Origin of the sequence: Pseudomonas sp. ML2-2023-6 (assembly GCF_037055265.1) — a bacterium.
Taxonomy (GTDB): domain Bacteria; phylum Pseudomonadota; class Gammaproteobacteria; order Pseudomonadales; family Pseudomonadaceae; genus Aquipseudomonas; species Aquipseudomonas kulmbachensis.
Genome location: NZ_CP146347.1, coordinates 411,997 through 524,213, shown reverse-complemented (window position 1 = coordinate 524,213; position 112,217 = coordinate 411,997). Strand labels below are relative to the sequence as shown.

The 112,217-nt window shown below is 57.9% G+C and carries 110 protein-coding genes, 2 tRNA genes, 1 other RNA gene and 1 pseudogene (1 of these 114 running past the window's edge); 47 read left to right on the top strand and 67 right to left on the bottom strand.

What is annotated here, in order from left to right; translation table 11 throughout:
* Nucleotides 1–231 precede the first annotated feature (231 nt).
* Complete coding sequence (locus V6L79_RS02305) at nt 232–1,128, top strand: AlgP family protein (RefSeq protein ID WP_261740234.1); 897 nt, start codon at nt 232–234, stop codon at nt 1,126–1,128.
* Here the strand turns inward: V6L79_RS02305 and V6L79_RS02300 are convergent.
* Nucleotides 1,125–1,589, bottom strand: coding sequence for a TIGR02444 family protein (locus V6L79_RS02300; RefSeq protein ID WP_321835092.1), 465 nt, complete (start codon nt 1,587–1,589; stop codon nt 1,125–1,127). The genes V6L79_RS02305 and V6L79_RS02300 overlap by 4 nt on opposite strands.
* A 50-nt stretch (nt 1,590–1,639) precedes the next feature.
* Between V6L79_RS02300 and V6L79_RS02295 the strand changes: the two genes are divergently transcribed.
* From V6L79_RS02295 to V6L79_RS02275, 5 genes are all read left to right on the top strand, one after another.
* Entirely contained in the window at nt 1,640–3,550 is a 1,911-nt protein-coding gene (locus tag V6L79_RS02295) for an ATP-binding cassette domain-containing protein (RefSeq protein ID WP_261740232.1), read from the top strand.
* Nucleotides 3,550–4,107 (top strand): mechanosensitive ion channel family protein, encoded by a 558-nt coding sequence (locus V6L79_RS02290; protein WP_261740231.1) that lies wholly within the window; start codon nt 3,550–3,552, stop codon nt 4,105–4,107. The genes V6L79_RS02295 and V6L79_RS02290 overlap by 1 nt, the downstream gene beginning before the upstream one ends.
* A gap of 177 nt (nt 4,108–4,284) precedes the next feature.
* Nucleotides 4,285–4,917: a LysE family transporter gene (locus V6L79_RS02285; protein WP_261740230.1), complete on the top strand. Its 633-nt coding sequence runs from the start codon at nt 4,285–4,287 to the stop codon at nt 4,915–4,917.
* Nucleotides 4,918–4,983: 66 nt separating this feature from the next.
* Nucleotides 4,984–6,879 carry a cytochrome c/FTR1 family iron permease gene (locus tag V6L79_RS02280; protein ID WP_338579757.1) on the top strand — a complete coding sequence of 632 codons (1,896 nt, stop codon included), beginning with the start codon at nt 4,984–4,986 and terminating at the stop codon, nt 6,877–6,879.
* Between the two features lie 110 nt (nt 6,880–6,989).
* Nucleotides 6,990–7,442 (top strand): YaiI/YqxD family protein, encoded by a 453-nt coding sequence (locus tag V6L79_RS02275; protein WP_019824452.1) that lies wholly within the window; start codon nt 6,990–6,992, stop codon nt 7,440–7,442.
* Here V6L79_RS02275 and elbB read toward each other — a convergent pair whose 3' ends face one another.
* Nucleotides 7,443–8,108: an isoprenoid biosynthesis glyoxalase ElbB gene (elbB, locus tag V6L79_RS02270; RefSeq protein ID WP_261740228.1), complete on the bottom strand. Its 666-nt coding sequence runs from the start codon at nt 8,106–8,108 to the stop codon at nt 7,443–7,445.
* 108 nt (nt 8,109–8,216) lie between these two features.
* Here elbB and V6L79_RS02265 point away from each other — a divergent pair, with 108 nt between their 5' ends.
* Nucleotides 8,217–9,455: a sterol desaturase family protein gene (locus V6L79_RS02265; protein WP_261740227.1), complete on the top strand. Its 1,239-nt coding sequence runs from the start codon at nt 8,217–8,219 to the stop codon at nt 9,453–9,455.
* On the opposite strand, the gene V6L79_RS02260 is transcribed toward V6L79_RS02265, so the two are convergent.
* Complete coding sequence (locus V6L79_RS02260; protein ID WP_261740226.1) at nt 9,433–10,053, bottom strand: DedA family protein; 621 nt, start codon at nt 10,051–10,053, stop codon at nt 9,433–9,435. The two genes, V6L79_RS02265 and V6L79_RS02260, sit on opposite strands and share 23 nt — an antisense overlap.
* Before the next feature lie 459 nt (nt 10,054–10,512).
* Between V6L79_RS02260 and ppk1 the strand changes: the two genes are divergently transcribed.
* The gene (gene ppk1 / locus V6L79_RS02255) at nt 10,513–12,750 is read left to right on the top strand and encodes a polyphosphate kinase 1 (RefSeq protein ID WP_261740225.1); all 2,238 of its coding nucleotides are present in this window, start codon (nt 10,513–10,515) and stop codon (nt 12,748–12,750) included.
* Nucleotides 12,751–12,977: 227 nt separating this feature from the next.
* Here ppk1 and ppx read toward each other — a convergent pair whose 3' ends face one another.
* From ppx to V6L79_RS02230, 5 genes are all read right to left on the bottom strand, one after another.
* Nucleotides 12,978–14,480 (bottom strand): exopolyphosphatase, encoded by a 1,503-nt coding sequence (ppx, locus tag V6L79_RS02250; protein WP_261740224.1) that lies wholly within the window; start codon nt 14,478–14,480, stop codon nt 12,978–12,980.
* A 299-nt stretch (nt 14,481–14,779) separates the two neighbouring features.
* Nucleotides 14,780–15,505, bottom strand: a complete 726-nt coding sequence (locus tag V6L79_RS02245) for an amino acid ABC transporter ATP-binding protein (RefSeq protein WP_261740223.1) — start codon at nt 15,503–15,505, stop codon at nt 14,780–14,782.
* Entirely contained in the window at nt 15,492–16,142 is a 651-nt protein-coding gene (locus V6L79_RS02240) for an amino acid ABC transporter permease (protein WP_261742518.1), read from the bottom strand. Before V6L79_RS02240 ends, V6L79_RS02245 begins: the two co-directional genes overlap by 14 nt.
* The gene (locus tag V6L79_RS02235; protein ID WP_321835083.1) at nt 16,139–16,804 is read right to left on the bottom strand and encodes an amino acid ABC transporter permease; all 666 of its coding nucleotides are present in this window, start codon (nt 16,802–16,804) and stop codon (nt 16,139–16,141) included. Before V6L79_RS02235 ends, V6L79_RS02240 begins: the two co-directional genes overlap by 4 nt.
* Before the next feature lie 21 nt (nt 16,805–16,825).
* A complete protein-coding gene (locus V6L79_RS02230; protein ID WP_261740221.1) occupies nt 16,826–17,611 on the bottom strand; it encodes a transporter substrate-binding domain-containing protein in 786 nt (261 codons plus the stop codon).
* Between the two features lie 313 nt (nt 17,612–17,924).
* Between V6L79_RS02230 and trxA the strand changes: the two genes are divergently transcribed.
* The 4 genes from trxA (at nt 17,925) to V6L79_RS02210 (ending at nt 22,325) form a co-directional block, all read left to right on the top strand.
* On the top strand, nt 17,925–18,254 hold the full coding sequence (gene trxA / locus V6L79_RS02225) for a thioredoxin TrxA (RefSeq protein ID WP_016783018.1): 330 nt from the start codon (nt 17,925–17,927) through the stop codon (nt 18,252–18,254).
* Between the two features lie 233 nt (nt 18,255–18,487).
* Nucleotides 18,488–19,747 carry a transcription termination factor Rho gene (gene rho / locus V6L79_RS02220; RefSeq protein ID WP_048360574.1) on the top strand — a complete coding sequence of 420 codons (1,260 nt, stop codon included), beginning with the start codon at nt 18,488–18,490 and terminating at the stop codon, nt 19,745–19,747.
* A gap of 143 nt (nt 19,748–19,890) precedes the next feature.
* Nucleotides 19,891–21,357 carry a 4-hydroxy-3-polyprenylbenzoate decarboxylase gene (gene ubiD / locus V6L79_RS02215; RefSeq protein WP_261740219.1) on the top strand — a complete coding sequence of 489 codons (1,467 nt, stop codon included), beginning with the start codon at nt 19,891–19,893 and terminating at the stop codon, nt 21,355–21,357.
* Nucleotides 21,357–22,325 (top strand): CDP-6-deoxy-delta-3,4-glucoseen reductase, encoded by a 969-nt coding sequence (locus V6L79_RS02210; protein WP_261740218.1) that lies wholly within the window; start codon nt 21,357–21,359, stop codon nt 22,323–22,325. Before ubiD ends, V6L79_RS02210 begins: the two co-directional genes overlap by 1 nt.
* Nucleotides 22,326–22,432: 107 nt before the next feature.
* Here V6L79_RS02210 and V6L79_RS02205 read toward each other — a convergent pair whose 3' ends face one another.
* Nucleotides 22,433–22,912, bottom strand: a complete 480-nt coding sequence (locus V6L79_RS02205) for a sn-glycerol-3-phosphate transporter (RefSeq protein ID WP_261740217.1) — start codon at nt 22,910–22,912, stop codon at nt 22,433–22,435.
* Between the two features lie 216 nt (nt 22,913–23,128).
* On the opposite strand from V6L79_RS02205, the gene V6L79_RS02200 reads away from it, so the two are divergent.
* Nucleotides 23,129–23,776 (top strand): gamma-glutamylcyclotransferase, encoded by a 648-nt coding sequence (locus V6L79_RS02200; protein ID WP_261742517.1) that lies wholly within the window; start codon nt 23,129–23,131, stop codon nt 23,774–23,776.
* On the opposite strand, the gene glpT is transcribed toward V6L79_RS02200, so the two are convergent.
* Nucleotides 23,773–25,128: a glycerol-3-phosphate transporter gene (gene glpT, locus V6L79_RS02195; protein ID WP_261740216.1), complete on the bottom strand. Its 1,356-nt coding sequence runs from the start codon at nt 25,126–25,128 to the stop codon at nt 23,773–23,775. The two genes, V6L79_RS02200 and glpT, sit on opposite strands and share 4 nt — an antisense overlap.
* A gap of 354 nt (nt 25,129–25,482) precedes the next feature.
* Here glpT and V6L79_RS02190 point away from each other — a divergent pair, with 354 nt between their 5' ends.
* Nucleotides 25,483–26,178 (top strand): energy transducer TonB, encoded by a 696-nt coding sequence (locus tag V6L79_RS02190; RefSeq protein WP_338579756.1) that lies wholly within the window; start codon nt 25,483–25,485, stop codon nt 26,176–26,178.
* A gap of 52 nt (nt 26,179–26,230) precedes the next feature.
* The gene (locus V6L79_RS02185; RefSeq protein WP_261740214.1) at nt 26,231–26,635 is read left to right on the top strand and encodes a flagellar basal body-associated protein FliL; all 405 of its coding nucleotides are present in this window, start codon (nt 26,231–26,233) and stop codon (nt 26,633–26,635) included.
* 27 nt (nt 26,636–26,662) lie between these two features.
* Here the strand turns inward: V6L79_RS02185 and V6L79_RS02180 are convergent, their stop codons facing one another.
* From V6L79_RS02180 to V6L79_RS02165, 4 genes are all read right to left on the bottom strand, one after another.
* A complete protein-coding gene (locus V6L79_RS02180; RefSeq protein ID WP_261740213.1) occupies nt 26,663–27,781 on the bottom strand; it encodes an ABC transporter permease in 1,119 nt (372 codons plus the stop codon).
* A complete protein-coding gene (gene rbbA / locus V6L79_RS02175; protein ID WP_321837331.1) occupies nt 27,781–30,513 on the bottom strand; it encodes a ribosome-associated ATPase/putative transporter RbbA in 2,733 nt (910 codons plus the stop codon). The genes V6L79_RS02180 and rbbA overlap by 1 nt, the downstream gene beginning before the upstream one ends.
* Complete coding sequence (locus V6L79_RS02170) at nt 30,510–31,475, bottom strand: HlyD family secretion protein (protein ID WP_261740211.1); 966 nt, start codon at nt 31,473–31,475, stop codon at nt 30,510–30,512. Before V6L79_RS02170 ends, rbbA begins: the two co-directional genes overlap by 4 nt.
* Before the next feature lie 128 nt (nt 31,476–31,603).
* Nucleotides 31,604–32,065 (bottom strand): EVE domain-containing protein, encoded by a 462-nt coding sequence (locus V6L79_RS02165; RefSeq protein WP_261740210.1) that lies wholly within the window; start codon nt 32,063–32,065, stop codon nt 31,604–31,606.
* A gap of 196 nt (nt 32,066–32,261) precedes the next feature.
* Between V6L79_RS02165 and V6L79_RS02160 the strand changes: the two genes are divergently transcribed.
* Complete coding sequence (locus V6L79_RS02160) at nt 32,262–32,411, top strand: hypothetical protein (protein WP_261740209.1); 150 nt, start codon at nt 32,262–32,264, stop codon at nt 32,409–32,411.
* A 44-nt stretch (nt 32,412–32,455) separates the two neighbouring features.
* On the opposite strand, the gene V6L79_RS02155 is transcribed toward V6L79_RS02160, so the two are convergent.
* From V6L79_RS02155 to V6L79_RS02140, 4 genes are all read right to left on the bottom strand, one after another.
* Nucleotides 32,456–33,061 (bottom strand): 5-formyltetrahydrofolate cyclo-ligase, encoded by a 606-nt coding sequence (locus tag V6L79_RS02155; protein ID WP_261740208.1) that lies wholly within the window; start codon nt 33,059–33,061, stop codon nt 32,456–32,458.
* 86 nt (nt 33,062–33,147) lie between these two features.
* Nucleotides 33,148–33,325, bottom strand: a non-coding RNA gene (gene ssrS / locus V6L79_RS02150) — 6S RNA.
* A gap of 31 nt (nt 33,326–33,356) precedes the next feature.
* Nucleotides 33,357–33,674, bottom strand: coding sequence for a cell division protein ZapA (locus V6L79_RS02145; protein WP_261740207.1), 318 nt, complete (start codon nt 33,672–33,674; stop codon nt 33,357–33,359).
* Nucleotides 33,671–33,880, bottom strand: coding sequence for a TIGR02449 family protein (locus tag V6L79_RS02140; protein ID WP_261740206.1), 210 nt, complete (start codon nt 33,878–33,880; stop codon nt 33,671–33,673). Before V6L79_RS02140 ends, V6L79_RS02145 begins: the two co-directional genes overlap by 4 nt.
* Before the next feature lie 169 nt (nt 33,881–34,049).
* Between V6L79_RS02140 and V6L79_RS02135 the strand changes: the two genes are divergently transcribed.
* From V6L79_RS02135 to gcvH, 8 genes are all read left to right on the top strand, one after another.
* Nucleotides 34,050–34,607: a YecA family protein gene (locus V6L79_RS02135; RefSeq protein ID WP_261740205.1), complete on the top strand. Its 558-nt coding sequence runs from the start codon at nt 34,050–34,052 to the stop codon at nt 34,605–34,607.
* Nucleotides 34,608–34,636: 29 nt separating this feature from the next.
* Nucleotides 34,637–35,959, top strand: a complete 1,323-nt coding sequence (gene pepP, locus V6L79_RS02130) for a Xaa-Pro aminopeptidase (protein WP_261740204.1) — start codon at nt 34,637–34,639, stop codon at nt 35,957–35,959.
* Entirely contained in the window at nt 35,956–37,143 is a 1,188-nt protein-coding gene (gene ubiH, locus V6L79_RS02125; protein ID WP_321835061.1) for a 2-octaprenyl-6-methoxyphenyl hydroxylase, read from the top strand. Before pepP ends, ubiH begins: the two co-directional genes overlap by 4 nt.
* 86 nt (nt 37,144–37,229) lie before the next feature.
* Complete coding sequence (locus V6L79_RS02120; RefSeq protein ID WP_321836554.1) at nt 37,230–38,447, top strand: 2-octaprenyl-3-methyl-6-methoxy-1,4-benzoquinol hydroxylase; 1,218 nt, start codon at nt 37,230–37,232, stop codon at nt 38,445–38,447.
* A 203-nt stretch (nt 38,448–38,650) separates the two neighbouring features.
* Complete coding sequence (locus V6L79_RS02115; RefSeq protein ID WP_321835059.1) at nt 38,651–39,652, top strand: extracellular solute-binding protein; 1,002 nt, start codon at nt 38,651–38,653, stop codon at nt 39,650–39,652.
* Between the two features lie 147 nt (nt 39,653–39,799).
* Nucleotides 39,800–41,416 carry an iron ABC transporter permease gene (locus tag V6L79_RS02110; protein ID WP_261740201.1) on the top strand — a complete coding sequence of 539 codons (1,617 nt, stop codon included), beginning with the start codon at nt 39,800–39,802 and terminating at the stop codon, nt 41,414–41,416.
* 153 nt (nt 41,417–41,569) lie between these two features.
* Nucleotides 41,570–42,652: a glycine cleavage system aminomethyltransferase GcvT gene (gcvT, locus tag V6L79_RS02105; protein ID WP_261740200.1), complete on the top strand. Its 1,083-nt coding sequence runs from the start codon at nt 41,570–41,572 to the stop codon at nt 42,650–42,652.
* A 62-nt stretch (nt 42,653–42,714) separates the two neighbouring features.
* Nucleotides 42,715–43,098: a glycine cleavage system protein GcvH gene (gene gcvH / locus V6L79_RS02100; protein WP_095000723.1), complete on the top strand. Its 384-nt coding sequence runs from the start codon at nt 42,715–42,717 to the stop codon at nt 43,096–43,098.
* Nucleotides 43,099–43,233: 135 nt separating this feature from the next.
* On the opposite strand, the gene V6L79_RS02095 is transcribed toward gcvH, so the two are convergent.
* The 6 genes from V6L79_RS02095 to V6L79_RS02070 form a co-directional block, all read right to left on the bottom strand.
* Nucleotides 43,234–44,376: a DegT/DnrJ/EryC1/StrS aminotransferase family protein gene (locus V6L79_RS02095; protein ID WP_338579755.1), complete on the bottom strand. Its 1,143-nt coding sequence runs from the start codon at nt 44,374–44,376 to the stop codon at nt 43,234–43,236.
* A 242-nt stretch (nt 44,377–44,618) separates the two neighbouring features.
* On the bottom strand, nt 44,619–44,933 hold the full coding sequence (locus V6L79_RS02090) for a DUF2388 domain-containing protein (protein WP_095027893.1): 315 nt from the start codon (nt 44,931–44,933) through the stop codon (nt 44,619–44,621).
* A gap of 66 nt (nt 44,934–44,999) precedes the next feature.
* The gene (locus tag V6L79_RS02085) at nt 45,000–45,449 is read right to left on the bottom strand and encodes an NfeD family protein (protein WP_261740197.1); all 450 of its coding nucleotides are present in this window, start codon (nt 45,447–45,449) and stop codon (nt 45,000–45,002) included.
* A 3-nt stretch (nt 45,450–45,452) separates the two neighbouring features.
* Nucleotides 45,453–46,373 carry an SPFH domain-containing protein gene (locus V6L79_RS02080; RefSeq protein ID WP_048360552.1) on the bottom strand — a complete coding sequence of 307 codons (921 nt, stop codon included), beginning with the start codon at nt 46,371–46,373 and terminating at the stop codon, nt 45,453–45,455.
* 98 nt (nt 46,374–46,471) lie between these two features.
* Nucleotides 46,472–48,238, bottom strand: a complete 1,767-nt coding sequence (locus tag V6L79_RS02075) for an ATPase, T2SS/T4P/T4SS family (RefSeq protein ID WP_338579754.1) — start codon at nt 48,236–48,238, stop codon at nt 46,472–46,474.
* A 104-nt stretch (nt 48,239–48,342) separates the two neighbouring features.
* Nucleotides 48,343–48,678 (bottom strand): hypothetical protein, encoded by a 336-nt coding sequence (locus V6L79_RS02070; protein WP_338579753.1) that lies wholly within the window; start codon nt 48,676–48,678, stop codon nt 48,343–48,345.
* Nucleotides 48,679–48,805: 127 nt separating this feature from the next.
* On the opposite strand from V6L79_RS02070, the gene V6L79_RS02065 reads away from it, so the two are divergent.
* On the top strand, nt 48,806–49,270 hold the full coding sequence (locus V6L79_RS02065) for an Lrp/AsnC family transcriptional regulator (protein WP_321835048.1): 465 nt from the start codon (nt 48,806–48,808) through the stop codon (nt 49,268–49,270).
* 163 nt (nt 49,271–49,433) lie between these two features.
* On the opposite strand, the gene V6L79_RS02060 is transcribed toward V6L79_RS02065, so the two are convergent.
* The 5 genes from V6L79_RS02060 to V6L79_RS02040 form a co-directional block, all read right to left on the bottom strand.
* Entirely contained in the window at nt 49,434–50,357 is a 924-nt protein-coding gene (locus V6L79_RS02060; protein WP_338579752.1) for a hypothetical protein, read from the bottom strand.
* A gap of 241 nt (nt 50,358–50,598) precedes the next feature.
* Entirely contained in the window at nt 50,599–51,075 is a 477-nt protein-coding gene (locus tag V6L79_RS02055; RefSeq protein WP_048360548.1) for a glycine zipper domain-containing protein, read from the bottom strand.
* Between the two features lie 316 nt (nt 51,076–51,391).
* Nucleotides 51,392–53,740, bottom strand: a complete 2,349-nt coding sequence (locus V6L79_RS02050) for an FdhF/YdeP family oxidoreductase (protein ID WP_261740193.1) — start codon at nt 53,738–53,740, stop codon at nt 51,392–51,394.
* Entirely contained in the window at nt 53,737–54,576 is an 840-nt protein-coding gene (fdhD, locus tag V6L79_RS02045) for a formate dehydrogenase accessory sulfurtransferase FdhD (protein ID WP_338579751.1), read from the bottom strand. The genes V6L79_RS02050 and fdhD overlap by 4 nt, the downstream gene beginning before the upstream one ends.
* Nucleotides 54,577–54,670: 94 nt before the next feature.
* Nucleotides 54,671–55,558, bottom strand: a complete 888-nt coding sequence (locus V6L79_RS02040) for a LysR family transcriptional regulator (protein ID WP_261740191.1) — start codon at nt 55,556–55,558, stop codon at nt 54,671–54,673.
* Between the two features lie 104 nt (nt 55,559–55,662).
* Here V6L79_RS02040 and lysM point away from each other — a divergent pair, with 104 nt between their 5' ends.
* Nucleotides 55,663–56,103, top strand: a complete 441-nt coding sequence (gene lysM, locus V6L79_RS02035; protein WP_261740190.1) for a peptidoglycan-binding protein LysM — start codon at nt 55,663–55,665, stop codon at nt 56,101–56,103.
* Nucleotides 56,104–56,263: 160 nt separating this feature from the next.
* Here lysM and yrfG read toward each other — a convergent pair whose 3' ends face one another.
* Nucleotides 56,264–56,926 carry a GMP/IMP nucleotidase gene (gene yrfG / locus V6L79_RS02030; RefSeq protein WP_321835043.1) on the bottom strand — a complete coding sequence of 221 codons (663 nt, stop codon included), beginning with the start codon at nt 56,924–56,926 and terminating at the stop codon, nt 56,264–56,266.
* Between the two features lie 88 nt (nt 56,927–57,014).
* On the opposite strand from yrfG, the gene nudE reads away from it, so the two are divergent.
* Complete coding sequence (nudE, locus tag V6L79_RS02025; protein ID WP_261740188.1) at nt 57,015–57,581, top strand: ADP compounds hydrolase NudE; 567 nt, start codon at nt 57,015–57,017, stop codon at nt 57,579–57,581.
* On the top strand, nt 57,578–58,405 hold the full coding sequence (cysQ, locus tag V6L79_RS02020; RefSeq protein ID WP_321837326.1) for a 3'(2'),5'-bisphosphate nucleotidase CysQ: 828 nt from the start codon (nt 57,578–57,580) through the stop codon (nt 58,403–58,405). The genes nudE and cysQ overlap by 4 nt, the downstream gene beginning before the upstream one ends.
* A gap of 104 nt (nt 58,406–58,509) precedes the next feature.
* Here the strand turns inward: cysQ and V6L79_RS02015 are convergent, their stop codons facing one another.
* The 5 genes from V6L79_RS02015 to rfbB all read right to left on the bottom strand — a co-directional run bounded on the left by V6L79_RS02015 (nt 58,510) and on the right by rfbB (nt 64,277).
* Nucleotides 58,510–58,965 (bottom strand): thioesterase domain-containing protein, encoded by a 456-nt coding sequence (locus V6L79_RS02015; RefSeq protein ID WP_261740186.1) that lies wholly within the window; start codon nt 58,963–58,965, stop codon nt 58,510–58,512.
* A gap of 12 nt (nt 58,966–58,977) precedes the next feature.
* Nucleotides 58,978–60,369: a sigma-54 dependent transcriptional regulator gene (locus V6L79_RS02010; protein ID WP_338579750.1), complete on the bottom strand. Its 1,392-nt coding sequence runs from the start codon at nt 60,367–60,369 to the stop codon at nt 58,978–58,980.
* Nucleotides 60,369–62,180 (bottom strand): ATP-binding protein, encoded by a 1,812-nt coding sequence (locus tag V6L79_RS02005; RefSeq protein WP_261740184.1) that lies wholly within the window; start codon nt 62,178–62,180, stop codon nt 60,369–60,371. The genes V6L79_RS02010 and V6L79_RS02005 overlap by 1 nt, the downstream gene beginning before the upstream one ends.
* 133 nt (nt 62,181–62,313) lie before the next feature.
* Complete coding sequence (gene rfbD / locus V6L79_RS02000) at nt 62,314–63,177, bottom strand: dTDP-4-dehydrorhamnose reductase (RefSeq protein WP_338579749.1); 864 nt, start codon at nt 63,175–63,177, stop codon at nt 62,314–62,316.
* Complete coding sequence (rfbB, locus tag V6L79_RS01995) at nt 63,174–64,277, bottom strand: dTDP-glucose 4,6-dehydratase (protein ID WP_338579748.1); 1,104 nt, start codon at nt 64,275–64,277, stop codon at nt 63,174–63,176. The genes rfbD and rfbB overlap by 4 nt, the downstream gene beginning before the upstream one ends.
* Nucleotides 64,278–64,560: 283 nt before the next feature.
* Between rfbB and aguA the strand changes: the two genes are divergently transcribed.
* From aguA to V6L79_RS01970, 5 genes are all read left to right on the top strand, one after another.
* A complete protein-coding gene (aguA, locus tag V6L79_RS01990; RefSeq protein ID WP_261740181.1) occupies nt 64,561–65,667 on the top strand; it encodes an agmatine deiminase in 1,107 nt (368 codons plus the stop codon).
* A gap of 383 nt (nt 65,668–66,050) precedes the next feature.
* Nucleotides 66,051–66,746, top strand: a complete 696-nt coding sequence (locus V6L79_RS01985) for a DsbA family protein (RefSeq protein ID WP_338579747.1) — start codon at nt 66,051–66,053, stop codon at nt 66,744–66,746.
* A 230-nt stretch (nt 66,747–66,976) separates the two neighbouring features.
* Complete coding sequence (locus V6L79_RS01980) at nt 66,977–68,260, top strand: OprD family porin (RefSeq protein WP_261740179.1); 1,284 nt, start codon at nt 66,977–66,979, stop codon at nt 68,258–68,260.
* Nucleotides 68,261–68,477: 217 nt separating this feature from the next.
* A complete protein-coding gene (locus tag V6L79_RS01975; RefSeq protein ID WP_338580294.1) occupies nt 68,478–68,843 on the top strand; it encodes a type II toxin-antitoxin system RelE/ParE family toxin in 366 nt (121 codons plus the stop codon).
* A complete protein-coding gene (locus V6L79_RS01970; RefSeq protein ID WP_261740178.1) occupies nt 68,836–69,141 on the top strand; it encodes a helix-turn-helix domain-containing protein in 306 nt (101 codons plus the stop codon). The genes V6L79_RS01975 and V6L79_RS01970 overlap by 8 nt, the downstream gene beginning before the upstream one ends.
* Before the next feature lie 33 nt (nt 69,142–69,174).
* Here V6L79_RS01970 and dsdC read toward each other — a convergent pair whose 3' ends face one another.
* The 6 genes from dsdC to V6L79_RS01940 form a co-directional block, all read right to left on the bottom strand.
* Entirely contained in the window at nt 69,175–70,125 is a 951-nt protein-coding gene (gene dsdC / locus V6L79_RS01965) for a DNA-binding transcriptional regulator DsdC (RefSeq protein ID WP_338579746.1), read from the bottom strand.
* A gap of 133 nt (nt 70,126–70,258) precedes the next feature.
* The gene (dsdA, locus tag V6L79_RS01960; protein ID WP_338579745.1) at nt 70,259–71,605 is read right to left on the bottom strand and encodes a D-serine ammonia-lyase; all 1,347 of its coding nucleotides are present in this window, start codon (nt 71,603–71,605) and stop codon (nt 70,259–70,261) included.
* A 43-nt stretch (nt 71,606–71,648) separates the two neighbouring features.
* The gene (locus tag V6L79_RS01955) at nt 71,649–72,989 is read right to left on the bottom strand and encodes a gluconate:H+ symporter (RefSeq protein WP_338579743.1); all 1,341 of its coding nucleotides are present in this window, start codon (nt 72,987–72,989) and stop codon (nt 71,649–71,651) included.
* A 232-nt stretch (nt 72,990–73,221) separates the two neighbouring features.
* Nucleotides 73,222–75,660: a TonB-dependent siderophore receptor gene (locus V6L79_RS01950; protein ID WP_261740174.1), complete on the bottom strand. Its 2,439-nt coding sequence runs from the start codon at nt 75,658–75,660 to the stop codon at nt 73,222–73,224.
* A gap of 112 nt (nt 75,661–75,772) precedes the next feature.
* Nucleotides 75,773–76,720 carry a FecR domain-containing protein gene (locus V6L79_RS01945; protein WP_338579742.1) on the bottom strand — a complete coding sequence of 316 codons (948 nt, stop codon included), beginning with the start codon at nt 76,718–76,720 and terminating at the stop codon, nt 75,773–75,775.
* Nucleotides 76,720–77,220 carry a sigma-70 family RNA polymerase sigma factor gene (locus V6L79_RS01940; RefSeq protein WP_261740172.1) on the bottom strand — a complete coding sequence of 167 codons (501 nt, stop codon included), beginning with the start codon at nt 77,218–77,220 and terminating at the stop codon, nt 76,720–76,722. Before V6L79_RS01940 ends, V6L79_RS01945 begins: the two co-directional genes overlap by 1 nt.
* Nucleotides 77,221–77,498: 278 nt before the next feature.
* Between V6L79_RS01940 and V6L79_RS01935 the strand changes: the two genes are divergently transcribed.
* From V6L79_RS01935 to V6L79_RS01925, 3 genes are all read left to right on the top strand, one after another.
* Nucleotides 77,499–77,696, top strand: a complete 198-nt coding sequence (locus tag V6L79_RS01935) for a type II toxin-antitoxin system HicA family toxin (protein ID WP_338579741.1) — start codon at nt 77,499–77,501, stop codon at nt 77,694–77,696.
* Nucleotides 77,693–78,103 (top strand): type II toxin-antitoxin system HicB family antitoxin, encoded by a 411-nt coding sequence (locus V6L79_RS01930; RefSeq protein ID WP_338579740.1) that lies wholly within the window; start codon nt 77,693–77,695, stop codon nt 78,101–78,103. The genes V6L79_RS01935 and V6L79_RS01930 overlap by 4 nt, the downstream gene beginning before the upstream one ends.
* 537 nt (nt 78,104–78,640) lie before the next feature.
* Entirely contained in the window at nt 78,641–79,510 is an 870-nt protein-coding gene (locus V6L79_RS01925; RefSeq protein ID WP_261740169.1) for a GyrI-like domain-containing protein, read from the top strand.
* Nucleotides 79,511–79,903: 393 nt separating this feature from the next.
* On the opposite strand, the gene V6L79_RS01920 is transcribed toward V6L79_RS01925, so the two are convergent.
* From V6L79_RS01920 to V6L79_RS01865, 12 genes and pseudogenes are all read right to left on the bottom strand, one after another.
* A complete protein-coding gene (locus V6L79_RS01920) occupies nt 79,904–80,692 on the bottom strand; it encodes an SIR2 family protein (protein ID WP_112196099.1) in 789 nt (262 codons plus the stop codon).
* The gene (locus tag V6L79_RS01915) at nt 80,692–81,246 is read right to left on the bottom strand and encodes a non-canonical purine NTP pyrophosphatase (protein ID WP_124312643.1); all 555 of its coding nucleotides are present in this window, start codon (nt 81,244–81,246) and stop codon (nt 80,692–80,694) included. Before V6L79_RS01915 ends, V6L79_RS01920 begins: the two co-directional genes overlap by 1 nt.
* Nucleotides 81,236–82,219: an adenosine deaminase gene (locus V6L79_RS01910; RefSeq protein WP_338579739.1), complete on the bottom strand. Its 984-nt coding sequence runs from the start codon at nt 82,217–82,219 to the stop codon at nt 81,236–81,238. The genes V6L79_RS01915 and V6L79_RS01910 overlap by 11 nt, the downstream gene beginning before the upstream one ends.
* A gap of 130 nt (nt 82,220–82,349) precedes the next feature.
* Nucleotides 82,350–83,129: a SprT family zinc-dependent metalloprotease gene (locus tag V6L79_RS01905; RefSeq protein WP_338579738.1), complete on the bottom strand. Its 780-nt coding sequence runs from the start codon at nt 83,127–83,129 to the stop codon at nt 82,350–82,352.
* A complete protein-coding gene (locus tag V6L79_RS01900) occupies nt 83,126–83,989 on the bottom strand; it encodes a restriction endonuclease subunit S (protein WP_338579737.1) in 864 nt (287 codons plus the stop codon). Before V6L79_RS01900 ends, V6L79_RS01905 begins: the two co-directional genes overlap by 4 nt.
* A pseudogene (locus tag V6L79_RS01895) lies at nt 83,979–84,200 on the bottom strand (N-6 DNA methylase); the annotation flags it as partial. The pseudogene V6L79_RS01895 and the gene V6L79_RS01900, both read right to left, overlap by 11 nt.
* On the bottom strand, nt 84,128–85,165 hold the full coding sequence (locus V6L79_RS01890; protein ID WP_338579736.1) for an integrase domain-containing protein: 1,038 nt from the start codon (nt 85,163–85,165) through the stop codon (nt 84,128–84,130). The pseudogene V6L79_RS01895 and the gene V6L79_RS01890, both read right to left, overlap by 73 nt.
* Nucleotides 85,166–85,456: 291 nt before the next feature.
* Entirely contained in the window at nt 85,457–85,726 is a 270-nt protein-coding gene (locus tag V6L79_RS01885) for a hypothetical protein (RefSeq protein WP_338579735.1), read from the bottom strand.
* 349 nt (nt 85,727–86,075) lie between these two features.
* Nucleotides 86,076–87,398 carry an integrase arm-type DNA-binding domain-containing protein gene (locus tag V6L79_RS01880; protein ID WP_338579734.1) on the bottom strand — a complete coding sequence of 441 codons (1,323 nt, stop codon included), beginning with the start codon at nt 87,396–87,398 and terminating at the stop codon, nt 86,076–86,078.
* Nucleotides 87,399–87,570: 172 nt separating this feature from the next.
* Nucleotides 87,571–87,646, bottom strand: a tRNA-Thr gene (locus V6L79_RS01875).
* Between the two features lie 173 nt (nt 87,647–87,819).
* Nucleotides 87,820–89,187 carry a heavy metal sensor histidine kinase gene (locus tag V6L79_RS01870; RefSeq protein ID WP_261740165.1) on the bottom strand — a complete coding sequence of 456 codons (1,368 nt, stop codon included), beginning with the start codon at nt 89,185–89,187 and terminating at the stop codon, nt 87,820–87,822.
* Entirely contained in the window at nt 89,180–89,854 is a 675-nt protein-coding gene (locus V6L79_RS01865; RefSeq protein WP_261740164.1) for a heavy metal response regulator transcription factor, read from the bottom strand. Before V6L79_RS01865 ends, V6L79_RS01870 begins: the two co-directional genes overlap by 8 nt.
* A gap of 135 nt (nt 89,855–89,989) precedes the next feature.
* Between V6L79_RS01865 and V6L79_RS01860 the strand changes: the two genes are divergently transcribed.
* A complete protein-coding gene (locus V6L79_RS01860; RefSeq protein WP_261740163.1) occupies nt 89,990–90,469 on the top strand; it encodes a heme-binding protein in 480 nt (159 codons plus the stop codon).
* Nucleotides 90,470–90,500: 31 nt separating this feature from the next.
* Nucleotides 90,501–90,911: a hydroxyisourate hydrolase gene (gene uraH, locus V6L79_RS01855; protein ID WP_321835027.1), complete on the top strand. Its 411-nt coding sequence runs from the start codon at nt 90,501–90,503 to the stop codon at nt 90,909–90,911.
* Between the two features lie 33 nt (nt 90,912–90,944).
* Here uraH and V6L79_RS01850 read toward each other — a convergent pair whose 3' ends face one another.
* From V6L79_RS01850 to V6L79_RS01830, 5 genes are read right to left on the bottom strand one after another with little or no spacing between them, the layout of a single operon-like run.
* Nucleotides 90,945–92,153, bottom strand: coding sequence for a methyltransferase (locus tag V6L79_RS01850; protein WP_321835024.1), 1,209 nt, complete (start codon nt 92,151–92,153; stop codon nt 90,945–90,947).
* A complete protein-coding gene (locus V6L79_RS01845; RefSeq protein ID WP_261740160.1) occupies nt 92,134–92,823 on the bottom strand; it encodes an ABC transporter permease in 690 nt (229 codons plus the stop codon). Before V6L79_RS01845 ends, V6L79_RS01850 begins: the two co-directional genes overlap by 20 nt.
* Complete coding sequence (locus tag V6L79_RS01840; protein WP_261740159.1) at nt 92,823–93,515, bottom strand: ABC transporter permease; 693 nt, start codon at nt 93,513–93,515, stop codon at nt 92,823–92,825. The genes V6L79_RS01845 and V6L79_RS01840 overlap by 1 nt, the downstream gene beginning before the upstream one ends.
* A gap of 57 nt (nt 93,516–93,572) precedes the next feature.
* The gene (locus V6L79_RS01835; protein ID WP_261740158.1) at nt 93,573–94,328 is read right to left on the bottom strand and encodes an ABC transporter substrate-binding protein; all 756 of its coding nucleotides are present in this window, start codon (nt 94,326–94,328) and stop codon (nt 93,573–93,575) included.
* A gap of 13 nt (nt 94,329–94,341) precedes the next feature.
* Nucleotides 94,342–95,115 (bottom strand): ABC transporter ATP-binding protein, encoded by a 774-nt coding sequence (locus V6L79_RS01830; protein WP_261740157.1) that lies wholly within the window; start codon nt 95,113–95,115, stop codon nt 94,342–94,344.
* Between the two features lie 543 nt (nt 95,116–95,658).
* On the opposite strand from V6L79_RS01830, the gene gabP reads away from it, so the two are divergent.
* Nucleotides 95,659–97,050 carry a GABA permease gene (gene gabP, locus V6L79_RS01825; RefSeq protein WP_261740156.1) on the top strand — a complete coding sequence of 464 codons (1,392 nt, stop codon included), beginning with the start codon at nt 95,659–95,661 and terminating at the stop codon, nt 97,048–97,050.
* Nucleotides 97,051–97,128: 78 nt separating this feature from the next.
* On the opposite strand, the gene V6L79_RS01820 is transcribed toward gabP, so the two are convergent.
* The gene (locus tag V6L79_RS01820; RefSeq protein ID WP_338579733.1) at nt 97,129–98,178 is read right to left on the bottom strand and encodes a PDDEXK nuclease domain-containing protein; all 1,050 of its coding nucleotides are present in this window, start codon (nt 98,176–98,178) and stop codon (nt 97,129–97,131) included.
* Between the two features lie 128 nt (nt 98,179–98,306).
* On the opposite strand from V6L79_RS01820, the gene V6L79_RS01815 reads away from it, so the two are divergent.
* Nucleotides 98,307–98,552, top strand: a complete 246-nt coding sequence (locus V6L79_RS01815) for a DUF1272 domain-containing protein (protein ID WP_321835018.1) — start codon at nt 98,307–98,309, stop codon at nt 98,550–98,552.
* A 142-nt stretch (nt 98,553–98,694) separates the two neighbouring features.
* Here V6L79_RS01815 and V6L79_RS01810 read toward each other — a convergent pair whose 3' ends face one another.
* The 6 genes from V6L79_RS01810 to V6L79_RS01785 all read right to left on the bottom strand — a co-directional run bounded on the left by V6L79_RS01810 (nt 98,695) and on the right by V6L79_RS01785 (nt 103,970).
* Nucleotides 98,695–99,555: an alpha/beta fold hydrolase gene (locus V6L79_RS01810; RefSeq protein ID WP_395246919.1), complete on the bottom strand. Its 861-nt coding sequence runs from the start codon at nt 99,553–99,555 to the stop codon at nt 98,695–98,697.
* Nucleotides 99,556–99,614: 59 nt separating this feature from the next.
* Nucleotides 99,615–100,085: a hypothetical protein gene (locus V6L79_RS01805; protein WP_321835016.1), complete on the bottom strand. Its 471-nt coding sequence runs from the start codon at nt 100,083–100,085 to the stop codon at nt 99,615–99,617.
* A 164-nt stretch (nt 100,086–100,249) separates the two neighbouring features.
* Nucleotides 100,250–100,325: transfer RNA gene (locus V6L79_RS01800), tRNA-Phe, on the bottom strand.
* Between the two features lie 104 nt (nt 100,326–100,429).
* Nucleotides 100,430–100,702 carry an oxidative damage protection protein gene (locus V6L79_RS01795; RefSeq protein WP_261740152.1) on the bottom strand — a complete coding sequence of 91 codons (273 nt, stop codon included), beginning with the start codon at nt 100,700–100,702 and terminating at the stop codon, nt 100,430–100,432.
* Nucleotides 100,699–101,766: an A/G-specific adenine glycosylase gene (mutY, locus tag V6L79_RS01790; RefSeq protein WP_338579732.1), complete on the bottom strand. Its 1,068-nt coding sequence runs from the start codon at nt 101,764–101,766 to the stop codon at nt 100,699–100,701. The genes V6L79_RS01795 and mutY overlap by 4 nt, the downstream gene beginning before the upstream one ends.
* Nucleotides 101,763–103,970, bottom strand: coding sequence for an AsmA family protein (locus tag V6L79_RS01785; RefSeq protein ID WP_338579731.1), 2,208 nt, complete (start codon nt 103,968–103,970; stop codon nt 101,763–101,765). Before V6L79_RS01785 ends, mutY begins: the two co-directional genes overlap by 4 nt.
* 294 nt (nt 103,971–104,264) lie before the next feature.
* Here V6L79_RS01785 and V6L79_RS01780 point away from each other — a divergent pair, with 294 nt between their 5' ends.
* The 7 genes from V6L79_RS01780 (at nt 104,265) to V6L79_RS01750 (ending at nt 110,045) form a co-directional block, all read left to right on the top strand.
* On the top strand, nt 104,265–105,926 hold the full coding sequence (locus V6L79_RS01780) for an OFA family MFS transporter (RefSeq protein ID WP_261740149.1): 1,662 nt from the start codon (nt 104,265–104,267) through the stop codon (nt 105,924–105,926).
* Nucleotides 105,927–106,170: 244 nt separating this feature from the next.
* Entirely contained in the window at nt 106,171–106,764 is a 594-nt protein-coding gene (hisB, locus tag V6L79_RS01775) for an imidazoleglycerol-phosphate dehydratase HisB (RefSeq protein WP_003438561.1), read from the top strand.
* Nucleotides 106,764–107,402, top strand: coding sequence for an imidazole glycerol phosphate synthase subunit HisH (gene hisH / locus V6L79_RS01770; RefSeq protein ID WP_261740148.1), 639 nt, complete (start codon nt 106,764–106,766; stop codon nt 107,400–107,402). The genes hisB and hisH overlap by 1 nt, the downstream gene beginning before the upstream one ends.
* Nucleotides 107,402–107,659 carry a DUF2164 domain-containing protein gene (locus tag V6L79_RS01765; protein ID WP_261740147.1) on the top strand — a complete coding sequence of 86 codons (258 nt, stop codon included), beginning with the start codon at nt 107,402–107,404 and terminating at the stop codon, nt 107,657–107,659. Before hisH ends, V6L79_RS01765 begins: the two co-directional genes overlap by 1 nt.
* Nucleotides 107,660–107,698: 39 nt before the next feature.
* Nucleotides 107,699–108,436 carry a 1-(5-phosphoribosyl)-5-[(5-phosphoribosylamino)methylideneamino]imidazole-4-carboxamide isomerase gene (gene hisA, locus V6L79_RS01760; protein WP_088378464.1) on the top strand — a complete coding sequence of 246 codons (738 nt, stop codon included), beginning with the start codon at nt 107,699–107,701 and terminating at the stop codon, nt 108,434–108,436.
* A gap of 10 nt (nt 108,437–108,446) precedes the next feature.
* Complete coding sequence (gene hisF / locus V6L79_RS01755) at nt 108,447–109,217, top strand: imidazole glycerol phosphate synthase subunit HisF (RefSeq protein WP_338579730.1); 771 nt, start codon at nt 108,447–108,449, stop codon at nt 109,215–109,217.
* Between the two features lie 72 nt (nt 109,218–109,289).
* Nucleotides 109,290–110,045: an ABC transporter substrate-binding protein gene (locus tag V6L79_RS01750; RefSeq protein WP_261740145.1), complete on the top strand. Its 756-nt coding sequence runs from the start codon at nt 109,290–109,292 to the stop codon at nt 110,043–110,045.
* A 186-nt stretch (nt 110,046–110,231) separates the two neighbouring features.
* Here the strand turns inward: V6L79_RS01750 and V6L79_RS01745 are convergent, their stop codons facing one another.
* Nucleotides 110,232–111,014 (bottom strand): divergent polysaccharide deacetylase family protein, encoded by a 783-nt coding sequence (locus V6L79_RS01745; RefSeq protein WP_261740144.1) that lies wholly within the window; start codon nt 111,012–111,014, stop codon nt 110,232–110,234.
* Nucleotide 111,015: 1 nt separating this feature from the next.
* Nucleotides 111,016–112,217, bottom strand: the 3' portion of a protein-coding gene (locus tag V6L79_RS01740; RefSeq protein WP_261740143.1) for a S41 family peptidase. 115 nt of this gene lie beyond the right edge of the window; only the last 1,202 of its 1,317 coding nucleotides appear in the window; its start codon lies beyond the right edge, outside the window; its stop codon occupies nt 111,016–111,018.

Genomic DNA, 112,217 nt, shown 5'->3' with positions numbered 1-112,217 from the left:
ATGTGCGAGCGATTATGCCTGCGCTCAAGCGGGCGCCGATGATTTTATTCGGGGCTGTAGAGGACGTTGAAGCATTCGCAAAATTTACCCGAACTGACCGTTAAAGATTGATCCAGCACAAGTTTTTCAACGTCATGCAACCCGCAGCTAACCTTAGTGTCAACATGCCCTAGCGGCGGTAGTTGCAGAGGTCTAGTATGAGCCGCACTCACTTCAGCCAGGAGGTAAACCATGTCGGCCAATAAGAAGCCCGTAAATACGCCGTTGCACTTGCTCCAACAACTCTCAGGCAGTCTGCTTGAGCATTTGGAAAACGCTTGCTCCCAAGCGTTGGCTGATGCTGAGAAACTGCTCGCCAAACTTGAGAAACAGCGCGGTAAAGCTCAGGAAAAACTGCACAAGTCTCGCGCCAAACTGCAAGACGCAGCCAACGCTGGCAAATCCAAGGCTCAGGCCAAGGCCAAGTCTGGCGTTAAAGAGCTTGAGCAACTGCTCGATTCGCTCAAAGACCGTCAAACCGAAACGCGCACTTATATCCTGCAACTCAAGCGCGATGCTCAAGAAAGCCTGAAGTTGGCCCAGGGCATTGGTCGTGTCAAAGAGGCGGTAGGCAAAGCGTTATCCACGCGTGATGCCAAGCCTGCTCCAGCGGCGAAAAAACCTGCAGCCAAAGCAGTTGCTAAAGCCCCGGCAAAAGCAGCCGCCAAACCTGCCGCCAAAGCGCCAGCGCAAAAACCGGCAGCAGCCCGCACGGCAAAACCGGTTGCGGCAAAGGCTCCGGCGGCCAAGCCAGCAGCGGCTAAAACTGCTGCTGCCAAACCTGTCGCCAAGCCCGCAGCAGCTAAGCCGGTAGCGGCCAAAGCGCCCGCCAAGGCTCCCGTAAAAGCGCCAGTTAAAGCCCCGGTAAAACCTGCGGCTAAAACAGCGGCTGCCAAACCCGCTGCCAAGCCTGTCGCAGCTAAACCTGCGGTAAAAGTCGCAGCCAAACCGGCCGTGAAAAGACCCGCTGCAGCAAAACCAGCCGCCAAGCCTGCCGTGGCCCCCGTAGCTGCCACGCCTGCTGCTGCCCCTGCGCCAACCCCGGCAGCCGTCACAAACTCGGCTACCACCCCAGCCAGCGCTTCTTAAGCGAGGTTGATTGCGGCGCGCAGTTGATGCAGCGCGTCGCAATCAGGGTGGACGGCATCGCACGCCACCCTCTGCAGCCAATCGCAAGCCTCTTGCGATTGAGCTGACGGCCAGCCCTGAGTCACCGACTCCAGGCGCCGCAACAATGTCCGCTCCGCCTCCAGTTCCAAAGACTTGATCTGCGCGCGCAACGCTGCCAGCGCATCATCGTGTGTGGCCGCTTCACGCCAGTTTGTGCGCAGTTGTCTTAACGGTTGCACCACCTCGCGCTGCCAGGGCCCGGCACAGGCCTTTAATTGCGCAACCCGTATCTCGTCGCAGGCCACCGCACGCTGCTCCAGCCAGGCTGCGCACAGCAGCAGGCACACATCCAGGCCCTGGCCTTGCAAGTGCAAGCACGCCTGTTCCACGCCGGGGCGGGCGTAGAGGTTCAAACAGTAATTCCACAGGTCAGTCTGCATAGTGCAATTCGCGCCAGTTGAGAGGGAAGCTGGTAGACTCCGCCGCCATTATGATCCGACTTCTGAACCTGACTTTACAGCGTGGCCCGCAACGTCTGCTAGAAGACGCCGAGCTGATCCTGCACGCCGGCCACAAAGCCGGTCTGGTCGGTGCCAATGGCGCCGGTAAATCCACTTTGTTCGCCTTGCTGCTGGGTGAGTTGACGCCTGATTCCGGGGATTGTCTGCTCCCGGCCGACTGGCGGATTGCCCACATGCGACAAGAAATCGACACCCTCGACCGCATCGCGATCGATTACGTGCTCGATGGCGACCTGCGCTTGCGCCAAGTGCAAGCCGATCTGGCCAAGGCCGAGGCTGACGAGGACGGTGCTGCGCAAGCCCGCCTGCACTCAGAGCTGGACAGCGCCGACGGTTATACCGCCGATGCGCGGGCGCGCAAAATGCTCGCCGGTCTGGGTTTCACCAACGAACAAATGGACCGTCCGGTTGCCGACTTCTCCGGCGGCTGGCGGATGCGCCTGAACCTGGCGCAAGCCCTGATGTGTCCGTCGGATCTGCTGCTGCTCGATGAGCCGACCAACCACTTGGATCTCGACGCCATTCTTTGGCTGGAAGATTTCCTCAAAAATTACCCCGGCACCTTGCTGTTGATTTCTCACGATCGGGACTTTCTCGACGCCGTGGTCGACAACATTGCCCACGTCGATCAACGTAAAATCACCCTCTATCGCGGTGGTTACAGCGCGTTTGAACGTGCCCGTGCCGAACGTCTGGCCCAGCAACAGCAGGCCTACGAAAAGCAACAGGCGCAACGTGCGCACATGGAAAGCTACATTGCCCGCTTCAAGGCCCAGGCCACCAAGGCCCGTCAGGCGCAAAGCCGGATCAAGGCCCTGGAGCGCATGGAAGAACTGAGCGCGGCCCATGTGGATTCGCCGTTCGACTTCGTGTTCCGCGAAGCAGTCAAACTCTCCAGCCCGTTGCTCGACTTGTCCGATGCGCGTCTGGGTTATGGCGACAAAACCATCCTGGAAAAGGTCAAGCTGCAACTGGTTCCCGGCGCCCGTATCGGTTTGCTTGGGCCAAACGGCGCGGGTAAGTCGACCCTGATCAAAAACCTTGCCGGCGAGCTGGAGCCGCTCTCAGGTCGTCTGGCCCGGGGTGAAAACCTGGTGGTTGGCTACTTCGCCCAGCATCAGCTCGACTCGCTGGACTCCAAGGCCAGCCCCTTGCTGCACATGCAGCGTTTGGCTCCGGCTGAACGTGAACAGACCCTGCGCGACTTCCTCGGTGGCTTCGACTTCCGCGGTGCGCGTATCGACGAGCCGGTGCTGAATTTCTCCGGTGGCGAAAAAGCCCGTCTGGCGCTGGCGTTGATCGCCTGGGGCCGACCGAACCTGTTGCTGCTCGACGAACCGACCAACCACCTTGACCTCGAAATGCGTCTGGCGCTGACCATGGCGTTGCAAGAGTTCAGTGGTGCAGTTTTGGTGGTGTCTCACGATCGCCATTTGCTCAAAAGCACCACGGATGAATTTCTGTTGGTGGCCGACGGCAAGGTGCAGGAATTCGACGGCGACCTCGAAGACTATGCGCGCTGGCTGGCGGACTATCGTTTGCGCAATGCGCCGGCAAGCAACACGCCGGTCAACCCTGACAAAACTGATAAAAAGGCTCAGCGTCAGGCTGCTGCGGCGTTGCGTCAGCAATTGGCTCCGCACAAGCGTGAAGCCGACAAGCTCGAAAGCGAACTGGGCAAGGTCAACGAAAAGCTGGCCAAGATCGAAACCAGCCTCGGTGATAGCGCGGTTTACGAGGCGGCGCGCAAAGACGAATTGCGTGATCTGCTGGCTGAGCAGGCAAAGCTCAAAGTACTCGAAGGTCAGCTGGAAGAGCGCTGGATGGAAGCTCTGGAACTGCTTGAATCCATGCAGGCAGAACTGGAAGCCCTGTCCTGATGGAAGCCCTGCATTTACCGCTGCCCGCCGAACTGATCGCACCTCTGTGGATCGGCTTGCAGATTCTGCTGATTCTGTTGGCGGGCTATTTTTCTCAGCGCGTCGTGGCCCGTTTCCTTACTCGCCTAGGTCAGCGTTACCCGTTCCCGCCGCAGTTGATGATGCCGCTGCGGGGCGGTTTGCGCTGGTTCATCATGGGCAGTGCGGTGATTGTCGTCCTGGAGCGTCTTGGCGTCTCTGCCACGGTATTGTGGACGGCGCTTTCGGGCTTTGTGGCGGTGGCGGCAATCGCCTTCTTCGCCATGTGGAGCGTGCTCTCCAACCTGCTCTGCGCAGTGCTGATCTTCACCGTGGGGCCGTTTCGCATTGGTGATGTGGTGGAGCTGCTCGACACGCTCGACAAGCCGGGCGTCAAAGGTCGGGTCGTGGCCATCAACCTGCTTTACACCACCTTGATCGAGCCCGCTGAAGCGGGTAGCGGCAGCAGCATGGTGCAAGTCCCCAACAGCCTGTTCTTCCAACGCTCGGTTCGCCGCTGGCGTGAAGGCGACCTTTAAAAGTACTACGCCCCATCTGTAGCCGTTGCCGCAGCCTGCGATAAGTGCCGAAGGACCTTCAAGAGGGTCGCTTCGCAACCCATCGCAGCCTGCGGCAGCGGCTACAAAAAGTAGTGGTCAATTTTCAACCAACGCATTAGCTTAAGGACTTGTTACAGATTTTGTCCGAGGTGTGCGATGTCGTTGGAAACGTGGTTGGCCTTTTTTGCTGCCTGTTGGGTTATCAGCCTGTCCCCCGGCGCGGGTGCAATTGCCTCGATGTCGTGTGGCCTGCAATACGGTTTCTGGCGCGGTTACTGGAATGCATTGGGCCTGCAACTGGGCCTGGCGCTGCAGATCGCGATTGTCGCCGCGGGTGTAGGCGCAGTGCTCGCGGCCTCATCCACCGCCTTCTATGCGATCAAATGGTTTGGTGTGGCCTACCTCGTCTACCTCGCGGTCAAACAATGGCGTGCGCTGCCAGCTGACCTCAGCGATGACGCCGCCGTACGGCCCATCGGCAAACCGCTGGCGCTGATATTTCGTGGCTTTCTGGTCAACGTCAGCAACCCCAAGGCGCTGGTGTTCATGCTCGCCGTCTTGCCGCAGTTCGTAAATCCCGCAGAGCCGCTGGTGTCCCAATACCTGACGCTGGGCGTGACCATGATCTGCGTTGACCTGATTGTTATGGCTGGCTACACCGGCTTGGCCTCGAAGGTTCTGCGCCTGCTGCGCACTCCCAAACAACAGCAGCGCATGAATCGCACTTTTGCCGGTTTGTTTGTCGGCGCGGCGGGTTTTCTGGCAACGCTGCATCGCTCAACAACCTAAAGGCCTTGAGTCGGGGTGATGGGAAGTGAACAATGTGTTACTTCTCATTTCCATTCGGATTGATCGATGACCGCCCGCTCGCGTTTTTTGGCATGGCTACTGCTGCCCGTGCTCGCGTTGTGCAGCCTTGCTGCTTCTGCCAACGCCCCGGAAGGTGCCTCACAGGCGCTTCACTTAATTGACTACATTGGTGCGGACTACCCGCCTACGGTTGAAAGCGGCAAGGTCATCGACGAGACCGAATACCGCGAGCAACTCGAATTTTTGGTTGTGCTCAAAGGGCTGATCGCTGATTTGCCGCAGCGCCCTGAGCGTGACGAGCTGGTGCAAGGCGTGAGTGCCTTGCACACTGCCATCGAACAGCGTGAAGACGGCGTCGCCGTTGCCCGTGCCGCGCGCCAGCTCGGCGCCAATCTGGCCGTGGCCTACGAGGTCAGTCAAGCCCCCGCGATTACCCCAGACCCTACCCGCGGCACGCCGCTCTACGCCCAAAATTGCTCGGTGTGCCACGGTGAAACCGGCGCCGGTGATGGCCCCGCGGGTGTCGGTATGACACCGCCTCCGGCAAACCTGCGCGACGCGCAGCGTCTGGACCGGCTGAGCCTCTACGCGATCTACAACACCCTGGGTCTGGGCGTTGAGGGCACCGACATGCCCTCGTTCGCCGATCAGCTGGACGAGCGCCAGCGCTGGGACTTGGCCACCTACATCGCAGGCTTGAGTAACGATCCGACGGCGTCCAGGGCCGACAAAACCTACAACCTGGCGGACCTTGCCCGCCAAACCCCGAATGAAGTGCTGGCGGCTGAAGGCCCCGAGGCGACAGCGACTTTCCGTGCCCAGCGGGCGCAGCCGCCGCAAGTCAAACGCGGCCCGGCGCAGTTGCTTGACTACACCAGTGCCACCCTCGACAAAAGCCTTGCAGCCTACCGCGCGGGTGACCGTGAGCAAGCCTACGACCTGTCGGTTGCGGCTTATCTCGAAGGGTTTGAGCTGGTAGAAAGCTCGCTGGATAACGTCGACGCCAACGTGCGTAAAAACACCGAGAAAGCCTTGATGGCTTATCGGCAATCGCTGCAGGACGGGTTGCCAATCGAGCAAGTCGAGCAACGTCTGGACACCGCCAAAACCTTGCTCAAAGAGTCTGCGGGGCTGTTGGGCGACGATGGCTTGAGCTGGACCTTGAGCTATATCTCGGGCCTGCTGATTTTGCTGCGCGAAGGCCTGGAAGCGATTCTGGTACTGGCCGCGATCCTCGCATTCCTGCGTAACACCGGCCAGCAATCGGCTGTGCGTAGCGTCAATATCGGTTGGGGGTTGGCCTTGGTTGCCGGTCTTGCGACATGGGCGCTGGCCGCCTATGTGATCGACGTCAGCGGTGCTCAGCGTGAATTGCTTGAAGGCTGCACCGCTTTGTTCGCCAGCGTCATGGTGTTGTGGCTGGGCGTGTGGATGCACGACCGGCGTCACGCGGCAGCATGGCAGGACTACATCAAAAGCAGTCTGGTCAGCGGCGGCGGACGCTTTGGCTTCGCGATCCTGGCGTTCTTCTCGGTATACCGCGAGCTGTTCGAAGTGATCCTGTTCTACGAAACCCTGTGGCTGCAAGCAGGCCCGGCCGGGCACAACGCTGTACTGGCGGGCGGCGCCACGGCTTTGGTATTGCTGATGGGCCTGGCGTGGATCATCCTGCGTGGCTCGGCCAAACTGCCATTGGCGCTGTTTTTCGGCATCAATGCGGCGCTGCTCTGCGCGCTGTCGGTAGTATTCGCCGGGCATGGCGTAAAAGCGCTGCAAGAGGCCGGTATTTTCGGTACGCGCCCTGTGGCGTTCTTCGACTTCGAGTGGCTGGGTATTCACGCGGATGCCTACTCGCTGGGTGCGCAGGCCGTGGCGATCCTGGCAATTATCGTGCTGTATAGCCGCAGCAAGTTGGCGGAAAAACGCCGGGTGCAGGCCTGACCTTATAGCAACCCCGGTGGGAGCGATCCTGATCGCGAAGGTCGTTCGCGAGCAGGCTCGCTCCCACGGTTGAAGTTTTCTGTAGCCTTCACTGTTCAGGAGTTATCCCCATGCGTGTCTGGATCGACGCAGACGCTTGCCCCAAGGCAGCGAAGGATCAAGTCATCAAGTTCGCCCTCAAGCGTCAATTTGAGGTCGTACTGGTGGCAGGCCAGAGTCAGATCAAACCGACTTATGCGCTGGTTAAACTGATTGTGGTGCCCAGTGGCCCGGATGCGGCGGATGACTATTTGGTGGAGCACGCAGTGCCCGGTGAACTGGTGATTTGCAGCGATGTGCCGCTGGCCGATCGGCTGGTCAAGAAGGGAGTGGCGGCGCTGGACCCGCGGGGCAAGGAGTTTGACCCGCAGAACATGGGCGAGCGGCTGGCGGTGCGCAATCTGTTCACCGATCTGCGCGAGCAGGGCCAGGTGAGCGGCGGGCAGGGTGCCTATGGCGAACGTGAAAAGCAGGCGTTCGCCAATGCCCTGGACCGCATCCTGACCCGGCTGGCGCGGGGCTGATCAGGCTTTTTGCGTCAACTCCAGCACGCGGTCAACCATCTTGTTGATCCCGGCCGCCGCTTCGCTGATGGATTTGGCAAGCATATAGGCCGGGGTGCTGACCAGTTTGCGGGCCTTGTCTTCGACAATCTCCGACACTTCGCAGTCTTCGTGGGTGCCGCCCATTTTGGTCACGGCCGCAGCGGTATCCGCGTCTGTACCGATGGTGCAGATCACCCCCGGGCCATAAATCTTGGCGGCGATGGCGGGAGAAATACACATCAGGCCAATAGGTTTGCACGCTTGTGCAAAGGCTTCGGCCAGGCTCAAAACGTCTGCCTGGACCGAGCACGCGGCGCCTTCAGTGGCAAAGCTGGAGAGGTTTTTGGCTGCACCAAACCCGCCCGGCACGATCAGGGCGTCAAAGTCTTCGACTCGGGCTTCGCGAACATCCTTGATCTCACCCCTGGCAATACGCGCCGATTCCACCAGCACGTTGCGCGTTTCGGGCATTTGTTCGCCGGTCAGGTGGTTGATGACGTGAAGTTGCGCAATGTCGGGGGCAAAACATTGCACTTTGGCGCCACGCTGATCGAGGCGCAGCAGGGTGATGACGCTTTCGTGGATCTCGGCACCGTCATAGACGCCGCAGCCCGAAAGAATGACGGCAACTTTTTTTGTGGTCATGTTGGTCTCCTTGTTCATGGCGTTAATGTCGCCTGATTTGGCGCTTGATGCCATAGGGTTTCGCAGGAAGTGCGCCTACGCTTGATGGATCGTCGGTCGGGGTGTGCCATGAAGCTGATTTTGTATGCAGTGCCGTTTTTCTTTGTGCTGATTGCTGTCGAGCTGCTGGCCGACCGCTGGCGCGGGATGCGTACCTATCGCCTGGCAGACACCATCAGCAGCCTGAGCGCGGGAGTGCTGTCGACCACGACCGGGTTGCTGACCAAGGGCGTGGGCCTGATCACCTACGCCCTGGCGCTGAAGTATGTGGCGTTGCTGCAACTGCCTGAGGACAGCCTGTGGGTCTGGCTGTTTGCTTTCGTGTTTTATGACTTCTGCTACTACTGGCACCACCGCCTTGGGCATGAGCGCAACGTGCTGTGGGCGGCGCATTCGGTGCATCACCAGAGCGAAGACTACAACTTGTCCACAGCCCTGCGCCAAACCAGTACCGGGTTTATATTTGGCTGGATCTTTTACCTGCCGATGGCGTTGTTGGGCGTGCCGTTGCTGGTGTTTGTCACGGTGGCGACCCTTAACTTGCTCTATCAATTTTGGGTTCATACCCGCCATGTGCCCAAGCTGGGCTGGTTCGAGTGGTTCTTTGTGACGCCTTCCAATCATCGGGCTCACCATGCGCAGAATGCTCTCTACATGGATCGCAATTACGGCGGGGTGTTCATTGTCTGGGATCGTTTGTTTGGCACCTTTCAGGAAGAGGATGACGCCGAACCGGTGATTTTCGGTGTGACCACCCCGTTGCAAAGCTGGAATCCGCTCTGGGCCAACTGGCAGTTTTACGGTCAGTTACTGGCCGATGCGCGGCGCACCGAGCGCTGGTGGGACAAGCTGCGGATCTGGTTTATGCCCACGGGCTGGCGCCCCGCGGATGTGGCGGCGAAGTACCCGATGAACAAGCCGGACCTGAGCCAGTTTGTAAAATTCGAGGTGCCATTGGCGCTGCGCCAACAGCTGTATATCGCGATGCAATTTGTGGTGTATGTAGCGCTGGGCAGTTATTTGCTGAATCTGGGCGAGACGTTGCCGACCCCTGCTCTGATCCTGGGTTGGGGCTATATGGCGTTGGGATTGTTTGTGTTGGGCGCCAGCCTGGAAAACCGGCCTTGGGCACTGAAGCTTGAGTGGCTGCGCCTGGCGCTGAACGTGCCACTGGTGTGGCTGGCCCCTTGGGTGGGGCTGTGGCCGTCCAGCGCTTTGGGCTGGATCGGCCTGTTCAGTTACACGGCGCTGAGTGTGATGGGGTTGTACATGTGCAGAAACCGCATCACTCAGCTGGCGGGTTGCTGATCTCGGTGGTGCTCTTGCTCTTCTCTTCGAGTGCGGTCTGTTTGGCCTGACGCGCATTTTTGAAGCGGCGACGGGCCCACAGGCACAGACCGATCAGCAGCAATCCACCGAGCACCCACAGCTCATATTTCTTGACGTTGCCCAGCAAGCCTTCGAGCACGGCGCCAAAATGGTAGGCGGCGGTCGCCAGCGCGATAGCCCAAATCGCAGCGCCAATGCCGTTAAGCAGCAAGTAGCGGCCCGGCGGGTAGCCTGACAGACCAATGGCTACAGGCATGACGGTACGCAGGCCGTAGACGAAGCGGAAACTCAAGACCCAGATATCCGGGTGCTTGCGAATGTGCTCCAGTGCCTTGTCGCCCAAAAGTTGCCAGCGCGGTTTACGCGCCAACAGTTTGCGGCCGTGCTTACGCCCCAGGAAGTACCACAGCTGGTCGCCGGCATAACTGCCGAGGAACGCCACGATCATGACCAGTTTGAGGTCCATGTATCCGCGGAACGCCAAGAAGCCTGCGAGAACCAGGATGGTCTCACCTTCAAAGAACGTCCCTAGAAACAGGGCGAAGTAGCCAAATTCTTGAAGAAATTGTTGGAGCATTGTCTGGATGCTGGCGAAATGAACGCGCAGCCTACGCCTTAAGGGACGTTCAGGAAAGTATCGAACTGTGTCTTGTCGTTAACAATTCCTACAAATCATGTGTATTTGACTTACATCATTAGTGTTGTCATCTAGTGTTCATGACGAGGAGCTATAAAGGTGCGCGCGCGTAATTGCTGCCCGTTGTCACCCGGTGTAGCGGCTGCCAAAGGCTGCGATCAGGTCTGCAGGGACTTCGACGTGATGGGGTTGCTACGCGCCCCATCGCAGCCTTCGGCAGCGACTACAGGGGACGGACGTCAGAACAAACTCAACAATTGATCCTCTAATCAGGCTCTAGCCCGCATAAAGCGCCTCTGAGCGGTTTAAACCCACAAGCGTTGATGGCATTCTGGCAACTTGACTGGCGGCGCCGCTTAACTGTTACGAGAGTCAAACCCGCTCTTACAGGAACATTCAATGAATACCGAAGGACTTGCAGAACTCGTTGCCACTGAAGCTCAGCCGATTGCCGAGCCAGTTCCTGAAACCCCGCCTGTATCGCAAGGTCCGGCGCCTGCTGCGGCTGAAACGCACGCGGCGGTGCATCCGACGATTGTCGTTCCTGGCCTTGATGACAGCAGCCTGTATATCCATCGTGAACTGTCGCAATTACAGTTCAATATTCGAGTGCTGGAACAAGCGCTGGATGAGTCCTATCCGCTGCTTGAGCGATTGAAGTTTCTGCTGATTTTTTCCAGCAACCTGGATGAGTTTTTTGAGATCAGAGTCGCGGGTCTGAAAAAGCAAATTACCTTCGCCCGTGAACAGGCCGGTGCTGATGGCTTGCAGCCACATCAGGCGCTGGCTCGCATTAGTGAATTGGTCCACGGCCATGTTGATCGCCAATACGCGATCCTCAACGACATTCTGTTGCCCGAGCTTGAAAAGCATCAGGTGCGCTTTATTCGTCGTCGGCACTGGAACACCAAGATCAAGGCGTGGGTACGCAAGTTCTTCCGCGACGAAATCGCGCCGATCATCACCCCGATTGGCCTGGACCCGACCCACCCGTTCCCGTTGCTGGTGAACAAGAGCTTGAACTTTATCGTTGAGCTTGAAGGCATCGATGCCTTTGGCCGCGATTCGGGCCTGGCGATCATCCCGGCACCACGTCTGCTGCCACGGGTTATCAGGCTGCCAGAAGAGGTCGGCGGTGCAGGGGACAACTATGTGTTCCTGTCGTCGATGATTCACGCCCATGCGGATGACCTGTTTCAGGGCATGAAGGTAAAAGGTTGCTACCAGTTCCGTCTGACCCGTAACGCCGACCTGGCGGTCGATACCGAAGATGTAGAAGACCTTGCCCGCGCTCTGCGTGGTGAGCTGTTTTCACGTCGCTACGGCGATGCCGTGCGCCTGGAAGTCGCCGATACCTGCCCTAAACACCTGTCGGACTACCTGCTCAAGCAGTTCAGCCTGCACGAAACCGAGTTGTATCAGGTCAATGGCCCGGTGAACCTGACGCGTCTGTTTAGTATCACGGGGCTCGACAGCCACCCGGAGCTGCAATACACGCCGTTCACCCCGGCTATCCCGAAGCTGTTGCAGAACAGCGAAAATATTTTCAGCGTGGTCAGCAAGCAGGACATTTTGCTGCTGCACCCGTTCGAATCGTTTACCCCGGTCGTTGATTTGCTGCGCCAGGCGGCCAAAGACCCGCATGTATTGGCAGTACGCCAGACCTTGTACCGCAGCGGCGCCAACTCTGAAATCGTGGATGCGCTGGTGGATGCAGCGCGTAACGGCAAGGAAGTGACCGTAGTGATCGAGCTGCGTGCGCGTTTTGACGAAGAGTCCAACCTGCAACTGGCCAGCCGTTTGCAAGCGGCCGGTGCGGTGGTGATCTATGGTGTGGTCGGCTTCAAGACCCACGCCAAGATGATGCTGATCCTGCGCCGCGAGGCGGGGGAGATCGTGCGTTATGCGCACCTGGGTACCGGCAACTATCACGCGGGCAACGCCAAGCTCTACACCGACTACAGCCTGCTGACCTCCGACGATGCGCTGTGTGAAGACGTCGGCAAGCTGTTCAGCCAGTTGATCGGCATGGGCAAAACCCTGCGCATGAAGAAGCTGCTGCACGCGCCGTTTACGTTGAAAAAGGGCATGCTCGACATGATTGCCCGTGAAACCCAGTTTGCCGTTGAAGGCAAGCCGGCGCACATCATCGCCAAGTTCAACTCGCTGACCGACCCGAAAATTATTCGGGCGCTGTACAAGGCCAGCCAGTCCGGCGTGCGAATTGATTTGATCGTGCGTGGGATGTGCTGCTTGCGCCCAGGGATTCCAGGTGTTTCGCACAATATCCATGTGCGCTCGATCATTGGCCGCTTCCTGGAGCACACGCGGGTGTTCTACTTCCTCAATGGTGGCGAAGAGCAGATGTTCCTGTCGAGTGCTGACTGGATGGAGCGCAACCTCGATAAACGCGTCGAGACCTGCTTCCCGGTCGAGGGCAAAAAGCTGATTTTGCGGGTCAAGAAAGAGCTGGAGTGCTATCTGACCGACAACACCCACAGCTGGAGCCTGCAGTCGGACGGTCGTTATATCCGCAATACGCCAACCGGCAACCAGAACCCGCGCAGCGCCCAAGCCACGCTGCTTGAGCGCCTGAGCCTGCCGGTACTGGCAGTCAGCACCGGGCCGTCGGTTTAGCAGGTGAAGCGAGGTAAGCAAGCTTCGTAGCAGCTGCCGAAGGAACGAGGCTGCGTTCGGCTGCGCAGCAGTCGTAAACCCGGTGGGCGTGATGTAGCTGAAACATCAAGGCTGCATGGTTTTACGACTGCTGCGCAACCGGACGTAGCCTCGCACTGCTCGTCAACTGCTACAGGTATTGTGCTCGCCTTGTAGCCGCTGTCTTAGGCAGCGGCTACAAAACGCGGTCAGGAAACCGTCAGCACAATCCCGACCCGAGTCAGCCATTGCGCTTCTTGCTCGAAGTCGGCCTGGGTCAGCGGGTTCAGTTCCAGCCAGCCTTCGGGGAAGATCACTTCAAGGTGATCGCCCTCGGCGCGCAGCTTGACCTGCGAGGCTTCCTGGTTGCCACGGATGTGGTAGAACAGGATCGCAAAGCGCAACAGCACGCACAGGCGAATCAGCTTGATGCCGTCTGCGTCAAATTCGGCGAATTTGTCTTTTGGAATATTACGTCGATGACCGCGTACCAGCAGCGCGAGCATTTGCTGGTCTTCGCGTGAGAAACCGGCAAGGTCGGAGTGCTCGATCAGGTAGGCGCCGTGCTTGTGGTAGTGATAGTGGGCAATGTCCAGGCCCACTTCATGCACCTTGGCCGCCCAACTCAGCAGCTCACGCCAGACACCATCCTTCAAATCCCACGACTTGGTCACCTGGTCAAAGGCGCGCAGGGCTTTGCGTTCAACCCGGGCTGCTTGCTCGCGGTCGACGTGGTAACGGTCCATCAGCGAGCTGAGCGTGCGCTCACGCACGTCTTCGTGGTGATGACGCCCCAGCAGGTCGTACAGCACGCCTTCACGCAGAGCGCCGTCACAGTGATCCATGCGCTGCAATTCAAGCGCATCGAACACTGCTTCAAGGATCGCCAGCCCTGCCGGGAAGATGGCACGACGGTCAGGCTTGATGCCTTCAAAGTCGATCTTGTCTACTTCGCCCAGCTTGAACAGCTTGCGCTTGAGCCAGGACAGGCCTTCAGCGTTCACTTCGCCGTTGCCATGACCGCCGGCCTTGAGGGCCAGGCCAATTGCCCGAATGGTGCCCGAGGAGCCAATGGCTTCATCCCAGGTCAGACGGTGCAGAGCGTGTTCAATGCTCATGATCTCGAGACGCGCCGCGGTGTAGGCCTGGGCGTAGCGAGCCGGGGTGATTTTGCCGTCGCGAAAGTAACGCTGGGTGAAGCTGACACAGCCCATCTGCAGGCTTTCGCGCAGCAGCGGTTCAAAACGCTGGCCAATGATGAATTCGGTACTGCCGCCGCCGATGTCGGCCACCAGGCGTTTGCCCGGGGTGTCGGCGAGGGTGTGGGAAACACCCAGATAGATGAGGCGCGCTTCTTCACGACCGGAAATAACTTCGACGGTGTGGCCCAGAATCTCTTCGGCGCGCACGATAAATTCGTTGCGGTTACGCGCCTCACGCAATGCGTTGGTGCCCACAATCCGCACAGCACCCAACGGCATGCCGTTGATCAACTGGGCGAAACGCTTGAGGCAATCGAGCCCGCGCTGCATGGATTCTTCGGTGAGCTTGCGTTCTTCGTCGATGCCGGCAGCTAGCTGCACCTTTTCACCAAGACGCTCAAGAATACGGATTTCGCCGTTCTGGGCCTTGGCCACCACCATGTGAAAGCTGTTAGAACCCAGATCGATGGCGGCGATCAGGGACGGATTCCTGGCTTGGGATTGGGGCATGGTTGAGGGGTCTCGGTCGATAACTTGGCCATCGTGCCACGATCAAACGCTCGCGCCAACGCGTGATGTCAGATGCATTGATATGAAGCACGAAAGCAGTGACGTTAGTTGGTATCGAACAACTCGTCTTTTCAGGCGATCCGATTTCTGTAGCCGCTGACGAGGTACGAGGCTGCGATCGGTCGCAAAGCAATCGTAAATCCTGAAATCCGGGAGCACCTGACACGCCGCGCAGCCTGACTTTACGACGACTTCGTCGCCGATCGCAGCCTCGTACCTCGTCAGCGGCTACCGAGTATCTACAACGTCCCGATAAAATTCGCCAGCTCCGGGGTTTGCGGGTTGGCAAACAGCACTTTTGGATCACCCACCTCATGTACTTTGCCTTGGTGCATAAACACCAGTTTGTCACCGACTTCACGGGCAAAACGCATTTCGTGGGTCACCATAATCAGTGTCATGCCTTCGCGAGCCAGTTGGCGCACCACGCTGAGCACTTCGTTGACCAACTCCGGGTCGAGCGCCGAGGTAATCTCGTCGCACAGCAGCACTTTGGGTGACATGGCCAGCGCCCTGGCAATCGCCACCCGCTGCTGTTGCCCGCCCGACAGACGCTCGGGGAAGGCATCGAACTTGTCGCCAAGCCCCACCCGCTCCAGCATCTGGCGTGCCAGTTCGGCAGCCTTGGCTTTTGGGACCTTTTGCACCACTTGTGGAGCGAGCATGACGTTTTCACCCACGCTCAGGTGCGGGAACAGATTGAACTGCTGAAATACCATGCCGACCTTCTGGCGCAGGCTGCGCAAGTCGGCCCGCGCGGCGTCCAGGTATTCGTTATCGACTTCAATCACCCCATCGTTGATCGACTCCAGCCCGTTCAGGGTTCTGAGCAGGGTGCTCTTGCCCGAGCCGCTGCGACCGATGATTGCAACCACTTGGCCCTGTTCGACGGTCAGGTCGATGCCTTTAAGTACATGGTGGTCGCCGTAGTATTTATGCAGGGCGGTAACTCTAAGCAGAGGCATGCAGTCTCCTTTCCAAATAGCGCGCACTGAGCGACAGGGGGTAGCACAAAAGGAAATAACCGAGCGCCACCAGGCCATAGACCATAAATGGCTCAAAAGTGGCATTGGCCAGCATGCTGCCGGTCTTGGTCAGCTCGGTGAAACCGATGATCGAGGTTACGGCAGTGCCTTTGATAACTTGCACCGAAAAGCCCACGGTCGGCGCGATGGCGACACGCAAGGCTTGCGGCAGGATCACATAGCGCAATTGCTCAAGCGGGCTGAGGGCCAAGCTGGCTGAGGCCTCCCACTGGCCGTGGGCAATTGACTCGACGCAGCCGCGCCAGATCTCGGCCAGGTAGGCACTGGTGAACAATGTCAGGGCCAGTGCTGCGGCCATCCATGGCGAAATATCGATGCCCAGCAACGCGACGCCAAAGAAGATCAAAAACAGCTGCATCAGCAACGGAGTGCCTTGAAACAGCTCTATATAGCCGCGTGCCAGGGTGCGGGCGAAGCGGCTTTTGGAAATGCGCATCAGCAACACCAGCAAGCCGATCAGGCCGCCGCCGATAAACGCGACGAGTGATAAGGCCGCGGTCCACTGCAAGCCCGTCAGCAAATTGCGCACGATGTCCCAGAAGGTGAAATCCATCAGCAGCTCCTGGTCAGGTAGCGGCGACCGACCCAGTTCAGCAACTGGCGGATCAGCAAGGCCATGCACAGATAAATCAGGGTCGTCAGGGCATAGGTTTCAAATGCCCGGAAGTTGCGCGACTGAATAAAATTGGCAAAGAAGCTCAGCTCTTCGGTGGCAATTTGTGAGCAGACCGCCGACCCGAGCATCACGATGATGATCTGGCTGCTAAGCGCTGGCCAAACCTTCGCCAGCGCCGGTTGCAGCACCACGTAGCGAAACACTTCAAATCGGCTCATGGCCAGGGCTGCTGCGGCTTCCAGCTGCCCTTTGGGGATCGCCTGAATGCCTGCGCGAATGATTTCCGTGGAATAAGCACCGAGGTTGATCACCATCGCCAGCACGGCGGCCTGCCATTCGCTGATATGCACGCCCAGGCCCGGCAGGCCAAAGAAGATAAAGAACAACTGCACCAGAAACGGTGTGTTGCGGATCAACTCGACATACAGCCCGAACAGCGCAGCAAATGGCCGAATATTCCACGCCCGCACCACGGCGCCGACAATCCCCAGGCTGACCCCAAGCAGCGTGCCGATGGCCGTCAGTTCCAGGGTGAACAGGGCTCCGCGTAATAACAGGTCGCTGTTTTGCAGCACCGGTAAAAAGTCGAACTGATAAGCCATGATTGACCTCGTCGCAAACTATCAGAGGTCGGCTGGCAACGGCTCTTTAAGCCACTGCAGCGCGTTTTTTTCCAGGCTGCCGTCAGCCTTGGCCGTGGCGAGAATCTGGTTCACTTTGTCCAGCAACTCTGGCTGGCCCTTGTTGACGCCCACGTAGACAGGCGAGTCCTTGAGCTTGAGTTTCATCGCCGGGATGCGCTTGGGGTTACGCTCGCTGATGGTGACCATCACCACGTTGCCGCTGGCGATCAAATCCACCTGGCCTGCCAGATAAGCGGCGATGGTCGAGTTGTTGTCTTCGAAGCGTTTGATGGTGACACCGGCCGGGGCCACATTGGTTAGCTCAATGTCTTCGATAGCGCCCCGAGTGACGCTGATGGTTTTGCCCTTTAGGTCGTCCAAAGTCTTGATTTGGACGTCCGGTGGACCAAACACACCGAGGTAGAACGGCGCGTAAGCGTGGGAGAAGTCGATGACTTTCTCACGATCCGGGTTTTTGCCCAGGCTGGAGATCACCACATCGACTTTGCCGGTAGTCAGGTAAGGCACGCGGTTGGTGCTGTTAACAGGTGTCAGTTCAAGCTTGACCTTGAGTTGGTCGGCCAGCAATTTGGCGGTGTCGATATCCAGTCCGCGGGGCTTCATGTCAGGACCGACCGAGCCGAAGGGCGGAAAATCCTGCGGCACTGCGACCTTGAGCGTACCGCGGGCAATCACATCATCAAGGTCATTGGCGTGAGCGGGGGCCTGGCTCAGCATCAGGCTGGCGAACAAGGCGCAAATCAGGGCGCTGTAACGCTGGGTCATGGCAACTCTCCGGGAACGGGCGGGCGGTGGTGTCTGTTTTGTAGAAGAGCACAGCCCATGCCAACAGCCGTTTCAGAGGGTCAGATGCCAGATTTGGGGGTGTTTTGCAGCCTGACGAGCCTCAATGGTGCGAAAGAGTTGAGATTTATGCACCTCAATGGAGCGCGCCACTTCGGTGGGCTTGCACAAAAGCCCCGGGCGATATCCGCACTCATGTACCACTATAGTAAGAGTCAATCGTCCCTCACCTTCCTGAACGCGAGGATGACAGCTATGATGTGCTACGTTTTTGCTTACAACCACGGAGACTTCCATGAGCAGCGATCTTATTAAACACGTCACCGACGCTAGCTTTGAGGCCGATGTTCTCAAGGCTGAAGGCGCTGTACTGGTCGACTACTGGGCTGAATGGTGTGGCCCTTGCAAAATGATCGCGCCGGTTCTGGACGAGATCGCAGAGACTTACAAAGGCAAGCTGACTGTTGCCAAGCTGAACATTGATGAAAACCAGGAAACCCCTGCCAAGCACGGCGTACGCGGTATTCCTACGTTGATGCTGTTCAAGAACGGCAACGTCGAAGCCACCAAGGTTGGTGCGCTGTCGAAGTCGCAGTTGGCTGCATTCCTCGACGCCAATATCTAAGCGTCGATAAAAGCCCCGCTAAATGCGGGGCTTTTTCATGGCTCAAGGACTAGACGCTATGAAACTCAAGTGGTACATTCGGCCCCGCACTGGTTTCTCCACTGCCCCCTGCAAGCCGTCGCCGACGCACTCCTTATCGAATTAGTACGCGATCCTGTCGCCTTCTCTGCGGCGCGGCCTCATTAAGCCAAAAGCTTAATTTCCCCCTCCATAAATGATTACGTCATTCCTATATGAACCTGACTGAACTCAAGCAAAAGCCGATTACCGAACTGCTCGAATTGGCCGAACAGATGGGCATAGAAAATATGGCCCGTTCGCGCAAGCAGGACGTGATTTTCTCCCTGCTCAAAAAGCACGCGAAAAGCGGCGAGGAAATCTCCGGTGATGGCGTGCTGGAGATTCTCCAGGACGGCTTCGGCTTCCTGCGCTCCGCTGACGCCTCTTACCTGGCCGGCCCGGACGATATCTACGTCTCGCCTAGCCAGATTCGACGCTTCAACTTGCGCACTGGCGACACCATCGTCGGTAAAATCCGTCCGCCAAAAGAAGGCGAGCGGTACTTCGCACTGCTGAAAGTCGACACGATCAACTACGATCGTCCAGAGAACGCGAAAAACAAGATTCTCTTCGAGAACTTGACCCCGCTGTTCCCGACTATTCGCATGAAGATGGAAATCGGTAACGGTTCCACCGAAGATCTGACCGGTCGTGTCATCGACCTCTGTGCTCCGATCGGTAAAGGTCAGCGCGGTCTGATCGTTGCTCCGCCAAAAGCGGGCAAGACCATCATGCTGCAGAACATCGCGTCGAACATTTCGCGTAACAACCCTGAAGTGCACTTGATCGTTCTGTTGATCGACGAGCGCCCGGAAGAAGTTACCGAAATGCAGCGTACCGTACGCGGCGAAGTGGTTGCTTCCACCTTCGACGAGCCACCAACCCGCCACGTGCAGGTTGCTGAAATGGTGATCGAGAAGGCCAAGCGCCTGGTCGAGCACAAAAAAGACGTAGTGATCCTGCTCGACTCCATCACGCGTCTGGCCCGTGCCTACAACACCGTAATCCCGAGCTCCGGCAAGGTATTGACCGGTGGTGTCGATGCTCACGCCCTTGAGAAGCCAAAGCGTTTCTTCGGTGCTGCGCGAAACATCGAAGAAGGCGGTTCGCTGACCATCATCGCTACCGCGCTGGTTGAAACCGGCTCGAAGATGGATGAAGTGATCTACGAAGAGTTCAAAGGCACCGGTAACATGGAACTGCCTCTGGACCGCAAAATCGCTGAAAAACGCGTCTTCCCTGCGATCAACATCAACCGTTCCGGCACCCGCCGCGAAGAGTTGCTGACCGCAGACGACGAGTTGCAACGCATGTGGATCCTGCGCAAGTTGTTGCACCCGATGGACGAAGTCGCAGCTATCGAGTTCTTGATCGACAAGCTGAAGCAGACCAAGACCAACGATGAGTTCTTCCTGTCGATGAAGCGCAAGTAAGTCGTCGCAGGCTAAGCAAAAGCCGGGGAAACCCGGCTTTTTGCTGTCTGAGCTTTTTTGATCCGGGCAGCTCTCCCTTCAGAACAGACGGCTTGGGCGCTACACTCTGCTTCCCAACGCCACGGCCACTATGAGGCTCAAGCATGCAGTATCGCGACTTACGCGACTTTATTAGCGGCCTGGAAAAGCGCGGCGAACTCAAGCGCATCCAGGTTCCAGTGTCTCCCAAGCTGGAAATGACAGAAATCTGCGACCGTACTTTGCGTGCAAAAGGTCCGGCTTTACTGTTTGAAAACCCGGTGGGCTACGACATTCCGGTGCTCGGTAACCTGTTTGGTACGCCGGAGCGCGTGGCCTTGGGCATGGGTGCCGAGGCGGTCAGTGAGTTGCGTGAAATCGGCAAGCTGCTGGCGTTCCTCAAGGAGCCTGAGCCGCCTAAAGGTTTGAAAGACGCATGGTCCAAGCTGCCGATCTTCCGCAAGATCATTGCCATGGCCCCCAAAGTCGTCAAAGACGCGGTGTGCCAGGAAGTGGTCATCGAAGGTGATGACGTCGATCTTGGCCTGTTGCCGGTTCAGCACTGCTGGCCGGGTGACGTTGCGCCGCTGATTACCTGGGGCCTGACCGTGACCAAGGGGCCGAACAAGGAGCGTCAGAACCTGGGCATTTATCGCCAGCAGGTGATTGGCCGCAACAAGGTCATCATGCGCTGGTTGAGCCACCGTGGCGGCGCGCTGGATTACCGCGACTGGTGCGAAAAACACCCTGGCCAGCCATTCCCGGTATCCGTGGCCCTGGGTGCTGACCCAGCGACCATTCTCGGTGCTGTGACCCCTGTGCCGGACAGCTTGTCGGAGTACGCCTTTGCGGGCTTGCTGCGGGGCAATCGCACCGAGCTGGTGAAGTGCCGTGGCAACGACCTGCAAGTGCCTGCCACTGCAGAAATCATCCTTGAAGGCGTGATTCATCCCGGTGAGATGGCCCCAGAAGGCCCGTACGGCGACCATACCGGTTACTACAACGAAGTCGACAGCTTCCCGGTGTTCACCGTCGAGCGCATCACCCATCGGGTCAAACCGATCTACCACAGCACCTATACCGGCCGTCCACCGGATGAACCGGCGATTTTGGGTGTGGCGCTGAACGAAGTGTTTGTGCCGATCCTGCAAAAGCAGTTTCCGGAAATCACCGACTTCTACTTGCCACCCGAAGGCTGCTCGTACCGCATGGCCATCGTGACCATCAAAAAGCAGTATCCGGGACATGCCAAGCGCGTAATGCTGGGTGTGTGGTCGTTTTTGCGCCAGTTCATGTACACCAAATTCGTTATCGTCACTGACGACGACATCAATGCCCGCGACTGGAACGACGTGATCTGGGCCATTACCACGCGCATGGACCCCAAGCGCGACACGGTGATGATCGACAACACGCCAATCGATTACCTCGACTTTGCCTCACCGGTTTCCGGCCTGGGTTCGAAGATGGGGCTGGATGCGACCAATAAATGGCCGGGTGAAACCACCCGCGAATGGGGCCGGGTCATCGTCAAGGATGAGGCGGTCACTCGCCGGATCGATGACATCTGGAATCAATTAGGAATAGATTGATGCGTGTAACCTTGCAGCCTTCAGGTGCGGTACTGGAAACCTTGCCTGGCGAGCGAATTCTGGATGCGGCGCAGCGTTTGGGCTATGAATGCCCACAGAGCTGTCGCAATGGTAATTGCCACGTGTGTGCGGCCTTGCTGGTTGAGGGTCAGGTGGAGCAGGCGGGTGATGTGCGTGATCACGGCGAGTTTTACACCTGCCTGGCGGCGCCGCTGGAAGACTGTGTAGTGTTGTGGGATGGCGTGCTTGCGTTGGGAGAGTTACCGGTGCGTAGCCTGGCGTGTCAATTGACCGAATGTGTCGATATGGGTGGCGATGTGTGGCGGGTGCGCTTGCGTGCACCTGCGGGCAAGCCACCGCGTTATCACGCCGGACAATACGTGATGCTGGAACGTGAAAACGGCGATAAATCGGCGTTTTCGCTGGCCAGTGCGCCGCATTCGGGGCGCGACCTTGAACTGCATGTGCTGGTGCGCGAAGACAGCGCGCGGCGCCTGATCGAACAACTGCAGCGCAACAAAATGGTTCGTCTTGAGCTGCCGTTTGGTGACACCCATTTGTCCGAACTGCCGGACGGGCCGTTGGTCTTGATCGCTGCTGGCACCGGCATGGCGCAAATGCACAGCCTGATCGAGCATTGCCGCGCCAAAGGCTTCAAGCATCCGGTGCATCTGTACTGGGGTGTACGTCGTCCCGAGGACTTCTACACCCTGGAACAGTGGGCTGAGTGGGAGAAAATCCCCAACCTGTTCCTGCACAAGGTGGTGAGTGACTTGTGTGGCTGGGAAGGGCGGTGCGGCATGTTGCATGAGGCGGTGTGTGAAGACATCAGCGATCTGGCCAGCGTGCATGTTTATGCCAGCGGCTCGCCTGCGATGATCTACGGCACTCTTGACGCGCTGGTGGCTGCAGGCATGGACGCACACCAGATGCGTGCCGATGTGTTTGCCTATTGCCCGCGGCCTTGAGCACAACGCAACATCCGTAGTCGCTGCCGAGGCACGAAGGCTGCGAGCTGTTAAAATTTAAAGCTCGCAGCCTTCGTGCCTCGGCAGCGACTACGTCATAGCAAGTTTCAAAAGCGCAGGCCGGTGGTAATCATTGCCGCATTGAAACCTAGCAGTACCAACTCGGCTGCTACCGGGCCGTAGTAAGCGCCGACCGAGGGAATAATCACCGGGGCTACACCGAAGCGGTTGAGCGGAATCTTGTCCTGGTATTCACCGTGGTAGCCTTCCAGCAGGCCGCCTGTCAGCTTCAGGTATACCGGGTACGTGTCGCTATCAAAGCGTTTGCCTGCATAGGCGTAATACGAACGCTGTCTGAATGAGTTGCGAAAGGTCGCTCCGCCGAACAACCAGCCTGAAGCGTCATGGTGCTCAATGCCGATCAGATCCTGATTGTTGTTATGTTCTGAATCTGGCGAAAAGTGTCGGGTATAGACACTGGTTTGCAGATACCAGAAGCCATCTTCTTTTTGCTGTGTGTCATCTTGTGCCAGTGCTGAACTGGCATACGCCAATATCAACAGGTAGCAGATCCCAATGTTTTTCATGTAACAACCTCTGTTGGGTGTGCGCCTGTGGCTGGCAACTATAAAGGGATTGTTTGAAGAGTCCCTGAACGAAAGCCGTTTTGAGTCTAGTCGCATATGTGAAGTCGCCGAGCCATACGTCTTGCTGGGCGGGCCATAGCGTATTGGGTGCTATAAGATTCAGGTCGTTATTTTGTTTACTGCATGTAATGCCTGTAGGACACAATGCCTTCTGCGATAACTACCCGTGAATCTGCCTGCTTGAATCTGGCTTATCCGCCGCGACTCGACCTAGGGGCGCCGTTGACCCCGGAGCAATTGCTCAACTCCATGCACAGCACTATGGCGCGTCACCAAGGCGGGCCGGTTTGGTTGTTTGCGTATGGCTCCCTGATCTGGCGTCCAGAGTGCACGGCGGTCGAGCGTGTGCGTGGCCGGGTGCATGGCTACCATCGCGGGTTGTATCTGTGGTCCCACGAGCATCGCGGCACGCCGCAATGGCCGGGCCTGGTGTTTGGCCTGGACCGTGGTGGTTCATGCAGTGGCTTTGCTTATCGCTTGCCCGAAGACAACCTCGACGCCTCGCTCTACGCCCTGTGGCTGCGCGAAATGCCGGTGCCCTCGTATCGTCCTCACTGGCTTACCTGCCGACTCGAAGATGGCAGTCAGGTGCAGGCCTTGGGGTTTGTGCTGGAGCGACATCTGCCCAGCTATGCGGGCAACCTGCCGGATGGCGTGTTGAGCCAGGTACTGGCCAACGCCAGTGGGCGCTACGGCACTACTCGCGATTATGTCGAGCAGACCGTAAACGCCCTGCGCAGTCACGCCATGCCAGATCGAAACCTGGAGGCACGACTCAAGCGCTGTGGGCCGGTCACGCCTTAAGCGGGAGCGCTGACCGCACGTTCTTCACTGGCCGTATTTTTGTGGCGCAACGTCGGGATCATAAACGCGATGGCCAACAGGCACGCGCTGATCAACAGCACAAAGCCGCCATCCCAACCGAAGTGGTCAACCAGATAGCCCATGGCCGCACTGGCCGCGACCGAGCCGCCCAGGTAGCCGAACAGCCCGGTGAAGCCCGCGGCTGTTCCTGCAGCTTTCTTCGGTGCCAGTTCCAGCGCCTGCAAACCGATCAGCATCACCGGCCCGTAAATCAGGAAGCCGATAGAGAACAGCGCGATCATGTCGACGGTCGGGTTTCCCGGCGGGTTGAGCCAGTAAACCAGCGTTGCGACCGTCACCAGCGACATAAATACAATGCCGGTCAGGCCGCGATTGCCGCGGAAAATTTTGTCCGACATCCAGCCGCACAGCAACGTGCCTGGAATTCCCGCCCACTCATAGAAGAAGTATGCCCACGAGGTGGTATCCACCGTGAAATGCTTGGCTTCCTTGAGATAGGTAGGCGCCCAGTCCAGTACGCCGTAACGCAGCAGGTAAACGAACACGTTAGCCATGGCGATGTACCAGAGCATTTTGTTGCGCAGCACGTATTTGACGAAGATCTCTTTGGCGCTGAATTCGTCTTCGTGGCTGGAGTCGTAACCCACCGGGTAATCATTCTTGTACTGCTCAATCGGCGGCAAACCGACAGACTGCGGGGTATCGCGCATGGCAATAAACGCAAATAACGCTACCACCAGGGCAACCGTTGCGGGCACATAGAAGGCGGCGTGCCAGTCGTTGAACCAGGCCATGCCCAGCAAAAACAGCGGGCCGATCAGGCCGCCGCCCACGTTGTGAGCCACGTTCCATACCGATACCACACCGCCGCGTTCCTTCTGCGACCACCAGTGAACCATGGTCCGGCCACTCGGCGGCCAGCCCATGCCCTGCGCCCAGCCGTTGATAAACAGCAAAATGAACATCATGGTCACGCTGGACGTTGCCCAAGGTGCGAAACCGAAAATGAACATCACGCCGGCTGAAATCAACAAGCCAAAGGGCAAGAAGAAGCGCGGATTAGAGCGGTCTGACACCAGTCCCATAAGGAACTTTGACAAGCCGTAAGCAATGGCAATCGCTGACATCGCGACACCCAGCTGACCCCGGGTATAACCCTCGTCGATCAGGTACGGCATGGCCAGCGAGAAGTTTTTACGCAGCAGGTAGTACCCCGCGTAACCGAAGAAAATACCGGCGAAAATCTGCCAGCGCAGTCGTCGATAAGTGCTGTCTATTTTTTCTTCAGGCAGGGGAGCCTGGTGTGCGGCAGGTCGGAAAAAAGCAAACATTCAAGAGCTCCAAATTTCTTGTTATATCAGCGAGCGCGAACGTTACATTTTCGTTACTGAAAATGACAGGCATTGTCTTCAGGTGTTGAAGGAAATATCCAGCATGCTGTTTTCACTAATGAACATGGCGTGTGGATATAAAACTATCCACAGGGATGACGAATTTATCGGCAGCGAATGTTTAAGTAGGCAGCGGCCCTATGTGCAATCGGAGCCATCCCACGGCAGGATCGGAGCCCATGAACTGAGAAATTGGGCAGCACATTAATAGTATTTCCCCCTCTGCACCCATGTGGGCGCGGTTTGGTGCAATTGCGGGTGGAAGGTATGAAATGTGTATTGATGGTGCTGGGTATGTTGATGACATTGAGTGTATGGGCGAAAGGCTATCCACCTTCGATCGAGCATGTCGTCAAACCTGAATATCCAATTGATCTGCAGCGTATCAAACTGTCTGGCGAGGTCTGGGTGCGCTTTATGGTCAACGCCGACGGCTCGGTGGTCGATCCGCAAATTATCTACAGCACTCATCCGCAATTTGCCGGGGCCACCTTGAAGGTCGTCCGCCAGTGGCGATTCTCGACCTGGCCGCTGGAGGGAGATAACCCTGCGCAAGTCGAAGTCAACGCGCCGCTAGTGTTCAGTTTTGACACGAGCCGCAGCTCGGTGACCGATCTGCGCGATTTTGATCTGGGCGGGGCCACTTGCCGGCAACTCAATACCGAGGTCGAACGTTATATGCGGCGCAAGATCAACATGCCGCTGGCACAGCTGAAATTGTTTATGGCCACTCACGACTGGTTAGTTGGCGCGTATATTGCGAAAAAATATTCCAGCGAGCAGTTGGCAGTGGCGCTGTTTGATCTGTCACAAGGGATGGTAAGGGTGGTGCAGACCTGCCAGCAAAAACGCAGCCGCAAGTTTATGGATATTTTGCCCGAGAGCGTCAGGACGCTACTGATGATGGAGGATGCAAGGGTCGAAGAGGTGAGCATAAGCCAGGCTCACAGGCCTATGGCTTTGCAGGTGCTGGCCGATAACGGTGGATAGGCCTGCAAGCAGCCCCGTATGCTTGCCCTCAAACCGAACAAAGGAGCGAATTGTGAAAGCGTGGATCATGTTGATGCTGGCCCTGTCCTTGCCGATGGCGGCAGTCGCGCAAGAGGAACAAGAAGGCGGCGACAAGGTCAGCTATATCACCCTGAGCCCGCCATTCGTGGGCAACTACGGCCTGGACGGTAGCTCAAGGCTCAAAGTCTACAAGGCCGATATTTCCTTGCGCGTGACGGGTGCCGAGGCGGCCAAGGCAGTTAAAGCCAATGATCCGCTGATTCGCAATCAGTTGGTGGGGCTTTTTACCCAGCAGACCAGCGAAACCCTGGGCAGTGTCGAAGCCAAGGAAAAGCTGCGCCAGGATGCCTTGAAGCAAATCCAGCAAGTGATGACCGACGAAACCGGCAAGCCGATGGTCGACGACCTGCTGTTTAACAATTTGATTGTTCAATAGGGCGCCGTAGACCCGGTGGGAGCGGGCTTACGAGGCAAGGCTCTTGCGAAACCGCGCCAGAGCAATGGCGAAAAACACCAGTCCGATACCGGCCAGTGCCAGCAAGTCAGGCCACACCACGCTCACTCCCGCACCGCGGAACAGGATCGCCGCGCTCAAGCTTACAAAGTGAGTCGACGGCGAGCACTGCATCACCCATTGCAGCCACACGGGCATGCTGTCCAGCGGTGTGCTGCCGCCCGAGAGCAAGAGCATCGGGATGATCACCGGGATCGCCAGCAGACCGAATTGCGGGGTTGAACGGGCCAATGTGGCGAGGAAGATCCCCAGCGCGGTGCTGGCGAACAGATACAGCGCGGTAACCAGCAAAAACAGGGTCAGCGACCCCGCCAGCGGCACGCCCAGCGCCCACTTCACCACCACTTCCAGCGATATCCAGGTGCACAGCACCACGACCAGCATGTTGCTCCAGATTTTTGCCAGCATTATTTCCAGCGCCGTCAGCGGCAGCACCAGCAAATGGTCGAGGGTTCCGTGTTCGCGCTCGCGCAGCAGGGCGGTGCCCGTTAGCACAATGGCCAGAATGGTGATGTTGTTGACGATCTGGATCACGGCCAAAAACCATCCGCCTTCCAGATTGGGGTTGAACAACGCGCGGCTGGAGATCAGTGCCGGGGCTTTAGTGGCCGCGTCACCCTGGCCAGAATAGTTGAGCAGTTCCCGCTGGAAGATCTGCCCGATGTATCCCGCGCCCATAAAGGCCTGGCTCATGGCAGTCGCGTCGATGTTGACTTGCACACCGGGTTCGCGGCCTGCCAGCAAGTCAGCCTGGAAGTTGGCCGGCACATTGATCACAAACGTGTATTGGCCGTTATCCATCGCTTGATCGAGCTGGTCATAAGGCAAGGCTTGCGGCGTTTTGAACTCTGGCGGCAGCAGCGATTCACTGAGTTTGCGTGACAGAGGGCTGTGGTCTTCATCAATGATGGCAACGCTGGCGTTGTGCACACCGATGATAGAACTCGAGGCGGGCATATAAATCGCCACCGTAAAGGCATAGAGCAAAAACAGCAGCAGCACGCTGTCATGCCGCAGGCTGGTGAGCTCTTTAAGGCCAAGACGCAGGATGTGCGAGAGCTTGTGCATCAAACCTCCTGCTTCTTGAGCATGATCAGACTCAGCCCGGTAAACGCGACAAAAAAGCCAAACAGCGCCAGGCACTGCGGCCACAGTTGCCGCAGGTCGAGCGCTTTGGTGAAGGTGCCCACCGCAATATCGAGGAAGTGCCCGGCCGGGAACAGCATGCCCATCAGTGCCGACGCACCCTCCAGTGAGGAGCGCGGCACAAGCAACCCGGAAAACTGAATAGTCGGCAAGCTGGTGATGATCATGGTGCCCAGGATCGCTGCGATCTGGGTGCGGGTGAATGCGGAAATCAACAGGCCCATGCTGGTGGTCGACAACACATACAGCAGCCCGCCCAGCGCCAGAGTAATCCCGCTGCCTTTGAACGGTACGCCAAACAGCCAGCGGTTCATGGCCACCAGCAATGCCAGGTTGACCAGGCTCACCGCCAGGTACGGCGCCTGCTTGCCCAACAGAAATTCAAGGCGCGTCAGCGGTGTGGCATAGAAGTTGGTGATCGAGCCCAGCTCTTTTTCACGCACGATGCCCAGTGCGGTCAGCATGGCCGGGATAAACGCGAGAATCAGCGCCATCACGCCCGGACCGATGGCGTTTACGCTGATCACATCCTGGTTGTAGCGAAAACGGGTTTCAAGCTTGGCAGCGGCCTGCCTGTTTTGCGCCAGGCTGCTCAGGGTGGCCAGTTGTGCAAGGTTGGCCTGATGCACGGCCTGCACATAGCTACGGCTGGTTTCGGCGCGAAACGGCATGCCGCCATCAAGCCAAGCAGCAACCGTAGGCTGGCGCCCGGCATACAAATCGCGGCCAAAGCCCGGCGGGATCTCCAGCGCGATTTTGATTTCCGAGCGCTGCAGGCGCTTGTGCAACTCGTCAGCACTACGGATTGGGGCGTGCTCTTCGAAGTAGCGTGAACCCCGGAATGCTTCGAGATAGGCCCGGCTTTGCGGGCTCTGGTCCTGATCGTAGACAGCGAAGGCAAGGTTCTCGACGTCCAGCGAAATGCCGTAGCCAAAAATCACCATCATGAACACTGCACCCAGCAAGGCGAAGGCCATACGCACTTTGTCGCGCAGCAGTTCTTTGGATTCACGGCTGGCGACGGCGATCAGTCGGGTCAGGCTAAAGCCTCTTTTACTGACCGGCGGCGGTGCCTTGACGACCGACGTGGCGCCAGGCTCTGCCGCAGGTTCAGGGCTGGCCCCCTGATCGTTTTGTGCCTGCTCAAGGCAGGTAACGAAAGCGGCTTCCAGCGTGTCACCCTTGAACTGTTGTTGCAGCGCATCGGGGGTATCGCAGGCAAGTACCTTGCCTGCGTGCATCAGCGAGATGCGGTCGCAGCGCTGGGCTTCGTTCATAAAGTGGGTGGACAAAAAGATGGTCACCCCCTGCTCGCGAGACAACTCGATCAGCAGGCGCCAAAAGTCATCACGGGCGGCCGGGTCGACGCCGGAGGTCGGCTCATCGAGGATCAGCACTTCGGGGCGATGCAGCACGGCAACCGCCAGCGACAAACGCTGGCGCAGGCCCAGCGGCAGTTCTCCGGACTGCTGTGCGGCCACAGCGCCGAGGTCGAAACGTTCGATCAGCTCTTCGATACGCGGCTCGCTTTCAGCCTTGGGCAAGTCGAAGAGTTGCGCGTGCAGCACCAGGTTTTGTCGCACGCTCAACTCGCCGTACAGCGAGAAACTTTGCGACATAAAACCAACCCGTTTGCGGGTGGCCAGGTCTTTGGCATTCACCGGGTTGCCGAGCAGTTTGGCGCTGCCCTCGGTGGCTGGCATCAGCCCGGTCAGGACTTTCATGGTGGTGGTTTTGCCACAGCCGTTGGAACCCAAAAAGCCGAAAATCTCACCTCGGCCAATGGCAAAACTGACCTTGTTCACCGCGGTAAAGTCACCGAACTTAAGCGTCAGGTCGTGGGCTTCAATGGCGATATCGCTGTTGTCGCTGGTGCGAGGCGGGATCACCAGCGGTTCATTGCTGTGGCCGCTGTCGCCCTGGTAATGGGTAAAGGCCTCGTCGAGTTTTCCGGTACCGGTGGCCGCCGCCAATTCCTGACTTAACCCTGAAGCAATCAATTTGCCGCGATCAAGCATCAGGCAGTGCTCAAACTGCTCGGCTTCTTCCATATAGGCAGTTGCCACCAGCAGCGTGAGTTGCGGGCGTTGGCTGCGTACGTCGTCCACCAGCTCCCAGAAACGCCGCCGCGACAGCGGATCGACGCCGGTGGTGGGCTCGTCGAGGATCAGCAAGTCCGGCTCGTGAATCAACGCGCAGCACAGCCCGAGCTTTTGCTTCATCCCGCCCGACAGCTTGCCCGCCGGGCGTTCGGCAAAACGCTCAAGATCGGTGGCCTTGAGCAGCTCGGCCATGCGCTGTTCGCAGTCGTCTTTTGACAGGCCGAACAGGGTGCCGAAAAAACGGATGTTTTCGCTGATCGACAGTTCGGGATACAGGTTGCCGCCCAAGCCCTGGGGCATAAAGGCTATCAACGGGTACAGGGTGTTGCGGTGACGGCGGTTGTCAATCGGGCCGCCAAGTACCTCAAGGGTGCCTTGTTGCAGTTTTTTGACCCCGGCAATCAGCCCCAGCAGGCTCGATTTACCCGCGCCATCCGGGCCGATCAGCCCGCAGCGCGTGCCTTTGGGCAGGCTGAAGGTAATATCGAACAGCGCTTGCTGTTTGCCGTACCAGTGGTTGATGCCACTGGCGTTGAGCGCCAGATCGCTCATTGCAAATTAGCCGGCCAGTTCACGTCGGCGGTTCGCACATAGCCTGCACCCGGCATGCCTGGCTTGGCCTGTGGCACGGCGCTTGGGTCGGTGAGGCGCAGTTTGACCCGAAACACCAGCTTTTGCCGCTCGTCGCGGGTTTCGACTTCTTTGGGGGTGAATTGCGATTTGGCGGCAACAAAAGTAATTTTTGCCGGCAGCGCCTGATCGGGCAGGGCGTCGAGCACAATGCGAGCGTCGGCGCCGACCGTCAGTTTGCCTACCACCGAAGCGGGCAAGTACAGGTTCATGTACTGGTCGCTTGGGTCGATCATCATGAAGACCCGTCCGCCTGCGCCCAGCACTTCGCCCGGTTCGGCGAGGCGCAACTGGATTACGCCGTTGATAGGTGCGCGCAGGCTGCTGTCATCGATTTCGCTGGTCAGTTGTGCGACCTGAGCTTGGGATGAGCCAATGGCGGCTTTGGCGGCAGCGACCTGGGCCTGGGCTGCGGTCACTGCTGCGTTACTGGTGTCGAACCGGGCCTGTTGCTGGTCCAGTTGTTGGCCGCTGGCAAAACCACGCTGGGACAGTTGACGAAAACGCGCGAGTTCCTGGCTGGCCAGCAGTTTTTCGCTTTGGCGTAATTGCACGTTGGCTTCGTTGGCGGCCAAGGTTTGGCGGGCGCGCAGTACTTCGGCTTCGGCTTGCGCGCGGCTGGCTTCCAGGGTGCGGGTGTCCATGCGGGCCAGCAGTTGGCCCAGGGTCACGCGATCGCCCTCGTCGACCAGTACTTCGGCCAGTCGGCCCGGGGTTTTTGCCGCGATTTGCACTTCAGTGGCTTCGAGCCGACCGTTGCCCATGCTGATGCCTTCAGGGAGGCGGTCGTGCTGGGATTTCCAATAACCGAACCCGCCTGCTGCAATCAGCAAGACAGCCAAGGGGATAACGAAATAGTGGGAAATACGGTGATTGCTAGACATGCCGACATCCTGTGTCACAGAGCGCTCTAGTTTGACGGTTTCAAGGCAAAAACCACTTGATGCCAGTCAAAGGAAGACCAGAGCGTAGACGGCTTTTGAGCTGCAAGCGGCAAGTTTTTAGCTTTAAGCTAATCCCTTGCAGCTTGAAGCTCTGCGATAGCAGCCCATTGCTCCGGGGTCACGGGCATCACTGAAAGGCGGCTGCCTTTTTGTACCAGCGGCATTTCGGCCAGTGCGGTTTGTTGTTTGAGGTAGTCGAGTTTGATCACTCGCGGGAAGGTCTGCTCATGGGCGACTTGCAGCGCGCTCCAAGGGTTTTTCTCGGCGCTGGCCTTGGGGTCGAAATAATGGCTTTGCGGGTCGAGCGCGGTCGGGTCCGGGTAAGCAGCCTCGCAAATGCGACCAATCCCGGCAATACCCGGCTCGGGGCAACTGGAATGATAGAAAAAGAACAAATCACCCACCGCCATGGCACGCATAAAGTTACGCGCTTGATAGTTGCGCACGCCGTCCCAGCGCGCTTCGCCGATTTTCTGCAAATCCTTGATCGAGAACTCGTCAGGCTCGGATTTCATCAACCAATAGGCCATTTTTGCTACTCCAGAAATATGCCGTGGTTATTTTGTCTGGCAACTTTTTGATAAACCGACAGTCGGTTGACGTCAGAGTTTGCGTGTGTGTTCGTGTTGTCGCAAAATGCCCGACTTTTAAGCTTGACGCTGCTGCACGGGCCATACCAAAAACCGTTGCTGTCATCGTGTTGATTTGCCTGAAGGGGGGCAATCGATGAAACGCAAACCGGATTTACTGTGGATATTGGTTATTTTGTTCGGTTTGGGTGTGGTTACAACGGGCTATGCACAAAGTCTCTGGTCAAACTCGATCGATGCGCCTGCTGAATTGGCGCAACAGCAAGTACAACCCTTCAAACGCTAAACCTTGATCACGATGGCATCGCATCACCCGCGATGCCATGGCTGTCAGTGGGCGACGTACCACTGCCTGTCCGAGACCGTGCCCTGCAAAGGGACATCCCAGCTGGCCTGAGCCAGACTCTCGACCTTCTGACACTCGTGGGCCAGCCCCAGTAGTATCGGCTTGCGCCAGCTTTGGCGCCTTGCCTGATATGCCAGGCTGCGATCATAAAAACCGCCACCCATACCCAGTCTTCCTCCCGTGGCATCAAACCCCACCAATGGCAACAACACCAGGTCGAGCGCCCAGACCTTGCGTTGGCGTGCGCGGTTGATGCGTGGTTCGAGAATACGAAAACGGTTGGGCATCAGCTTTTCACCGGGGGCAACCCGCTGAAATACCATCTTGGTTCTTGGCCAGGCACTGAGCACTGGCAGATAGGTAATCTTGCCTCGGCGCTGAGCTTCACGCAGCAGCAGACGCGGATCGATTTCACCGTCAGTGGGCAGATACAGAGAGATGTGTTTGGCGCGGCGAAACAGCGGGTGTTGCGCCAGTTGCCGGTACAGGCCGCGAGCGGCCTGGCGTTGCTCGCAGGGCGACAGGTCGCGGCGGGCTTTACGCAGCATTCGGCGAAGTTGCGGGCGGGTAGGCGTCGCAGGTTCGTTCATATGGCGTGCTGTTCAGGAGCGAGTACACCGGATGGTGGCTCGTGGAAGCCAATGCCAGCAGGTGGCTGGCATTGTGCTAGTAAATCAGGCTCCCCGACGTACCGCTGTCGGCTTGGCCCTTGAACCCGAAAGTTCAAGGTGGAAGTTGCAGTAGACCTTAAGGCTTTCCGTCTAGCGGACATGCACACCGGCCCAACGTGCAAGCTCCAGGGTAGTGCGAATCGGCTCAGGGACATCGCTAACTGGCGAATACTCCAGGGAGTGGCGCGAGTATACCCCAAAGAAACCTTTTGAATCAGCTTTGGCGTTCGTTCGGATCAGTGGCCAACACCAGATCAACGCGCTCCAGCAGGTCGCGTACCTGCTCGCGGGTGGCGCTGCTGGTCTGAACTTCGGCGACTTCCTGCTTGTGCAGCAGATCGTGGGTGATATTCAGCGCGGCCATCACGGCGATACGGTCGGCGCCAATAACTTTGCCGCTGCTGCGAATTTCACGCATTTTGCCATCCAGGTAGCGGGCGGCGCTCACCAGGTTGGTCCGTTCTTCCTGGGGGCACATGATCGAATACTCTTTATCGAGGATGTGCACGGTGACGCTACTGCTTGAACTCATGAGTCTTGCTCCAGGGCTTTGAGGCGCGAAATCATCGATTCCACCTTGTGTCGGGCGATTTCGTTTTTTTCAATGAGGTGCGCGCGTTCCTCGCGCCAAGTCTTTTCCTGAGCAATTAAGAGTCCGTTTTGACGGTTTAGTTGCTCGACTCGGCTAATTAGCAACTCGAGTCTGGCCATCAGTGCATGCAGGTCGGTGTCTTCCATTGTGTCCTACTGTGTAATTTCTGATGGATGGCCAAGGCCTGTTGAGGTTTCGTTGTGCCAGCAGACCCTATGTCAAACGAGTTGACGCCTTGATGGTCTGGCACGTCAGCCGATGCTAGGATACAAGCCCTCCATTCTAGACATAGCGCCGCTTGGCGCCTAGCTGACCATGCCTATTCAGAATTCCCCGTATCAAGCCTTTGTTACCCTGCTGACCGCCAGCGGCCACTCCGTTTCGCCTGCTGAACTGCATGGCCACTTGTTGGGCCGCAGTTGCGCTGGCGCCGGTTTCGATGCCGACGGCTGGTTGGTCGAAGCCGCCGAGCTGTTGGCAGGCGAGCCACAAGACAACGTACGCAATGCCTTGATCGGTTTGCAAGAGATGGTCAAGGGCGAGCTGAACAGCGACGACATGACCGTTGTGCTGTTGCTGCCAACCGATGACACACCGCTGACCGAGCGCGCCGCCGCATTGGGTCAGTGGTGCCAGGGCTTCCTCTCCGGTTTCGGCCTGACCCGCCGCGCCTACGCGTTGAGCGATGAAGCCAACGAGGTGCTGCGCGACCTGGCAGCCGTTGCTCAGGTGCAAGATGCACTGGAAGAGTCCGAAGACGGCGAAAGCGACTACATGGAAGTGATGGAATACCTGCGCGTTGCGCCGCTGTTGCTGTTCACCGAAACCAAAAAAACCGCTGAACCTGCTGCAGCCAAGCCTTCGCTGCACTGATTGATCGTAAAGAGGGAACCCGTCTGCCCATGATCCATATCCCGAAATCGGAATACGCACGTCGCCGCAAGGCACTCATGGCGCAGATGGAGCCCAACAGCATTGCGATTTTGCCCGCTGCGGCGGTGGCTATTCGCAATCGCGATGTCGAACATGTGTACCGGCAAGACAGCAATTTCCAGTACCTGAGCGGCTTTCCCGAGCCTTCGGCGGTGATCGTATTGATCCCGGGCAGGGCGCACGGCGAATACGTACTGTTTTGCCGTGAGCGCAATGCCGAGCGCGAACTGTGGGACGGCTTGCGTGCCGGGCAAGAGGGCGCTATCCGCGACTTCGGCGCCGACGACGCATTTCCGATTACCGACATCGACGACATCCTGCCGGGCCTGATTGAAGGCCGTGACCGGGTGTATTCGGCGATGGGCGGCAACCCCGAATTCGACCGCAACCTGATGGAGTGGGTCAACGCGATCCGCTCCAAGGCCAACCTCGGCGCTCAGCCGCCTAACGAATTCGTTGCTCTGGATCATCTGCTGCATGACATGCGCCTGTATAAATCGGCGGCAGAACTCAAGGTCATGCGCCATGCGGCGCAAATTTCGGCTCGTGCCCATGTGCGTGCAATGCAGGCCAGCCGCGCCGGCCTGCATGAATACAGCCTTGAGGCCGAGCTGGATTACGAATTCCGTAAGAGCGGGGCAAAAATGCCAGCCTATGGCTCCATCGTCGCCTCTGGCGATAACAGCTGCATCCTGCATTACCAGGAGAACGACGCCCTGCTCAAAAGTGGCGATCTGGTATTGATTGATGCTGGCTGTGAGATCGATTGCTATGCCAGCGATATCAGCCGCACCTTTCCGGTGAACGGCAGGTTTTCGGCGGAGCAAAAGGCTATTTACGAGCTGGTGCTGGCTGCGCAAGAAGCCGCCTTTGCCGAGATAGCCCCCGACAAACACTGGAATCAGGCTCACGAAGCCACGGTCCAGGTCATTACCGCAGGCCTGGTGGAGTTGGGTTTGTTGCAGGGCGATGTTCAGGAATTGATCGCAAGCGAAGCCTACAAGGCGTTTTATATGCACCGCGCCGGCCACTGGCTGGGGCTCGATGTGCATGACGTGGGTGAATACAAGGTCGGCGGCGAGTGGCGCGTGCTGGAAGTCGGCATGACCCTGACTGTCGAGCCGGGCATCTATATCAGCCCGAACAACCTGAGTGTCGCGAAAAAATGGCGCGGCATTGGTGTGCGGATCGAGGACGACGTAGTGGTCACCAAACACGGTTGTGAAATTTTGAGCGGCGATGTGCCAAAAACCGTCGCCGAGATCGAAGCCCTGATGGCGAGCGCGGCATGAGTCGGGTCAATCTGGCAATCATCGGTGGCGGTCTGGTGGGCGCGAGCCTGGCGCTGGCGTTGCAGGCCGGGGCCAAGGCCCGTGGCTGGAAGATCGTATTGATCGAGCCGTTCGCTCCCGGCAACAGCTATCAGCCCAGCTACGACGCCCGCTCTTCGGCGCTCAGCTATGGCGCCCGGATCATCTATGAGCTTTTGGGCCTGTGGCCATCGATTGCCGAGCGCGGCGAACCGATCAAGGACATTCACGTGTCCGATCGCGGACGATTCTCGACGGCGCGGTTGTCGGCTAGCGAAGAAGGGGTTCCGGCCCTGGGTTATGTGGTTGAAAACGCCTGGCTGGGCCAATGCCTGTGGAAAAGTCTGGACCCGGACGTGATCAGCTGGCGTTGCCCGGCCGAAGTTATCCACATGCAACCGCTGGAAGACGGCTACCGCCTGACCCTTAACGATGAGACAACCCTGGAGTGCGACCTCGCGGTATTGGCCGATGGTGGGCGTTCGGGCTTGCGCGAGCAGTTGGGCATCCATGTGCGTCAGCAGCCTTATAACCAGAGCGCGCTGATAGCCAATATCACCCCAAGCCGACCTCACGGCGGGATGGCATTCGAGCGTTTCACCGACGAAGGCCCGATGGCCTTGTTGCCGTTGCCGGACAACCGCTGCGCACTGGTATGGACCCGTCTGGGGATGGACGCACAGCGTCTGGCAGCACTGGACGAGCGTAGCTTTCTCAGCGAACTGCAGGGCGTGTTCGGCTACCGTCTGGGCACGCTCAAGCAAGTGGGCGCGCGGCATCTGTACCCGTTGACGCTGATTGAAGCGCAAGAGCAGGTACGCCCGCATCTGGCGGTATTGGGTAACGCGGCCCACAGCCTGCATCCGATTGCCGGGCAGGGCTTTAACCTGTCCCTGCGAGATGCCCAGGCCTTGGCCGATGCTTTGCTGGCCAGTGATAAAAAGCCCGGTGATTTCACTACGCTGCTGAGTTATCAACAGGCGCAAAAACTCGACCAGCAACTGACCATAGGCTTTTCGGACCAGGTAACGCGGGTGTTTGGCAGTGAGCAGCCATTGGTTTCGCTGGGTCGAAACCTCGGTTTACTCGGCCTCGACCTGCTGCCACCGGCCAAGCGCTGGTTTGCCCGCCAGGCAATGGGCCTGGGCACCCGCGCAGACAGTTGATGACGACTGGGGCGAGTACGCTCCATGTCGATCCATTTTTTCAGGTGCGGCGTACGCCGCTAGCGAGACAGGCTTAAAGCATGGAAATGCGCGCAGATCTGCTGATTGTTGGGGCCGGAATGGTCGGGAGCGCACTGGCGCTGGCGCTCAAGGACAGCGGGCTGAAAATCCTGCTGCTCGATGGCAGCCCGCTGAGCGTCCAGCCCTTTGCCGCCGAGGCGCCGTTCGAACCTCGGGTCAGCGCCCTGTCGGCGGCCAGCCAGCGTATCTTGCAGCGTCTTGGCGCGTGGGAGGGCATCACCCGACGTCGTGTCAGCCCCTATTCGCATATGCAGGTATGGGATGGCAGCGGCACAGGGCAGATCCACTTTTCGGCGGCCAGCGTGCATGCCGAGGTGCTGGGCCATATCGTCGAGAACCGCGTGGTGCAGGACGCGCTGCTTGAGTGCCTGCAGGGCACCAGGATCGAAATGCTGGCCAATGCGCGCATGGAACAGATGCGCCGTTCAGGCGACGACTGGCTGCTGACCCTGGCTGATGGCCGCACCCTGCGTGCGCCGCTGGTGATTGCCGCTGATGGCGCCAACTCGGCGGTTCGTCGCCTGACCGGCTGTGAGACTCGGGAGTGGGATTATCAGCATCACGCCATCGTCACCAGCGTGCGTTGCGCTGAACCCCATCAGCAGACCGCCTGGCAGCGTTTTACCGACCACGGTCCGCTGGCATTTTTGCCCTTGGAGCGCGATGGTCAGCAGGACTGGTGCTCGATTGTCTGGTCGACCACCCCCGAACAGGCTGCGCACTTGATGGCACTGGACGACGCAACCTTCTGCCGTGAACTGGAACTGGCCTTTGAAGGCCGTCTGGGCAGCGTGTTGAGTGCTGATCCGCGGGTGTGTGTGCCTCTGCGTCAACGCCATGCCAAACGCTATGTGGCCGAAGGCCTGGCGTTGATCGGTGATGCGGCGCACACCATTCACCCGCTGGCTGGGCAGGGTGTAAACCTGGGGTTTCTGGATGCGGCGGTGCTGGCACATGTATTGTTGCACGCGGCTGAGCGCGGCGAGCGTTTGGCCGATGTGCGTGTATTGAGCCGTTTCGAGCGTCGGCGCATGCCGCACAACCTGGCCTTGATGGCGGCGATGGAAGGTTTTGAGCGGTTGTTCCAGGCCGACTCGCTGACCGCACGCCTGCTGCGTAATACCGGCTTGAAGTGGGTCAATAAAATGCCTGAAGCCAAAGCGCTGTTCGTGCGCCAGGCGCTTGGCCTGAGCGGCGACTTGCCGCCGCTGGCCAAGCCCTGAAAAATCTATGTAGCCGATGTCGAGGCACGAGGCTGCGAAGCGTCCCCGTTTCTTGAAGGTCCTTCGGCCCTTATCGCAGCCTGCGGCAGCGGCTGCAGGGCTTCAGTAACATCTGGTAACTCCTCGGTGGCGAGTTAGGTTGAGCTGTTAAATGTGATTCACTACCATTTACGCCCGATTCGCATCAAGAGAGACCGCCCCTCATGTTGGCACCCAAGCGTCTACTGACTGCCCTGGCCCTAACCGTTTTTGCGAGCAGCGTTTCTGCTGCCGATGAAGTGGTGGTTTACTCCTCGCGTATCGACGAGCTGATCAAACCGGTATTTGATGCCTACACCGCCAAAACCGGGGTCAAGGTCAAGTTCATCACCGACAAGGAAGCGCCGCTGATGCAGCGCATCAAGGCTGAGGGGCAGAACGCCACCGCCGACCTGTTGCTGACCGTAGACGCCGGTAACCTGTGGCAAGCCGAGCAAATGGGCATCCTGCAGCCGTTCACCTCCGAGGTGATCGACAAAAATATCCCGCCGCAATACCGCTCCTCCTCCCATGAGTGGACGGGCCTGAGCCTGCGCGCACGGACCATCGCCTATTCGACAGACCGGGTTAAGCCTGAAGAGTTGTCGACCTACGAGGCTTTGGCCGACAAGAACTGGGAAGGTCGACTGTGCCTGCGCACTGCCAAGAAGGTTTACAACCAGTCGCTGACGGCCACCATGATCGAAGTGAATGGTGCTGAGAAAACCGAAAAAATCCTCAAGGGCTGGGTCAACAACCTGTCTACGGACGTATTCTCGGATGACATCGCGGTGCTCGAGGCAATCAACGCCGGGCAGTGTGACGTGGGTATCGTCAACACTTACTACTACGGCCGTTTGCACAAGCAAAAGCCGGATCTGGCGGTGAAACTGTTCTGGCCTAATCAGGCTGACCGTGGCGTTCACGTCAACTTGTCGGGTATTGGCCTGACCAAATACGCGCCGCACCCGCAAGCCGCCAAGGCACTGGTTGAATGGATGACCACTCCTGAAGCCCAATCGATTTTTGCTGGTGTAAACCAGGAATTCCCGGCCAACCCAAGCGTTGCACCTTCGGCCGAAGTGGCCAGCTGGGGCAAGTTCAAGGCCGATGCCTTGCCGGTCGAAGTGGCAGGCAAGCGCCAGGCCGAAGCCATCCGCATGATGGATCGCGCTGGCTGGAACTGATAAGAGTCTGAAGTAATACCTGTGGGAGCGGGCTTGCTCGCGATAGCATCGCCGGGGTTTCATTTGAAACTGCGGTGTTTGCATCGCGAGCAAGCCCGCTCCCACATTCGTTTTCACGTCGTCCCACCCACCTTCCGAGAGTTTTTCGTGGCCCATCCTGCCCAACGCCGCTGGTATCCGCTGGTCTTTGTCATTGCTGCTCTGGTGCTGTTGCCGCTGAGCGTTTTGCTGTTGTCCTGGCAAAGCATTGATGGCCAGATTTGGAGCCACCTGTGGGACACACAGATGCCGCGACTGCTGGGCAACACTCTGACCTTGATCGTCGGGGTGGGGGTGGGCGTAACGCTGCTCGGTGTGAGCCTGGCCTGGTTGACCAGCCTGTGTGAGTTCCCCGGCAGGCGTTGGCTGGATTGGGCGCTGATGCTGCCGTTTGCGATTCCTGCTTATGTGCTGGCGTTTGTCTTTGTTGGCTTGCTGGATTTTGCCGGGCCCGTGCAAACACTGCTGCGTGAATGGTTTGGCATGGGCCTGAGGTTACCGCGGGTGCGTTCTACCGGCGGGGTGATCATCGTGCTGATTCTGGTGTTCTACCCCTACGTCTACCTGTTGGCGCGCACGGCGTTTCTGGCGCAGGGCAAAGGTCTGATGGAAGCCGCCCGGGTACTGGGGCAAAGCCCGTGGCAGGCGTTCTGGCGCGTGGCGTTGCCGATGGCGCGCCCGGCGATCGGTGCGGGTGTGGCGCTGGCGCTGATGGAAACCCTGGCCGACTTTGGCGCCGTGTCAGTGTTCAACTTCGACACCTTCACCACCGCTATCTATAAAACCTGGTACGGGTTTTTCAGTCTGTCGACAGCGGCGCAATTGGCCAGTTTGCTGTTGCTGGTGGTCATGCTGGTGCTCTACGGCGAACGCCGCGCCCGAGGTGCCAGCCGCGCCAGTAACGAACGGCCACGCGTCAGCGCCTTGTATCACCTGCGTGGGCCCAAGGCGTGGCTGGCCAGTGGTTGGTGCTTGCTGGTGTTTGCCTGTGCGTTCGTGATCCCGATGCTGCAACTGGTGGTGTGGTTCTGGCAGCGAGGGCGGTTTGACCTGGACGAGCGATACACCGGTTTGATCCTGCACACACTGTATTTGGGCGCCATGGCGGCGCTGATCACCGTCAGCGTGGCTCTGGTGCTGGCATTTGCCCGACGTCAGGCGCCTACCCCGGCCATTCGCGCCGGGGTCAGCCTGGCGAATCTGGGCTATGCCTTGCCGGGCTCGGTGTTGGCGGTGTCGATCATGTTGGCATTCAGCTACCTGGATCGCGAACTGGTGATCCCGGTATCGGGCTGGTTGGGCGGCGCGGGCAAGCCGCTGTTACTGGGCAGCCTGTCGGCCTTGTTGTTGGCGTATCTGGTGCGGTTTATCGCCGTGGCCTATGGCCCGCTGGAAAACAGCCTGGCGCGTATTCGTCCTTCCTTGCCGGAAGCTGCACGCAGTCTGGGGGTCAGTGGTCCACGACTGTTTTTCAAAGTGTATCTGCCGTTACTGCTGCCAGGCACCTTGAGTGCTGCACTGCTGGTGTTTGTCGATGTGCTCAAGGAAATGCCGGCCACCTTGCTGATGCGCCCGTTTGGCTGGGATACGCTGGCGGTGCGGATCTTCGAGATGACCAGCGAAGGCGAATGGGCGCGGGCCTCGTTGCCCGCCCTGACGCTGGTGCTGGTCGGTTTGTTACCAGTCATCGGGCTGATTCGTCGCTCGGCACATCGAATCGGTTAGGTGTCAGTCCTCCTCCATGCGGCTACAATGCGCGGCATTCGGTGCGGTCTGTCTGTCAGACCAGGTTTCTGCGTGATGTAAGAAGGCCATTTTTCAGGCTTGAAATGCTTCGCAGCCTGTCCGCACCCTCGCCAAGCCCGGAAGGAGAAACCCATGGGACAGCGTACGCCTCTGTATGACCTGCATCTCGCCCTCGGCGCGAAGATGGTCGATTTTGGCGGTTGGGATATGCCCTTGCATTACGGCTCGCAAGTTGAGGAACACCATGAGGTGCGCCGCGACTGTGGGGTTTTTGATGTCTCGCATATGACCGTGATCGACATCACCGGGCTACAGGCCAAGGAATGGCTCCAGTACTTGCTGGCCAATGATGTCGAGCGTTTGAATACGCCCGGCCGCGCCTTGTACAGCGCCATGCTCAATGAGCAGGGCGGTGTGGTCGACGACATGATTGTCTATCTGATGCCCACGGGTTATCGGCTTATCGTCAATGCCGCTACACGTGATCAGGATATGGCCTGGATGGAGACTCAGCGCCAGGGCTATGACGTGCAACTGCAGGAGCGCCCGGAACTGGCCCTATTGGCCATTCAGGGGCCACAGGCACGGCATAAAGTGGCCGAACTGGTGAGTCAGGCACGTGGTCAGTTGATCCAGCAGCTCAAGCCCTTCGAAGGGCAGAGCAATGGCGACTGGTTTATCGCCCGTACCGGCTATACCGGTGAAGATGGTCTGGAAATTGTCCTCCCGGCCGATCAGGCCCCGGCTTTTTTCAACGATCTGGTAGGCGCCGGTATATCACCGATTGGCCTGGGCGCACGCGATACCTTGCGTCTTGAAGCCGGCATGAACCTCTATGGGCAGGATATCCACCTGTCTGTTTCCCCTCTTTGCGCCAACATGGCCTGGACCATCGCCTGGGAGCCTGCCTCGCGCAAGTTTGTGGGGCGCGAAGCGCTGGAGGCCGAAAAGGCTGGTGGCGTGCAGCTCAAGCTTGTGGGTCTGGTGCTCGAGGAACGGGGCGTTTTGCGCGCTCATCAGGTGGTTCGCATCGCCAATGTTGGCGAAGGAGAGATCACCAGTGGTAGCTTCTCTCCTACGCTAAGCAAATCGATTGCCTTGGCGCGAGTTCCGATGGCAACGGCTGATCGTGCCGAGGTTGAGATTCGTGGCAAGTGGTACCCGGTTCGCGTAGTCAAACCTACTTTTGTTCGTCAGGGTAAAGCCCTGATTTAACCTTTACTGGCGGGCATGCACAGAGTGTGTGCCGCTGACATTAATTCTTGAGGACACTGAATATGAGCCTGATCCCTGCTGAGTTGCGCTTTGCCGAAAGTCACGAGTGGGCACGCCTGGAAGCGGATGGCACGGTTACCGTCGGCATCAGCGATCACGCTCAGGAAGCCTTGGGGGATGTGGTGTTTGTTGAGCTGGCCGAAGTCGGCAAAGTATTCGCCGCAGGCGATACCGCGGGCGTTGTGGAATCGGTAAAAGCAGCTTCGGACATCTACTCGCCGGTGTCGGGCGAAGTGATTGCGGTCAACGAAGCACTGGCAGACAGCCCGGAGTCGCTGAACAGCGAACCGTACACCAGCTGGATTTTCAAACTCAAGCCAAGCAACACGGCCGAGCTGGAAAAGCTGCTGGACGCTGCCGGCTACAAGGCTGCAATCGGCGAGTAACGCCCAGACGGACGTTTTCCCTATATCTGTAGCCGCTGCCGTAGGCTGCGATGGGTTGCTAAGCAGCCCCAAGGTACCGACAAGATGAAGGTCCTTCGGTCCTTATCGCAGCCTGCGGCAGCGGCTACAGGTGTGTCAGGCAGCGCTTAGTACTGCTTTCACCGCCGCAACCGAACGCTCCACATCGGCCTTGGTCATTGCCGTAAACATCGGCAACGATACGATCAGTCGTCCGACACGTTCGGCAACCGGGAACATCCCCTCCTTGAAGCCCAGCGCACGATACAAACTCAGCAAGTGAATTGGCGGGTAGTGGTAGCCCACGCCGACGCCCAGCGCCTGCATCTCTTTCATAAAGGTTGCACGTGCAGGCTGGCCGTCCTTGCGCTCAGGCAATACAAGCTGGAACAAGTGCCAGTTGGTGTTGTTGAAATCTGCGACCGGTAGTTGTGCACCGTACTCGGCTTCAAACTCTGGCCCGAAGCATTCGAAATAATGCTTGGCCAATTCCCTGCGATGGGCCGTGATGGTTTCGATATGGGCAAACTGGCCCAGGCCAATCGCAGCGGCGATGTCGGTCATATTGAACTTGCCGCCCAGTACATCGACATCCAGACCGTCGAAACCGGTGCGGGTAACGCCTTGCAGGCGATATTTCTCGGCCAGTCGGGCTTCTTCTTCGTTGTTCAGTACCAGGCAACCGCCCTCGGATGAGGTGATGTTTTTGTTGGCCTGAAAGCTGAACGAGACAAAGTCGCCGCGAGCCCCAATACGCTGACCTTGCCAGCTGGAGCCCAGCGCTTGAGCAGCGTCTTCAACGACACGCAGATTATGCTTTTTGGCCAGCGCGTAGAGCGCGTCCATGTCCACTGGCAAGCCCGACAGGTACACCGGAATGATTGCTTTGGTGCGCGGGGTGATGGCTGCTTCGAGCTTGGCCAGATCGATATTGCGTGTTACCGGGTCGATATCGGCAAACACCGGCGTGGCGCCGACTTCGATAATCACGTTAGCGGTGGCCACCCACGAAATAGGTGTAGTGATGACTTCATCGCCCGCACCGATACCTGCAATGCGCAGAGCGATTTCCATAGTGCAGGTGCCGGAGTTGAAGGTGCGCACCGGGCGCCCGCCAAAATACTCGGACAACTGCGCTTCGAAGGCCTGGACCTTTGGTCCGCTGGTAATCCAGCCCGAGCGCAATACGTCGCCCACGGCAGCAATGGTGGCTTCATCAATGGTGGGTTTGGAAAACGGCAGGAAAGGCAACGAGCTCATAGAAGCGTGACGTCCGATGTGAATGAGTTTGGGTGACCAAAGAGCAGTAGCATATCGCTCAAGATCATACCCGGAGGATCGCTCAAATCGGGTGAAAATTCTGTATGACGGCTGAATCAAAAGGGCAGACCTGTCGCCTGTAGCCGCTGCCGCAGGCTGCGATGAGATCCGAAGAATGATCAGAATCTCAGGGTTGCTGCGCAACCCATCGCAGCCTGCGACAGCGGCTACAGGAGCAGGGTTTACTCTGCCGTGGCGTTTTTCACCAGAATCGCATTAGCCAGCTCCATGTCGCTGACCTTCAGGTTCGGGTTGTCAGCACGCACCTGTTGCATGGCCGATTCCAGGTATGGACCACGGATCGAGCCGTTACTGGCAACAAAGCTGCCCGCGTCATCTTGAGCCGCGATCACTTTGCGGTCTTTTTTGAAGGTCAGGTAGGTGGACCCGGTGGTAGCACCGGAGGACAACACATTGCGCCAGAAGCTGTCGGCCATTGCGGAGCCAACAGGGAGGGACAGCAAGGCAATAGCGGCTACAGCATATTTGAGACGCATGACAGTTACTCCGAATAAGTTATCTACCGGTTTTGATTGTAGTTAATGCTCTGGAGTTCCGTAACGTCATGGCACAATTTCTACGCTCAGCACCGTTCCGTTTTGGGCGGTCACGCGAACGGGTGTTCCCACTGCAGCGTCAGGCCCTACGGCCATCCATACGCTATCCCCAACCTTGATTTTACCTCGCCCTTCAACAATAGCCTGTTGAACGACAAACGTGCGACCGATCAGCTCGTGCCCACGGCGATTCAGGTTGGGCTGGTCGCCACTTTCGACACTGCCGCGCTGGCGCCTCCACCAATACACCGCAGTGAGAATCGCCAGTACGCCAAACAGCGGCAGTTGCAGGGTCCATGACATTTCCGGGATCAGAAACGTCAAAACCCCAACGATGATGCCGGCAATACCGACCCACAGCAGATAACCACCGGCGCCGAATACCTCCAGAATCAACAGCACTGTGCCCAGCGCCAGCCAGTCCCAGTAGCTAAGGTGTTGCAGGAACTCCCACATACCTCAGACCTTTTTGCTGTCAAAGGTGGCTTTGACGATTTCCCCGATGCCGCCCACGGCGCCGATGACCTGGCTGGCTTCCAGCGGCATGAGGATGACTTTGCTGTTGTTGGCCGATGCGAGCTTGCCCAGCGCATCGATGTATTTTTGCGCGACAAAGTAGTTGATCGCCTGCACGTTGCCTGAGGCAATGGCTTCGGATACCACCTGCGTGGCCCGAGCTTCGGCTTCGGCCTGGCGTTCGCGGGCTTCGGATTCGAGGAACGCGGCCTGACGACCACCCTCGGCCTCGAGGATCTGCGCCTGTTTTTTACCTTCGGCCGTCAGGATTGCCGCCGCTCGCAGACCTTCAGCCTCGAGAATTTGTGCACGCTTGATACGTTCGGCTTTCATTTGCCCGGACATGGCGGCCATCAGGTCGGCTGGCGGGCTGATGTCCTTGATCTCGATCCGGGTGATTTTGATGCCCCAGGGAGCGGTGGCTTCATCGACGGTGCGCAGTAATTTTTCATTGATGCCGTCACGCTGGCTGAGCATGGCATCGAGTTCCATCGAACCCAGCACGGTGCGGATGTTGGTTTGCAGCAGGTTGCGAATGGCGTGTTCGAGGTTGTTGACCTCGTACGCGGCCTGCGCCGTGTTGACCACCTGGAAAAAGCACACGGCATCGATTTGCACGGTGGCGTTGTCGGCGGTGATGACCTCTTGCGGCGGGATGTCCAGTACGCTTTCCATCACGTTGATCTTGCGTCCGATGCGATCCATCACCGGAATGATGATGTTCAGGCCCGGCTTAAGGGTGTTGGTGTAACGCCCGAAGCGCTCCACCGTCCATTGATAGCCTTGCGGAACGACCTTGAAGCCCATAAAGAGCACGGCGATTGCCAAGGCGACAAATAACAGGACTACAGTACCCACTTGCATAACCATTCCTTGTTTTGAGGTGTGAAAAACAAACGAACGAGGAGTGTAACGATCAAGAAAATTGCGCAACTGTTTAAATTTTAGCCAAAACAATTCAATCACGCATGGGTAACTCGCAGCGCCTCTTTGATTGAGGTCGCCCCGGTGGCGACTTTGTGAGCTGCGGCCAGTCTCAGTCCGAGCATGCCTTGTACACAGGCCAGGCTGCGAATGGCGTTCAGGTCGGTATCAGGGCCAATCAGGGCCTTGAGTTTTTCGCTCATCAACATGACTTCGTAGACGCCGACCCGCCCGCTGTAACCGGTGTCCCGGCATTGCGCACAGCCCTTGGCCTGACAGGCCTGAGCAGGTGGCGGATGGGTCCAGTCCGGGGCGAAGCCCGCCCAGTCGCCGGGGCTCAGCGGGCACTCGGTCTTGCAGGCAGGGCACAGGGTTCTGAGCAGTCGCTGGGCCATGACGCCCAGCAGCGTGGCTTTTATCAAGTAGGGGGCTACCCCAAGTTCTTGCAGGCGGCTGATGGCGCTGGGGGCGTCGTTGGTGTGCAGGGTCGAGAGCACCAGGTGTCCGGTCAGCGCCGCCTGGATTGCCACTTCTGCGGTCTCCAGGTCGCGTATTTCACCCAGCATGATGATGTCCGGGTCCTGGCGCAGCAGGGCGCGCACGCCATTGGCGAACGTCAGGTCGATATTGGGCTGAACCTGCATTTGATTAAACGCCGGTTCAATCATCTCGATCGGGTCTTCGAGGGTGCACAGGTTGATTTTGGAGGTGGCCAGTTGTTTGAGCGTTGCATACAGGGTGCTGGTTTTACCTGAGCCGGTAGGGCCGGTGATCAAAATAATGCCATTGGGCCGGGTGGTCATTTGCTGCCAGCGCTGCAGGTCTTCTGGAGTGAGGCCCAACTGGTCGAAGTTTTTCAGCAGTACCTGCGGGTCAAAAATACGCATCACCATTTTTTCGCCAAAAGCCGTGGGCAGGGTGGCAAGCCGGAGTTCCACTTCAGCTCCGCTCGGGGTCCGGGTTTTTATTCGACCGTCCTGGGGTTTGCGTTTTTCGGCGACGTCCATCCGGCCCAGGCCTTTGAGGCGGCTGATAACGGCCATCGTCACCTGCGGCGGGAACTGGTAGACGTCATGCAACACCCCGTCGATGCGAAAGCGTACACAGCCTTGTTCGCGCCGCGGCTCAATATGGATGTCGCTGGCGCGTTGCTCGAAAGCGTACTGAAACAGCCAGTCGACAATCTTCACCGTATGGGCATCGTTGGCATCCGCTTCGCCAGTGCTTGTGCCCAAGGTGATCAGTTGCTCGAGGTCGGTGCGGACGCTGGCTTGCTGATCGTTGAGTGCAGCCCCGGTGACGGATTTGGCCAGCTGAAAAAACTCCACACTCAGGCGCTGGATTTCCAGGGGGTTGGCAATCACCCGCTTGATCGGCCGCTTGAGCACCTGGCGCAAATCGGCTTCCCAACTGCTGACCCAAGGCTGGGTGCTGGCGATGGTGATGGCCGCGTCATCGGCCGCCACCGCGAGGATTGCATGGCGTTGGGCAAAGGCAAAAGACATCAGCCCGGTAACGGTGGCGGCATCGATCTGGAGCGGGTCGAGGCGCAGATAGGGCTGTTCGGCCTGGTGGGCGAGCCAGGCGGTGAGGGTTTCAATATCGAGGATTTTGCCTGGTTGGCTGGGGTCGCATAACTGCCGATTTGCCAAAAACACCAGTGGATGCAAGGCGTCGTCGGGGGCTTCGCGGCCGCAGACCAACGCCTGTTCGGCGCAGCTTTGGTGGATACGGCCCTGGGCAAGCAGGGTGGCCAACAGGTATTTGAGGTCCAGCCACTGGTCATGAAGTGGGGCGATGCGCATAAAAGCTCCTTTGGGCATCGGCTCAGACAGATCCTTGTCTGGCCGTGAACCTCAAAGCCTAGTCGCGCGACTGTCGCCTCCATGTGGCCAATGGTTGCTAACCATTACCGCAAAACGTGCAGCATCGGCGCTTTGGATTCCTGCACTGGGAGCAATTCCATTTCAAAGACGCTGATCAGATTGCGCATTTTCTCGCCGATGATCTGGGCGCGATGCCAGCTTTGTTCATGGCTCAGGATTTCAATGCTCATTGTGTCCTGATCGCGCACCACATCCACTTGTTGCGGGATCAGTTGCTGCAACGCAAACAGGTTGAGCACTCGACACAAAACATCGGCATCCGCCTGCGCCTGGATACGGTAGAGCACTGGGCAAGGGGCTGCGTTGCTGGCCCACACATCGGGGCGCAGCGAGGGGGTGGCGATTTCCAGATGCGGCATGCAATAGCTCCTGTTCAGACTGGAGAAATTTTTACATGCCGTCAGGGAATTTTTTTATCTAAAATGTTTTAAATCAACTAAAAATAGACTTGATCAAGTCTTAATATATAAATTTAAAGGTGTTTTTATGCGCAGCGAGCTGGACGCTTACGACCGACGTATTTTGGCGCTGCTGCAAGAGGACGCTTCGTTGTCCAGTGCGCAGATCGCCGAGAAGGTTGGACTCTCGCAATCACCCTGCTGGCGGCGTATTCAGCGGATGAAGGATGAAGGGATCATTCGTGGCCAGGTGACCTTGCTTGACCGCAAGAAAATCGGCCTCAACACGCAAATTTTTGCCGAGGTCAAACTCAATGCCCACGGGCGTTCCAACTTCACCGAATTTACCGACGCGATTCGTGGTTTCCCCGAGGTACTGGAGTGTTATGTGCTGATGGGGGCGGTAGATTTTTTGCTGCGTATCGTGACTGCCGACATTGAGGCCTATGAGCGCTTTTTCTTTGAAAAGCTGTCCATGGTGCCGGGCATTCAAGAAGTGAATTCGATTGTGGCGCTGTCTGAAATCAAGTCCACCACGTGCTTGCCGGTCTGACCTCCACCCAAAAAAACGGCCTTCGCAAGGAAGGCCGTTGGTGAGGTTTGAACACGGTGTCAGTGAACAAACAGCGCAATCAAAATAATGATCGGAATAGGGATGCCGAGAAAAAACAGCAGAAGTGAGCGCATTTCATTCTCCAGTAAGCAATAGACCGCAATTAAACAAGAGGGGTTGTGGTGGTGTGCGTCAGGTATGTCACTGCATCGCGGCGACGGCCGCCAAAGGTGGCGCACAGGCTGGCGAAAAACGCCCCGATCAGCAGTGTGATAAACATCCACAAGGTGGACCAGGCGGCTACTTTGGCTGCGGTATCAGCCGCTTCCTTGGCTTTTATCTTGGCGTCTTCAACCCCTTGATGGGCTTTGGCATACACCTGATCAACCCTTTGCTCGGCCTCAGGCTGGCTGAGGTTGGTGCGCTGAGCGACTATTTGGGCCAGGTAGGTACGGTCTTCGTTGCTCAATTGCCCGTCGTTGCCCAGGCTGTGGACGAAGATACGGGCCACGGTGCCATGGGCGGCATCTTCGCTGACGGCTGTGCCGCGATCATCGCGAAACAGGGTGTCGATAAAGTAGTCCGAACTTTTATTGGCATTGCTGCCTGCGGCGCTGCTGGCTGCACTGCTCATCGCTGTGGCAGCCCCTGAAGCAACACTGGCACTCGCTTGAACACCGCTGCCAATTACGCTGCTGACCGAGCCTGCGATCAGCGTCGCGGTTACCAGCGTGGCCACGGCCCAGGCTAAAAAGCCATGCGCGGTGTCGCGAAAGTAGACCTCATCGCCATGCATGTTGGTCCATTTGACCCGCAAACGTCCGGCCAGATAACCGCCCATACCTGACGCGATGATTTGCGTGACGGCCAGCCAGACGATGGCTGTAATGCCCAGGCCCTTGGCGCCAACCCCTTCGTTGGCCCACGGTGAAACCGCCGAAAACCCCAGGCCTGCGCCCAGCATGATCAACAGCAGAGATAGCGCGGCAGCAGTGGCCGCTCCGGCAAAGATGGCGGCCCAGGAAACACCAGAGTGTCCAGAGGAGTCTTGCAGGGCTGCGGGATAGTGCTCAGTTGTCCCGATCATTATTGTTGTGCTCCTGAATGGTAGGAAGTGCAGCGTTCATTCAAGAGATTGCAGGGGATATGCCAATACTGGGTGTATTGGTAATTTCATACTTTTCAATGAGTTAAAAACTATTGAAGCTGCAGGTGCATGCAGTTTGCATGATTGACGCTAAAACCGGCGGGCGTAATGCATTGAAACAATTTAGCGAGAGAGGGCGTAGGCAAAAAAAACGGGAGCCTTGCGGCTCCCGTTATGCACATCAGTCGTCGTGACGGTGCTTGTTTTTGCGGTGGCCATACGCATGGCCACGGCCACGATGGTCGTCACGGTAGTAGCGACGGTTATCGCGATCACGGTAGCGGCGATCGTCGCTATCGCTTTTATTGCCCATGTAGTTACCCAGCGCGCCACCGGCACCACCGCCTGCGGCTGAGCCGACCAGAGCACCCGTGCTGCCGCCGACACTGCGGCCCAGCACGTTGCCGCCTGCAGCACCCAGTGCGCCGCCAATGGCTGCTTCGCCACGGCTGCGTTTGTCGGCACCCACGGCACTGCCTGCCGCGCCACCCACACCTGCACCAATTGCAGAACCGGTCGAGCCGCCGAGCTGTTGGCCAACCACGGCGCCAAGAACCCCGCCTAATGCGCCGCCTACACCGGCTTCGGTGGTGCCACCGGCCGAGGCAACGCCACTGACCAGGCCAAGGGACAACAAGAGAATCGAGGTGAGCTTCATAGATGAGCCTCAAAGAGATGACGGCGCGATCCTGAGGCTGCGGAGGTTGGCTGACAATCGAAATCCGACGAGTAACACGAGTTGTACGCAATTCTATAAGTTGTTGTTTTCACTAGGGAACTTATTGATTTTTTGATGGTCTGTTAACTAGTTCGGTGAGGCCGTTTCCGTAGGGAAACGGCCTTTTTTGTGCCTGAAATATGGATGCTGCTGGCTCTAATGTGGGAGCCGGGTTTGCCCGCGATGGCATCACTGACTTTTACCCGACAAGCCGTATCGCATGAATCGCGAGCAAGCCCGTTCCCACACCTGCCTATCAGCTGGCCTTTGCCATGATCAGTTTCGACGGGCTGGCCGCCTCCAGGCAAATAGCCACGAACTTGGAGGTAGGCGTGTGGCTGCCTTCGCCCGTGCTTTCCAGCGGCACCAACGGGTTGACCTCAGGGTAATAAGCCGCAGCTTGCCCTGCAGGAATATCAAACGCCAACAGGGTGAAGTTTTTGACCCGGCGCTCGTGGTGGTCATCCCAGATCGAAACGATGTCGACTTTCTGCCCCGGCTTGAAGCCCAGGCGGATGATGTCGGCTTCGTTGACGAACAGCACGTCGCGTTGCCCCTTGACCCCGCGGTAGCGGTCATCGAGGCCATAAATGGTGGTGTTGTACTGATCGTGGGAACGCATCGACTGCAAAATCAGGTCAGGCAGCTGGCCGGTGGCACGGGTACGGGCATCCACCAGATCCTGTGGCAGCACGTTGGCCCGGAAGTTGGCGCGCTGGGACGGCGTGTTCCACTGTCGCGCACCGGCCGAGTTACCCAGATAGAAGCCACCCGGATGCTGGATGCGGGTGTTGAAGTCCTTGAAACCGGGGATGGTGTCGGCGATCAGTTCGCGAATGCGCCGGTAGTCGGCCACTACCCAGCTCCAGTCAATCGGATGAGTACCCAGCGTGGCGGCGGCGATACCGGCAATGATTGAGGGCTCCGAACGCATCTGGTTCGACAGTGGCTGCAACTGGCCGTTGGAGTCGTGAACCATGCTGAACGAGTCTTCCACCGTGACCGCCTGCGGGCCTTCGGCCTGGATGTCGATATCGGTACGGCCCAGGCACGGCAAAATCAGCGCTTCCTTGCCATGCATCAGGTGGCTGCGGTTGAGTTTGGTACTGATCTGTACGGTCAGTTCGCAATTGCGTAGCGCTTGCGCTGTACGCGGGCTGTCCGGGGTGGCCTGGGCAAAGTTGCCGCCCAAGCCGATAAAGACCTTGGAGCGCCCATCCAGCATGGCGTGGATGGCTTCAACCACGTTGTGACCGTTTTCACGTGGCACCTTGAACTGGAAGCGCCGCTCAAGGGAGTCCAGGAAGGCCACTGGCGGGCGTTCGTTGATGCCCATTGTGCGGTCGCCCTGCACGTTACTGTGGCCGCGCACCGGGCACAGGCCAGCGCCAGGGCGGCCGATGTTGCCGCGCAACAGCATCAGGTTGGCGATTTCCTGAATGGTCTGCACCGAGTGTCGATGCTGGGTGATGCCCATCGCCCAGCACATGATGACGTTCTTGCCCTTGAGGTACATGCGGGCGGCGCGTTCGATATCCACCAACGTCAGCCCGGATTGTTCCACCAGGTGCTCCCACGAGGTGTCATCGAGGCTGGAGATATAGTCGAGAATACCTGCGGTGTGTTCATTCAAAAAGGTGTGATCAAACACGGCCGGCTCGCCTGCTGCCTGGGCATCGCGCTCCCATTGCAGCAGAAACTTGGCCATGCCGCGCAGCAGCGCCATGTCGCCGCCCAGCGCCGGGCGCAAGTAGGCGGTGTTGGTCGGACGATCACCGTTGGTGAGCATTTCCAGTGGGTGCTGCGGATGCTGGAAGCGTTCGAGCCCGCGCTCTTTGAGCGGGTTGACGCACACCACCTGGGCGCCGCGTTTAACGGCCTCGCGCAGGGGTTCGAGCATGCGCGGGTGGTTGGTGCCAGGGTTTTGTCCCAGAACGAAAATCGCATCGGCGTGCTCGAAATCATCGAACGTTACCGTGCCTTTACCGACGCCGATGCTTTGCGCCAACGCCACGCCGCTGGCCTCGTGGCACATGTTCGAGCAGTCCGGGAAGTTGTTGGTGCCAAACGAGCGCACAAACAGTTGATACAAATACGCAGCCTCGTTGCTGGCCCGGCCCGAGGTGTAGAACTCGGCTTCATTGGGGCTGGCAAGATTGAGCAGATGCCTGGCGATCAAGGCAAATGCGGCATCCCAACTGATGGGGGTATAGCGGTCAGTTTCAGCGTTGTAGCTCATCGGCTCGGTCAGGCGGCCCTGATATTCCAGCCAGTAGTCGCTTTGCTCAAGCAGCGCGCTGACACTGTGCTTGGCGAAAAACGCAGCATCGACCCGACGCTTGGTCGCTTCCCAGTTCACCGCCTTGGCGCCGTTCTCGCAGAACTTGACCAGGCCGCTTTCCGGCGAGTCGCCCCAGGCACAGCCCGGGCAGTCGAAACCGCCGTTCTGATTGGTCTTGAGCATCATGCGCAGGTTCTTCAGCGCGTTGTCGCTGGTCAACCAGGCTTGCGCCACACTGATCAGCGCGCCCCAGCCACCGGCCGGGCCTTTGTAGGGCTTGTAGCGGGGAGTTGGGGTTTTGTCGGCTTGATGGTGAGTGCTCACGGTTGATTCTCCTGCGCTGGGCTGTAGACCCGTGGCGCGCTTTTTTGTGGCAGATGAATAAGGTTGAGGTTGTGGCGCCGGGCCCATTGCAGCGCCAGGCCCGTGGGCGAGGACAGGCTGATCAGGGTCTGGATTCCGGCGCGCAGCACCTTTTGAATCAGCTCAAGGCTGCAACGGCTGGTAACGATCGCCGCGCCGTCAGCCAGATCGATGTTTTGCCGTACCAGCGCCCCGATCAATTTATCGAGGGCGTTGTGTCGGCCAATGTCTTCGCGGCCCATCAGCAACTGGCCCTGGCCGTCCATATAAACAGCCGCATGCACGGCGCCGCAGTGCTGGCCTAATGGCTGGAAATCACTGATGCGCTGGCGCAAGCCTTCAAGCCACTGTGCCGGTGGCAACGGTGCGCCGGGCAGTACCTTGAGGTCGGGCAGTGCTTGTTCGAGCGCTTCCACGCCGCATAGACCGCAACCGCTGGTGCCCGCCAGTTGTCGGCGTTGTTGCTTGAGGTTCCAGAACGCTCGGCTGGCGATTTCGACCTGTGCGTATTGGGCCGAACCTGCGCCCGTGAGCTTGAGGTCGTAGAGCTCGCTGGCGTCATGAATGATGCCGCTGCCCAGGCTGAAGCCGACGATAAAGTCCTCGAGGTCAGTGGGCGTAACCAGCATCACGGCCTGGTTGATACCGTTGTAGGCAATCGCCAGGGCGACTTCTTCGGCCAAGGCGGTTTGCGCACCGCTGCTGTGATCCAGGGTGACGTAGTCATAGTTCTGGCTGGCAGCAGGCGCGGGCGTAACAGAGGCGGGCGCCGCGCACAGAGGGCGCTTGGCGTTCATAAGGCAGTTCCGACAATCTATCGAGCCCTAAGCCTAGGCGCGACACAGTGTCGCGTCTAATCATCACTGCTGATCTATTGATAGATGGCGTCGATCAAGAGGCGGTTTGTGATTTCTGATAGAGCGCAAAACAGGCTTCGGCCAAGGCGGAGCGTGGCGCTTCGCGGCGCATGATCAACCCCAGGCGGGCCAGGGTGTGGGCGTCTTCGATGGGATGCAGGCGCAAGTGATCGGTCAGGGCTTCGAGTCCGCCTTCAAGGGGCATCACTGCGCAGCACAGGCCGCCGTGGACCGCTTGGATCAATTGATGAACGGCATCGGTTTGCAGCAGCGGTTGCGGCGTGAGGTTACGGCTGTGGAAGTTGTGGTCGATGGACTTGCGAAAATGCATGCCGCTGCTGAGCAGGCCTAGCGGTAACGTAATCAGGGCCTCCCAGCTCAAGGGTTGATCGCCAAAATTGAAATGCCGCTGGTCGTACAGCAGGCCCATGCGGGTTTCGTCCAGGGTGAGTGCGTCAAAGCGTTCCTGATCGAGGTGCTCAAGGTACGACACGCCGATGTCCAGCCGATTGCTGGCCAGTTGCTCGAGAATTTGCTCAGAGCTGAGCGCCGACAACTCGAAGCGCAGTTCGGGATGCTCCTGATGCAGGCGTTGCAATAAAGGCAGCGGATCAAAACTCGACAGCGGTACCACTCCCAGGCGCAGGGTGCCGATCAGATTGCCGCGACAGGCGGCCGCTTCGGCATGCAAGCCATCGTAGGCAGCCAGTACGGTACGGGCCCAGGCCAGCACCCGTTCGCCGGGGGCGGTAAAACTTTCGAAGCGCTGGCCGCGATTGACCAGATGCAGGTCGAGTTCCTGCTCAAGGCTGCGCAAGCGCATGGACAGGGTGGGCTGAGTGATATGGCAGCGGGCGGCGGCCTGGCCGAAATGCCGGGTTTCATCGAGGGCAATGAGGAATTTCAGCTGTTTGATGTCCATCGTCGCTCCAGGCGCAATTCAGTGGGCGATTCTAGCGTGCTTGCTCTGCTCAATGATGGTCTACGCTCACGGGTCTGGATATTTCAACCTGAGGAGCGTGATGAATGAGCATTTTCAGCTTTGTGAAAGAAGCCGGTGAAAAACTGATCAACCTGTTGACGCCGGGTAACGCCAATGCCAGTGAGGAACTCAAGAAGCACGTGCAGGAAGTGGGCCTGGGCAATCCGAATATCACCGCCACCGTTGACGGTGACAAAGTGACGGTCAGTGGCGAAGTGGCCACGCAGGAAGAGAAAGAAAAAATAATTCTGGCAGCGGGCAATATCGCGGGTGTGGCCAGTGTTGAAGACCAGATCACGGTGACCGGGCCTGTTGTTGTGGCTTCCCGGTTTGTCGTGGTGAAAGCGGGCGACACCCTGAGCGCGATTTCGCTGCAGGTGTACGGCAACGCCAATCAGTACAACAAGATTTTTGAAGCCAACAAACCGCTGCTCAAGGACCCGAACAAAATTTATCCGGGCCAGACGCTGCGTATTCCCGAGTAAACCTGCCAACTTGTAGCAGCTGCCGAAGGCTGCGTTCGAGCGCGAAGCGGTCGTTAAATCTGAGGCTGCGGTGTATCTGGCACACCGCGATTGCTGATTTTACGACTGCTGCGCAGCCGAACGCAGCCGCGCTGAGCTCGTCAGCTGCTACGAGCTCTGGTTACAGCCCTTCAAGCAACTCGCGATAGTCGCCTAGCGCGGCAAATTCTGCGGTGTCTTTCGGGCCTTTTTTGCTGTCGGGCTGTTTGACCGCCAGCAGGTGGGCTACGCCAAAACTTTGCGCGCTGCGCAGAATCGGCAAGGTGTCGTCGATAAACAGGCTGCGTGCCGGGTCAAAGCCGATATCGGCTTGCAAGGCATCCCAAAAGGCCGGGCTTTCCTTGGGGAAGCCGTAATCGTGGGAGCTGATCAGGCGTTCGAAATAAGGCGCCAGTTCGATGCGCTCCAGTTTCAACGACAATGAATCACGGTGCGCGTTGGTGATCATGATTACCCGCTTGCCTGCCTGTTTGATCGCGGCCAAAAAGGTATCAGCGTCCGGGCGCAAGGCGATCAGGTGGGCGGTTTCGAGCTTGAGCTCGCGCACCGGGATTTTCAGCTCGCTGCTCCAGAAATCCAGGCAATACCACTTCAACTGTCCAGCATTTCGCTCAAACAGTGGCGTCAGCTCCAGATCGGCCATTGCCCGGCTGATGCCATGCAACTCGGCATAGCGCTGGGGCAGGTGTTCTAGCCAGAAGTGATTGTCGTAGTGCAGGTCGAGCAGCGTGCCGTCCATATCGAGCAGCACGGTATCGATGTCGCGCCAAGGTAAAACGGTCATGCAAAACTTCTCCTACGGGTGAAAAATTTCCGACACAGACAATCGGAAAAGCCGGGTTATAGTACCCCGTTCATATTGAGGAGCCGCTATGCGCCAAAAACCCACCGTACTTGCCCGTGAAATTGTTGCCAGTAGCCGATTGTTTCGGGTCGAAGAAGTGCAACTGCGCTTCTCCAATGGCGTTGAACGCACTTACGAACGGTTGGTGGGGCGCGGCAATGGCTATGGCGCAGTCATGATTGTGGCAATGATCGATGCCGAACACGCGATTTTGGTTGAAGAATATTGCGGCGGTACCGATGAGTACGAAGTGTCTTTGCCTAAAGGCCTGATCGAGCCGGGTGAGGATGTGCTGGCCGCAGCCGAGCGTGAGCTGAAGGAAGAGGCTGGCTACGGCGCTCGCCAGCTTGAGCATTTGACCGAACTGTCGTTGTCGCCTGGCTACATGAGCCAGAAAATCCAGGTGGTATTGGCTACCGACCTTTATGAAGAGCATCTGGAAGGCGACGAGCCAGAGCCGATGCGCGTTGACCGAGTCAACCTGCGTGAGCTGTCGAGCCTGGTGCTCAACCCGCAATTCAGCGAAGGCCGCGCGTTGGCGGCGCTGTATCTGGTTCGTGACCTGTTGACCCAGCGCGGAGTGTTCCAACCGTGAGTGATTTGCCGCATCCCTTGCTTGAAGGCGTCATCACCCTGGCCCATGCCGCTGGTGCCGCGATTTTGCCGTTCTGGCGCGCGGGCGTTGCAGTCACTGCCAAGGCCGATGATTCGCCGGTAACGGCTGCTGATCTGGCGGCGCACCACGTGTTGCTCGATGGCCTGACGGCGCTGGACCCGAGCATTCCGGTGCTGTCGGAAGAAGACGCCAATATCGCGCAAGATGTGCGCGCGGGCTGGACGCGCTGGTGGCTGGTTGACCCGTTGGATGGCACCAAGGAATTTATTTCAGGTAGCGAAGAGTTCACCGTCAATATTGCGCTGATCGAGCAGGGTCGCGTGGTGTTTGGCGTGGTTTCGATGCCCACCAGTGGTCGTTGCTACTACGGCGGGGCAGGTTTGGGTGCATGGCGTGCGGATGCCGATGTCGTTGTACCGATCAGCGTGCGCAACACCCCCCCTGCGGGCGAAGCTTTGACCGTGGTTGCCAGCCGTCGGCATTCTAGCCCCGAGCAGGAGCGTTTGCTGGCCGGGTTGAGCGAACAGTTGGGCGAGTTGCAACTGACCAGCGTGGGCAGTTCGTTGAAGTTTTGTCTGTTGGCTGAAGGGGCTGCCGATTGTTACCCGCGTCTGGCGCCGACTTCGCAATGGGACACTGCTGCTGCGCAGGGTGTGCTTGAAGGTGCGGGCGGCGTAGTGCTGCAACTGGATGGTAAACCGTTCAGCTACCCGGCCCGCGAGTCGCTGCTCAATGCATCGTTTCTGGCGTTGCCGGCCAAGGCGCCGTGGCGTGAGAAATTGCTGGACCTGGCACAACACTGATCCTCATCTGTGGGAGCGGGCTTGCTCGCGATGCGGACGCTGCGGTCTTTCAGTTAAACCGCATCGATGCCATCGCGAGCAAGCCCGCTCCCACATAAATTCAATCAGCGATGCAGCACGTACTGCCCGCTGAAGCGCACCGCATCTTCCCCGCCCTTGGCATTGATCACCCGTGTGTCGAGGGTCAGCCGTGCGCGGCCGTGGCGTTTGTACATGGCCACAAACTTGTTCCAGGCTGCGTCGCCGGGCGCATCACACAGTGCGATGGCGTCCTGGGTCACAGGCAGCGGGTAGCTGATATGACCTTCCTGAATCACGATATGCCCGTCCTCGATCCCCGCCTCGCGCAGACTCAAGTGCAGCCAGCCCCAGCCCGCCAATACCGCGCCGCAGTACAGGCTGCCGCCAAACATGGTGCTCTTGTGGTTGATATTGGCCGCAAGGGGTAACTGCAAACGCAGTTGCCGGTCTTGCCAGCTCAATACAGTGAGGCCCATTTCACGGGTGAGCGGGATGTCGTGATGGAGTATCGATTCCAGATAACGACTGTCGCGGTTCATGCAATGGCCTCTTTAATCAAGTTCATCAGGGTGTGGATGGCTGGCGCTATCGAAATTCAGCCCGTGCTTGCGCAGTTTGTCGTGCAAGGTTTTACGCGGCACACCCAAGGCTTCGGCCAGGCTGCGCATGGAGCTGTGGGAGCGCTCAAGCTCGGCGGCAATCAGGCTTTTTTCAAAGTGTTCGACCTGCTCGCTCAGGCCTCCTGGCACTCCATTACTCGCCGATGGCTGACCACCAGCGGAGTCGTCCAACGCCAGTTCAAGGCCCAGGGCGAAACGCTCGGCGACGTTCTGCAGTTCTCGCACGTTGCCCGGCCAGTTGTGCCGCAGTAACAGCGCCCGTTGCGCCGGTTGCAACACGTTGGGCGTCAGGTCGTGGCGTACGCTGGCTTCGCCGGCAAAGTAATCAAACAGCATCAGGGCGTCTTCACCCCTTTCACGCAAGGGCGCGATACGTAGAGGCGCAACGTTCAGCCGGTAATACAGGTCGGCCCGGAACCGCCCTTGGTCGGCTGACTGGCGCAGGTCTTCCTTGGTGGCGGCGATTACCCGGATATCCAGCGGGATCAATTGATTGCCGCCCAGCCTTTCAACCACGCGCTCTTGCAGCAAGCGCAGCAACTTGACCTGCACATCCAGGCTCATGCTTTCGATTTCATCGAGAAACAGGGTGCCGCCGTTGGCAAATTCAAACTTGCCGATCCGGCGTTTTTGCGCGCCGGTAAAGGCTCCCGGCTCATGGCCGAACAGCTCGCTTTCAACCACCGATTCCGCCAGCGCCCCGGCATTGATTGCCACGAACGGGCCGTTGCGCCGACTCGACAAGTCATGCAGCGCCCGTGCGACCACTTCTTTGCCGGAACCGGTTTCACCCAAAATCAGCACGTCGGCCTTGGTCGCTGCCAGCGCGCCGATTTGCTCGCGCAGGCGCAACATGGCTGGCGACACGCCCACCAGTCGCGTGCTCAGTAACTGGCGATCACTCAGGGCCAGACGCAGGCTGCGGTTATCCAGCACCAAGGTGCGCAAGGCCAGGGCACGGCGCACACTGTCGAGCAACGCGTCGCTGGCAAAGGGTTTTTCAAGGAAGTCATAGGCACCAGCACGCATGGCCTGCACCGCCAGTGGCACATCACCGTGACCGGTGATCAGCAGCACCGGCAGTTCCGGGTCCTGGCCATGCAGTTGAGCGAGCAGCTCCAGCCCGTCCATGCCCGGCATGCGGATGTCGCTGACCACCACGCCCGGCCAGTCGCGGCCGATGCGCTCGGCAAGACCGTTGGCTTCGGCCAGCGGCAATACGTTGAGACCGGCCAGATCCAGGGTTTGATACAGGGCCTGGCGCAGGTGCGGGTCATCATCGATCAGGATGACCTGAACGCTTGGATCGATGGGCTGGCTCATTACCTGGAGTCCTCCGAGGCTTGCAGACTCACGCCCGGCGCGCCGGCGCGCAGTCGTAAGGTAATTAAAGCACCGCCTTCCTTGTGGTTGGCGAATAACAATTCGCCGCCAAAGGCACGGATCAGCGTGTCGCAAATGGCCAGCCCCAGGCCCAAACCCTGGGTGCGGGTTTTGGTGGTGTAGAACGGCTCACCGGCACGGCCCAACGCCTCAAGGCAAAACCCCGGCCCGTTGTCGCGAATGTACACAGTGACGCCTTCCGGGGTCGATTGGGCACTTAACCACAAGCGCCGTGGCGGGCCTTTTTCCGTCAGGGCATCGAGGGCATTGGCCAGCAGGTTGCCCAGCACCTGGCGCAAGCGGGTCTCGCCGGCTTCGACCCACAACGTGGCGGCGGGCAAATCGCGGATCAGTTCGACTTCCATGCTGCGTCGACGCTTGGCCAGCAATGCCAGTGCATCGTCCAACGCCGGTTGCAGGGCGACGCTTTCCGGCGCATGGCGATCACGCCGGGCGAACGCGCGCAGGTGGGCAATGATCGACGACATGCGCCCGGTCAGTTCATTGATCAGCTTGAGGTTGCCGCGTGCGTCTTCGATGCGCTGGTGATCGAGCAGCACTTCAGCGTTTTCGGCGTAGCTGCGGATGGCCGCCAGCGGCTGGTTGAGTTCGTGGCTGATGCTGGCAGACATGGTGCCCAGTGCTGACAACTTGCCAGCCTGCACCAGATTGTCCTGTGCGAGCACCAGTTCCTGTTGCGCATGTTCGCGCTCCAGCACTTCTTCACGCAGCAGCCGGTTGAGCCCTTCAAGATCACTGGTGCGCTCTGCCACACGCATTTCCAGTTCACGGCGGGCCTTGGCCTCAAATGCGATCCGGTCCAGGTAATGGCGCCGACGCTGCATCATCAAGCCGATCAGCAGCATGACCACCAGCAGGGTGGCGCCACCAATGGCCAGCACCGTGCGCACCGAACGGTCGATCAGCGTACGCGGGGCAAGAATATTGACACTCCAGCCGGTCTCGTCGATTTTTTGGGTTTGTACCAGCCAGGCATTCAGGTCGAGGTTCAGCGGCTTCGGGTCGCGAGTCGGGTAGGGCAGGATGGCGAAGATGGCCTGACGCTCTTCTGCCGACAACTCGCGGGTCGCTCTAAAGCGCCATTCCGGGCGCGAGGTGAGGACTACCACGCCGTTGTTGTCGGTGGTCATCAGTTGCTCGGGGGTATTGCCCCATAACTGTTCGGTGTGGTCGAGATCGACCTTGACCACCAGTACGCCGAGTTTTTTATCTCCGTCGAGTATCGGTGCCGCGAAGTAATAACCGCGCTTGCCGGAGGTGGTGCCCAGCCCGAAGAAACGCCCCAGTTTGCCCTCCATCGCCTCGCTGAAATACGGGCGAAAGGCGAAATTGCGGCCGATAAAGCTGTCGCTTTTATCCCAGTTTGAGGTGGCCAGGGTATCGCCGTGGGTATCCAGCAGGTACATGACCACGGCACCGGTCTGGTTGCAGATGCCATTGAGCAAGTGATTGGCCTTGGCCTGTGCCTGGGGATTTTCAGGGTTGGCCAGCACGTCGCGCAGGTCTGGCAGTTGGCCGAGGATCTGCGGCAGTACTTCATAACGATGCAGCGTACCCAGCAGGTTGGCGACGTACAGGTCGAGAGTCTGGCGGTTTTGCCCGGCCAGTTCACTTCGGTAATAGCGCTCGGCCAGGTGCTGCAACGGCCACAACAATGGCGCGAGGCACAACGCCAACAAGGCCAGGCTGCGCCAGCGGGGTCTGCGAGGAACTGAGGAGGAGGTGATCATCGGGAGGCTGCGCCGCAAGAGTACGGCGCAGTATACCAATGCAACGCCTGTAGCCGCTGCCGAAGGCTGCGATGGGTTGCGCAGCGAAGGTCCTGCGGACCTTATCGCCGCCTGCGGCAGCGGCTACACAGAGCTACTCGGTCACACACTCGTGCAATGCGGTGCGCCAGTCGGCCTGGCTGACGCCCCATTCGCGGGCCAGACGGCTGCAATCAAGGCGCGAGTTCTGTGGGCGTGCCGCGGGTGTCGGGTAGGCGCTGGCCGGGATGGGCTCCAGGGTTGCACATGACTTGCCTTGGGCGCTCAGGTGCTCGGCAATGGCCTGGGTGAAGCCAAACCATGAGGTTTCACCCTGTGCGGTCAGGTGGTATGTGCCCCAGGCCCCGGCTTCACCCGCTTGCCAGCGTTCGATCAAGGCGCGGGTGCTCTGGGCAATGGCGCCTGCCCAGGTCGGCGCGCCGATCTGGTCAGCTACCACGCGCAATTCCGGCCGCTCCTGGAGCAAACGCTGCATGGTCAGCAGAAAGTTCTTACCGTGGGTTGAGTACACCCAGCTGGTGCGCAGGATCAAATGCTGAACACCTGTTGCCGCGATGGCCAGTTCACCGGCCAGCTTGCTTTTGCCGTAGACACCCAGCGGGTTGGTCGTGTCGTCTTCGGTGTAAGGCGCAGGTTTGCTGCCATCGAACACATAGTCGGTGGAGTAGTGGATCAATGGAATGCCCAGCGCCGCCGCCTCTTCAGCAAACACGCCAGGGGCGATGGCATTGATCGCGAACGCCAGCTCCGGCTCGCTTTCAGCAAGATCCACGGCAGTGTGTGCGGCGGCATTGATGATCAGGTCAGGCTTGTGCGCCCGTACCTGAGCACGGATTTGCTCGGGCTGGCTCAGATCCAGCTCGTCACGGCCCAACACAATCAGCTCGCCCAGACCGGCAAGGAGCTTTTGCAGCTCAACCGCCACCTGGCCGGTTTTTCCGCTAACAAGAATTTTCAAGGCAACGGCTCCGTTAGACATGCAACCAAGTCCTTGGGGTCAGTGCTGCCCAGACGCTCGCCCTGATAGCTGCCGTCTTGAACCCGGCGGCACCAGTCGAGGTTGTCCAGATACCACTGCACGGTTTTACGCAGGCCGGTTTCGAATGTTTCTTCCGGCACCCAGCCCAGCTCGCGTTCGATTTTGCTGGTGTCGATCGCATAGCGTTGGTCGTGGCCCGGGCGATCCTTGACGAAGGTAATCAGGTCGGAAAATTGAGTGACACCTGTCGGGTGCTCTGGTGCCAGCTCTTCGAGCAGGGCACAGATACTGCGCACTACGTCGATATTGGTTTGCTCGTTGTGGCCGCCGATGTTGTAGGTTTCGCCAACCACACCTTCGGTCACGACTTTAAGCAGGGCGCGGGCGTGGTCTTCCACGAACAACCAGTCACGGACTTGCAGACCATTGCCATACACCGGCAGCGGTTTACCGGCCAAGGCATTGAGAATTACCAGCGGGATCAACTTCTCCGGGAAGTGGAACGGCCCGTAGTTGTTCGAACAGTTGGTCAGCAACACCGGCAAACCGTAGGTGCGGTTCCAGGCGCGGACCAAGTGGTCGGACGCCGCTTTGCTGGCTGAGTACGGCGAGCTTGGCGCGTAGGGCGTGGTTTCGGTGAACAGGTCATCGACGCCATGCAGGTCGCCATACACTTCATCGGTCGAAATATGGTGGAAGCGGAACGCGCTTTTTTCCGGCTCGGGCAGAGTCAGCCAGTAAGCACGGGCTGCTTCGAGCAGGCTGTAGGTGCCTACGATATTGGTCTGGATAAAATCCGACGGGCCGTCGATGGAGCGGTCAACGTGGGACTCGGCCGCCAGGTGCATGATTGCCTGGGGCTCAAAGCGCTGGATGATTGCGCTGACTGCGGCCTGGTCGACGATATCGGCCTGCACGAACTCGTAACGGGTATCGGTGGCGATGCTTTGCAGCGATTCAAGGTTACCGGCGTAGGTCAGTTTGTCGAGGTTGAGTACTTCGTGCCCGGTGTTTTTGATCAGGTGCCGAATCAACGCTGAACCAATAAAACCGGCGCCGCCGGTGACTAAAATGCGCATGTGGATTTTCCTGATTCCCTGAAGGTGTTCGAACGTATGGCGCATAGCTTGTGGGGATGAGCGGGGAGGTGCAAGTGGGAGCTGTCGGGAATACAAGTATGTTGGTGTGAAAGTGGATTTATATCTGCTTTGTGGCGACTAAATTATGTTTAAGGCTGATAAATTAATTTTATTGCCGATATTTATCGGCTATAAAGGTGTTTCTCGTTGACGCGATGCAGACCTGCGTCCACTGTCTTGTTTTTTTATGCCACCAAACCCCCGATGCTTTCCAGGAGTCCAGATGACCACTTTGCAAAGTTCGCCACGCGCTGACGGTTTTTACATGCCGGCTGAATGGGCTGCGCAGACCCAAACCTGGATGATCTGGCCCGAGCGCCCGGATAACTGGCGCCTGGGCGGCAAGCCCGCTCAGGCGGCACATGCGGCCGTGGCCAAGGCCATCGCGCGCTTTGAGCCGGTGACGGTCGGGGTGTCGGCTGCCCAGTACGAAAATGCCCGCGCACAACTCGATGTGCCGAATATTCGCGTGGTCGAAATGTCCAGCGACGACGCTTGGGTACGCGACAGCGGTCCGACTTTTGTCATTAACGACAGCGGTGAAGTTCGCGGTGTGAACTGGGACTTCAATGCCTGGGGCGGATTTGACGGCGGTCTGTACTTTCCGTGGAACCGCGATCAGCAAGTAGCCAGCAAGGTGCTGGAAATCGAGCGTTGCCCGCGTTACTACACCGAAGGTTTTGTACTTGAGGGCGGCTCGATTCACGTCGACGGCGAAGGCACGCTGATCACCACGGCCGAATGCCTGATGAACCGCAACCGTAACCCGCATCTGTCTCGCGAAGAGATCGAAGGCGTGTTGCGTGCGCAATTGGCTGTGGACAAGATCATCTGGTTGCCAGACGGCCTGTTCAACGACGAAACCGATGGCCATGTGGATAACTTCTGCTGTTATGTGCGCCCTGGCGAAGTACTGCTGGCCTGGACTGATGACGAGCGTGACCCGAACTACCTGCGTTGCCATGCTGCGATGGACGTATTGGCAACCAGCACCGACGCCAAGGGGCGCCCATTTGTAGTGCACAAGATGCCGATTCCGGGGCCGATGTACGCCACGCAAGAAGAGTGCGATGGCGTCGACAAGGTGGCTGGTAGCCAGGATCGTAATCCGTCCGAACGCTTGGCCGGTTCTTATGTGAACTTCCTGATCGTCAACGGCGGCATCATTGCGCCGAGCTTTGACGACCCGATGGATGAGCAGGCCAAAGGCATTCTGCAAAAAATCTTCCCGCAACACGAAGTGGTGATGGTGCCGGGCCGTGAGCTGCTGCTGGGCGGTGGCAATATTCACTGCCTGACCCAGCAACAACCTGCGCCGCACAAGGCGTAAACCGCGGTCTCTGTAGATACTCTGTTCCAGGTCAAGCCCCCTGCTCGCGAATGATTACTTCGCGAGCAGGCTCGCTCCCACGCTTGAAACATCTCTGTAGCCGCAAACTGTCGGAACAATCGGGTTGTACACGTCCACCGCTGGCACACCCTTGGCGTTGTAGAGCTTAGGGTCGCACGCTGGCGGCCGATTTCCAGGCCGGTCAACAGGCGCGAATGCAGGTTCCGGGTTTTATCGTCGATAAAATCGTTTTGCCTTCCATAGGATGTGCAGCACCTGATTCGCCCGGTTCTCGAAACACACTAAAAGCCATACCGGCGTTTTTCCGCGCATGACAGAAGGCTAGGCTGGTGCTCTGATTTATTGAACATTCGGAGTAACCCATGAGCACCACACCTGTCTTGCATTACATCTATGACCCCCTGTGTGGTTGGTGCTACGGCGCCAAGCCGCTCATTGACGTGGCACGCGGCATTTTGCCGGTAGTGGCCCACGGTGGCGGGATGATGGCTGGCGCGCAACGCCAACCTGTGTCGGCGCAACTGCGCGATTACGTGATGCCCCACGATCATCGGATTGCCCAGTACACCGGGCAGCCGTTTGGTGAGGTGTACTTTGAAGGTTTGCTGCGCGATACCACGGCGGTGTTTGATTCGCAGCCGCCGACCACGGCCGTGCTGGCTGCCGAGCAGTTGGCCGGACGCGGCCTGGAGTTGTTAGGGCGTTTGCAAACGGCGCATTACGTAGAAGGGCGGCGGATTGCCGATATCGACGTGCTGATGGCAGTAGCGGCCGAAATGGGGCTGGAGGCCGATGGGTTTCGGGCAGCTTACGATGCGGCAAGTGGCGAGGTAACCCAAGCGCACTTCAAGGCCAGCCGCGGGTTGTTGTCACGGGTGGGCGGCCAGGGCTTTCCGACCGTCGTTCTGGAGCAGTCCGGTCAGTACCAGGTGATCGACCTTGGGCCGTATCTGGGCAAGCCAGAAGTTTTTGCTGCCTGGCTGCGCCAGCGTGACGGAGTGCCCGCCGAGCACACTAGCGCTTCAGCCCCGGCCTGTGGTCTGGATGGCTGTCAGTAACATTTTTTGACACTTGATTCACAAACAGCCCAATTAACAAATTTTTCACGAAATTGACACGTCACCTTCACGGCGGCTAGGATTCCCGCCAACGCCTGTGGCAATAAGCCATGCACCAACTTTGTAAAGACCTGCGCTGTAGGTCTTTTTTGTTTATGTGAAGCAACCACCACTCAATGTTTCAGCTTGAAATCCACAGCGCGCCTCTATTCAGAAATAAGGAAAATAATATGTTGAACAAGCGGATAGGTCTGCTCGCTTTGGGCGTACTCAGTGCTACCCAGGCCATGGCTAATGATCAAGCTGATGCAAAAGGTTTTGTAGAAGACAGTCACCTCAATGTATTGGCGCGCAACGCCTACATCAGCCGTGACTACAAGAATGGCAAGCAGGATAAAGCTGAATGGGGCCAAGGCTTCCTCGGCACGTTCAGCTCCGGCTTCACCCAGGGCACCGTGGGCGTGGGTGTAGATGCTTTCGGCATTTACGCACTGCGTCTGGATGGCGGCCGTGGCAAAAGCGGCGCGGGTGGTATCGACTTCTTCAAGCAAGGCGCCAGCGGCAAAGCAGCTGATGACATCGCTAAAGCGGGCGCGGCAGTGAAGTTTCGCGTGTCCAACACCGTGCTCAAGTACGGCGATCAAATGCCTGCGCTGCCGGTACTGATGTACGACAACTCGCGTCTGATGCCAGAAAGCTTCACCGGCACTCTGTTGACCTCCAAGGAGATCAACGGTCTGGAAATCAACGTGGGTCGCTTCACCGCAGAGTCGCGTAAAAGTGCTGAAGCGCGCGACAGCGGCGACCTGAAAAGCATCAACGTATTCGGCGGTAGCTACAAGTTCACCGACAACCTGTCGGCGTCCCTGTACGGCTCAGAAATGGAAGACGAGCTGAACAAGCAATACGTGGGCGTGACCTACGCGATCCCGCTGCAAGACAAACAGTCGCTGACGTTTGACTTCAACGGCTACCGCACCCACGTCAAAGAAGACTACGCACGTGACGTGTTGAAGGTTGACGGCCAGGACAACAAGATCTGGAGCCTGGCAACCACCTACGGCTTTGGCGCACACACTGTGACGCTGGCTTACCAGAGCAGCACCGGCGAAATCGGCTATCCGTACGGCGGCTACCGCAATGCAGGCGGCGTGGGCGATGGCGGCAACACCATTCTGCTGGCCAACTCCTACTGGTCCGACTTCAACGCCAAGGACGAACGTTCGTGGCAGTTGGGTTATGGCTTCGACTTCGGTGCCGTTGGCATTCCGGGCCTGACCTACAACATCGCCTACGTTCGCGGCACCAACATCGACGACGGTTCCGACCGTGGCCGTGGTACCGAGCGCGAAATCTTCAACCAGGCCAAGTACGTAGTACAAAGCGGCCCGGTCAAAGACCTGAGCGTGCGTCTGCGCGGCTCATGGTTGCGCGTATCGAACAACGCCAGCGACTACAACGTCGGCGGTAACGAAGTCCGTGTATTTGTTGATTACCCGATCAGCATCTTCTGATGCTACCGACCTGTTAAACAGGTTGGACATCTGAATAAAAACGCCCCGACTGGTTCGGGGCGTTTTTTTTTGCGTCGCAATTTACGATTGCAGACAGAGCACATTCAAATGAAACCATCGCTAACACTTGAGTTGTCCCGAGGGCTAGTTGGCCAGTAGCTGAAACTCTTACCATTATTCCCTTGAGGTTATATTCCTTGGGTGGCATATTTTGAGTATGGACTGGGATGTTGAGTACACCGACGAATTTGGCAATTGGTGGGAGAGCCTTGGTGAAAAGGAACAAGTCAGCGTGGCGGCCAGCGTCAAATTGCTGGGGCTGCTTGGCCCGGGACTGCGTTTCCCCCATTGCAGCGATATCAAGGGTTCGCGGCACGGGAACCTTCGAGAGCTGCGCGTGCAGCATGCGGGCCGCCCCTATCGGGTGCTTTATGCCTTTGACCCGCGCCGCTGCGCATTGCTGTTGATTGACGGCGATAAGACCGGTCATGACCGTTGGTATGAAGAGTACGTGCCGTTTGCGCAAAAACTGTACGACCTACATTTGGAAACACTGCTTGAAGAGGGTCGAAAAAATGGCTAAAAAATTCGCTGAGCTTGAAGCTCGCATGGCTCCAGAGGCTCGTGCTCAGGCGCAGGCTTTGTACCTCCAGCATTTGAAGGAGCTGCCTTTGCATGAACTGCGAAAAGCACAGGAGTTGAGTCAGGAAGCATTGGCCAAAAAGCTGCATATCAACCAGGCCGCAGTCTCCAAAATGGAGCGACGCACAGACATGTATATCAGCACCTTGCGCAATTACATTCAGGCCATGGGGGGCGAGCTGGAAATTATCGCGACCTTTGCGGATGGTCAGGTAAAAATCGAGAATTTTGCCGAGTAATCGTGGCCTCGTGGATTGCCAAAGCACGGTGCCTTAGGAAAACGCCTCATCCTCCTGCGCGCACTCGCGCAACCAGTTCATAAACACCTGCAAGCGCTTGGGCACAACGCTGAGCGGGGGGTGGACCAGATAATAGTCGTAGTGGCCGCATTGGTTGAAACCACCAAAAGGCAGTACCAGCTCGCCGCGATCAATCCGTTTTTGCACCAATTGCTGGCGCCCGATGGCGATCCCTGCGTGGCTCATAGCGGCCGTTACGCTCAGGTCTGAGCGGTCAAAGGTCAGGGTGCGCTTGGGCAATGCTGCGAGCAGGTTGTGTTGTTCGGCCCACAAGGTCCACTCGGCATCATAGGCGGCGTGATCCCAGGCCAGGGAGTCGTGCAGGGTGGTGCAGTTGCTCAGGTTTTGCGGATTTTCCAAAAGCCTGTGGCGTTGCGCATATTCGGGGCTGCACACCGGGGCCATTCGCTCACGCATCAATCGCTGGCTGGTCAGGCCGGGGAATTCGCCATTGGCGTAGTACAGGGCCAGGTCAATTTTGCGCGTGCGAAAATCGACATTGTCGTTACCCACTCGCAGATCCAATGAAACCAGTGGGTAGCGCTCAATAAAGTCCGCCAGCCGGGGCACCAACCAGCATTGGGCTACCGAAGGCCTGGCATAGAGCGCAATGGAACCGGCAATCTCTGCCTGTGACGATTGTTCTAGTGCCTCGGACAACTCGCCCATCGCACTCTGGAGGATTTCGAAGATTCGCTCGCCTTCGTCAGTCAGGCTGACTTGACGCGTAAGACGCTGGAACAGCTTCATGCTCAACGCAGCTTCCAGCCGACTGATGCGGTGGCTCACGGCGCTGGCGGTCAAACACAGTTCCTGCGCAGCACGGGCAAAGCTCAGATGTCGAGCAGCGACTAAAAAGGTGTGAAGGTTGGCGAATTGGCTGCTGTTGAGCCTGGAGCTGATACGGGGAGGAAGATTAAGCACGGAGATTGTCCCTCAAGCCAACGGCTGACTTTAGGCGTAATGCTGCTCGCCCCCACAGTTGGGGTCATAGCATTACGGCTTGTGGCGGGATGTGGCAATGCGTGCATCTTGCCACATCCGCTTTGTGCGTGAATCAGCCCAGCAACTCTCGACCCTTGGCCAGATAGGCGTCCATTTCGTCAGCAGGCACCATATTGCCGCCCGTAGCCCAGACCAGATGGGTGGCGTTGCTCATGGCCTGTGGGTCCAGACCTGCGCGGGCCAGATAGCCTTGCTGATCGGCCTGGACCCTGGCAATACCGGGCACCCCCGCCAGCGCTGAGGGCTCAAGGCGCAGACCTTCGCTGCGTTCCATCAGGGCCAGCAAGCTGTACATTTCTTCGTCGCTGACGGTGTAAAAGCCGTCGAGCATGCGCTGCATCGCCTTGCCGACAAAACCAGAGGCACGGCCCACCGCAAGGCCATCTGCGGCGGTCACGTTATCAATGCCGAAATCCTGCACACTGACTTCGTCGTGCAGCCCGGTGTATACGCCCAGCATCATGCAAGGTGAGTGAGTCGGCTCGGCGAAGATGCAGTGCACTGCGTCTGCGAAGGCCAGTTTCAAACCGAAGGCCACGCCGCCGGGCGCACCACCCACGCCACAGGGCAGGTACACGAACAGGGGGTGTTGCGCATCGACGCTGATCTGCGCCGCCGCCAATTGCTGCTTCAAACGCTCACCGGCCACTGCGTAGCCGAGGAACAGATTGACCGAGTTTTCATCGTCGACGAAATGACAGGCCGGGTCCGACTCTGCCTGCTGGCGGCCTTGGGCCACAGCCACGCTGTAATCGCTTTCGTACTCGACCACCGTTACGCCATGGGAGCGCAGCTTGTCTTTCTTCCATTGCCGCGCATCTGCCGACATATGCACGGTCACCTGAAACCCCAGCGCGGCGCCCATGATGCCGATCGACATACCGAGGTTGCCCGTGGAGCCGACGGCTATTTTGTACTGGCCGAAAAAGGCCCGTGCCTTGTCGCTGTGCAGCAGTGCGTAATCGTCATTGAGGGTCAGCAGGCCCCCGGCCAGCGCCAGGTCTTCGGCATGCTTGAGCACTTCATAAATTCCGCCGCGGGCCTTGATCGAACCCGAAATCGGCAGATGGCTATCGCGCTTGAGCCACAGCGCGCCGTTCAGGCTTTGCCCGTAACGCTCGCCGAGCAATGGCTGCAAATGCGTCATGGGCAGGATATCCGACTCGATAATGCCAGCACTGCCCTCTGTCTCAGGAAAGGCAACTCGCAGGTAGGCAGCAAACCGCCCAAGGCGTGCGCTGGCATTGGCCACGTCGGCACTGGTCAGGCCTGTATCGCCAAGCGCCTGCGCCGCCGGCGCCACCCCAGGATTGAACCAAGTGGTCTCTTGAAGCGCGACCAGATCGCGAATCAGAGGGTAGCTGGCATACCAGCTTTCAAGTGTTCTGCCCAAAATCATGACGTGGTCCCTTTAAACGATAAGTCTGAAAATACGGGTTAAATCAAACAAAGTGCGACAGCAACAGGGTCAGCCCCAGCGCGATCGTCGACGCCAGCACAGTGGCGGTGGTGAAGGTTTTCAACGCGTCGGTCAGGGATACGCCCAGGTATTCCTTGACCACCCAGAAAGCCGAGTCCGTGACATGGGTCCAGCCCATCGCGCCGGCGCCGATGGCGATACAGATGATCTCTTTGCTCACGGTGGGGTGCGCACCCAGCATAGGCAATACCATGCCTGCGGCGCTGATCATCGCGACCGTTGCCGAGCCGACGGCGAAGTGCATCAAACCGGCCACCAGCCATGCCAGAACGATGGGGTTCATATTCAATTGGGTCAACGAGGCGGACAACGCGTTACCCACGCCGCTGTCGATCAGGATGCCGTTGAATGCGCCACCGGCGCCAATGATCAGCAGGATGCTGGCCAACGGAGGAAAGCTTTTTTGCGTGTGGGTGAGCAAGTCGGCCATGGACAAGCCGCGGCGCAAGCCCAGTGCCCAGTAAGCGAACACCACAGCAATCGACAGTGCGATCAGCGGCGTACCGAGAAACGAAATCACGCTGAATGCCGTGGAGTCATGGGGCAGCCCAGCGGCGAAACTTTTTGCGACCATCAGCAGCAACGGCAGGGCGATGGTCAGCAGGGTCACGCCCAGGCCCGGCAAATCACGGGTTTTACTGTCATCACAATGCTCGTTCAAAAATGCTTCCTGAGAGTCCGGTGCTTCGGGCTTGCACACCAGTTTGACCCACAGTGGCCCGGCAATAATGGCGGTCGGCAATGCGACAATCAGACCGTACAAAATTACTTTGCCGACATCGGCCCCCAGCATCCCGGTGATCGCCATCGCGGCAGGGTGCGGCGGCAACATGCAATGAACCGCCATCAGCGACACGGCCAACGGCACGCCCAGATACAGAAGGTTGATTTTGGTTTCTTTAGCGACCACATAAATCAGCGGAATCAGCAGTACGAATCCCACCTCGAAAAACACCGGGATGCCAGCAATAAATCCGACCAGCATCATGGCCCACGAGGCACGCTCTTTACCCAAAGCCTTCAACAACGCTTGAGCGATACGCTCCGCGCCGCCTGACTCCTCCAGCATCTTGCCCAGAATCCCACCCAGGCCAATGATCGTTGCCAGAAACCCGAGGGTTCCGCCAACACCGGCTTCGTACGACGAAGCAATTTTTACCAGTGGCATGCCCGAACCGATTCCCACCACAAAGCTCGCAGCGGTCAGGGCCAAGAAGGCATGAACGCGGACTTTGACGATCAGGAAAACGATCAGGGCGATGGCGCAAAACAACACCAGCAATAGAGTGGGACCGCTGTGCATAGGAGGTGCTCCGGGAAGCGCTTTTATTGTTGAAATAAGTGATCGACGTCACTTTGCTATCGCCAATTAGAGGGCACGGCCGCGGAGCTGACAAAGGATGGATTTTCACGGGACAGATGATGTGGGGTCATTTATAGGAGGGTTAAAATACCCTGCGGGGGCGATGCTGTGTGGGCGCGAGCCTGCTCGCGAAGCTCAGGAGATCTTCGCGGACAGGCTCGCTCCCAAAGGTTCAGAAGTCCCAGCGGGTGGTGACCATAAAGTTGCGTGGCTCGCCGTAAATCGCGGAGTTATAGAACCCGATATTGGTGAAGTAGTACTTGTCGAAGACGTTGTTGACGTTGAGCGTGGTCGACAGGTTTTTAGTGAATTGATAACGGGTCATCAGGTCCACCACCCAGTAGGGCTTCTGCGAGAAATCTTCGTACCTGTCCTTGGGGCTGTTGTACATCTCTTGCCAGGCAGTGCTCTGCCAGCGTGCGCCACCGCCCACGGAGACTTTGTTCAGGTCGCCCTTGAGTTTGTAGATGGTGTAGAAGCTGAGCTGATCTTCGGGTTCAAAGGTGGAGATCTTTTTACCGGTGTCATCGCGTACCACCTTGTGTGTGTATCCGGCCTGCAGGCTCCAGCCCGGACTCAGTTCGCCGGATACTTCCAGCTCGTAGCCCTTGGTTTTTGCGGCAGTGCCCTTGAAGGCGTAGTTGGGCGGGGTGGGTTGCAGGTTGTTCCAGGCATCGTCAGGAATCGGGCGGTTGCTTTCCTTGACCTCAAAGTACGCCAGGCTGGCGTTCAGGCGGCCATCGAAAAACTCGCTCTTGAGACCGATTTCATAGTTTTCACCCTCGTCCGGATCAAGCATCTTGCTGTTGCGATCCAGGTTGTAGAACTCCTGGGGCATGAACACGTCGGTGTAGCTGGCATACGCCGTCAGGTAGTCGGTCAGGTCATAGGTGATGCCCGCGTAGGGAATCAAACGCCCCGTCTCGCGATAGGTATTGGTCGTACCGGTGAGGGTGTAGTCGACTACCCGGCCCCCCAAAAAGACTTTCAGCTCATCGGTAACATTCAGACGTGTGGTCGCGTACATGCCTGTCTGGCGCACAGTGTCATCGCTGATTTGCGAGGCACTGCCCCAGTCAGGTTTGGCCAGGTGCCCGTTCCAGTTGAAGTAATCCACAAGGTTGGGCGTGGCGAAAGTTACGTCCCAGTAGCCTTTGCCTTTCCAGTTTGCGGTGCTGATCGAGCCGCCCAGCACCAGATCGTGCTCACGGCCGAGAAACTCGTAGGGACCGCTGACATAAAGGTCAGCCGCGTCGCTGGTGGTTTCGCCCTTGTAACGCTGTGCGTTGATTTTGGCGGTGCCATCAGCCGCAGGCTGGTTGAATTGGATGGCACCCAGCTGGGCGTCGTAACCATTGATCTTGTGGTCCAGTTGCAGCTTGCCCACCCAGCCACTGCCTAGATCCTGTTCCAGGGTCGCGAACACGGTCCGGGTGTATTGCTGCCAACTGCTCCAGTCGGTGGCGTTGCTGAACGAGCGTTTGGCGTTGTTGATTTCGCCTGCGTAGTTGTAGAGCGGAAAACTGCCCGACCAGGTCGAACCCTGGGGTTTGTTGTCCTGGTAGTCGGCGCCCACGGTCAGCAAGGTGTCGGGCGTTACGTCGACTTCGAGGATGCCGTAGAACACCGAACTCTGGTTCGAGTAGCGGTCGATATACGACTGCCGGTCCTGATAGGCCGCCACCGCGCGACCGCGCACATTACCGGTTTCGGTCAACGGACCACTGAGGTCCACTTCAGTGCGGTAGTTGTCCCAGGAGCCAGCGCCTGTGGTGATATGGCCGTGAAAATCGCTGGTGGGCTTCTTGCGCACCAGGTTAATGGTGCCCCCTAGCGACCCCGCCCCGCTGAGCAGGCCGGAGGCGCCCTTGAGCACCTCGATACGGTCATAAATCGCCATGTCGCTCAGGGTGTTACCCGCCGAATAGGCGACGTTGCGTACGGCTGAGGGAATACCGTCGTACTGGAAGTTGTTGATCGAAAAACCACGGGAGTAGTAGTTGGTCCGGTCAGTGTCATAGGCCGATACGGTAATGCCGGGGGTATGGCGCATCACATCGTCGACATTGTCGAGGGCGAAGTCATCCATGTGCTGACGGGTGATAACGCTGATCGATTGCGGCGTTTCGCGGGGTGTCAGCACCAGACGGGTGGCCGTGGCAATGGCCCCCGGCGTGTAGGAACCGGTGCCTTCGGTGACCGTACCCAACTGGTTTGTGATGACTTGAGTGGCCCCCAGTTCCAGCGTTGCGTCCGTGCCGCTGGCGACAAGCACGTAGCCCCCATTGCTCTGGCGCTCGGCGTGCAAGCCGCTGTTGGCGAGCAAGCGGTCCAGCCCTTCCTCTACGCTGAATGAGCCTTCAAGGCCACCCGTCGTGAGGTGACGGGCCTGCTCAGTGTCGAACGAAATCGTCACCCCTGCCTGCACGCCAAATTGGGTAAGGGCATTACCCAGCGGGCCTGGGGCAATCCGGTAAGCGGTCTGGCTTTGCGCCGATACTTGAGTGGGTATCAGTGCCAGACCGGACAGGCTGGCGAGGGACGCGCCAAAGACCGCCAGGCGAACAGCGCGCGTTATTTTGGTTGTGGCATTGAGGGGGAGCGGGGGCATTCGGTGATCCTTGCGTGGTCATGGCACAAACGCGCTGTAGTCGCGGCTTATGTCATTGACGGATGAGAATCGAAATCAGCAAGGTTAAAATTCAAACCACATGGGCCTGAGCTTATGCCGGTTCGATGCTGGCCCAGTAGCGGGTCAGGAAACGAACCTTCACCGGTAAGGTCTTGCTCAGGTTCTCCAGCACCGTTTCGGTGTCATCGATACGAAATGCCCCCGAGATGCGTAATTCCTGCACCGCTGTTGCACAGCGCAGCACGCCCGGGCGATAGCGGCCCAATTCCTCGATAAAGTCGCTCAAGCGCCAGTCGTCCACGCTCAGCATGCCCTGCACCCAGGCGGTTGAGGCCGCAGGGAGAGGCTGCGCCTCATCGACTGAATCGCTATTGAACGTCACTTGTTGACCGGCCTCCAGGCGCAAGGGCTGATCGAGATGCCCGTACGGGCGAATTTCAACTGCCGATTGCAGTACGCCGACTCGTGTTTGCCCGGACAGCTGACGCACGCTGAACCGGGTGCCGAGCGCGCGCACGCTGCCGTCGCCGGTATGTACGATAAAGGGTCGCTGGTCCGGGTCCTTGGCGGTCTGCACCAGAATTTCACCGCGGTGCAGGCGGATCAGTCGCTGTCTGGAGTCGAAGTGGATATCCAGCGCCGTATCGGCGTTCAACTCCAGTTGCGAGCCATCGTCGAGGCGCAACGAGCGCCGTTCACGGATGCCAGTGCGTTGCTCGGCGAGCATCGAGCGATACGGCACTTGCTCAGCGGCCAACCATGTACCGCTGCCAACGGCCAGCAGCATGCCGAGGATTTTCAACACATCACGGCGTTGAGCTTTCGCCGCATCAAGACTGGAGCGGGCCGCTTTGGGCGGGATCATGGCCCACTGGCTTTGAAACTTCTCGACCCGGGCCCAGGCCGCGGCGTGTTGCGGGCAGGACGTCAGCCATGCTTGCCAGGCTTGGGTGCGAGCCTCGCTGACGGTGCCGTCATTAAGTTGCACATACCAGGTGGCAGCGGCTTCAAGCATGTTGAAATCCGGTGTGCTGGGCATCAGTTCTCGACCAGCAACAGACAGCGGGTCATGGCGCGAATCAAATGATTTTTCACCGTGGTGACCGACACCTCGAAACGTTCGGCGACAGCCACGTAGGTCAAGCCTTCGAGCTGCACCGCGAGGAAAATTTCCCGGGTCCTGCTACCCAGATCATCGAGCAAGGCGTCGATTGAAATCAGTGTCTCGATAATTGAAAGGCGTATTTCTGGAGATATATCCACGGGTTCCGGCTTGAGGGCCAGCGCCTGCAAATACGCCTGCTCAATGGTGCGCCGACGTACTTTGTCGATTAGCAGTGAACGGGCAATGGCGCTCAAATAGCCTCGTGGCTCGCGAATGGGGGTGTCATGGCGGGCGGTCATGACCCGCAGGAACGTGTCCTGGGCCAGATCAGAAGCATCCGCCGCGTTGCCCAGCCGCATGCGCAGCCAGCCTTTTAGCCAACCGTTGTGTTCGCTGTACAACCGATGAAGAACTGAATGATCGAGCGCCGACATAATAATGTCACCAAGGTGTAATTGGTAATCAGTCGCATTATTGTGATGGCAGAGTGTTTATGCAAGGGGTGGGTTTTTGTTGGGGATGGCTGGCAGGTTTAAGTACTGCTGGTTTCACGCTTTTTCTGCGGACTCAAGACAACAGCCGAATCGTTCGAAAGTACAGCGTGTAACACAACTTCAAACCACTCGCAATTTTCTGTGTGTAGTGTGTGTACTAGTTAATTGCATCATCGTTCAATGGTGTGTAACGTACACAACAATGCAGGGGTGGTGGCGTGCGTAGTCGTGAGCTTATTGAATTGCTGATCGCGGATGGATGGTTTGAGATAGCAGTGAAGGGCAGTCACCATCAGTTCAAGCATCCAGCCAAAGCTGGCCGGGTAACGGTTCCACATCCCAAGGCTGAAATCGCGAAAGGGACGCTGCACAACACTCTCAAATCCGCAGGTCTCAAAGGAGAGTTACGGTCATGAAATTCCCAGTGGTATTACATAAAGACGCTGATTCCGAATTCAGCGTGACGGTGCCTGATGTGCCGGGCTGCTTCTCGGCAGGCAGCACTTTTTCACAAGCGTTGGATAACGTGCTGGAGGCGCTGGCTTTGCATCTGGAAGGCGTTGTGGCTGATGGCGGCGAGCTGCCCCAGGCCAAGGATGTGGACGCTCATCTGGACAATCCGGATTATATCGGCGGGATTTGGGCAGTGGTGGACTTTGATTTGACGCCCTATCTCGGGAAGTCAGTCCGCTTCAACGCTTCCTTGCCTGAAAACCTGCTGCTGCGCATTGATGAGCGAGTCAGCAAGGACCATCGCTATGCGTCACGCTCCGGGTTTTTAGCGACAGCTGCCTTGCGCGAGCTGAGCATTCAGGTTTTCTGATGGTGGGAGAGGGCGCTTTGGCTTTCTCCAAACCCCGGAAACAAAAAAGGCCCACCTTGCGGTGAGCCTCTTTCGGTGTTGCGTATGGTGCGGCACCAGACGAACGGTATGTTTCGGGGAGACCAGGTTTTTCGGGCGTCTGGAGTTCGCTGGAAAATTCGGCGTACCCCAACTAGTAACTATAAATAAATCAGCTAGTTATGGCGTTAGGTGGAATCGAACTCGGGATTTTTGAGATGTCAGCACGTTGTCGGTCTGCAAGTAATTCAGAGCCGCATACGGAATGGTAATCCTCCTGAATTCGAACGTTGTCGATCATCCCCTCCGTAGAGAATAGGCAGGTATCCGCCCAAAGCTGCCGTGGCGACAGGCAGCAGACGGTCAGAAGTGGACACCTGGATGCCCCCGACCTTTGCATCGCCTTGGAAGAGATCACATTGGCCAACCCAAAACGCACCTTGAGCAAACCCGGCTAGGCGCGTTCACGCCGTTATAGTCGACTCTATTGCCGACCGTACTTCCCGGAGCCTTTTCCCAGTGTCTGACATGCCGACCAACTTCGCTTACACAAAACGCTTCAACGCCGTACTCGCCTACATTGATGCCAATCTCGAAGGTGACCTGTCGGTGAAGACGTTGAGCCATGTGGCGAACTTTTCGGCGTTTCACTTCCATCGGCAATTCACCGCGTTCGTAGGAGTGCCTGTCTCGCGTTATGTGCAACTGATGCGGCTACGACGCGCGGCACATCGCCTGGCCTCCCTCGCTGATCACTCGGTACTGGACGCCGCACTCGGTGCCGGCTTTGAAAGTCCCGAGGCATTTTGCAGGGCGTTCAGGCGGGCGTTCGGTATGACGCCGAGTGCGTTCGGGAAGGAACCGAACTGGCAGGTCTGGAGTACGGTATTCGCAATCCCTCACTTTTCCAGGACTATCATCATGCAAGTACGAATCGTGGAATTCCCTGAAGTCAGGGTAGCAACGCTTGAGCACTGCGGACCCGCCGGGCTCGTCAATGAGAGCGTATGCAAGTTCATCGAGTGGCGCATGCAGAGCGGACAGTCGCCGGTGGCATCGAGTCGCACCTTTGGCATTCCCTATGGCAACCCCGATACGACACCTCCACAAGAATTCCGCTTCGCAATCTGCGGCGAGATTCACGAGGCCGTGGCGTCGAATGAGTTCGGTGTGCACGAGATCGTCATTCCTGGCGGTCGCTGCGTCGTGGTGCGACACGCGGGGTCACCGGATCACATCGGCGAAACGATCTATCCGATTTACCGCGATTGGCTTCCGGCCAGTGGAGAGGAACTTCGTGACCAGCCGCTGTTCTTTCATTACCTGAGCGCCTATCCCGAGACACCGCAGGATCAATGGCAAACTGATGTGTATGTTCCGCTGCTATAGCGGAGCAAGCAGCTTTCGACCCTGACGGACGTTGACGAGTGTCCGCGCAGCAATGTGACAGGTTCTATGGGGAGTTTCCAAACCCCAGAAAAAACAAAGCCCTCGCATTTCTGCGAGGGCTTTGTTTTGTATGGTGCGGCACCAGGAGTCGAAAAAACTGACTTTTTTCATTGGATACAATGAGATAACAGCTATGGCTGATCTGCTATACCCCTAAAACTACCCCAAGATTTTGCAGTTGTTTCGCTAGGGATTATTCCCACAGCAATTGCAACGATGTGGTTAATAAATTTCAGAGTCTGCTTTTAGACTTTCGGCCTGCTGAGAGCCTTCTTTAAAATCAGGCCGAAGTCGTAAATTTCTTTTATTTAGGCTGGTAAAGCTGAATTTGAGTTATACAAAATTCTCTAAAAATTCCGCGAGAGCATCTCCTTGGGAGTCAACCTGAGAGGAAAGCATGTTAATTCCCCATTGGTTAAGAATGGCTTCTTGGACGGGGTTTGGTCTAGGTGAGAATATGTATGACCGAGGCTGTGCCTCACTATTGCAGTTGGCCTTCCAGATTTTGGATAGCTTGTAGAATAGAAACCTTAAATTTATATCGGCAAGTCGGTAGCCAATGAATAGCACTGATTTGCCAAGCACGTCCGATCGCAATTTAATATCTAGAGGTGTTTCGAATTCTAATCTTTCAAAATAACTAGTTTCATCAAGTACTATCGAGGTATCATCATCGAAGTCTCCGTGAAACTTAATTATTTGAGTGCTTCCAGGTCTTATTTTAGTTACGTCAGATACTGATGCTATTTTGGTGTATGGCTTTTGAAAGTGGTCGAATGTGTTTTCGAGCCATCGGTCATAGTTTGTAGTATAAATTATTGGAAAGTTGGCTTTTGCAATTAGTTCATGGATCTTCGACGATTCAATATTGATAGTCGGAGCATGCCAACTTCGGTCCATCCAGCTTCGGAGGGGACCGATACTACCTTTTTTGATCCTATAATATTCGGCAAGGGCGTAATGATCGCCAAATGTCTTATAGATCTCAGGGTCATACCCTAGTTCTTGAGCGATCTTGTCGATCAGTTCGCCCCAAGATGGAAGCCCCAGGTTGGTGGATACTCCAGCACCAACGAAAAGTATAACGTTGCCTTGCTTAAAAGATGATAGTAACTGTTCCATCAAGTATTTCCATCTTTAAGAAACTCTTTAAACTTATCGAATGCAATACGCCTCATCGATATGTCGTTCTTTCTATCCCCCATTTCCGCGAAAGTTTCAGTAAAGCCTTCGGGAATAAAAACGCAATCCCACTGAAAGTCTCTGTTTCCTCGGGGTTCAGCAGATATGGTGCCTTTTATTGCACCTTCAAAAAGATGGATTTTCATAGAGTCGCAATATCCAATTATAGTTTTTGCGACCAAGTTAGTATTTTCCCCGGATCCAAACAGGGTCGAGAATTTGTCAGCTTGAAGCTTGTCCCAAAAAATCTGTGTTAATCCGCCTGGGAAGCCATTGAGGCTGTCAATATATAGACCAGTATGCTCAACGAAAACAGGGCGTCCTATTATCTTGAAAGCCTTCAGTAATTTATCTCTGACCAAACTATCAACATTCTCAGTTTGGATTTCATCAATAGAGTATCGGGCTGCAACGACCTCTACCCCAGCATCCTGAAGTATTTGTTGGACTTCTTGGACTTTAAAGTTGTTTTTTGAAACAAATCTAATTTTCATTTTGATCTTCCATGAAGCTATATTTTCTTTGTAAGGTCAGCATGTTCTCTAGGATGGCACTATTTTCTGTTTCTTTATAGAACTCATTATAGTCATCGCTAATGCTCGCACCGTGAATCGCCGGATTGTCCGAGCAGATAACGAATGGTACACCGAATTTAATGAACTCGCATACAGGATGGGACTCGCTTGATTTTACAGCACCTGTTAGGCGATTGCTAATAGGGCATACCTCTACACATATATCGCGCTTGTGCATCAATTCCATAATTTTAGTTGATTTGAATGCGGCTGTACCGTGTCCAATCCTGTCAGCATCAAACTCGGTTATAGCTTCTATAATATTTTGGGGGTTGCCTGTTTCCCCCGCGTGTATAGTGACTTTTAATCCTAAATCGGATTTTGCTTTCCGATATAACTGAGGGAGCTCGGTTGGAGATACAGTATCTTCGTTGCCAGCTAAATCTAGTCCCACTATTATTCCGGGCTTACCAATGGATGCATAAGCGGCTAAAAGGGTGCGTAGATGTTCCGCCGCGTAATCCCCGCGTGAAACCGTTAATATCAGCCCGCCTCTAATGCCGTATTTTAATGAGGCGCTGTAAATCTCTTCGGTCAACCACAAGAGCGCCTCGGGTACTGTGACGTTATTAAGGAGTGCAAGATAAATTACGCTACTACGTAACTCGACAAACTTTACATTCTGAGCTGTTAGGTTTTCGAATGCGCTAAAAACCATTAAATTGAGAGCTGTGCGACCTTGAGGAATAAGCCTTAAAACTTGCCAAGGCTTTAGATATGTCTGAAGGTCAGGGGAAGGTGTAAATCTGGTGAGGTCTCTTTCTAAATCAAAGTTATCAGGGATTTTTGCTCCCTGCTGCTGGAGTAAATCAATAACTAGGCGTGTACTGACGAGGCCATTTAAGTGAACGTGTAGTTCACCCTTTTCCATGCTTTTATAATCGTGTTCCATCAGATATGGTCTTTATCAATAAAAAGTTGATCTTGCGGCAAAAAAATTGAATCAATGATTGCCGGCTAAAGAGGAGGCTGCTTTTGGTCAGTAGTAATTCTAGAGTCGGCATCCGCATGTATGATCAAAATCAATCGACGTTGAGTAAGGATGCCGCCATACCGTCTAGCCGCTTTTTCACCCTTTCCCACTGTGGCATCACTTGCTGCATTAGCCGGTAAAAGCGTTCGCTGTGGTTATGCTCCGCGATATGGCAAAGCTCATGCAGGATTACATAGTCAATGCACTCGCGGGCCGCCTTAACCAAGTGGGGATTGAGCGTGATGCGCCCGGCGGGGGAGCAACTGCCCCACTGCGTTTGCATGCTGAGGATGCGCAGTGGTGGCTTGCCAGAAACCCAAAGGGCTTGCTGCAAGACTGCCTCCAGACGTCGATCAAAAACCTCGCGGGCGCGGGCCTTGTACCAAGCGTGCAGCAGCTCGCGTACCTTTCCAGCTGATTTCACCCGGATAGACACCTCCAGCTTGCCACGCAATAGACGCACCTGTTGCAGCCCATCAGGTGCCTCCACGACCTTAAGCACATATTGCTTGCCCAAGTAGTAGTGGCTTTCTCCGCTGATGTACTGCCGCGGGCGAACATGCGTGAGCTGAACGCGGAACTCACGAAGCTGCTGATAAATCCAACGACCGCGCCGCTTCAGTGCACCCAATACCTGTTCATCGCTTGCCCCGGCCGGTGCACTGACTCGCACGCGGCAATCTGGATCGACCTTGATCAGAACGCGCGAAACCTCGCGTCCCCGTTGCTCCCGCTCAACCTGTATCAACTCATCGGCATAGTAAAAACTCAGCCAGCTTTGTTGCGCGGCGGGACCAGGCGAAGCATTCGTGACGATGGGCACGCTCATATACCGGCCAAGCCTACCCGCGTGATTTGCACCACCCACCCAACCATGGCCTTTGCCTGATCCATACCAGCACCCACCGCCTTGCACTCCTTGAAGAGCAGCGGTAACCAACCGGGCTTAACAACTTTGTAACGCTCGATGGATTTGCCGATGGTCTCCGCGCGCATGGGAGTCATGCCTTCGCTTTTATTGACCGACATAATTTCGTTCGCGCCCTGAGTGAGCCCCGAGTTTCGCAGGCTCGAGCCGAGCAGGTAGCGAGTCAGCGGTAGCTTTCTCCATGGGATATTGAAGCCAGATAGACGCTTTCTACCAGTCAGCAGCAGTTGCATCAGCGCCTTTTTCTGCTGTTGACTGTTTCCCAGCAGTGTTTCAGTGGTGGTGATGGCTTGATCCCAAACGGAGAGGATTTTGGTTATTTTATTTTGCTCAGAAACCGGTGGCAGCAGGATTGGAAGTTTTTCCAATCCTGCTTTAGTCAGTTTGTAGCGCTTCGCCCCTTGCCTTGTAAGGTGTGCGGTAAGATCGCGATGAATAAAGTAAAGGTGGAACCATCTTGCTAGGCACAAATTCGAGTCGATTATGATGTGCGCGTGATTGTTAACATTCGCCTTTCCTGAAAAAATAAGCGTCATTTCCTTTTCTTTATGCTTTAGAAAATGATCGCCATCCTCTCCAATTATGGCGAACTCACAATCGATCCTGAAATGATCAATGTGATCCAAAATTCCAGTTGGCCCAAAATAAGGATATGGTCCCTTCATACCCTTCCTTTCATCACTATTTAATGGAAGGCGAAGGTTGTTTTTGATGTTACAGCACTGACCTACTGCAGATTGACTCCACCCCTCAGGCACCATAACCCAGCTCCTTCAAGTATCCATCCATCCGCACCTCTAGCTCGGCCAGTTGCGCTTTGAGCTGTTCGCGCTCGGCACGAACGGCGAGCAGATCGATCTCTTCTTCTTCTTCGAAGATATCTACGTAGCGCGGGATGTTCAGGTTGTAATCGTTCTCGCGAATTTCCTGCAGGCTGGCGCGGTGGCTGTACTTGTCCGAGTTGATGCGGTTATATACGCTGCGATCACGTCAGTGCGGTTATGGCCCAGTTCCAGGCTGATCTGCTTGCGTGCTGTGTGGTCGAGCTCACGGTTTTCCTGAAAGCAGGTGCCGCCGTTGATCGGCGCTGCATGGCCGGTAAATTGTTTGTAACGTTCGCAGGCGTAGGCGGCGCGCAATTCGTGGAAGCCTTTCAAGCCATATGCGTGCAGGATCTCGCGTGCCGGTTTCACGGTTTGCTGCAGGAAAGTTTTGTAGCTTTCGTCGTGAGCGAGCAGGTTGTTGCTGCCAGTGGGCGAGGCGTTGCGGGCGGCTCGCAGCGCGTCCCGTACGTTCTGTGTCGCTGTTATCCACCGTGGTGCGTATGCGCCTGAACGACTGCCCTTGGTGCCGTCTTGGATGTTGACGCGGCCGAGCCGCTCGGCTTCGCGATGCAAACGTGGCAGATCGGCCAGGATGGCTTCGCGCAGGCGCATGCCGGTTTCGCGGGCAAGGTGCAGGATGGCGCTGACACGTTGTTGCTGCAGGGCGTTGAGTGCTTTGATGATGGTTTTCAGGTGCTCGCGGTCTTGTCCATTGGGTGCTTCGCTCCTGACTGTAGACCTGTGCAAGCCGAGGGCTTGGCTGGGGCTGGCGACCCGTACCGAACGATCACCACGAATCGCTTCCAGCGTGCGGTTCACGCTGGAAAGTCGGTTCTGTGCGGTGGTGATTTTCAGGCCGCCTTGCTCGACCTGTTGGCGCAGGTGCTGGGCATAGTCGATTAGCGTTTGCCGGTCGATCTTGCGGGCGTCATTGATATTTGTACCGAGTTCGGATCTGCACCATTCGGCGAAGGATGCCCAGCGGTCTGCGTGGGCTTTGACCGTTGCATAGTGCCCATTGCCAAACATATCCTTTAACGCCTGCCGTCCGGCATAATTCAGCTGTCGCCCCCATCCAAAATTTCGTCCACCCCTTCTTCCAACAAGTGCCATAACCTTGTTCCTCTCGGAGCCCATCGAACGAAGCGTTATCCCCACGTCATCCCGCCAAGAATGTTGAGTGTTATCAGGGATCAAGGCCCCTGCGACCTGTGAGGGTTGTCCACTAACGCGGGACTTGCGGCTCCTTACGACCGGGAGCTTGGGCATCTCATGATCTGACCTCCTGAGCACTTCCGAAGAAGTGGGCGGGTGGAAGCTGCACTGGTTGACGAGACCAGTGCCGCGAGATCCTGAGTCGGGTGAAGGCAGTGATGAGATGACCGGGGCATGCCTGACTGTCAGTCAGGTGCAATCCATTCCTTGGGCTGCGGCACCATCATCTGCATCGCTGTTGCTGGTGACCTCGGTATTTGTCACGCCGATTGTCACGAGGGGGAATGCCGCAAAGCCTTGTACGAGTTGGGCTGCAGCAGCGGTAGGAGCGCCCGTCTCTTTCCAGAAGAAAGAGACGGGCGCAGGTTGGCGCAGTGAAGTGGCCAAGCGGATAGATTGCTGCACGGCAGCTGGGTAGGGGATGTATTTGCCGCAATGGCAATGATCTGAAGTAGGCATCCATCACATCGCTGTGACCGTGCGAGCCGCCGGACGCTAATCGCACTTTGGGAGAACCACCACGGTGTGGCGTAGCCTCAAAGGCTCTGGCTACCTGGGTTGCTGTCAACGACAGCGCTTTGCCCGATCTTTTCTACGCCTGTGGATAATTCGGGTCAAGGCTCGAATTTTTGGGAGTTCTGCGGCTGTGGATGAAATTATCCACCGGTGGAAATCTGTGGTTTTCCACAGACAGTTGCGTGGGCTTTAGATTTTTTAAGTGAGGTCCATCCAAACAGGGCTGCTTTGCGGCCCTGTTTGGATGGACCCGCGTGGACAAGCGGATCACTGAGATATGAAGACCGAGCGCTTACTCGGTTGCGCCACGTCTTGCTTTTAGGCGAGTGACGTTCGCTCCTGTCTGGTTCGCGAATTCGTGGGGAGTGACATGCTCCTGCCGGTTGGCCTCCAGGTACCGGCTCCACCAGTTCATGATCAGCCTGCGCTCCTCGATGAACTCGGCCTTGTGGATGTAAGCGGCGCGGACGTTGTTGCGCTCCTTGTGGCTCATCTGCCGCTCGATGGCTGTCTCCGACCACAATCCTGACTCGATCAGTGCGCTGCAGGCCATCGAACGAAATCCATGCCCGCAGATATCGGTTTTGGTGTCGTATCCCATCGTCCGAAGCGCGTTGTTCACGGTATTTTCGGACATGGGCTTCCAAGGTTTGGCATCCCCTGCGAAGACCAATGCGAATTTGCCTGTGAGTGCATGGATTTTTTCGAGTAGCGCCACTGCTTGCGGCGATAACGGTACTAAATGGATATCCCCTGCCATCTTCGTACCCCTTGTGGAAAAGGGTACTCCCTCCAACGCGGGTCGAGTGTCCGGTATCTCCCAGGTGCCGCGCTTGAGGTCGAACTCGATCCAGCGTGCGAAACGCAGCTCGCTGGATCGTACAAACACATGCAGCGACAGCATCACCGTCAGACGGGTAAGTGCCCGGCCTTTATAGGTGTCGATCCGCTCCTGCAGTTCCGGCAGTCGCGATAAGGGTAGAGCGGGGCGATGTACCACCCGCGGGGCTTTGATCGAGCCTTCGAGATCGTAAGCAGGGTTTATGGTGATAAGCCGGAGGCGCTTTGCCTCGCGCATAATGCTTTGCAGGTAGTTTTGTACCCTTAAAGCAACGTCTATCGTTCCGCGCTTCTTGATCGCTTCCAAGGGCTGCATAAGGTCATGGGTGTCGAGATCAACAATGGCGCGTGCGCCGATCAGCGGGAATACGTGGGTTTTGAGGCGGCTCATCACAGTCTTGGAGTGGCCTGGTGCCCACTTGGCCGACATTTCCGTGTGCCAGTCCAGCGCAACGCTTTCAAAGGTTCTGCCTTTGATCACGGCTTCCACCTTGGCTTGGTGCTTGGTCTCTATGGGATCAATGCCATCCGCCAGCATTCGCTTGACCTCCAAGCGCTTGCGGCGCGCATCGGCGAGGCCAATGACGGGGTAGTTGCCGAACGAGGTCAGTCCTTCCCGTCCGTCAGGTTTGACGTAACGGAGCCGCCAGCCTTTGCGGCCATTGGGTTGGACTAGGAGGTAGAGGCCATCGCCGTCGAAAAGCTTGTAGGCGCGGTCTGTAGGTTTTGCCAAGCGGCAAGCTGCGTCGGAGAGCGGAGCTGTGGTGCGCGACATAAGGGTACTCCCTTTTATCGAAGTGACCTGTATCCCAAACTCTACCCTTAAAACGGTTGGAATCCACCAGTTTCTGACGGAAACCGATGGAACGCCAAAACGAAAAAACCCGCCAGAAGGCGGGTTTTTCGGGGGTTCCAGAGATTTTGAAAGCCTTCTCTGGAACCTTGTATGGTGCCGGCACCAAGAGTCGAACTCGGGACCTACTGATTACAAGTCAGTTGCTCTACCAACTGAGCTATACCGGCGTTATGGGCGACGAGTATACCCGGATGTTTGCGCTTGTAAACCCCTGATAACAGACTATTTTCACGATTCTGGCTGGGGCTCGTTGAAAAATTAGCGCAGGTAGTCGGCGGTGAGCCGAATTTTCACTGAATTGGCCAGCGGCGATACTTCGTCGCTCATCTGTTTCACCGCATTAAAGATATGCAAACCCCAGCTCAAATAGCGTGCCGCTGTCATCACTGTTTATCCGCACCTGGCCGCCATGCAGTTGCATGATCGAATGCACAATCGCCAACCCCAGGCCGCCGGAGTCGCCAGGTTGTGCCCGTGACGGGTCGACCCGGTAAAAACGGTCGAATAGCTTGCCCAGATGCTGCGCCTCAATCGCCGGGCCAAGGTTGTGCACTCCGATCCAGCAAAACCCGGCATCGTCATGGCGGAGCAAACGCACGGTAGAACCTGCTTGAGCATGGCGCACGGCATTGGCCAGCAGATTGCCCAGCGCTCGTTGCAGCAGTTGTTGATCGGCCACAAGCGGCCCGCTGAGCTGATTATCCAGTTGCAACTGACGGTCTTCGGCCAGCGCCTCGAAGTAATCACATAGCCCATCGCCGACCTCGCGAAGGTCCAGCGCTTGCAGTTGCAATGGGCGCTGGCCGTGTTCGGCGCGGGCGAGAAACATCAGATTTTCGGCCATGCGATTGAGACGTTCGTACTCTTCGATATTCGACGCCAGCACTTCTTGATACTCGGCCGGGCTGCGCGACTGGTTCAGGGCCAGGCTGTTGCTGCCCAGCAGGTTGTGCAGCGGTGTACGGATTTCATGGGCCAGGTCGGCGGAGAACTGCGACAGGCGCGCAAAGCTGTCTTCGAGCCGCGCGAGCATGGCGTTGAGTGCCTGCACTGGTTCTTTGAGCTCGGTTGGTATGGCTTCGGTGGGCATGCGCCGGTCAAGGCTGCGTGGGTCGATATGGCGCATGGCCTGTGCCAGTTCGCGCAGTGGCGTGAGGCCTCGGCGTAACAGCAGTAAGCCAAGTCCGAAGGCCAGCAATGTGCCCAACCCTGCTGCCATGTACAAGCGCATGCGGTAACTGGCGAGCATCTGCTCACGCTCATCCAGGCGCTTGCCTACCGTCACGCTGAGGATTTCATCAGCCGGGCCTCGAGCCATACCGGCAAGCAGCACTGTCGCGTCCAGGGTTTTGATATCCGTGCGCTGCGGTGCCCGGTCCTGAGCGATAGGCGGCATATCCGGCACGTCCTGTTGATGCGGGTTGATGGCGATCAACGGGCTGCCATCTGCCCGTTTGACCAGCAACACGCTGTCCAGGTTGCCCAGCATGTTCTGGTACAAACGCGGGCGCTCTTGCAGGGCTTCGAGGCTGTCGCTGTCATGCAGCAGGGCGCGGACTTGCTCAAGGCGCCCGAGCAGCGCCTGGTCATCACGAAACGCCAACTCCGAGGCCAGGGAGCGATACAGAAATACCCCGATCACACTCAGCACCAACGCACAGGTCAGGGCAATCGCCAGCGCTAGGCGCCAGGCGATGGATTTACTCATCGGGTGCTTCCAGCTGATAGCCGACGCCGCGCACGGTGTGGATCAGTTTGGGCATATACGGGTCGTCGACCTTGGAGCGCAAGCGGCGCACGGCGACTTCGACCATGTTGGTGTCGCTGTCGAAGTTGAGGTTCCAGACCTGCGAAGCGATCAAGGTGCGCGACAAAACTTCGCCCTGACGGCTGGCCAGCAGTTGCAGCAGCGCAAATTCCTTGTTGGTCAGGCTGATGCGCTGGCCGCCCCGGCTGACCCGGCGGCGCAGCACATCGATTTCAAGATCGGCAATGGTGTATGCCTCGGCCTCGCGCATGGGGCCACGGCGCAGCAAGGTGCGCACCCGGGCGAGCAACTCGGCAAAGGCGAAGGGCTTGAGCAGATAATCGTCGGCACCCAGTTCGAGGCCGCGCACGCGGTCTTCGATGGCATCCCTGGCGGTCAAAAACAGCACCGGCGTGGCGCTGCGCTGGCGAATCAGTTGCAGCAATTGCCAGCCATTGAGCCCCGGCAGCATCACGTCGAGGATGATCAGGTCGTATTCCTGTTGCTCGACAAAGTAACGGCCGTCCAGCCCGTTCAGCGCCACATCCACTGCAAAGCCTGATTCCTTGAGGCCCTTGGCCAGGAAATCTGCCGTCTTGGCTTCGTCTTCAACCACTAACAAACGCATCGCACACCTCGATCAATCGTCTGCACAGGCTAGGCGCCTTCGCGGGTGTTGCCTATTACAAACTTGTAATGCAACTGACGGGGTTCTGACGAGGGTCGCTGGTTAAGGTGGACGCATTCGTACAGGAGCTTGCCGATGATGCTGAAAACCTTGTTGTTATGGACTGCCGTTGGCGTTGCCAGTGCCGCCCATGCGGCGCCGAATCTGGCGCGTCATGCCGATCTGGACCTGGCCACTGCCCGGCAGTTGGCCGATGCCACGCTCAAGCACTGCACAGGTGCGCTGAGCGTGCTTGATCGCGGTGGCAATGTGCTGGTGGCGATGCGCCCGGAGGACGTTGGCCTGCACAACCTGCTGGCCAGCCAGCGCAAAGCCTGGACTGCGCTGTCGAGCAAAACGCCGACCCGGTTGTTTGCCGAGCGAGCGCGCAGCAATCCTGAAGCGAGCAACCTCAATACCATCGCTGAACTGTTGTTGCTGGGCGGCGGCGTGCCGCTGTTTGCCGAGGGCGAACTGGTGGGCGCAATGGGCGTGGCCGGGGCCGGAGGTGCTGAGCAGGACGAAGCCTGTGCGCTAAAGGCCGCGCAACAGATTGGCCTGACCATTCAACGCTGAATTGATTGTTTTTTAACCAACAGGATTAATCATGAAATCTCTACGAATGACATTGGCGGCTTTGAGCCTGAGCGGCCTGTCGAGCCTGGCATTGGCAGCGGGTAACCCTTTGAGCGTGCATGTGCTCAACCTTGAAAATGGTCTGCCATCGCCGGGTGTCAACGTGACGCTGGAAAAGCATGTGGGTAAAGACTGGCAGCCGCTGGCACAGGGCGTGACCAACGAGCAGGGGCGTATCGGCGAGCTGTTCCCGGCCAAGCAAGCGTTTGAGGCGGGTGAGTATCGTGTGGTGTTCAAAACCGGTGAGTACTTCAAGAAAACGGGCCATGAGACCTTCTTTCCGGAAATTCCGGTGATTTTTGAAGTGAAAAATGTGGACCAGCATTACCACATTCCGTTGCTGCTCAGCCCTTATGGCTTCTCGACGTATCGCGGCTCGTAGGCTACAAGCCAGCTCCCACAGGGGGCGAGAAACTTATCCACAACGCTGCGCCAGCAGCATCAGGTTGCGCGGGGTCAGGTGGTTGTCGCAGAACTCGCCGACCTGTACCTCATAACCGTTTTCCTCCAGATACAGCGCCCGATCCAGCACCAGCCACACCTCCAGCGGACGCCGGAACAGCCCGCGCACCAATTCAAGATTGCGCACCTGCGCCAGCCGTTCCCAGCCTGCGGCTTGCAGTGCGGGCCAGTCTTCGTCGCCGCTTGTGGATAAGTTCTTCAGTGCTGCCAGATCTGCGCAGTATTCGGCAAACGGCTTGTTCAGCCAGGTGCCGGGCAACGAGGGTGTGGATAAGTATTCATCACACTGACGGTGCTGGCGCTGCCACAGATCAAAACCCAAACGCCGTGCCATCGACTCGTCACGCTGGCGCCGTACGCGGGTGCCTGCAGTGACGGTTTCGCTCATGGGCAGGCCCAGGTCGTCCAGCGACAGCTGCAAGCCGGATGCCTTGGCGGCTGTGGATAACGCCTGATAGTGCGACCCGCCGATGCGGTTGTAGCAGCAGGGCGACACGGCAAGTTGTGCACAGCCCGCCGCGCTGGCCAGTTGCAGCAGGCGCACATGCAAGTCGCCACAAGCATGCAGTGCCACGGGGGTCATCCGGGCCGTGAGCTGCAACGCGGCTTCGGGGGCGAGCACGTCTTGTTGAATATGGTGTGCTGGCAAGTGATGGCGCTGGCTGAGTTGCTGGCCGGACTCGATCAGTGCCGGGTCGTACTCCAGACAGGTCAGTTGCTCTCCAGCGCTCATAAGTCGACGACCTAAATGGCCTTTGCCTGCGCACCAGTCCAGCCAGTGCGTGGGTTTTTGCTTGAATGTCAGGCTCTGGGCGAAGGCTTCGATTTGTTGCCATTTACGCCCCGGCACATCCACCTGCAAGCGCTGGGCAACGGGGGCAATGGCTTGGGTGGGCAGACGGTTAACCGCGCTCAGAGCGAGCGAGGTCGCCGCCAGCTCAGGGAACGGCGCGGGGGCGGGCAAGTGTTGAGGCTGGTTGTGGCTGGCTTCGGCGTCTTGTAGCGAGCGCTGGCGCAACCACTGCGCCAGTTCGGGGTGTTGCGCTTCCCACGGCACATTCAGCGCAGTGAAGGGCCGTGGGCGCCAGAGGTGCTGGTGGTCGAGCAGAAACCGGTCCAGCGCCTCAAAGCGGGCGAGCAGGTCAGCGCCCTTGGCAGGCATCGACGCGCAACCAGCGCTCCAGCAGTTTGAACCCCTGGATCAGCACAAACGACATGATCAGGTAGATCGCGCCTGCGGTCAGGAACATATCCACCGTCAGGTAGTTGCGAGCAATGATGGTGCGGGTCATGCCGGTCAGTTCCAGCAGGGTCACGGTACTCGCCAGCGAGCTGGCCTTGAGCATCAGGATCACTTCGTTGCTGTAAGCCGGCAGGCCGATGCGCGTGGCCCGCGGCAGGACGATATGCACCAGGGTTTTGAAGCGCGACATGCCCAGGGCCCGTGCTGCCTCGATTTCACCCGGAGGGATGGCCTGAATCGCACCACGCAGGATCTCGGCAATGTACGCGGCCGTGTGCAGGGTCATGGTGATGATTGCGCACCAGAACGGGCTACGCAGGTACGGCCACAACGCGCTTTCACGCACCAGATCGAACTGAGCCAGACCGTAATAGACCAGAAACAGCTGGATCAGCAGCGGCGTACCACGGAAGAAAAAGATATAGGCATAAGGCAGCGAACGCACATACCAGAGTTTGGATGAGCGGGCGATGCCCAGCGGAATAGCCACGATCAGCCCGGCGATCACCGAGATTGCGGTCAGCTCCAGGGTCAGGGTTGCGCCCTGCATCAGCTTGGGCAGCCATTTGAGGATTACTTCCCACTCCATTACGTCCTCCTCACGAAGCCGCGCGCTGCGCGTTTTTCAAGCACGTGCATGGTGCCCATGGCCAATACGGTCAGGCCCAGGTACATCACGGCTGCCACCATGTAGAAGGTGAACGGGTGTTTGGCGAAGGTCACGGCGTTTTGCGCCTGACGCATGATTTCTTCCAGACCGATTACCGACACCAGTGCGGTGTCTTTCATCAGGATCATGAACAGGTTGCCCAGGCCGGGCAGGGCGATACGCCACATTTGCGGCAGCACCAGCCGGGTGAAGATCCGCGGTTTGGACAAGCCCAGTGCCATGCCCGCTTCGCGGTGGCCTTTGGGGATGGCCAGAATGGCGCCGCGAAACACTTCGGTGGCATAGGCACCAAAGCACAGGCCCAAAGCGAGCACGCCTGCAGCGAAGGCACTGAGGGTGAGTTCGGGCATGCCGATGTGTTCGCCGATGGCGCGCACCAGATTCACGCTGCCGAAGTAAATCAGCAACACCCAGAGCAGTTCGGGCACGCCGCGAACCAGGGTCGAATAGGCGCCGCCCAACCATCTAAGCGGTTTGTAGGGGGATGTTTTGGCCAAGGCACCGAGCAATCCGAGCACCAGGCCCAGACACAGCGCAGTAAGTGCCAGTTTGACGGTCATCAGCGCGCCAGCGGCAAGCGCCGGGCCGAATCCGTATAGATCGATAGTCATTGGGTAGGCAGGCTTTGCTAGGGACTGGTGCGCCCGTGGGCGCACCAGTCAGGCAGGTCAGTAGATGCTGAACGGGAAGTACTTGTCGTTGATCTTCTTGTACGTGCCGTCTTCAACGATTTGCTTGAGGGCCAGGTTCAGCTTGGCGCGCAGTTCGTTGTCGCCTTTACGCAGAGCGATGCCGACTTTGTCGTCTTCGTTGACCGGCTCACCCTTGAACTCGTATGCCTGGCCAGCCGGGCTTTTCAGCCAGTCGTAGTTGGCGTACTTGTCAGCCAGCAAGGCGTCTACACGGCCCGAAGTCAGGTCGAGGTAGGCGTTTTCCTGGGTGTCGTACAAGGAGATGGTCGCGTCGGTGCCCAGGTTATCGTCCAGCCAGGTTGCAGCTTGAGTAGAACGCTGGGTGCCCAGGGCCTTGCCCTTGAGGGACGCGAGGTCGGTTTTGAAATCGACTTTTTTCGGTGCGATGAACTGCTGCTTGTTGGAGTAGTACGGGTCGGTGAAATCGACCGCTTGCTTGCGTTCGTCCGTGATCGACAGCGACGACACGATGAAATCGTACTTTTTGGCGTTCAGTGCCGGGATGATGCCGTCCCAATCGGAGGTGACGATTTCACACTCGGCTTTCATCTTGGCGCACAGGGCCATCGCGATGTCGGGGTCGAAGCCCACAACTTCACCACTGGCGTTTTTGTTATTGAATGGTGGGTAAGCACCTTCAATCCCGACTTTGTACTTATCAACAGCCAGGGCGTTGGCGCTGAAAACCAGTGTGGCGGCAGCGGCCAGGAGAAGCTTTTTATAGTTCTGCATTCGTGTTGCTCCGTTAGCGGTTGCTGGACATGAATTGTTTACAGCGCGCCGAAACCGGGTTGTCGAACACCTGTTCTGGCGACCCTTGCTCTTCGATCAGGCCCTGATGCAAAAACACTACTTCGGTGGACACCTGACGGGCAAAGCCCATCTCGTGGGTGACCAACAGCATAGTGCGACCTTCTTCGGCGAGCGCGCGGATCACACTAAGTACTTCTTGAACCATTTCCGGGTCAAGTGCCGATGTCGGTTCATCGAACAGAATGACTTTGGGTTGCATGGCCAGCGTGCGGGCAATCGCTGCACGTTGCTGCTGGCCGCCGGACAATTCGGATGGATAGGCATGGCGCTTTTCGCCAATGCCGACCTTGGCCAGCAGTGCTTCGGCAACTTCGATTGCTTCGGCTTTGCTCTGCCCCAGAACCCGACGCGGGGCCTCGATAATGTTGTCGAGGATGGTCATGTGCGGCCACAGGTTAAAGTTTTGAAATACAAAACCCAGTTCACTGCGCATGCGATTGATCTGCTTGCCGTCGGCCGCGACCAGTTCGCCATTTTTGGCTTTCTTGAGTTTGAGCTCTTCCCCGGCGACCACGATCTGGCCTTCATGGGGGTTTTCCAGAAGGTTGATGCAGCGCAGCAGGGTGGACTTGCCGGAACCGGAAGAGCCCAGGATCGAGATCACGTCGCCGTCGCGTGCGGTCAGCGAGATACCTTTAAGTACCTCAAGCTCGCCGTAGCGTTTGTGCAAGTTGCGGATTTCAAGCGCGGGCGTGGCCAAAGCCATGTGCGTTCCTCATTGTGTTCGGGTGCGATCCTGCTGTTGGGCGGCCTTCCTGGCGCAGGCCAAGCTAGCATAGGGTTGCAGAGGCAACCAGCCGCCCTGAAGACACAAAAGACGCGAGGGTGGCAGTTTGTCGCATCGCTACAGCAGAGTGTCGCGTCGACAACAACCGACCCTGTATTTCGCCGTTCGGCCAGACAGGTGTCGCTTAAAAAAGGTCGCGATGTTGCCAGCTTTGGCCCGGTGTTGGAAGCGCGAACCTACTAAAGGTTAAAGATGCGCACCGCTTTTGGGCTATATGGGCAATTTTGGGTATTTTTGGTGCGCTGAGACCCATGTAACTGAGTGTTACGGTAACGAATTGGCAAAAAGCCATTACTCTCAATAGGTTGCAGTTGGGGGCAGGAATCGTTGCAGGCCGCGAAAACCGTGCACTTGTCACATTCTGGCTCATTTATTGCGTAAAGGATTCTAAACGCCCCGTTGGTTACTTTTTACGAAAGTCAACGCGGGTGCTCGGAATGGCTTCAATGAAAGGTAGTCCCAATGAGCAATACGCAATCCTCTAACGGTCTGGAACAAGGGCTAAAGCCACGGCATGTGACCATGCTGTCGATTGCCGGTGTTATCGGCGCCGGTTTGTTTGTCGGCTCAGGACACGCGATTGCACAAGCGGGTCCCGCTGTACTGCTGGCTTACGCCGCCGCTGGTACGTTGGTGGTGTTGGTGATGCGCATGCTGGCCGAAATGGCCGTCGCATCTCCTGACACCGGTTCGTTCTCCACCTACGCCGACCGTGCCATCGGGCATTGGGCCGGTTTCACCATCGGCTGGCTGTACTGGTGGTTCTGGGTACTGGTTATCCCACTGGAAGCTGTCGCTGCCGGCACGATCCTGCATGCCTGGTTCCCCGGCACGGCGATCTGGGTCTTTACCCTGGTCATCACCCTGTTACTGACGGCCACCAACTTGTTCAGCGTCAAGAACTACGGCGAGTTCGAGTTCTGGTTTGCGTTGGTCAAAGTGCTCGCGATTATTGGCTTTATTATTTTGGGTCTGCTGGCGATTTTCGGCTTTCTGCCTACCAGTCAGGTCAGTGGCGTCGCGCATTTGTCAGACACCATCGGCTTTATGCCCAACGGCATGGGCGCGGTGTTGGCGGCCATGCTGACCACCATGTTCTCGTTCATGGGTACTGAAATCGTCACCATCGCGGCGGCGGAATCCAAAGACCCAAGCAAGCAAATCACCAAGGCTACCAACTCGGTGATCTGGCGGATTGGCTTGTTCTACCTGGTGTCGATTTTCATCGTTGTGGCCCTGGTGCCGTGGAACGACCCGGCTCTGGCCCAGTTCGGCTCCTACCAGACCGTACTCGACCGCATGGGTATACCGAATGCCAAGCTGATCGTTGATATCGTCGTATTGATTGCGGTAACCAGCTGCTTGAACTCGGCGCTCTACACTTCCTCGCGGATGCTGTACTCCCTGAGCAAGCGCGGCGACGCACCGGCTGCGGCCAAGCGTACCAACGCCTCTGGCACGCCTTACTGGGCGGTGATGATGTCTACCGGCGCAGCTTTTGTGGCTGTATTCGCCAACTACGTGGCTCCGGCTGCAGTGTTCGAGTTCCTGCTGGCCAGCTCTGGCGCCATTGCGTTGCTGGTGTACCTGGTGATTGCCGTGTCGCAACTGCGCATGCGTCAAAAGCGTATGGCTTTGGGCGAGAACATCTCGTTCAAAATGTGGCTGTTCCCGGGCCTGACCTGGGCGGTGATCGTATTTATCGTGGCCATTTTGACCATCATGCTGTTCCAGGAAGCGCACCGTGTTGAAATCATGGCTACCGGTTTGCTGAGCATTCTGGTGGTGGCGGCAGGCCTGTTGGTGGCACGTCGTCGACGCATTGAGAAACTGGGGGCAACGGTACTCAACTGAGGCCAGGACGGCTCTCGCGGTTGAATACACAAGCAAGGCCGCCATCCTCGGGGATGGCGGCCTTTTTTGTGGGTGGCATCAGCGCTGAGGGTGTGAGGCTTCGACCAGCGCTTGCTCGCGGTCGAGTTCGGCGCGCAGTTCTTCCTCGGTAGGCAGAACCAATGTGTATTTGCTGGCGAACAATTGCTCGTTTCCATGCAGCACCGAGTAGCGCACCACCGAGGCATCTTTCTGCGCGCACAGAATGATGCCCACGGTGGGGCAGTCTTCGGGGCCGCGCTTGAGGTCGTCGTACAGGCGTACGTACATGTCCATCTGGCCGATGTCCTGATGCGTCAGCTCACCGCGTTTGAGGTCGAAAATTACAAAGCACTTGAGCAGGTAGTTGTAGAACACCAGGTCCACATAGAAGTCTTTGCTTTCGGTGCTGATGCGCTGTTGGCGGGCAACGAAGGCGAAGCCTTTGCCCAGCTCCAGCAAGAACCCTTGCAGATGATCGATCAGCGCCTGTTTCAGCCCCGTCTCGAAAAGCCCCGCAACCGTCGGCATGCCCAAAAACTCCAGCAGTACCGGGTCGCGTACAAACTCGCGCGGGCTTTTGTTCAGGGGAAGTACATTGGCTGCGGCTTCCTGAATGATCGCAGGACGATCCTGGCTGACCAGCAGGCGTTCGTAATACAGCGTCCCGATTTGCCGCTCAAGGGCGCGGGTCGACCAGTTCAATGTGGCAGCTTCGTTCATGTACCACTGGCGCGCACTGTCTTTTTCGACCCGTAACAGGGTGCGGTAGTGGGTCCAGCTCAATTCGGTACGCACTGCGTTCCAAATTGGAAACCCTTGGTAGAAGCTGCGCATGTGTCGCAAATTACGCTCATCAAATCCTTTTCCAAACTCGGTTGTAAGGGCATTAGCCAGTGTCGGTAAGAGTTGCTTGCCATAAGCAGCCCGAGCAGCCCCGGCCTGTTCGTACTCGATGATATGTCGGCCCATGTTCCAGCAGGTTTGCACCTGCAATGTATCTACCAGGCGCAAGGCTTTTTGCCGGGCCTGGCGGATCAGATCGCCCAAGGAGGTGAGCAGGGGAGCCAGATTTGAATCGTGGGTGTTGGCGGGTAGCGGAGGGTTCATTGTTTTTGCCGCGCATTAGCCAGAGGGACTAATGAGAATGTCATTGCCATTTTGTATTGGCAGTTGGTTTTTTGCGGGAAGCGTCTTAAATGTAAAGATGAAAATTACCGGTCTTATGTGAGGTGTTCATGCTCGAATTACGCCCTAGTTGCGAATGCTGCGATTGCGACTTGCCACCTGATTCTGCGCAAGCACGGATTTGCTCATTCGAGTGCACCTTTTGCGCAACCTGTACGGAGCAGAACCTGGGCGGTCTTTGTCCTAATTGCGGGGGTGAGCTGTTGGTGCGACCACGTCGGCCGGCCAATAAACTGGCGAATAACCCGCCGTCGACTGAGCGGATTTTCAAGCCGCAGGGCTGTACTGCCCGTTGAGGTTGTAGCCGCTGTCGAGGCACGAGGCTGCGATTGATTGCGAAGCGATCGTAAGCCCGTGTATCAGCGTTTATCTGAAACGTCGGGCTGCATGGTTTTGCGACTGCTGCGCAGTCGATCGCAGCCTCGCTGCGGCTACGAGTTATTGTCCGGGGGTGATAACCCGCCCCGGCACATCACTCACCAATTCCCCGCTCTGCAACCACTGCAAGGCAATCGGCCACAAGCTGCTTTGAAAGCGGCTGTGAAAAAACGCGAAATGGCCTATGGCTGCTTCGTTGATATCTTGCGGTTGAATGCGCAGGTGCGTGCGTGAGCTGGCGCTGAAGTAACTCAGCAAGCGCTCGATTGCCGCCACGGTGCCAAAAGGATCATCGCTAAAGCTGATGGCGAGGGTTTTGGCCGTAACGCAAGAAAAGGGCAGGGCGGCAAGGCCGCGTGCGCTGGGGAGCTTCTCGTAGCGCGTGCTGAAGGCGCTCCAGTCCCTGACCACGCCCGCCGGGGTGTCTTCGAGCCAGCCCAGGCGCTTGCCGGGGAAGTAGCCGCAGACGCGAGTCAGCAACGGCATGACCCCGTGCCATTTGGCGAGCATCTGCCAGCGCTGTGCTGGCGCGTAGTCGCGCCAGTGGGCAAATTGCGCACCCACTGTCACCAGATGGCGAATCGCCTGCCCGGAGGCCGCCAGGCCCGCTGCACAGCCGCCAAAGCTGTGACCGACTACATCGACCGGCTGGCCGGGGTATTCGCGCTGGGCGCGCTTGAGGATGGCTTCGGTGTCCAGCGCCCCCCAGTCCGACCAGCTGGCTTCAAAGCCGCGCAACGAGCCGATGCGTGAGGCGCCGATGCCGCGATAGTCGAACAGCATCACGTCCAGGCCGTGGCTGAACAGGTATTCGGCGAACCTTGAATAGTACTGACAGCGCACCGAGGTGGCGGCGCTGACCACCACCACGGCACGCGTACTGTCGGGTGTGCGCTGGCGCCACTCAAAACCGCCCAGCAGGTAACCGTCAGCAGCGGGTTCGGTGAATGCCCGGCTGACAGGTTCGATCAGGGCTACGGTCAGTGCGTGCTCCGGGTATTGCGTTCCTGCAACAGGCGAGAAGCTTCGACGTAGGCCTTCTGGAATGCCGGGGTTTCGATCCAGGCCACGGCGCTGTCTTCATCGTCGCCATGTACCGCGATGCGGTATTCGATCAGCAGGCCCATCAGGAAGTCGGTCGCCGGTTCTTCTTCCTCTTCCGAGATCACCAGTTCCAGCACCGGGTACTGCAGGAATACCGCGCACATGGTTTGCAGGTTGATGGCTTCGGCGCCTTTCATGACCTGGAACAGATCATCGTAATCGGCCGGGTCAAAGCCGTTGTCGAGAATGTCCTGGAAGTTGAACGTGCTGAGATCGATTTTCACATCATCGAACGGACTGTCGATCAGTGCGCCAGCCGAGGCTTTGGCCGGTTTGCCGACGCGGTTCTGTTTAGCTTTGGTTTTGGCCCGCTGCGCGTTCTTTTGCTGTTTTTTTGGCGATGACATGAATGTGTGTCCTTTGCAGGCTGAGGAGAGGATTGAACCCTATCTCTTTGCAATCGCCAAGAGAGGTGGCGCCACCGGGTATAAATCACGGCCAAAAAAAAACCCGCACTAGGCGGGTTTTTCGTTGTTTTGATGTTGTGTAAACACCACATCAAAACTGAATGTGGTGCCCAGAGACGGAATCGAACCGCCGACACGGGGATTTTCAATCCCCTGCTCTACCGACTGAGCTATCTGGGCAACGGGGCGCATTAGAAGCCTTTTTCGATAACTCGTCAAACACTTTTTTGAAAAATATTTAATTATTACCGTCGCTTACAGACCAACCCCTTTAAATCCGGGGTTTATTCGGTCGGCGGAACGTAGCCTTCAGCTTGTGCGTATTCTTCGCCGCTGAAGAACTTGTCCATTTCGCCCTGCAAATATTTTCGATCTTCTGCGTTCATCATGTTCAAGCGCTTTTCGTTGATCAGCAAAGTCTGGTGTTTTTGCCAGTCAGCCCAGGCCTTGGCCGAAACGTGCTCGAAAATGTCCTGGCCTTTGGTGCCCGGAAACGGAGCGCGTTCAAGGGCAGGCAGTTCTTCTTTGTACTTGCGGCAGATGATGGTGCGGGTCATGACGACTCTCCAGCGTTCAATAGGTCGGCTGCGCGTTTGAGCAGCTTCTTGACCGGGGCGGCAAGGCCCAGGCGCGGCGGGGTGGCGAGGTTATACCAGAGCCAGTCGGGCTCGGCCACGTGATGGCCGCACGAATTGACGTGGATCAGCCAAGGTTCGATGGCCAGTTGGAAATGGCTAAAGGTATGGGTCAGGCTTGGCAATTCGTGTTGCGCGCCCAGGGTCAGCGAGTGTTGTAGCGCCAGATGCTCGATGTCTTGCAGGTCATCCAGCTCGGGCAGGCTCCACAGTCCGCCCCACAAACCGGTCGAAGGGCGACGGTAAAGCAGGATAGCGCCCTCGGCGTTGGCCAGCATCGGCATTAACGTGCGTTTTTGCGGGATGGTTTTGCGCGGCTTGGGGATCGGGTAACGCGTCTCCAGGCCCAGCAAGTGGGCTTCACAGCCGCTTTCGAGCGGGCACAGCAGGCAGCTGGGCTTGCTGCGTGTGCAGAGCGTGGCGCCCATGTCCATCATTGCCTGGGTGTAGGCGTTGACCCGGTCATGGGGGGTGAAGCGCTCAGCGGTGGCCCATAGCTGTTTGGCGACCTTGGGTTCGCCGGGGTAGCCCTCTTGCGCGGTATAGCGCGCCAGCACCCGTTTGACGTTGCCGTCGAGGATCGGTGCGCGCAGGCCCATGCTCAGGCTCGCAATCGCCCCGGCTGTGGATAAACCGATGCCGGGCAGCTCGACCAGTTTTTCGACATCACGGGGGAATTCGCCGTCATGTTCGGCGACGACGATTTTGGCGGTTTTTTGCAAATTGCGTGCACGGGTGTAGTAGCCGAGGCCGGTCCACAGGTGCAGCACTTCGTCTTCCGGTGCCGCAGCCAGGGCTTCGACCGTTGGCAGCGAGGCCATGAATCGGTCGAAGTAGTTCAGCACAGTGCTGACCTGGGTTTGCTGCAACATAATTTCCGAGACCCACACCCGGTACGGGGTGATGCCCTGTTGCCAGGGCAGGTCGTGGCGGCCGTGGCGGTCATACCAGTCCAGAACCGCCGTTGAAAATTGCTCGTCTCTCATCGGTTGAACAGCCCCTTGAGAGCGTTTTTGAGCTCAGGGCTGACTTTGTCGCCGAGTTTCTCTTCAAGTTTGTCGCTGAGCTTGTTGCCCGCCACTTTGGCGGCCACCTTGCCCAGGCCCTCTTTATCCAGGCGGCAGGCCTTGGCGCCAAGCTCCAGCGGGCCACGGCAACGCAATGGCAGCTCGATGCCGACAAAGTTCTTGCCGACTTGGCACGCCGGGTCCGGCATGGCGCGGGTATCGCCTTCGATGGTGATGCCAATGCGGTAGTCCATGCCCAGTACGCGCAGGTCGATGTCGCCATCGCCTTTTACGCTCAGGCCGGGCATGCGCACGATCATGTCGGGGTTGCTGGCCACGCCGTTACGAAACACCAGGCTGCCCTTGAGCTCCTTGAAGGGAGTGTCCTTGGCCAGCGGGGCGCCGCTCAGGGTTTTGCGATTGAGGGTGGAGATGCCCTTGCACAACTGCTGTTCGAGGTTGGCATTGAGCAGCACGCCGTTGCTGAGGGCAAAGTTGGCGGTGCCGTTGAGGCTGGAAATCAGCGCGCGCTGGCTATTGCCGCTGCCCGTGACGTTGCTGTTGAGAGTCAGCAGGCCGGTAACGGGCGGTTTTTGACCTTGGCTTTGCAGGATTTTTTCGACTGGAACATTGGTGATGCGGGTCTGCAGCTTGGCCAGTGGCAGCATGGGCCGCACGTCCAGGCTGCCGTTGGCCGCAAAGTTACCTTTGTAGAGGTTGCCGCTCAGGTTTTCGAGGGTGAGCAAGCCATCTTTGCTGTTGGCCTTGAGCGCAGCATTCTGGATCGGCAGTTGGGTCAGGGTCAGTTGACCAAAGCTGATATCGGCATTCAGGTCGAGCGCCTTGAGGCGGGTAACAGGAATGATCTTGGTCGTGCTCCAGCCGCTTTTGGTCGGTGCATTGGGCAGTGGAGTGTCACCCGATGCGGCCAGTGCGTCGGCTTCGCTGCCTTGTACTTCGGCCTGGCGAGCGGCACTGGCGCCGTTGGCTTCGGCTGATTTAGGCGGCAGGTAGCGATCAGCGTTGAACGTGTCGCCTTTAAGCTGGACACGCACGGCCTGTTTGGCGAAGTCCTCAATGGCAATGCGCCCGGTAAAGGTGCTGTCGTCGACTTTCAGGTTGAGGTCGTCAAAGGTCAGGCTGGTCGGTGTGCCAGACAGGCGGCTGACCAGTTCGACTTTGCTCAGGCTCTCGGGTGCCATTGCAGGCAGCGGGTGGCCGATGCTGTCGAGAAATCTGGCCAGATCGAGCTGGGCAATCGATACGCCGCCGCTGATTTGCGCGGTGGTGTCCAGGTTATTGACCTTGAGTTCACCCAGGGCCCGCAGCTGGTTGGCGGAAATCTTCAAACTGCTCCATTCGGCGACGTTGGCAGCCAAATCAACCAGAATTTGCCCCTGCGCCGCGAAAGTCATGGTTTTGCCTTGTAGCGGCTCACCCGAGGCTTCGCCCGTGACTTTCATGTCTTCAAGCTGATAGCGCTTGAGCACGCGGTCAAAACGCAGTTTGCCGTCGACTTCGGTTTTGACCCGCATCACGGGCTGGTTGGTGCCCAGAAAGGCGGTCAGTTTGACCGGGATGCTGGTGGCTTCGTGAACCGGGCCGGTGCTCAGCTGGATACTTTCGGCGCTGAATTGCTTGCCGCTTTGCTCGTCGTTGTACTCAACCCGCGCATTGTTCACGGTCAGGCTGTCGATATCGAGCTTGAGCGGTTGGCTGACGCTGTCCGGTTTGCTGGTCGGTGCTGGCTCGGTGCTGGCGGTCGTTGCGGTGTCGGTTGCTGGCTTGCCTATGTCCTGCCAGTTGCCGTGACCGTCCTTGTCGCGAGTGAGGCGCAGGTTCAGGCCTTCGACACGAACATCGCTCATTTGCACTTCTTTGCGCAGCAGCGGCAGTACGCGCACGGACAGGCCGAGCATTTGCAGGTCGGCAAAAGGCTGGGTCGGCGCTGCGAGGGTTGCGACGCTGGCGTCGTGCAGCTCCAGGCCTAGCCAGGGGAAGAGGCTCCAGCCGATGTCGCCATTGAGGGTCAGCTCAATGTGGGCTTTGTCACGGGCTATCTGGCGGATCTCGTCTTTATAGTCGTTGGGATCGAACAGATGGCTCAGGGCGAAACCCAGGGCCACGATGATCAGCAACAATCCGAGAAGCACCAGACCCAGGATTTTGCCGAACGCTTTCATGGGCGAGTCCTTGTAAGTCTGAGTGAAGGGGAGTTTTAAATTTAGCCGCAGAGTATAGCGCCACGCGCAGGCGGACTGGGGTTGGATAGTTACGGATCAATTTGCTTCTTTTAGACCGTATCAGCTTGGGCATTCGTCTGCGTTCAGATGGTAATCTGCGCGTGGTTTTCCGACCTTCTGCGACGTATTGTCGCGCATGAACTTGGCCCGACAAAAATGACTGTGTGCCGCAAGGCGCCAAAGTCGGGGGTTGAGCGCGTCCGGGAACCTCTTCATTACCTGGGGGAAACATCTATGAGTACCAGCAGCGTTGCGGGCAGTCTTGCCTCACAACCGGCGTTCCTGTCCAAGGAGCGCATCATTGCCAAACCCGGCTTCAATCGTTGGCTGGTCCCGCCAGCCGCATTGGCCATTCACCTGTGCATCGGCATGGCCTATGGCTTCTCGGTGTTTTGGTTGCCGCTGTCCAAAGCCTTGGGCGTGACGGCGCCTGTGGCTTGCGCACCGGACATGAGCTTTATCGCGCAAGTGTTTTCATCGCAATGCGATTGGCCGATCTCGATGCTCGGCTGGATCTACACCCTGTTTTTTATCTTCCTCGGTTGCTCGGCAGCGGTGTGGGGCGGCTGGCTTGAGCATGCCGGGCCGCGCAAGGCCGGTGTGGTGTCGGCACTGTGCTGGTGTGGCGGTTTGCTGATTTCCGCGTTGGGCATTTATACCCACCAGATCTGGCTGATGTGGTTGGGCTCGGGGGTTATCGGCGGTATCGGGCTGGGCTTGGGCTATATCTCGCCGGTGTCGACGTTGATCAAGTGGTTCCCGGACAAACGCGGCATGGCCACGGGCATGGCGATCATGGGCTTTGGTGGTGGTGCAATGGTCGGCGCACCGCTGGCTGCAGCACTGATGAACCATTTTGCCGGGCCGGACGGCGTGGGCGTGTGGCAGAGCTTTGTGGCGATGGCGGCGATTTACTTCGTGTTCATGATCGGCGGCGCGTTGTCGTACCGCGTGCCACCGACCGGCTGGAAGCCTGAGGGCTGGACTGCTCCGGCGAAAAAAGCTGCGAACGCGATGATCACCCAACGCCACGTGCACGTGAGTGTGGCCTGGAAAACCCCGCAGTTTGCGCTGGTGTGGCTGGTGCTGTGCCTTAACGTATCGGCCGGTATCGGCATTCTGGGCATGGCGTCGCCATTGTTGCAGGAAGTGTTTGCGGGCAAGTTGCTGGGCAATGACCTGACATTCAGCCAGCTGGATGCAGCGCAATTGGCGCAAATTGCGGCGATTGCAGCGGGCTTCACCGGACTGTTGAGCCTGTTCAACATTGGCGGGCGATTCTTCTGGGCGTCGTTCTCGGACTACCTGGGACGTAAAAACACCTACTTCGTGTTTTTCGCGTTGGGCTTTGCGTTGTACGCGATGATTCCGAACCTTGGTCATCTGGGCAACGTGTCCCTGTTCGTGGCGGCGTTCTGCATCATCTTGTCGATGTACGGCGGCGGCTTTGCCACGGTACCCGCCTATCTGGCAGACCTGTTCGGTACCCAGATGGTCGGCGCGATTCATGGTCGTTTGCTGACGGCCTGGGCGGCAGCGGGCGTGCTGGGGCCGGTGCTGGTCAACTACTTGCGCGAGTATCAGCTGAGCATCGGGGTTGAACGTGCGGCGGCCTACGACATCACCTTGTACATCCTCGCAGGGCTGCTGGTGCTGGGCTTTATCTGCAACTTGCTGGTGCGTCCGGTGGCCGATAAGTACTTCATGACCGATGCCGAACTGGCGGCCGAACAGGCGCTGGGCCATGACAAGGGCGCGGACGCAAGCACTTCGCTGGAGTGGAAAGCTGCGCCAGGCAGCCAGCCACTGGTTATCGCGGCCTGGCTGGCCGTGGGTATTCCATTGCTGTGGGGCGTGTGGGTGACGGTGCAGAAGACTGCGGTGTTGTTTCATTGATCCAGAGGGCGCCACGTCCTGTGGCGCCCTTGTAGCCGCTGCCGAAGGCTGCGATCGAGCCCGCAGGGCTCGCGTTTGCAAGCTTGCAGGAAGGCCCTTCGGGCCTTATCGCAGCCTTCGGCAGCGGCTACAAAATCCGCAGTAGCCTTCACTCCGTCAGCCACATCACCCTTAATGTTTCTGTTTGCCAGACCCGTGCCTATAATGGCCACCTTTTTCGCCCAATGATTTTGCGGAGCTGGTGATGGCCGAACGTAAGGCGTCAGTCGAGCGCGATACTCTGGAAACCCAGATTAAAGCCTCGATCAACTTGGATGGTACCGGTAAGGCCCGATTTGATATCGGTGTTCCTTTTCTTGAGCACATGCTCGACCAGATCGCCCGACATGGGTTGATCGACCTGGACATCGAGTGCAAAGGCGACCTGCATATCGACGATCACCATACCGTCGAGGATGTTGGCATTACCTTGGGTAAAGCCTTCAGCCAGGCTGTCGGCGATAAAAAAGGCATGACCCGTTACGGTCACGCCTACGTCCCGCTGGATGAAGCGCTGTCGCGTGTGGTTATCGACTTTTCCGGTCGTCCAGGCCTGCAAATGCATGTGCCTTACACCCGCGCCACGGTAGGCGGCTTTGACGTTGACCTGTTCCAGGAGTTCTTCCAGGGTTTCGTCAACCACGCCAACGTCAGCCTGCACATCGACAACCTGCGCGGCACCAACACCCACCACCAGATCGAAACCGTGTTCAAGGCTTTTGGCCGCGCGTTGCGTATGGCGGTTGCGCTGGATGAGCGTATGGCCGGGCAAATGCCATCGACCAAGGGCGTGCTCTGATGCAGACAGTGGCGGTAATCGATTACGGCATGGGTAACCTGCACTCGGTGGCCAAGGCGCTGGAGCACGTGGGCGCCGGTCGGGTGCTGATTACCAGCGACGCCAACGTGATTCGCGAAGCAGATCGCGTGGTGTTTCCGGGTGTGGGCGCGATTCGCGACTGCATGGCGGAAATCCGTCGACTGGGTTTCGACTCGCTGGTGCGTGAAGTCAGCCAGGACCGTCCGTTCCTCGGTATCTGCGTGGGCATGCAAGCCTTGCTCGACAGCAGTGAAGAGAACGGTGGCGTTGATTGCATCGGCCTGTTCCCCGGCGCCGTCAAGTTCTTCGGCAAGGATCTGCATGAAGACGGCGAGCACCTCAAGGTGCCGCACATGGGCTGGAACGAGGTGCAGCAAAAAGTCGATCACCCGCTGTGGCACGGCATCCCCGACCTTGCGCGTTTCTACTTTGTACACAGCTACTACATTGCGGCGGGCAATCCTCGCCAGGTAGTGGGGGGCGGGCATTACGGCGTCGATTTTGCCGCAGCGTTGGCCGAGGGCTCGCGCTTCGCGGTGCAGTTCCACCCGGAAAAAAGCCATACCCACGGCTTGCAGTTGCTGGAAAACTTCGTGGCCTGGGATGGTCGCTGGTAATGGCGCCTCGCAAGAAGCCGCCGATTCTCACGCTCACCCCCGAGCAAGAGAACGAAGCCAACAGCAAGATCAAACGCTTTATGGAAGACCGCTTCGAACTGGACCTGGGTTCATTCGAAGCGGCTGAAATCCTTGAGCTGTTCACACGCGAAATCGCGCCGCATTACTACAATCGCGCGATTTTCGATGTGCAGACGCACCTCAAAGAGAGGTTCGAGAGCATCGAAAGCGACTTGTGGGCGCTCGAGAAGAACTGATTTCCGAGTCTCAGACTCCCGAATTTGAAGGTTTGCCATATGCTGATTATTCCCGCTATCGATCTTAAAGACGGTGCTTGTGTACGTCTGCGCCAAGGCCGTATGGAAGACTCCACGGTGTTCTCCGATGACCCGGTGAGCATGGCTGCCAAATGGGTAGAGGGCGGTTGCCGCCGTCTGCATCTGGTCGACCTGAACGGCGCCTTTGAAGGCCAGCCGGTCAACGGCGAAGTGGTTACGGCGATTGCCAAGCTGTACCCGCATCTGCCGATCCAGATCGGCGGCGGTATTCGCTCGCTGGAAACCATCGAGCATTACGTCAAGGCGGGCGTTAGTTACGTGATTCTGGGCACCAAAGCGGTGAAGAACCCCGAGTTCGTGGCTGAGGCGTGCCGTGCATTCCCCGGCAAGATCATTGTCGGCATGGACGCCAAAGACGGTTTCGTCGCCACCGACGGCTGGGCTGAAGTCAGCACCGTACAGGTCATCGACCTGGCCAAGCGTTTTGAAGCAGACGGCGTGTCGGCCATCGTTTATACCGACATCGCCAAAGACGGCATGATGCAGGGCTGCAACGTGAGCTACACCGCTGCGCTGGCCGCTGCGACCAGCATCCCGGTGATCGCTTCGGGCGGCATCCACAATCTGGGTGATATCAAAGCCCTGATGGACGCCAAGGCTCCGGGCATCGTGGGCGCCATCACCGGCCGTGCAATCTATGAAGGCACGCTGGATGTGGCCGAGGCGCAAGCCTTCTGCGACAGCTACAAGGCCTGAGGAGAGACCCATGGCGCTGGCCAAACGCATCATCCCTTGCCTGGACGTGGATAACGGCCGGGTTGTAAAGGGCGTCAAATTCGAGAACATTCGCGATGCTGGCGACCCGGTAGAAATCGCCCGTCGCTACGACGAGCAGGGTGCTGACGAGATTACCTTTCTCGACATCACTGCCAGCGTCGATGGCCGCGACACCACCTTGCATACCGTCGAGCGCATGGCCAGCCAGGTTTTTATCCCGCTGACCGTGGGCGGTGGCGTGCGCTGCATCCAGGACATCCGCAACCTGCTCAATGCTGGTGCGGACAAAGTCTCGATCAATACTGCAGCGGTGTTTAATCCGGAGTTTGTGGGTGAAGCGGCGCAGCATTTTGGTTCGCAGTGCATCGTGGTGGCGATTGATGCGAAAAAAGTCTCACTGCCGGGCGAGACCCCGCGTTGGGAAATCTTCACTCATGGCGGGCGCAAGCCAACCGGGCTCGATGCAGTCGAGTGGGCGATGAAGATGGAAGGTCTGGGGGCTGGCGAGATTTTGCTGACCAGCATGGACCAGGACGGCATGAAGAGCGGTTTCGACCTGGGCGTGACCCGTGCCATCAGCGATGCGCTGGGCATTCCGGTGATTGCCTCGGGGGGTGTTGGCAACTTGCAGCATCTGGCCGACGGCATTATCGAAGGTCACGCCAGTGCGGTACTGGCGGCGAGTATTTTCCACTTTGGCGAATACACCGTGCCAGAGGCCAAGGCGTACATGGCTGAGCGCGGGATCGTGGTCCGTTAAGGCCAAAGGCTACTGGACAGCATGGCGTGCCCACGGCACTCTTGAGCACGCCATGGATTTAGGTCGCCTGTCATGTTTAAACGCTTTTTGCTCGTTCTCGCCGGTTCCACTCTGTGGCTGGCGAGTACCGCTTCTGCGGTTGATGCATCGCATTCATCGATAGTGTTGCTGACTGAAAACTTCCCGCCTTACAACATGGCCAAAAACGGCAAAAATTTCGCGCAAAACGAAAATATTGAAGGTATCGCCGTCGATATCCTGCGCGAAACCTTTAAACGTGCCGACATCCCCTACAGCATGACCTTGCGTTTCCCTTGGGAGCGTATCTATCACCTTGCCCTCGAAAACCCCGGCTACGGCGTGTTTGTCACAGCTCGCGTGCCCGAGCGTGAAACGCTGTTCAAGTGGGTCGGGCCGATTGGCCCGGATGACTGGGTGTTGCTGGCTCGAGGGGATAGCCCGATTACCCTGACCTCGCTGGAGCAGGCCCGCCAATACCGGGTGGGAGCTTACAAAGGCGACGCTATTGCCTTGTCCCTGGAAAAGCAGGGGCTGGCGCCGGTGATTGTGTTGCGCGATCAGGACAACGCACGCAAGTTGCAGGCTGGGCAAATCGACTTGTGGGCCACGGGTGCTCCCGCGGGGCAGTTTTTGGCGCGTCAGGTGGGGATTTCCGGGTTCAAGACGGTGTTGCGTTTTAATCAGGCCGAACTGTTTTTGGCGTTGAACAAGGATGTACCGGACGAGGTGGTGAACAAGTTGCAGAAGGCACTGGACCAGTTAAAGGCTGAGGGTGTGGTCGAGAAGATCCGTGCGAAGTATCTGTAAAAAACGCACTAAAACCCTGTAGCAGCTGCCGAAGGAACGAGGCTGCGTTCGGGTGCGCAGCGCCCGTAAATGCTGAATCCGAGATTTATGTGAGCCACCGCAGTGCTTGGTTTTGCGGCTGCTGCGCAACCGAACGCAGCCTCGTTCCTTCGGCAGCTGCTACGAAATTGACGTACAGCGCAGCAGTCAGCGGTAAACCCCATCCTTCCCATGCCCGGCCATTGCCTTGTTGCTGCGCACGCCGATCATTTGTTTGATATCAATCCAGTCGATGCCCTGGGCCTTGAGCTTTGGCAACTCGCGCTCCAGCACCGCCAGAGTCTGTGGGTAGGGATGGCCGATCATTACGGCTGAGCCTTGTTTGTGCGCCAGCTTGATCGCGGTTTCCAGTTGTTTGGTGATCGCCTGTTCGGTGCGCACGTCATCGAGAAACACATCGCGTGAGACGCTGGCCAGGCCGATCTTTTGCGCCTCGGCTGCGGCAACCGTCTGCGCGCTGGTGCGACTGTCGACAAAGAACTTGTGGCGCTGCTGCAAATTACCCATCAGCCAGGCCATCGCCTGCGGCTGGGATGTCATGCGGCTGCCCATATGGTTGTTGATACCACTGGTGTAGGGCACGGCCTTGAACGCGGCGTTGAGGCGCTTTTCAAGTTCCTCCATGGGCAAGTCCGGATGCCAGGCAAAAGGCCCGGTGGCCGGGTCCATCGGCATATGCAGGATGACGATTTTGCCTGCCTTGTGGGCCTCGCGAGCGAATTCGGCCGCGTGGGGCGTGTCGGGCATCACGGCGGTGGTGACCGGGCCGGGCAAGGCCAGCACGCGGCGGTCGCGTGGCAGGTTTTGCCCAAGGTCATCAATGATCAGGCTCAGGTAAGCCTTGTGTGGCGTGGCGGGTGTGCCAGCCGGGGCCGCATGGGCGGCACCGGTCAGGCAGCAGAGCAGGGCGAAAGCCAGAGACAGACGCACCTCAGTTGCCGCGTGTGATGCTCAAGCCTTTAAGCAGGCTCAGGGCCTGGCTCAGCTGGAAGTCATCGTCCTGCGGCATGGGCTTGGCTTTAGGGTTGGAGCCGGTGGGTTTGTCAGCACCGCCATTGCCATTGCCGAGGTGACCTTGCAGGTCGGCTTCTTTGTAGTACTCGGTGTCTTGCTCGCGGGTGATCTTGGCGCGGCTGACTTCGATGTCCGGAACAATGCCCTGGGCCTGAATCGAGCGCCCGTTCGGGGTGAAGTACAACGCCGTGGTGATTTTCAGCGCACGGTCATTGTTCAGTGGCAGCACGGTTTGCACCGAGCCTTTACCGAAGCTGGTCGTGCCCATCACCACGCCGCGTTTTTGATCCTGCAGGGCACCGGCGACGATCTCGGACGCCGAAGCGCTGCCGCCGTTGATCAGCACCACCAAAGGTACGTTCTCGCTCAGGTCTTTGCCGGTTGCCGAGAAGCGCAGCTCGGAGTTGGCGATACGGCCCTTGGTGTAGACGATCAGGCCTTTGGTGATGAAGTGATCGACCACTTCTACCGCCGATTGCAGCACGCCACCCGGGTTGTTACGCAGGTCGAGGATGATGCCCTTGAGGCGCTTGTTGCCGTTTTCTCTGCGCAGTTTTGACAGTGCAGAGGCGACTTCTTCGCCGGTCTTGACCTGGAACTGGGTGATGCGGATATAGCCGTAGCCGTCTTCAAGCAACTGGGCCTTGACGCTTTTTACCTGAATATTGGCGCGGGTCAGGGTCACGTCAAACGGCGTGCCGCCATTGCGCACCAGGGTCAGGGTGATTTTTTGGCCGATCTTGCCGCGCATTTTATCCACGGCTTCGGTCATGCTCAGGCCACGGGTGGGCTGACCATTGATCTTGACGATAAAGTCGCCCGCCTGAATACCGGCCTTGCTCGCAGGGGTGTCGTCGATCGGTGAGACGATTTTGATATTGCCGTCTTCGGAACCGACCTCGATACCTAGCCCGCCAAACTCGCCGCTGGTGCTTTCCTGCAGCTCGGCGAAATCTTCGGGGCCCAGGTACGCGGAGTGCGGATCGAGGTTACTGAGCATGCCTTTGATGGCATTCTCGAGCAGGGTTTTATCGTCTACGGGTTCAACATACGCAGCCTTGATCCGGTCCATGACCTCGGCAAATGTGCGCAGCTCTTCCAGGGGCAGCGGAGCCTTGG

Bases quoted from the DNA above. Each gene is read 5' to 3' on its own strand.
- V6L79_RS02305 (WP_261740234.1), top strand. From the start codon at position 232: ATGTCGGCCAATAAGAAGCCCGTAAATACGCCGTTGCACTTGCTCCAA.
- V6L79_RS02300 (WP_321835092.1), bottom strand. From the start codon at position 1,589: ATGCAGACTGACCTGTGGAATTACTGTTTGAACCTCTACGCCCGCCCC.
- V6L79_RS02295 (WP_261740232.1), top strand. From the start codon at position 1,640: ATGATCCGACTTCTGAACCTGACTTTACAGCGTGGCCCGCAACGTCTG.
- V6L79_RS02290 (WP_261740231.1), top strand. From the start codon at position 3,550: ATGGAAGCCCTGCATTTACCGCTGCCCGCCGAACTGATCGCACCTCTG.
- V6L79_RS02285 (WP_261740230.1), top strand. From the start codon at position 4,285: ATGTCGTTGGAAACGTGGTTGGCCTTTTTTGCTGCCTGTTGGGTTATC.
- V6L79_RS02280 (WP_338579757.1), top strand. From the start codon at position 4,984: ATGACCGCCCGCTCGCGTTTTTTGGCATGGCTACTGCTGCCCGTGCTC.
- V6L79_RS02275 (WP_019824452.1), top strand. From the start codon at position 6,990: ATGCGTGTCTGGATCGACGCAGACGCTTGCCCCAAGGCAGCGAAGGAT.
- elbB (WP_261740228.1), bottom strand. From the start codon at position 8,108: ATGACCACAAAAAAAGTTGCCGTCATTCTTTCGGGCTGCGGCGTCTAT.
- V6L79_RS02265 (WP_261740227.1), top strand. From the start codon at position 8,217: ATGAAGCTGATTTTGTATGCAGTGCCGTTTTTCTTTGTGCTGATTGCT.
- V6L79_RS02260 (WP_261740226.1), bottom strand. From the start codon at position 10,053: ATGCTCCAACAATTTCTTCAAGAATTTGGCTACTTCGCCCTGTTTCTA.
- ppk1 (WP_261740225.1), top strand. From the start codon at position 10,513: ATGAATACCGAAGGACTTGCAGAACTCGTTGCCACTGAAGCTCAGCCG.
- ppx (WP_261740224.1), bottom strand. From the start codon at position 14,480: ATGCCCCAATCCCAAGCCAGGAATCCGTCCCTGATCGCCGCCATCGAT.
- V6L79_RS02245 (WP_261740223.1), bottom strand. From the start codon at position 15,505: ATGCCTCTGCTTAGAGTTACCGCCCTGCATAAATACTACGGCGACCAC.
- V6L79_RS02235 (WP_321835083.1), bottom strand. From the start codon at position 16,804: ATGGCTTATCAGTTCGACTTTTTACCGGTGCTGCAAAACAGCGACCTG.
- V6L79_RS02230 (WP_261740221.1), bottom strand. From the start codon at position 17,611: ATGACCCAGCGTTACAGCGCCCTGATTTGCGCCTTGTTCGCCAGCCTG.
- trxA (WP_016783018.1), top strand. From the start codon at position 17,925: ATGAGCAGCGATCTTATTAAACACGTCACCGACGCTAGCTTTGAGGCC.
- rho (WP_048360574.1), top strand. From the start codon at position 18,488: ATGAACCTGACTGAACTCAAGCAAAAGCCGATTACCGAACTGCTCGAA.
- ubiD (WP_261740219.1), top strand. From the start codon at position 19,891: ATGCAGTATCGCGACTTACGCGACTTTATTAGCGGCCTGGAAAAGCGC.
- V6L79_RS02210 (WP_261740218.1), top strand. From the start codon at position 21,357: ATGCGTGTAACCTTGCAGCCTTCAGGTGCGGTACTGGAAACCTTGCCT.
- V6L79_RS02205 (WP_261740217.1), bottom strand. From the start codon at position 22,912: ATGAAAAACATTGGGATCTGCTACCTGTTGATATTGGCGTATGCCAGT.
- glpT (WP_261740216.1), bottom strand. From the start codon at position 25,128: ATGTTTGCTTTTTTCCGACCTGCCGCACACCAGGCTCCCCTGCCTGAA.
- V6L79_RS02190 (WP_338579756.1), top strand. From the start codon at position 25,483: ATGTTGATGACATTGAGTGTATGGGCGAAAGGCTATCCACCTTCGATC.
- V6L79_RS02180 (WP_261740213.1), bottom strand. From the start codon at position 27,781: ATGCACAAGCTCTCGCACATCCTGCGTCTTGGCCTTAAAGAGCTCACC.
- rbbA (WP_321837331.1), bottom strand. From the start codon at position 30,513: ATGAGCGATCTGGCGCTCAACGCCAGTGGCATCAACCACTGGTACGGC.
- V6L79_RS02170 (WP_261740211.1), bottom strand. From the start codon at position 31,475: ATGTCTAGCAATCACCGTATTTCCCACTATTTCGTTATCCCCTTGGCT.
- V6L79_RS02165 (WP_261740210.1), bottom strand. From the start codon at position 32,065: ATGGCCTATTGGTTGATGAAATCCGAGCCTGACGAGTTCTCGATCAAG.
- V6L79_RS02160 (WP_261740209.1), top strand. From the start codon at position 32,262: ATGAAACGCAAACCGGATTTACTGTGGATATTGGTTATTTTGTTCGGT.
- V6L79_RS02155 (WP_261740208.1), bottom strand. From the start codon at position 33,061: ATGAACGAACCTGCGACGCCTACCCGCCCGCAACTTCGCCGAATGCTG.
- V6L79_RS02145 (WP_261740207.1), bottom strand. From the start codon at position 33,674: ATGAGTTCAAGCAGTAGCGTCACCGTGCACATCCTCGATAAAGAGTAT.
- V6L79_RS02140 (WP_261740206.1), bottom strand. From the start codon at position 33,880: ATGGAAGACACCGACCTGCATGCACTGATGGCCAGACTCGAGTTGCTA.
- V6L79_RS02135 (WP_261740205.1), top strand. From the start codon at position 34,050: ATGCCTATTCAGAATTCCCCGTATCAAGCCTTTGTTACCCTGCTGACC.
- pepP (WP_261740204.1), top strand. From the start codon at position 34,637: ATGATCCATATCCCGAAATCGGAATACGCACGTCGCCGCAAGGCACTC.
- ubiH (WP_321835061.1), top strand. From the start codon at position 35,956: ATGAGTCGGGTCAATCTGGCAATCATCGGTGGCGGTCTGGTGGGCGCG.
- V6L79_RS02120 (WP_321836554.1), top strand. From the start codon at position 37,230: ATGCGCGCAGATCTGCTGATTGTTGGGGCCGGAATGGTCGGGAGCGCA.
- V6L79_RS02115 (WP_321835059.1), top strand. From the start codon at position 38,651: ATGTTGGCACCCAAGCGTCTACTGACTGCCCTGGCCCTAACCGTTTTT.
- gcvT (WP_261740200.1), top strand. From the start codon at position 41,570: ATGGGACAGCGTACGCCTCTGTATGACCTGCATCTCGCCCTCGGCGCG.
- gcvH (WP_095000723.1), top strand. From the start codon at position 42,715: ATGAGCCTGATCCCTGCTGAGTTGCGCTTTGCCGAAAGTCACGAGTGG.
- V6L79_RS02095 (WP_338579755.1), bottom strand. From the start codon at position 44,376: ATGAGCTCGTTGCCTTTCCTGCCGTTTTCCAAACCCACCATTGATGAA.
- V6L79_RS02090 (WP_095027893.1), bottom strand. From the start codon at position 44,933: ATGCGTCTCAAATATGCTGTAGCCGCTATTGCCTTGCTGTCCCTCCCT.
- V6L79_RS02085 (WP_261740197.1), bottom strand. From the start codon at position 45,449: ATGTGGGAGTTCCTGCAACACCTTAGCTACTGGGACTGGCTGGCGCTG.
- V6L79_RS02080 (WP_048360552.1), bottom strand. From the start codon at position 46,373: ATGCAAGTGGGTACTGTAGTCCTGTTATTTGTCGCCTTGGCAATCGCC.
- V6L79_RS02075 (WP_338579754.1), bottom strand. From the start codon at position 48,238: ATGCGCATCGCCCCACTTCATGACCAGTGGCTGGACCTCAAATACCTG.
- V6L79_RS02070 (WP_338579753.1), bottom strand. From the start codon at position 48,678: ATGCCGCATCTGGAAATCGCCACCCCCTCGCTGCGCCCCGATGTGTGG.
- V6L79_RS02065 (WP_321835048.1), top strand. From the start codon at position 48,806: ATGCGCAGCGAGCTGGACGCTTACGACCGACGTATTTTGGCGCTGCTG.
- V6L79_RS02060 (WP_338579752.1), bottom strand. From the start codon at position 50,357: ATGATCGGGACAACTGAGCACTATCCCGCAGCCCTGCAAGACTCCTCT.
- V6L79_RS02055 (WP_048360548.1), bottom strand. From the start codon at position 51,075: ATGAAGCTCACCTCGATTCTCTTGTTGTCCCTTGGCCTGGTCAGTGGC.
- fdhD (WP_338579751.1), bottom strand. From the start codon at position 54,576: ATGAACGCCAAGCGCCCTCTGTGCGCGGCGCCCGCCTCTGTTACGCCC.
- V6L79_RS02040 (WP_261740191.1), bottom strand. From the start codon at position 55,558: ATGGACATCAAACAGCTGAAATTCCTCATTGCCCTCGATGAAACCCGG.
- lysM (WP_261740190.1), top strand. From the start codon at position 55,663: ATGAGCATTTTCAGCTTTGTGAAAGAAGCCGGTGAAAAACTGATCAAC.
- yrfG (WP_321835043.1), bottom strand. From the start codon at position 56,926: ATGACCGTTTTACCTTGGCGCGACATCGATACCGTGCTGCTCGATATG.
- nudE (WP_261740188.1), top strand. From the start codon at position 57,015: ATGCGCCAAAAACCCACCGTACTTGCCCGTGAAATTGTTGCCAGTAGC.
- V6L79_RS02015 (WP_261740186.1), bottom strand. From the start codon at position 58,965: ATGAACCGCGACAGTCGTTATCTGGAATCGATACTCCATCACGACATC.
- V6L79_RS02010 (WP_338579750.1), bottom strand. From the start codon at position 60,369: ATGAGCCAGCCCATCGATCCAAGCGTTCAGGTCATCCTGATCGATGAT.
- V6L79_RS02005 (WP_261740184.1), bottom strand. From the start codon at position 62,180: ATGATCACCTCCTCCTCAGTTCCTCGCAGACCCCGCTGGCGCAGCCTG.
- rfbB (WP_338579748.1), bottom strand. From the start codon at position 64,277: ATGCGCATTTTAGTCACCGGCGGCGCCGGTTTTATTGGTTCAGCGTTG.
- aguA (WP_261740181.1), top strand. From the start codon at position 64,561: ATGACCACTTTGCAAAGTTCGCCACGCGCTGACGGTTTTTACATGCCG.
- V6L79_RS01985 (WP_338579747.1), top strand. From the start codon at position 66,051: ATGAGCACCACACCTGTCTTGCATTACATCTATGACCCCCTGTGTGGT.
- V6L79_RS01980 (WP_261740179.1), top strand. From the start codon at position 66,977: ATGTTGAACAAGCGGATAGGTCTGCTCGCTTTGGGCGTACTCAGTGCT.
- V6L79_RS01975 (WP_338580294.1), top strand. From the start codon at position 68,478: ATGGACTGGGATGTTGAGTACACCGACGAATTTGGCAATTGGTGGGAG.
- V6L79_RS01970 (WP_261740178.1), top strand. From the start codon at position 68,836: ATGGCTAAAAAATTCGCTGAGCTTGAAGCTCGCATGGCTCCAGAGGCT.
- dsdA (WP_338579745.1), bottom strand. From the start codon at position 71,605: ATGATTTTGGGCAGAACACTTGAAAGCTGGTATGCCAGCTACCCTCTG.
- V6L79_RS01955 (WP_338579743.1), bottom strand. From the start codon at position 72,989: ATGCACAGCGGTCCCACTCTATTGCTGGTGTTGTTTTGCGCCATCGCC.
- V6L79_RS01950 (WP_261740174.1), bottom strand. From the start codon at position 75,660: ATGCCCCCGCTCCCCCTCAATGCCACAACCAAAATAACGCGCGCTGTT.
- V6L79_RS01945 (WP_338579742.1), bottom strand. From the start codon at position 76,720: ATGCCCAGCACACCGGATTTCAACATGCTTGAAGCCGCTGCCACCTGG.
- V6L79_RS01940 (WP_261740172.1), bottom strand. From the start codon at position 77,220: ATGTCGGCGCTCGATCATTCAGTTCTTCATCGGTTGTACAGCGAACAC.
- V6L79_RS01930 (WP_338579740.1), top strand. From the start codon at position 77,693: ATGAAATTCCCAGTGGTATTACATAAAGACGCTGATTCCGAATTCAGC.
- V6L79_RS01920 (WP_112196099.1), bottom strand. From the start codon at position 80,692: ATGGAACAGTTACTATCATCTTTTAAGCAAGGCAACGTTATACTTTTC.
- V6L79_RS01915 (WP_124312643.1), bottom strand. From the start codon at position 81,246: ATGAAAATTAGATTTGTTTCAAAAAACAACTTTAAAGTCCAAGAAGTC.
- V6L79_RS01910 (WP_338579739.1), bottom strand. From the start codon at position 82,219: ATGGAACACGATTATAAAAGCATGGAAAAGGGTGAACTACACGTTCAC.
- V6L79_RS01905 (WP_338579738.1), bottom strand. From the start codon at position 83,129: ATGAGCGTGCCCATCGTCACGAATGCTTCGCCTGGTCCCGCCGCGCAA.
- V6L79_RS01900 (WP_338579737.1), bottom strand. From the start codon at position 83,989: ATGGTGCCTGAGGGGTGGAGTCAATCTGCAGTAGGTCAGTGCTGTAAC.
- V6L79_RS01890 (WP_338579736.1), bottom strand. From the start codon at position 85,165: ATGGCACTTGTTGGAAGAAGGGGTGGACGAAATTTTGGATGGGGGCGA.
- V6L79_RS01885 (WP_338579735.1), bottom strand. From the start codon at position 85,726: ATGCCTACTTCAGATCATTGCCATTGCGGCAAATACATCCCCTACCCA.
- V6L79_RS01880 (WP_338579734.1), bottom strand. From the start codon at position 87,398: ATGTCGCGCACCACAGCTCCGCTCTCCGACGCAGCTTGCCGCTTGGCA.
- V6L79_RS01870 (WP_261740165.1), bottom strand. From the start codon at position 89,187: ATGAGTAAATCCATCGCCTGGCGCCTAGCGCTGGCGATTGCCCTGACC.
- V6L79_RS01865 (WP_261740164.1), bottom strand. From the start codon at position 89,854: ATGCGTTTGTTAGTGGTTGAAGACGAAGCCAAGACGGCAGATTTCCTG.
- V6L79_RS01860 (WP_261740163.1), top strand. From the start codon at position 89,990: ATGATGCTGAAAACCTTGTTGTTATGGACTGCCGTTGGCGTTGCCAGT.
- uraH (WP_321835027.1), top strand. From the start codon at position 90,501: ATGAAATCTCTACGAATGACATTGGCGGCTTTGAGCCTGAGCGGCCTG.
- V6L79_RS01850 (WP_321835024.1), bottom strand. From the start codon at position 92,153: ATGCCTGCCAAGGGCGCTGACCTGCTCGCCCGCTTTGAGGCGCTGGAC.
- V6L79_RS01845 (WP_261740160.1), bottom strand. From the start codon at position 92,823: ATGGAGTGGGAAGTAATCCTCAAATGGCTGCCCAAGCTGATGCAGGGC.
- V6L79_RS01840 (WP_261740159.1), bottom strand. From the start codon at position 93,515: ATGACTATCGATCTATACGGATTCGGCCCGGCGCTTGCCGCTGGCGCG.
- V6L79_RS01835 (WP_261740158.1), bottom strand. From the start codon at position 94,328: ATGCAGAACTATAAAAAGCTTCTCCTGGCCGCTGCCGCCACACTGGTT.
- V6L79_RS01830 (WP_261740157.1), bottom strand. From the start codon at position 95,115: ATGGCTTTGGCCACGCCCGCGCTTGAAATCCGCAACTTGCACAAACGC.
- gabP (WP_261740156.1), top strand. From the start codon at position 95,659: ATGAGCAATACGCAATCCTCTAACGGTCTGGAACAAGGGCTAAAGCCA.
- V6L79_RS01820 (WP_338579733.1), bottom strand. From the start codon at position 98,178: ATGAACCCTCCGCTACCCGCCAACACCCACGATTCAAATCTGGCTCCC.
- V6L79_RS01815 (WP_321835018.1), top strand. From the start codon at position 98,307: ATGCTCGAATTACGCCCTAGTTGCGAATGCTGCGATTGCGACTTGCCA.
- V6L79_RS01805 (WP_321835016.1), bottom strand. From the start codon at position 100,085: ATGTCATCGCCAAAAAAACAGCAAAAGAACGCGCAGCGGGCCAAAACC.
- V6L79_RS01795 (WP_261740152.1), bottom strand. From the start codon at position 100,702: ATGACCCGCACCATCATCTGCCGCAAGTACAAAGAAGAACTGCCTGCC.
- mutY (WP_338579732.1), bottom strand. From the start codon at position 101,766: ATGAGAGACGAGCAATTTTCAACGGCGGTTCTGGACTGGTATGACCGC.
- V6L79_RS01785 (WP_338579731.1), bottom strand. From the start codon at position 103,970: ATGAAAGCGTTCGGCAAAATCCTGGGTCTGGTGCTTCTCGGATTGTTG.
- V6L79_RS01780 (WP_261740149.1), top strand. From the start codon at position 104,265: ATGAGTACCAGCAGCGTTGCGGGCAGTCTTGCCTCACAACCGGCGTTC.
- hisB (WP_003438561.1), top strand. From the start codon at position 106,171: ATGGCCGAACGTAAGGCGTCAGTCGAGCGCGATACTCTGGAAACCCAG.
- hisH (WP_261740148.1), top strand. From the start codon at position 106,764: ATGCAGACAGTGGCGGTAATCGATTACGGCATGGGTAACCTGCACTCG.
- V6L79_RS01765 (WP_261740147.1), top strand. From the start codon at position 107,402: ATGGCGCCTCGCAAGAAGCCGCCGATTCTCACGCTCACCCCCGAGCAA.
- hisA (WP_088378464.1), top strand. From the start codon at position 107,699: ATGCTGATTATTCCCGCTATCGATCTTAAAGACGGTGCTTGTGTACGT.
- hisF (WP_338579730.1), top strand. From the start codon at position 108,447: ATGGCGCTGGCCAAACGCATCATCCCTTGCCTGGACGTGGATAACGGC.
- V6L79_RS01750 (WP_261740145.1), top strand. From the start codon at position 109,290: ATGTTTAAACGCTTTTTGCTCGTTCTCGCCGGTTCCACTCTGTGGCTG.